97 protein-coding genes, 6 tRNA genes, 2 pseudogenes, 2 riboswitches and 2 other annotated features (2 of these 109 running past the window's edge) are annotated in these 115,343 nt (G+C 43.1%); of the genes and pseudogenes, 82 read left to right on the top strand and 23 right to left on the bottom strand.

The window, feature by feature from the left end; genetic code table 11:
- Both GTO83_RS09480 and GTO83_RS09475 read left to right on the top strand, forming a co-directional pair.
- A protein-coding gene (locus tag GTO83_RS09480; protein ID WP_180870712.1) for a type 1 glutamine amidotransferase domain-containing protein crosses the window boundary here: on the top strand, nucleotides 1–539 show its 3' portion. It extends 154 nt beyond the left edge of the window; 539 of the gene's 693 nt are visible here — the last part of the coding sequence; its start codon lies off the left edge, out of view; its stop codon occupies nucleotides 537–539.
- A 1-nt stretch (nucleotide 540) separates the two neighbouring features.
- Nucleotides 541–1,329 (top strand): SDR family oxidoreductase, encoded by a 789-nt coding sequence (locus GTO83_RS09475; RefSeq protein WP_180870711.1) that lies wholly within the window; start codon nucleotides 541–543, stop codon nucleotides 1,327–1,329.
- 117 nt (nucleotides 1,330–1,446) lie between these two features.
- Here the strand turns inward: GTO83_RS09475 and GTO83_RS09470 are convergent, their stop codons facing one another.
- Entirely contained in the window at nucleotides 1,447–2,322 is an 876-nt protein-coding gene (locus GTO83_RS09470; RefSeq protein ID WP_180870709.1) for an alpha/beta hydrolase, read from the bottom strand.
- A gap of 162 nt (nucleotides 2,323–2,484) precedes the next feature.
- Here GTO83_RS09470 and GTO83_RS09465 point away from each other — a divergent pair, with 162 nt between their 5' ends.
- Nucleotides 2,485–3,654 carry an MFS transporter gene (locus GTO83_RS09465; protein ID WP_180870707.1) on the top strand — a complete coding sequence of 390 codons (1,170 nt, stop codon included), beginning with the start codon at nucleotides 2,485–2,487 and terminating at the stop codon, nucleotides 3,652–3,654.
- 55 nt (nucleotides 3,655–3,709) lie between these two features.
- On the opposite strand, the gene GTO83_RS09460 is transcribed toward GTO83_RS09465, so the two are convergent.
- Nucleotides 3,710–4,228 (bottom strand): GNAT family N-acetyltransferase, encoded by a 519-nt coding sequence (locus tag GTO83_RS09460; RefSeq protein ID WP_180870705.1) that lies wholly within the window; start codon nucleotides 4,226–4,228, stop codon nucleotides 3,710–3,712.
- Nucleotides 4,229–4,239: 11 nt separating this feature from the next.
- A complete protein-coding gene (locus tag GTO83_RS09455; RefSeq protein WP_180870703.1) occupies nucleotides 4,240–4,842 on the bottom strand; it encodes a glycoside hydrolase family 73 protein in 603 nt (200 codons plus the stop codon).
- Nucleotides 4,843–5,010: 168 nt separating this feature from the next.
- Nucleotides 5,011–5,262: a binding site (T-box leader), on the top strand.
- Between the two features lie 58 nt (nucleotides 5,263–5,320).
- Between GTO83_RS09455 and asnA the strand changes: the two genes are divergently transcribed.
- The 5 genes from asnA (at nucleotide 5,321) to GTO83_RS09430 (ending at nucleotide 11,906) form a co-directional block, all read left to right on the top strand.
- On the top strand, nucleotides 5,321–6,331 hold the full coding sequence (gene asnA / locus GTO83_RS09450) for an aspartate--ammonia ligase (protein ID WP_180870702.1): 1,011 nt from the start codon (nucleotides 5,321–5,323) through the stop codon (nucleotides 6,329–6,331).
- Between the two features lie 167 nt (nucleotides 6,332–6,498).
- Nucleotides 6,499–9,411: a DUF3427 domain-containing protein gene (locus tag GTO83_RS09445; protein ID WP_180870701.1), complete on the top strand. Its 2,913-nt coding sequence runs from the start codon at nucleotides 6,499–6,501 to the stop codon at nucleotides 9,409–9,411.
- Nucleotides 9,404–9,982: a phosphatase PAP2 family protein gene (locus tag GTO83_RS09440; RefSeq protein WP_180870699.1), complete on the top strand. Its 579-nt coding sequence runs from the start codon at nucleotides 9,404–9,406 to the stop codon at nucleotides 9,980–9,982. The genes GTO83_RS09445 and GTO83_RS09440 overlap by 8 nt, the downstream gene beginning before the upstream one ends.
- A 45-nt stretch (nucleotides 9,983–10,027) precedes the next feature.
- On the top strand, nucleotides 10,028–10,540 hold the full coding sequence (locus GTO83_RS09435; protein WP_180870698.1) for a hypothetical protein: 513 nt from the start codon (nucleotides 10,028–10,030) through the stop codon (nucleotides 10,538–10,540).
- A gap of 109 nt (nucleotides 10,541–10,649) precedes the next feature.
- Entirely contained in the window at nucleotides 10,650–11,906 is a 1,257-nt protein-coding gene (locus GTO83_RS09430; protein WP_180870696.1) for a D-alanyl-D-alanine carboxypeptidase family protein, read from the top strand.
- Between the two features lie 768 nt (nucleotides 11,907–12,674).
- Here the strand turns inward: GTO83_RS09430 and GTO83_RS09425 are convergent.
- From GTO83_RS09425 to GTO83_RS09415, 3 genes are all read right to left on the bottom strand, one after another.
- On the bottom strand, nucleotides 12,675–13,001 hold the full coding sequence (locus GTO83_RS09425) for a branched-chain amino acid transporter permease (protein WP_180870694.1): 327 nt from the start codon (nucleotides 12,999–13,001) through the stop codon (nucleotides 12,675–12,677).
- Between the two features lie 5 nt (nucleotides 13,002–13,006).
- Nucleotides 13,007–13,690: an AzlC family ABC transporter permease gene (locus tag GTO83_RS09420; protein ID WP_180870692.1), complete on the bottom strand. Its 684-nt coding sequence runs from the start codon at nucleotides 13,688–13,690 to the stop codon at nucleotides 13,007–13,009.
- A 351-nt stretch (nucleotides 13,691–14,041) separates the two neighbouring features.
- A complete protein-coding gene (locus tag GTO83_RS09415; protein ID WP_180870690.1) occupies nucleotides 14,042–14,914 on the bottom strand; it encodes a PPK2 family polyphosphate kinase in 873 nt (290 codons plus the stop codon).
- 65 nt (nucleotides 14,915–14,979) lie between these two features.
- On the opposite strand from GTO83_RS09415, the gene GTO83_RS09410 reads away from it, so the two are divergent.
- On the top strand, nucleotides 14,980–15,582 hold the full coding sequence (locus GTO83_RS09410) for a hypothetical protein (protein WP_180870688.1): 603 nt from the start codon (nucleotides 14,980–14,982) through the stop codon (nucleotides 15,580–15,582).
- Here GTO83_RS09410 and GTO83_RS09405 read toward each other — a convergent pair.
- Nucleotides 15,559–15,705, bottom strand: coding sequence for a hypothetical protein (locus GTO83_RS09405; RefSeq protein WP_180870686.1), 147 nt, complete (start codon nucleotides 15,703–15,705; stop codon nucleotides 15,559–15,561). The genes GTO83_RS09410 and GTO83_RS09405 overlap by 24 nt on opposite strands.
- Before the next feature lie 165 nt (nucleotides 15,706–15,870).
- Here GTO83_RS09405 and GTO83_RS09400 point away from each other — a divergent pair, with 165 nt between their 5' ends.
- On the top strand, nucleotides 15,871–16,773 hold the full coding sequence (locus GTO83_RS09400; protein WP_255463122.1) for a serine hydrolase: 903 nt from the start codon (nucleotides 15,871–15,873) through the stop codon (nucleotides 16,771–16,773).
- 217 nt (nucleotides 16,774–16,990) lie between these two features.
- On the top strand, nucleotides 16,991–17,887 hold the full coding sequence (locus tag GTO83_RS09395) for a LysR family transcriptional regulator (protein ID WP_180870684.1): 897 nt from the start codon (nucleotides 16,991–16,993) through the stop codon (nucleotides 17,885–17,887).
- On the opposite strand, the gene GTO83_RS09390 is transcribed toward GTO83_RS09395, so the two are convergent.
- Nucleotides 17,847–19,634 (bottom strand): IS1182 family transposase, encoded by a 1,788-nt coding sequence (locus GTO83_RS09390; protein ID WP_180870682.1) that lies wholly within the window; start codon nucleotides 19,632–19,634, stop codon nucleotides 17,847–17,849. The genes GTO83_RS09395 and GTO83_RS09390 overlap by 41 nt on opposite strands.
- A 330-nt stretch (nucleotides 19,635–19,964) precedes the next feature.
- Between GTO83_RS09390 and GTO83_RS09385 the strand changes: the two genes are divergently transcribed.
- The 6 genes and pseudogenes from GTO83_RS09385 (at nucleotide 19,965) to GTO83_RS09365 (ending at nucleotide 31,206) form a co-directional block, all read left to right on the top strand.
- Nucleotides 19,965–20,924, top strand: a complete 960-nt coding sequence (locus GTO83_RS09385) for a 2-hydroxyacid dehydrogenase family protein (RefSeq protein WP_180870680.1) — start codon at nucleotides 19,965–19,967, stop codon at nucleotides 20,922–20,924.
- A gap of 19 nt (nucleotides 20,925–20,943) precedes the next feature.
- Nucleotides 20,944–21,054 (top strand): annotated as a pseudogene (locus tag GTO83_RS11100) (hypothetical protein); the annotation flags it as partial.
- 410 nt (nucleotides 21,055–21,464) lie between these two features.
- Nucleotides 21,465–21,968, top strand: a complete 504-nt coding sequence (locus GTO83_RS09380; RefSeq protein WP_180870678.1) for a KxYKxGKxW signal peptide domain-containing protein — start codon at nucleotides 21,465–21,467, stop codon at nucleotides 21,966–21,968.
- A 257-nt stretch (nucleotides 21,969–22,225) separates the two neighbouring features.
- Nucleotides 22,226–26,122 (top strand): hypothetical protein, encoded by a 3,897-nt coding sequence (locus tag GTO83_RS09375; RefSeq protein ID WP_180870676.1) that lies wholly within the window; start codon nucleotides 22,226–22,228, stop codon nucleotides 26,120–26,122.
- Entirely contained in the window at nucleotides 26,062–30,669 is a 4,608-nt protein-coding gene (locus GTO83_RS09370) for an LPXTG cell wall anchor domain-containing protein (protein ID WP_180870674.1), read from the top strand. The genes GTO83_RS09375 and GTO83_RS09370 overlap by 61 nt, the downstream gene beginning before the upstream one ends.
- 138 nt (nucleotides 30,670–30,807) lie before the next feature.
- Nucleotides 30,808–31,206, top strand: coding sequence for an iron-sulfur cluster biosynthesis family protein (locus GTO83_RS09365; protein WP_180870672.1), 399 nt, complete (start codon nucleotides 30,808–30,810; stop codon nucleotides 31,204–31,206).
- 18 nt (nucleotides 31,207–31,224) lie between these two features.
- Here GTO83_RS09365 and GTO83_RS10875 read toward each other — a convergent pair whose 3' ends face one another.
- Together GTO83_RS10875 and GTO83_RS09360 are read right to left on the bottom strand one after the other, a co-directional pair.
- Nucleotides 31,225–31,428 carry a hypothetical protein gene (locus tag GTO83_RS10875; protein ID WP_219634229.1) on the bottom strand — a complete coding sequence of 68 codons (204 nt, stop codon included), beginning with the start codon at nucleotides 31,426–31,428 and terminating at the stop codon, nucleotides 31,225–31,227.
- Between the two features lie 114 nt (nucleotides 31,429–31,542).
- Nucleotides 31,543–32,766: an MFS transporter gene (locus tag GTO83_RS09360; RefSeq protein ID WP_180870670.1), complete on the bottom strand. Its 1,224-nt coding sequence runs from the start codon at nucleotides 32,764–32,766 to the stop codon at nucleotides 31,543–31,545.
- A gap of 452 nt (nucleotides 32,767–33,218) precedes the next feature.
- On the opposite strand from GTO83_RS09360, the gene GTO83_RS09355 reads away from it, so the two are divergent.
- The 4 genes from GTO83_RS09355 (at nucleotide 33,219) to GTO83_RS09340 (ending at nucleotide 37,777) form a co-directional block, all read left to right on the top strand.
- Complete coding sequence (locus GTO83_RS09355; RefSeq protein WP_180872176.1) at nucleotides 33,219–33,959, top strand: transaldolase family protein; 741 nt, start codon at nucleotides 33,219–33,221, stop codon at nucleotides 33,957–33,959.
- Nucleotides 33,960–33,961: 2 nt separating this feature from the next.
- Nucleotides 33,962–36,022 (top strand): transketolase, encoded by a 2,061-nt coding sequence (tkt, locus tag GTO83_RS09350; protein WP_180870668.1) that lies wholly within the window; start codon nucleotides 33,962–33,964, stop codon nucleotides 36,020–36,022.
- Nucleotides 36,023–36,108: 86 nt separating this feature from the next.
- Nucleotides 36,109–37,140 carry a zinc-dependent alcohol dehydrogenase family protein gene (locus GTO83_RS09345; protein WP_180870667.1) on the top strand — a complete coding sequence of 344 codons (1,032 nt, stop codon included), beginning with the start codon at nucleotides 36,109–36,111 and terminating at the stop codon, nucleotides 37,138–37,140.
- A gap of 55 nt (nucleotides 37,141–37,195) precedes the next feature.
- The gene (locus GTO83_RS09340; protein ID WP_180870665.1) at nucleotides 37,196–37,777 is read left to right on the top strand and encodes a peptidylprolyl isomerase; all 582 of its coding nucleotides are present in this window, start codon (nucleotides 37,196–37,198) and stop codon (nucleotides 37,775–37,777) included.
- Nucleotides 37,778–37,977: 200 nt separating this feature from the next.
- Here the strand turns inward: GTO83_RS09340 and GTO83_RS09335 are convergent, their stop codons facing one another.
- Entirely contained in the window at nucleotides 37,978–38,871 is an 894-nt protein-coding gene (locus tag GTO83_RS09335; protein WP_180870663.1) for a LysR family transcriptional regulator, read from the bottom strand.
- Nucleotides 38,872–39,011: 140 nt separating this feature from the next.
- Between GTO83_RS09335 and GTO83_RS09330 the strand changes: the two genes are divergently transcribed.
- The 5 genes from GTO83_RS09330 to GTO83_RS09310 all read left to right on the top strand — a co-directional run bounded on the left by GTO83_RS09330 (nucleotide 39,012) and on the right by GTO83_RS09310 (nucleotide 45,478).
- Nucleotides 39,012–40,637, top strand: coding sequence for a malolactic enzyme (locus GTO83_RS09330; RefSeq protein ID WP_180870661.1), 1,626 nt, complete (start codon nucleotides 39,012–39,014; stop codon nucleotides 40,635–40,637).
- A 229-nt stretch (nucleotides 40,638–40,866) separates the two neighbouring features.
- Nucleotides 40,867–41,868 (top strand): AraC family transcriptional regulator, encoded by a 1,002-nt coding sequence (locus tag GTO83_RS09325; protein WP_180870659.1) that lies wholly within the window; start codon nucleotides 40,867–40,869, stop codon nucleotides 41,866–41,868.
- 235 nt (nucleotides 41,869–42,103) lie between these two features.
- Nucleotides 42,104–43,027, top strand: coding sequence for a L(+)-tartrate dehydratase subunit alpha (ttdA, locus tag GTO83_RS09320; RefSeq protein WP_180870657.1), 924 nt, complete (start codon nucleotides 42,104–42,106; stop codon nucleotides 43,025–43,027).
- Nucleotides 43,027–43,638, top strand: coding sequence for a L(+)-tartrate dehydratase subunit beta (gene ttdB, locus GTO83_RS09315; protein ID WP_180870655.1), 612 nt, complete (start codon nucleotides 43,027–43,029; stop codon nucleotides 43,636–43,638). Before ttdA ends, ttdB begins: the two co-directional genes overlap by 1 nt.
- A gap of 421 nt (nucleotides 43,639–44,059) precedes the next feature.
- The gene (locus GTO83_RS09310; protein ID WP_180870654.1) at nucleotides 44,060–45,478 is read left to right on the top strand and encodes a DASS family sodium-coupled anion symporter; all 1,419 of its coding nucleotides are present in this window, start codon (nucleotides 44,060–44,062) and stop codon (nucleotides 45,476–45,478) included.
- A gap of 68 nt (nucleotides 45,479–45,546) precedes the next feature.
- Here GTO83_RS09310 and GTO83_RS09305 read toward each other — a convergent pair whose 3' ends face one another.
- Nucleotides 45,547–46,488 (bottom strand): sugar-binding transcriptional regulator, encoded by a 942-nt coding sequence (locus GTO83_RS09305; protein ID WP_180870652.1) that lies wholly within the window; start codon nucleotides 46,486–46,488, stop codon nucleotides 45,547–45,549.
- 179 nt (nucleotides 46,489–46,667) lie between these two features.
- Between GTO83_RS09305 and GTO83_RS09300 the strand changes: the two genes are divergently transcribed.
- From GTO83_RS09300 to GTO83_RS09265, 8 genes are all read left to right on the top strand, one after another.
- A complete protein-coding gene (locus GTO83_RS09300; protein ID WP_180870650.1) occupies nucleotides 46,668–47,819 on the top strand; it encodes an NADP-dependent malic enzyme in 1,152 nt (383 codons plus the stop codon).
- A 26-nt stretch (nucleotides 47,820–47,845) separates the two neighbouring features.
- On the top strand, nucleotides 47,846–48,850 hold the full coding sequence (citC, locus tag GTO83_RS09295; protein ID WP_370524276.1) for a [citrate (pro-3S)-lyase] ligase: 1,005 nt from the start codon (nucleotides 47,846–47,848) through the stop codon (nucleotides 48,848–48,850).
- Between the two features lie 6 nt (nucleotides 48,851–48,856).
- The gene (gene citD, locus GTO83_RS09290) at nucleotides 48,857–49,150 is read left to right on the top strand and encodes a citrate lyase acyl carrier protein (protein WP_180870647.1); all 294 of its coding nucleotides are present in this window, start codon (nucleotides 48,857–48,859) and stop codon (nucleotides 49,148–49,150) included.
- A gap of 2 nt (nucleotides 49,151–49,152) precedes the next feature.
- Nucleotides 49,153–50,058 carry a citrate (pro-3S)-lyase subunit beta gene (gene citE, locus GTO83_RS09285; protein ID WP_180870646.1) on the top strand — a complete coding sequence of 302 codons (906 nt, stop codon included), beginning with the start codon at nucleotides 49,153–49,155 and terminating at the stop codon, nucleotides 50,056–50,058.
- Nucleotides 50,048–51,580, top strand: a complete 1,533-nt coding sequence (gene citF / locus GTO83_RS09280) for a citrate lyase subunit alpha (RefSeq protein WP_180870644.1) — start codon at nucleotides 50,048–50,050, stop codon at nucleotides 51,578–51,580. Before citE ends, citF begins: the two co-directional genes overlap by 11 nt.
- Before the next feature lie 122 nt (nucleotides 51,581–51,702).
- A complete protein-coding gene (citG, locus tag GTO83_RS09275) occupies nucleotides 51,703–53,106 on the top strand; it encodes a triphosphoribosyl-dephospho-CoA synthase CitG (protein ID WP_180870642.1) in 1,404 nt (467 codons plus the stop codon).
- Nucleotides 53,107–53,892, top strand: coding sequence for an alpha/beta fold hydrolase (locus GTO83_RS09270; protein ID WP_180870641.1), 786 nt, complete (start codon nucleotides 53,107–53,109; stop codon nucleotides 53,890–53,892).
- Between the two features lie 107 nt (nucleotides 53,893–53,999).
- Complete coding sequence (locus tag GTO83_RS09265; RefSeq protein ID WP_180870639.1) at nucleotides 54,000–54,947, top strand: L-lactate dehydrogenase; 948 nt, start codon at nucleotides 54,000–54,002, stop codon at nucleotides 54,945–54,947.
- A 466-nt stretch (nucleotides 54,948–55,413) separates the two neighbouring features.
- Here GTO83_RS09265 and adhP read toward each other — a convergent pair whose 3' ends face one another.
- Nucleotides 55,414–56,436, bottom strand: a complete 1,023-nt coding sequence (adhP, locus tag GTO83_RS09260) for an alcohol dehydrogenase AdhP (RefSeq protein ID WP_180870637.1) — start codon at nucleotides 56,434–56,436, stop codon at nucleotides 55,414–55,416.
- Between the two features lie 280 nt (nucleotides 56,437–56,716).
- Between adhP and GTO83_RS09255 the strand changes: the two genes are divergently transcribed.
- The 6 genes from GTO83_RS09255 to GTO83_RS09230 all read left to right on the top strand — a co-directional run bounded on the left by GTO83_RS09255 (nucleotide 56,717) and on the right by GTO83_RS09230 (nucleotide 62,064).
- Entirely contained in the window at nucleotides 56,717–58,051 is a 1,335-nt protein-coding gene (locus GTO83_RS09255; RefSeq protein WP_180870635.1) for a threonine/serine exporter ThrE family protein, read from the top strand.
- A gap of 1 nt (nucleotide 58,052) precedes the next feature.
- The gene (locus tag GTO83_RS09250; protein WP_180870634.1) at nucleotides 58,053–58,712 is read left to right on the top strand and encodes a uracil-DNA glycosylase; all 660 of its coding nucleotides are present in this window, start codon (nucleotides 58,053–58,055) and stop codon (nucleotides 58,710–58,712) included.
- Nucleotides 58,709–60,196, top strand: coding sequence for an MFS transporter (locus tag GTO83_RS09245; protein ID WP_180870632.1), 1,488 nt, complete (start codon nucleotides 58,709–58,711; stop codon nucleotides 60,194–60,196). The genes GTO83_RS09250 and GTO83_RS09245 overlap by 4 nt, the downstream gene beginning before the upstream one ends.
- A gap of 28 nt (nucleotides 60,197–60,224) precedes the next feature.
- On the top strand, nucleotides 60,225–61,214 hold the full coding sequence (locus GTO83_RS09240) for an alpha/beta hydrolase fold domain-containing protein (RefSeq protein WP_180870630.1): 990 nt from the start codon (nucleotides 60,225–60,227) through the stop codon (nucleotides 61,212–61,214).
- Nucleotides 61,211–61,783, top strand: coding sequence for a DJ-1 family glyoxalase III (locus tag GTO83_RS09235; RefSeq protein WP_180870629.1), 573 nt, complete (start codon nucleotides 61,211–61,213; stop codon nucleotides 61,781–61,783). The genes GTO83_RS09240 and GTO83_RS09235 overlap by 4 nt, the downstream gene beginning before the upstream one ends.
- 134 nt (nucleotides 61,784–61,917) lie before the next feature.
- The gene (locus tag GTO83_RS09230; RefSeq protein ID WP_180870627.1) at nucleotides 61,918–62,064 is read left to right on the top strand and encodes a hypothetical protein; all 147 of its coding nucleotides are present in this window, start codon (nucleotides 61,918–61,920) and stop codon (nucleotides 62,062–62,064) included.
- A gap of 56 nt (nucleotides 62,065–62,120) precedes the next feature.
- Here the strand turns inward: GTO83_RS09230 and mprF are convergent, their stop codons facing one another.
- On the bottom strand, nucleotides 62,121–64,715 hold the full coding sequence (gene mprF, locus GTO83_RS09225) for a bifunctional lysylphosphatidylglycerol flippase/synthetase MprF (RefSeq protein ID WP_180870625.1): 2,595 nt from the start codon (nucleotides 64,713–64,715) through the stop codon (nucleotides 62,121–62,123).
- Nucleotides 64,716–64,857: 142 nt separating this feature from the next.
- Between mprF and GTO83_RS09220 the strand changes: the two genes are divergently transcribed.
- The 3 genes from GTO83_RS09220 to tenA all read left to right on the top strand — a co-directional run bounded on the left by GTO83_RS09220 (nucleotide 64,858) and on the right by tenA (nucleotide 66,687).
- Nucleotides 64,858–64,932, top strand: a tRNA-Asp gene (locus GTO83_RS09220).
- Between the two features lie 71 nt (nucleotides 64,933–65,003).
- A complete protein-coding gene (locus GTO83_RS09215) occupies nucleotides 65,004–65,888 on the top strand; it encodes an RluA family pseudouridine synthase (protein WP_180870623.1) in 885 nt (294 codons plus the stop codon).
- 8 nt (nucleotides 65,889–65,896) lie between these two features.
- A riboswitch (TPP riboswitch) is annotated at nucleotides 65,897–66,003 on the top strand.
- Between the two features lie 42 nt (nucleotides 66,004–66,045).
- Entirely contained in the window at nucleotides 66,046–66,687 is a 642-nt protein-coding gene (gene tenA / locus GTO83_RS09210; RefSeq protein ID WP_180870622.1) for a thiaminase II, read from the top strand.
- A gap of 289 nt (nucleotides 66,688–66,976) precedes the next feature.
- Here the strand turns inward: tenA and GTO83_RS09205 are convergent, their stop codons facing one another.
- Nucleotides 66,977–67,828: an aldo/keto reductase gene (locus GTO83_RS09205; protein ID WP_180870620.1), complete on the bottom strand. Its 852-nt coding sequence runs from the start codon at nucleotides 67,826–67,828 to the stop codon at nucleotides 66,977–66,979.
- 192 nt (nucleotides 67,829–68,020) lie between these two features.
- Between GTO83_RS09205 and GTO83_RS09200 the strand changes: the two genes are divergently transcribed.
- Nucleotides 68,021–69,712 carry an IS1182 family transposase gene (locus GTO83_RS09200; RefSeq protein ID WP_180870619.1) on the top strand — a complete coding sequence of 564 codons (1,692 nt, stop codon included), beginning with the start codon at nucleotides 68,021–68,023 and terminating at the stop codon, nucleotides 69,710–69,712.
- 46 nt (nucleotides 69,713–69,758) lie between these two features.
- On the opposite strand, the gene GTO83_RS09195 is transcribed toward GTO83_RS09200, so the two are convergent.
- Both GTO83_RS09195 and GTO83_RS09190 read right to left on the bottom strand, forming a co-directional pair.
- Nucleotides 69,759–70,460, bottom strand: a complete 702-nt coding sequence (locus GTO83_RS09195) for a DUF4811 domain-containing protein (RefSeq protein WP_180870617.1) — start codon at nucleotides 70,458–70,460, stop codon at nucleotides 69,759–69,761.
- A 3-nt stretch (nucleotides 70,461–70,463) separates the two neighbouring features.
- Nucleotides 70,464–71,948 (bottom strand): MDR family MFS transporter, encoded by a 1,485-nt coding sequence (locus GTO83_RS09190; RefSeq protein ID WP_180870615.1) that lies wholly within the window; start codon nucleotides 71,946–71,948, stop codon nucleotides 70,464–70,466.
- 161 nt (nucleotides 71,949–72,109) lie between these two features.
- Between GTO83_RS09190 and GTO83_RS09185 the strand changes: the two genes are divergently transcribed.
- The 6 genes from GTO83_RS09185 (at nucleotide 72,110) to GTO83_RS09160 (ending at nucleotide 78,040) form a co-directional block, all read left to right on the top strand.
- Complete coding sequence (locus GTO83_RS09185) at nucleotides 72,110–72,553, top strand: MerR family transcriptional regulator (protein WP_180870614.1); 444 nt, start codon at nucleotides 72,110–72,112, stop codon at nucleotides 72,551–72,553.
- A 60-nt stretch (nucleotides 72,554–72,613) separates the two neighbouring features.
- Nucleotides 72,614–72,943, top strand: a complete 330-nt coding sequence (locus tag GTO83_RS09180) for a hypothetical protein (protein WP_180870612.1) — start codon at nucleotides 72,614–72,616, stop codon at nucleotides 72,941–72,943.
- Nucleotides 72,944–73,319: 376 nt separating this feature from the next.
- The gene (gene rnjA, locus GTO83_RS09175) at nucleotides 73,320–75,134 is read left to right on the top strand and encodes a ribonuclease J1 (protein ID WP_180870610.1); all 1,815 of its coding nucleotides are present in this window, start codon (nucleotides 73,320–73,322) and stop codon (nucleotides 75,132–75,134) included.
- A 93-nt stretch (nucleotides 75,135–75,227) separates the two neighbouring features.
- Nucleotides 75,228–75,875, top strand: coding sequence for an NAD(P)H-binding protein (locus GTO83_RS09170; RefSeq protein WP_180870608.1), 648 nt, complete (start codon nucleotides 75,228–75,230; stop codon nucleotides 75,873–75,875).
- A gap of 142 nt (nucleotides 75,876–76,017) precedes the next feature.
- Entirely contained in the window at nucleotides 76,018–76,710 is a 693-nt protein-coding gene (locus tag GTO83_RS09165; protein ID WP_180870607.1) for a DUF554 domain-containing protein, read from the top strand.
- A gap of 109 nt (nucleotides 76,711–76,819) precedes the next feature.
- Complete coding sequence (locus GTO83_RS09160; protein WP_180870605.1) at nucleotides 76,820–78,040, top strand: CPBP family intramembrane glutamic endopeptidase; 1,221 nt, start codon at nucleotides 76,820–76,822, stop codon at nucleotides 78,038–78,040.
- A 100-nt stretch (nucleotides 78,041–78,140) separates the two neighbouring features.
- Here the strand turns inward: GTO83_RS09160 and GTO83_RS09155 are convergent, their stop codons facing one another.
- Nucleotides 78,141–79,670 carry a multicopper oxidase family protein gene (locus tag GTO83_RS09155; protein WP_180870604.1) on the bottom strand — a complete coding sequence of 510 codons (1,530 nt, stop codon included), beginning with the start codon at nucleotides 79,668–79,670 and terminating at the stop codon, nucleotides 78,141–78,143.
- 193 nt (nucleotides 79,671–79,863) lie between these two features.
- Between GTO83_RS09155 and GTO83_RS09150 the strand changes: the two genes are divergently transcribed.
- The 12 genes from GTO83_RS09150 to pgmB all read left to right on the top strand — a co-directional run bounded on the left by GTO83_RS09150 (nucleotide 79,864) and on the right by pgmB (nucleotide 91,646).
- Nucleotides 79,864–80,337 carry a universal stress protein gene (locus tag GTO83_RS09150; protein ID WP_180870602.1) on the top strand — a complete coding sequence of 158 codons (474 nt, stop codon included), beginning with the start codon at nucleotides 79,864–79,866 and terminating at the stop codon, nucleotides 80,335–80,337.
- Nucleotides 80,338–80,531: 194 nt separating this feature from the next.
- Entirely contained in the window at nucleotides 80,532–81,221 is a 690-nt protein-coding gene (locus GTO83_RS09145) for a VIT family protein (protein ID WP_180872175.1), read from the top strand.
- A gap of 67 nt (nucleotides 81,222–81,288) precedes the next feature.
- On the top strand, nucleotides 81,289–81,945 hold the full coding sequence (locus GTO83_RS09140; protein ID WP_180872174.1) for a VIT family protein: 657 nt from the start codon (nucleotides 81,289–81,291) through the stop codon (nucleotides 81,943–81,945).
- A 421-nt stretch (nucleotides 81,946–82,366) separates the two neighbouring features.
- Complete coding sequence (locus GTO83_RS09135; protein WP_180870601.1) at nucleotides 82,367–82,744, top strand: GntR family transcriptional regulator; 378 nt, start codon at nucleotides 82,367–82,369, stop codon at nucleotides 82,742–82,744.
- The gene (locus GTO83_RS09130; RefSeq protein WP_180870599.1) at nucleotides 82,731–83,600 is read left to right on the top strand and encodes an ABC transporter ATP-binding protein; all 870 of its coding nucleotides are present in this window, start codon (nucleotides 82,731–82,733) and stop codon (nucleotides 83,598–83,600) included. Before GTO83_RS09135 ends, GTO83_RS09130 begins: the two co-directional genes overlap by 14 nt.
- A complete protein-coding gene (locus GTO83_RS09125) occupies nucleotides 83,593–84,291 on the top strand; it encodes a hypothetical protein (protein ID WP_180870597.1) in 699 nt (232 codons plus the stop codon). Before GTO83_RS09130 ends, GTO83_RS09125 begins: the two co-directional genes overlap by 8 nt.
- A gap of 227 nt (nucleotides 84,292–84,518) precedes the next feature.
- Nucleotides 84,519–85,178 carry a metal-dependent transcriptional regulator gene (locus tag GTO83_RS09120; protein WP_180870595.1) on the top strand — a complete coding sequence of 220 codons (660 nt, stop codon included), beginning with the start codon at nucleotides 84,519–84,521 and terminating at the stop codon, nucleotides 85,176–85,178.
- 87 nt (nucleotides 85,179–85,265) lie between these two features.
- A complete protein-coding gene (locus GTO83_RS09115; protein ID WP_180870593.1) occupies nucleotides 85,266–85,940 on the top strand; it encodes a phosphatase PAP2 family protein in 675 nt (224 codons plus the stop codon).
- A gap of 142 nt (nucleotides 85,941–86,082) precedes the next feature.
- Nucleotides 86,083–87,024, top strand: a complete 942-nt coding sequence (locus GTO83_RS09110) for a LacI family DNA-binding transcriptional regulator (RefSeq protein WP_180870592.1) — start codon at nucleotides 86,083–86,085, stop codon at nucleotides 87,022–87,024.
- 257 nt (nucleotides 87,025–87,281) lie between these two features.
- A complete protein-coding gene (locus tag GTO83_RS09105; RefSeq protein WP_180870590.1) occupies nucleotides 87,282–88,622 on the top strand; it encodes an SLC45 family MFS transporter in 1,341 nt (446 codons plus the stop codon).
- A gap of 32 nt (nucleotides 88,623–88,654) precedes the next feature.
- Nucleotides 88,655–90,907, top strand: coding sequence for a glycoside hydrolase family 65 protein (locus tag GTO83_RS09100; protein WP_180870588.1), 2,253 nt, complete (start codon nucleotides 88,655–88,657; stop codon nucleotides 90,905–90,907).
- Nucleotides 90,908–90,980: 73 nt separating this feature from the next.
- Nucleotides 90,981–91,646: a beta-phosphoglucomutase gene (gene pgmB / locus GTO83_RS09095; protein ID WP_180870586.1), complete on the top strand. Its 666-nt coding sequence runs from the start codon at nucleotides 90,981–90,983 to the stop codon at nucleotides 91,644–91,646.
- Nucleotides 91,647–91,910: 264 nt separating this feature from the next.
- Here pgmB and GTO83_RS09090 read toward each other — a convergent pair whose 3' ends face one another.
- Nucleotides 91,911–92,726, bottom strand: coding sequence for an alpha/beta hydrolase (locus GTO83_RS09090; protein WP_180870584.1), 816 nt, complete (start codon nucleotides 92,724–92,726; stop codon nucleotides 91,911–91,913).
- Nucleotides 92,727–92,766: 40 nt separating this feature from the next.
- On the opposite strand from GTO83_RS09090, the gene GTO83_RS09085 reads away from it, so the two are divergent.
- From GTO83_RS09085 to GTO83_RS09035, 11 genes are all read left to right on the top strand, one after another.
- Nucleotides 92,767–93,207, top strand: a complete 441-nt coding sequence (locus GTO83_RS09085; protein ID WP_180870582.1) for a GNAT family N-acetyltransferase — start codon at nucleotides 92,767–92,769, stop codon at nucleotides 93,205–93,207.
- Nucleotides 93,208–93,265: 58 nt separating this feature from the next.
- Nucleotides 93,266–93,438, top strand: a riboswitch (Lysine riboswitch).
- A gap of 90 nt (nucleotides 93,439–93,528) precedes the next feature.
- Nucleotides 93,529–95,004, top strand: a complete 1,476-nt coding sequence (locus GTO83_RS09080) for an amino acid permease (protein ID WP_180870581.1) — start codon at nucleotides 93,529–93,531, stop codon at nucleotides 95,002–95,004.
- A 141-nt stretch (nucleotides 95,005–95,145) separates the two neighbouring features.
- Nucleotides 95,146–95,787: a deoxynucleoside kinase gene (locus GTO83_RS09075; RefSeq protein ID WP_180870579.1), complete on the top strand. Its 642-nt coding sequence runs from the start codon at nucleotides 95,146–95,148 to the stop codon at nucleotides 95,785–95,787.
- Between the two features lie 56 nt (nucleotides 95,788–95,843).
- Nucleotides 95,844–95,916 (top strand) — tRNA-Val (locus tag GTO83_RS09070).
- A gap of 17 nt (nucleotides 95,917–95,933) precedes the next feature.
- Nucleotides 95,934–96,016: transfer RNA gene (locus GTO83_RS09065), tRNA-Leu, on the top strand.
- A gap of 450 nt (nucleotides 96,017–96,466) precedes the next feature.
- Nucleotides 96,467–96,538: transfer RNA gene (locus tag GTO83_RS09060), tRNA-Gly, on the top strand.
- 13 nt (nucleotides 96,539–96,551) lie between these two features.
- Nucleotides 96,552–96,625 (top strand) — tRNA-Arg (locus tag GTO83_RS09055).
- Between the two features lie 7 nt (nucleotides 96,626–96,632).
- Nucleotides 96,633–96,706: transfer RNA gene (locus GTO83_RS09050), tRNA-Pro, on the top strand.
- A gap of 115 nt (nucleotides 96,707–96,821) precedes the next feature.
- Complete coding sequence (locus GTO83_RS09045; RefSeq protein WP_180870577.1) at nucleotides 96,822–97,505, top strand: matrixin family metalloprotease; 684 nt, start codon at nucleotides 96,822–96,824, stop codon at nucleotides 97,503–97,505.
- A 111-nt stretch (nucleotides 97,506–97,616) separates the two neighbouring features.
- Complete coding sequence (locus GTO83_RS09040) at nucleotides 97,617–97,844, top strand: hypothetical protein (protein ID WP_180870575.1); 228 nt, start codon at nucleotides 97,617–97,619, stop codon at nucleotides 97,842–97,844.
- Between the two features lie 10 nt (nucleotides 97,845–97,854).
- Nucleotides 97,855–98,538 carry a 2'-5' RNA ligase family protein gene (locus tag GTO83_RS09035; RefSeq protein WP_180870573.1) on the top strand — a complete coding sequence of 228 codons (684 nt, stop codon included), beginning with the start codon at nucleotides 97,855–97,857 and terminating at the stop codon, nucleotides 98,536–98,538.
- A gap of 108 nt (nucleotides 98,539–98,646) precedes the next feature.
- Here GTO83_RS09035 and GTO83_RS09030 read toward each other — a convergent pair whose 3' ends face one another.
- Nucleotides 98,647–99,114 (bottom strand): flavodoxin, encoded by a 468-nt coding sequence (locus GTO83_RS09030; protein ID WP_180870571.1) that lies wholly within the window; start codon nucleotides 99,112–99,114, stop codon nucleotides 98,647–98,649.
- Nucleotides 99,115–99,258: 144 nt separating this feature from the next.
- Here GTO83_RS09030 and GTO83_RS09025 point away from each other — a divergent pair, with 144 nt between their 5' ends.
- From GTO83_RS09025 to GTO83_RS09005, 5 genes are all read left to right on the top strand, one after another.
- Entirely contained in the window at nucleotides 99,259–100,602 is a 1,344-nt protein-coding gene (locus tag GTO83_RS09025; RefSeq protein WP_180870570.1) for a TrkH family potassium uptake protein, read from the top strand.
- Nucleotides 100,595–101,266, top strand: coding sequence for a TrkA family potassium uptake protein (locus tag GTO83_RS09020; protein ID WP_180870568.1), 672 nt, complete (start codon nucleotides 100,595–100,597; stop codon nucleotides 101,264–101,266). The genes GTO83_RS09025 and GTO83_RS09020 overlap by 8 nt, the downstream gene beginning before the upstream one ends.
- Nucleotides 101,267–101,913: 647 nt before the next feature.
- Nucleotides 101,914–103,302, top strand: a complete 1,389-nt coding sequence (locus GTO83_RS09015) for a class II fumarate hydratase (protein ID WP_180870566.1) — start codon at nucleotides 101,914–101,916, stop codon at nucleotides 103,300–103,302.
- A 138-nt stretch (nucleotides 103,303–103,440) separates the two neighbouring features.
- Complete coding sequence (locus GTO83_RS09010; RefSeq protein ID WP_180870564.1) at nucleotides 103,441–104,832, top strand: flavocytochrome c; 1,392 nt, start codon at nucleotides 103,441–103,443, stop codon at nucleotides 104,830–104,832.
- Nucleotides 104,833–104,910: 78 nt separating this feature from the next.
- A complete protein-coding gene (locus tag GTO83_RS09005; protein ID WP_180872173.1) occupies nucleotides 104,911–106,332 on the top strand; it encodes an anion permease in 1,422 nt (473 codons plus the stop codon).
- A gap of 738 nt (nucleotides 106,333–107,070) precedes the next feature.
- Here the strand turns inward: GTO83_RS09005 and GTO83_RS09000 are convergent.
- On the bottom strand, nucleotides 107,071–108,777 hold the full coding sequence (locus GTO83_RS09000; protein ID WP_180870562.1) for an IS1182 family transposase: 1,707 nt from the start codon (nucleotides 108,775–108,777) through the stop codon (nucleotides 107,071–107,073).
- A 545-nt stretch (nucleotides 108,778–109,322) separates the two neighbouring features.
- Nucleotides 109,323–110,693 carry an APC family permease gene (locus GTO83_RS08995; protein WP_180870560.1) on the bottom strand — a complete coding sequence of 457 codons (1,371 nt, stop codon included), beginning with the start codon at nucleotides 110,691–110,693 and terminating at the stop codon, nucleotides 109,323–109,325.
- A gap of 325 nt (nucleotides 110,694–111,018) precedes the next feature.
- Nucleotides 111,019–111,132 (top strand) — a sequence feature (ribosomal protein L10 leader region).
- Between the two features lie 32 nt (nucleotides 111,133–111,164).
- Between GTO83_RS08995 and rplJ the strand changes: the two genes are divergently transcribed.
- The 4 genes and pseudogenes from rplJ (at nucleotide 111,165) to pepI (ending at nucleotide 114,619) form a co-directional block, all read left to right on the top strand.
- A complete protein-coding gene (gene rplJ / locus GTO83_RS08990; protein WP_180870559.1) occupies nucleotides 111,165–111,665 on the top strand; it encodes a 50S ribosomal protein L10 in 501 nt (166 codons plus the stop codon).
- Nucleotides 111,666–111,742: 77 nt separating this feature from the next.
- Nucleotides 111,743–112,108, top strand: a complete 366-nt coding sequence (gene rplL / locus GTO83_RS08985) for a 50S ribosomal protein L7/L12 (protein WP_180870557.1) — start codon at nucleotides 111,743–111,745, stop codon at nucleotides 112,106–112,108.
- 216 nt (nucleotides 112,109–112,324) lie between these two features.
- Nucleotides 112,325–113,683: pseudogene (locus tag GTO83_RS11015) on the top strand (ISL3 family transposase).
- Nucleotides 113,684–113,731: 48 nt separating this feature from the next.
- Entirely contained in the window at nucleotides 113,732–114,619 is an 888-nt protein-coding gene (gene pepI / locus GTO83_RS08970) for a proline iminopeptidase (RefSeq protein WP_180870554.1), read from the top strand.
- 39 nt (nucleotides 114,620–114,658) lie between these two features.
- Here pepI and GTO83_RS08965 read toward each other — a convergent pair whose 3' ends face one another.
- Nucleotides 114,659–115,343, bottom strand: the 3' portion of a protein-coding gene (locus GTO83_RS08965) for a glutamate--cysteine ligase (RefSeq protein ID WP_180870553.1). Its footprint extends 683 nt past the window's final position; the window shows 685 of its 1,368 coding nt (coding positions 684–1,368); its start codon lies off the right edge, out of view; its stop codon occupies nucleotides 114,659–114,661.

The raw sequence follows: 115,343 nt of genomic DNA, 5'->3' as shown, positions 1-115,343 counted from the left end.
TCCCAGTTGATCCGCGTAGTTTGAAGTACTTAGATGCTGCGGGTTGGCGGTGCTATCAAGATCCAGCCTTTCAAAAAGTGGCCCTAGCGCGGACGCAGGCTCCTGAACAAGTTGATCCCACAAAGTATACAGCGATCTATTTTGCTGGCGGGCATGGGGTCATGTGGGATTTTCCAACTAATCGTCAATTGCAGGTGATTGCAGAAGTCATTTATCAAAATGGCGGGTACGTTACTTCCGTCTGCCATGGGATTGCGGGCCTGTTTAACCTTAAACTGCCCAACGGAACCCCGTTAATTGCCGGCAAACGGGTGACCGGTTTTACAAGGGCGGAAGAAGTTTTAGCCGGTAAACGCCGGCTAGTGCCCTTCTTAAATCAAAACTTAGCCCAGCAAAAAGGAGCTAAGTTCGTCAAACGCCGTGCCTATGCCCAATTTGCAGTCACCGATGGCCGATTAATTACTGGGCAAAATCCTTTTTCAGCGACTGCGGTTGCTAAAAAACTCTTAGTGGCAATTAATCAGGAAGGGAGTAATTAAGATGACCGTAGCTTTAATTACTGGAGCAACTGGTGGTTTAGGCCGCGCTTTGGCCCATGAACATGCTAAGCGGGGTGGTGACCTTATTTTAGTTGGTCGGAACCAAATGAAACTAGCAAGTCTTAAGGCACAACTGCACGTGGCTTACCCGCTTGTATTAATTGAAACGATCCAAGCTGACTTTGCCAAGGGTGGTCAGGTTCAACAAGTCTTTGATGCTGTGCAAACGTTAGGCTGGCAAGTTGATTACTTAATTAATAATGCTGGTTTTGGCGGTCAGGGGAAATTTATTTCCCGGGAAAAGGAAGCTGATCTGACAATGTTGCGGGTTAATGCGGCAGTCCCAACAGCTTTCATGAAGCTCTTCTTACCATTAATGGTTAAGCAAGGTTATGGCCACGTTTTAAACGTCTCGTCTGCGGCCGCTTTTTTCCCAGGGCCGGAAATGGCAGAATATTATGCCACTAAAGCTTACTTAACCTCCTTAGGAAATGCCATTTGGCAAGAAATGAAAGCAACTAGGGTAACGGTCACAACCTTAATGCCGGGACCAATGGAAACTGGCTTTGCGACGGCCGGTGACTTAACCACCACGAAGCTTTTTAAACCGGGAACCGGTGCTGACCCAGCTTTAATTGCTAAGGTAGGTTACGAGGGGATGTTAGCTGGAAAATTAAATGTTGTGGCTGGTTTACCAAGCTGGGCCAAAGTTAGTGCCAAGCTTTACCCGCTTTTGCCAAAGCGCCTTGTCCTAAAGGTGATTGAGAATTTGCAGACGAAGAAAAAATAGCGAACAGAAAATAAAGACCACTAATTAAAGGTTAAAAGGTAGTTGACAGGAGTTGACTTGCCTGCCGTCCAACTTAACCTCATTAGTGGTCTTTTAATGATATTTAAATTTGTTACCTCACTTTTCCCAAATAAACTTAACCAATGCCCGGTCAACTTGCTTGTTTTCGTGTAGCTTACTGTGTTGCCCCATCTTACCCTTGATTTCGAGTTCTTGATAAGATTTAGCTCGGTTATTAAGTAGCCACCGGAGGGACTTTGAAGAAACGTTTGGCACCGTTCCATCGGAATTAGAGCCGTCCTCGAGGTTTCCGTAAATATTTAAGACTTTGATTTGTTGTGGGAAGGTATTCCGAAGGGTAATTAAACCGGCATACTCAGGTAACTGCTGCGAAGGTTCTCCAGTTTTAGGGTTGAGAGTAACCTTATTAGCACCTTTTTCAACTTCGAGGCCATTCCAGTGCCCGGCAATATCAACTAATTTTTGGATTTGCGGGAGCTTGGGATCAGCACCGTGATTCCGTAAATAGTAATATACCTGCAAGTTTCCCATTGAATGGGCAACGATATTAACCTTGGTGAAACCGAATTTCTTTTGCGTTGCGGCTAAAACATCAAAGACGTAGTTACTACTCTTTGAATAGCCGTCCGAAATTGATTTTTCACCGAGGTTGGTACTTTTGTTGTTGGCCAAATTAACTTCAATGATCGGATTTTTAGTTCCCCGCTTGATATTACCTTGCCAAGTAACCTTGCCGTTTTTAGCAACGTTTGCTCGGACAATGGTATTAGTTACCCCATGATCTTTTGCATAGTGGGTCATTTGCTGTTCCGCCCGGTAGGAACTCCCCCAACCATGGAAGAAAATAGTGGGGGTGGTTGAAGAAACGTAACTAGTGCTTTCTTTAACTTTTTGGGCATGACAAGCAGTCGCCAAACTAGTTGTAACTATGACCGCAACAACGACGGTTAACCAACGCCATAAGTTTCTCATTTTAAGTATCGCTCCTTAATTTACTTTTGCTAAAATAATCGCCCCATGGCCGGAAAAAAGTCAAGTCAAAGGGGTTGAAACTTGCTACTAAAGTCGTTAATGTATACTGAGTGTCATTAAACGGAATAAAAAACTTTTTATATCAAATTGGGAGGAGCTTTTATGCGCAAAGAGCAATTACGGGCAATCATTTTTGTGATGGTTGCTTTTATGTTGGGCTGTAACGAGTATGTGATCGTTGGGGTTTTGCCGGATGTGGCAAAGGAATACCACGTTTCCCTAGCTTCCCTTGGGTATGTGGTAACCATCTTCGCTTTCGTTTATGCTTTAACAACCCCATTAATTACTTCTTTAGCAAACCGTTGGCCCCGTCACCGGGTTCTTTTTACTTTAATTGTGATCTTTTTAATGGGAAATACTTGGACGGCGATGGCTACAAATTATTGGTCCTTAATTTTATCGCGGATGTTGACCGCCACGGTTGCCGGGGCGATTATCTCACTAGTCTTGGTAATTGCCTCCTTTGTGGCGCGACCGGAAAAACGAGCCAGTTTAGTTTCCTGGATCTTCGCTGGTTTTAGTATTGCTTCCGTTATTGGAGTACCGATTGGAACGCTAGTTAGTCAACATTTAACCTGGCATGATAGTTTCTGGTTAATTACTTGGTTGACCTTAATCGTGATGATCTTATTATTCTGGTTAGTTCCCCGGGATACTCCGCAAGTTAAGGGGCACATGGCGGATCAATTTGTGATCTTTAAGGATCGACGGGTTTTAGTCGGAATCTTTTTTATCGTGGCAGTTTGTGCGGCTGATTATACCTTCTATACCTATATTCGACCGTTGATTACGAATGTTTTAGGTTTTAATGATACTTGGCTAAATTGGCTTTTGCTTGTAATGGGGGTCTTCTTCATTATTGGGAATAAGTTTGGGGGCGTTTTGGCTAATAATGGTGGGGTTAAAAAGCTCCCTTGGATGTACGTTGCGATGACCATCCTCTTAGTTTTAATGGCCCCATCTTTTGGTTGGCCCTGGTTAACAATCGCCATTATCGCTTTGGTATGTATTGCTTTGGCCGGTTACGGAGCCTCAACTCAGTTAATGTTTTTAAATATTGCCGAAAAAGAATATCCTCAAGCCTTGGATTTAGCTTCATCGTTAAACTCGATTTTTGCCAATATTGGGATTTCCCTAGGATCCTTAACGGCAGCCGAAACGGTTCAATTCCTGGGTTTGACCAAGGTTGGTTATGTTGCTGCCATCTACGGGGTAATTGCCACGATTTTAGTTATTTTAGCGGCTAAGTGGCGGGATGTTAAGGTGAAATAGCTGAAAAAAGGAGCTAAGGAATAAGTTTCCCCCTAGCTCCTTTTTACGTCGTTTACTATAAGTTGAGCTCAAACCCCAACCGTTCGGGGTGAACCGGTTCGTTAACCTTGATTATTCCCCGGTACTCGAAGCCAGCTTGTTTGGCAATGGTTTGCATGGCCTGATTGAGATGGTAAGTATCAACACGGAAGTTGTGAATTCCTTGGCTAAGGCCAATGGTAATGGCGTTACTGAAAAGATACTTACTAAAGCCTTGCCCAAGATAATGCTCACTAATTGCTACCCGGTGTAAAGTGATGTATGGATCATTGGGTTTTATCCAAGCACCATCAATAGCTCCATAAGTTGGCTCTTCCCCGGGAATAATGGCAACATAGCCAGCAACTTCGTGATTAGCTCGGAGCACCCAACCATGGTGATTAATGATATCATTTTGAATACTATTTTCATTCGGGTAGCCGGTTTGCCATTGGGGTGAACCGGCTTTTTTAAGGCGAGCTTTAGCGTCGGCGATAATTTGACAAATTGCCTTTAGGTCGGTCATTTGCGCCTTGGTTAAATGTGGGATTGGCATCCAATCACTCCTTAGTAATTAAAATTATCGTACTGGTTTAGCTTAAATTTTTTAATTGCGTAGATCAACTTAGCTGCGTAATCCGGATCAGTAGCGTAGCCATTTTTCTGGAGTTCATAAGCCGCAGTTTGATAATTCTTGGCTTTGGTTACCCCTTTAAACCGATCATGATTATCGATGGTGCCATTTAAGATTAGTTTAGCATGAGCGTTAATTGAAGCTTGCCATGATTGGTAGACCGCAAAATACTGTTTAACCGTTTTGGTTTTGCCATTAATCGTCTCTTTTGTGTACATTTTGACGCGTTTTTGTTTGCCAGAAGCTTTCATCCCAAAGAGATTATTGTATTTGTAAGCAAGTTTAGCCCGCCCCCAGTCAGATTCAATACCGGCTTGGGCGATAATAATGCTAGCGGGGATGTGATACTTCTTTTGTTCGGCTTTAGCAGCCGGGGCAATTTCTTTTATAAACTGCTTAACCGTCATTTGAGTCGGATGAGATTCCATTTTGGGTTGGGGTTGTTGTTGACGGTTAACTAGGAAAATGGTTAACCCAGCTAACAGGCCAACCGCCACTAGGCCAATCATAATACTAAAAATCGTTTTGCGTTTCATGATAGTTCCTTTCTCGTAATCGGTTTAATTATACCGAGATTCGTGAGTAGCGAATAGATTAAATTAGCTTTGTAGGATTTTTCGAAGGTTTTCTTCACGAAAAATTAAAAAAATTCAATTTGGGGGTTGCAATTTCACGGAGCTTAGTTAAAATAAGATTAACAAATTTAAAAAACGATGAGAAAGACGAGTAGCCTTATTATTTCGGACAGTGACTCGGGGATGGTGTGAACCCGGGCGACCCTGGTAAAGTGAAAAACCCTTTCAAAGTTGCCACCCCAAACGTTTTGCGAAGTAGGCGTGGCCGTCACCGGAACGTTACCACCGGGAGAGTATGTTAGTACTCGATTTTGAGGTGGCCTGGGTATTACCCCCAGGCAACTAGGGTGGTACCGCGGAAAGAAGCCTTTCGTCCCTTGAGTTAGCAAGGGGTGAAAGGCTTTTATTTTTCATCCGGTTAAAAATGGAGGCAATCATTATGACTTTAATTTTACCTAAGGATTACGATGCTAAATTATCAATTCGTGAAACCGAAGATGCTATTCGTTATATCCGGGAAACCTTCCAGGATGAACTTTCCGCAGAATTAAACTTACAACGGATGTCCGCGCCGATGTTTGTCGATAAGGCTAGTGGGCTTAACGATGATTTGAACGGGGTGGAAGAACCAGTCCACTTTACGGCTAAAGATTTACCAGGCGAACGCATCGAGGTCGTTCACTCCTTAGCTAAATGGAAGCGGATGGCTTTAAAACGATACGGCTTTGGGATGCACGAAGGTCTTTACACTAACATGAACGCCATTCGTAAAGATGAAGATATGGATAACTTCCATTCCATCTATGTTGATCAATGGGACTGGGAAAAGGTAATTGCCAAAGAAGAACGAACGGAAGCAACTTTGAAAGCTACCGTTAAGCAGATTTTTAAGGTTATCAAGCACATGGAACACGAAGTTTGGTATAAGTATCCTCAGGCAGTCTACCATTTACCAGATGAGATCCACTTTGTAACAACGCAAGAATTAGAAGATCGTTGGCCAGCCTTAACGCCAATGGAGCGGGAAGATGCCATTGCAAAGGAATTAGGTTGTGTCTTTGTGATGAAGATTGGTGATAAGCTGAAGCGGTCTGGGAAACGCCATGATGGTCGTGCACCCGACTATGATGACTGGGCTTTGAACGGAGACATCATTTTCTGGTATGAACCGTTGCAATGTAAATTAGAAATCTCAAGCATGGGGATTCGGGTTTCTGAAGAATCCTTAACAGCTCAATTAAAGAAGGCTGGGGCTGAAGAACGAGCTAAATTACCATTCCATAAGGCTTTATTGGCTGGAGAACTACCATATACAATTGGTGGGGGGATTGGTCAATCTCGTTTATGCATGTTACTGCTTGGTAAGGCTCATGTGGGTGAAGTTCAAGCTAGTCTCTGGCCAGCGGAAATGCGTAAGCAATGTGAACAAGCTGGTATTCATTTGTTGTAAAATTTGTGGGTGCGGCAAACGAAGTGAAAAAATGAATCTTTCCTAAACAATATCGATGGGAGGCCGGGCAGAAACACACGTTTCTGCCCGGCCTCTTTGTCATCTCGTTGTTTTCAGGAAAACGGCTTTCCCTTATAATAATGAAGATATATAAAGGGAGGATTAACATGGAAGCGTGGCAAAGTGATGAGTTTCAAGCAGCGATTGTTAATGGCTTAGTTGACCAAAAATTAGGGCAGGCTAGTTTAAACTTTGGCCCGACATTGTTGGATAATCAAACGAGCCCAACTTGGGTCACCTTGCGTCATGAACTTTTAACTTGTCACCATTTTCGGTTTGCAGTGGCCTTCATTACTGATGCTATGGTTTCTAATCTGAAACCCATAATCCGGGAATTATCAGGTAAGGGAATTAAGGGCGAGATCCTGACTGCTACTTATTTAAACTTTAACCAGCCCAAGGTTTTTCAAGAATTAATGAAGTTACCGAATGTGACCGTCAAAATTGCGAGTGGGGATGGTTTTCACCAAAAGGGGTATTGGTTTGACCATGGTGATTATGCAACCCTCCTGGTCGGAAGCGCCAACTTAACGGCAAATGCGATGCTTGGACGAAACCAAGAATTAACCCTCCGACTTGATTCGCGAACGCAAGGAAGCTTTACTAATCAGTTTACCACGGCTTTTCAACACTTTTGGGAATCGGCCATCCCACTAACGGCAACTTGGTTAGCAGATTATGCGGCTCACTACCAACCACTTAGTGTCCCGAAGCCAAACTCAGTCGCCAAGCCAGTGATCCACCCCAATTCGATGCAAAAACAGGCCACAACTGAAATCGAAAAGCTTCGGCAAGCTGGTCAACCCCGGGCACTTGTGATTTCGGCAACGGGGACGGGAAAAACATACTTAGCTGCCTTTGCGGTCCAAGCAGCCCGGCCCCACCGCCTCCTTTTTGTTGCCCACCGGGAACAAATTCTCCAAAAAGCCAAGGCCAGTTTCCAGACCATTTTAGGTGGCCCAGCTAGTGATTACGGCCTTTACACGGGGCGTGAACATCAAATCGGGGCCAAATACCTCTTTGCGACTGTCCAAGCCTTGAGCCGGAACCTCGCAAATTTTGCTCCGACCGCCTTTGACTACCTAATCATTGATGAAGTTCATCACGCCGGGGCAGCAACTTACCAAACCTTAATGGATTATTTTCATCCGCAATTTTGTTTGGGGTTGACGGCGACGCCTGAGCGAACGGATGACACCAGTATCTTCGAACTCTTCAATTATCAAGTTGCCTACGAAATTCGTCTGCAAGCGGCCTTGGAAGCGGAGATGTTAGTCCCCTTCCACTACGTTGGGATTGCTGACTATCATTTTAAAGTCGCTAAGGATAATCAGCGGGTTATGAAGTACTTGGAACGTTTTAGTGACGGGGGTCATCATCAAGCGGATGTCCAGGCGGTCAAACTCTTAACGTCAGACGAACGGGTGGCTTACCTACTTGAGCAAACCGCATACTATGGTTATGCCGGGGAACAACTCCACGGCTTAATTTTTTGTGCCAGTGTACTTGAAGCGAACGAACTAGCCCAGGCGCTCAATCGCCATGGGCATCCAGCAGCAGCCCTAAGTGGGGAGGATTCAATTGCTCACCGCCAGCAATTGGTGGCCCAATTAACGGCGGGACAAGTGGAATATTTAGTGACGGTTGATATTTTTAATGAAGGAATTGATATCCCCTGTGTTAATCAGGTGGTTTTTTTGCGAAATACTAGCTCACCAATTGTCTATCAGCAACAACTCGGCCGTGGTCTGCGTAAGTTCCCAGGGAAGGATTATCTAATGGTCCTTGATTTTATTGGTAACTTTAAGCATAACTACCTCCTGCCCTTAGTCTTGACCGGGGATACAAGTGGCAATCTCGATGCTACCCGGACAACGATTAACGGCCAAACTTTAATTGGTCAGTCAACAATTAACTTTGAACCGGTGGCCAAATCGCGGGTTTTGGCGGCCTTAAACCAGGTCCATTTAACGGCTTTAAGCCGGCTGCGCCCCCAATACCGCGCTTTAAAGCAACGACTGGGCCAGATCCCATCGTTAATGGACTTTGTACGTTTTCAAGTGGCCGATCCATTGGTGATTTCAACCAGCGGGCCCGTGAAAAACTATCCCCAATTTTTGATAAAAATGGGTGAGACAATTGAACTTTCCGATTACCAGGATCGGGTCCTTACCTTTATTACGGCTGAACTTTTAAATGGCAAGCGCCGACAGGAATTATTGTTACTGCAAGCACTCCTACAAACCAACCAGGTGAGTGATCAACAATACCAAGCAATTTTAGCGAACGCTCATTGTTTACGGGATGAATTTACTTTACGTTCCGTGCGCAAAGTATTAGCCTTAACCTACTTTGCTTTGCGGGCCCGACCAACGCGGACGGATTATGGGGAGTTGCCGATTGTAACTTATCAAAATGGGAGTTATTACTGGGGAGACCAGGTAAGAAGGGAACTTCAAAAGCCGCAATTCAAAGCCTGGGTGACCGATTTAGTAGCCGTTGGTTTAGCCCTTGCCCAAGCTTACTTACCAGATCAAGCCTTTACTCCGGGTAAAAAATATACCCGGAAAGATGCGGTACGCTTGATTAATAACCCGAAGAATCTGAATGCTCAAATAGTCAGTGGTTACTACTTTACCAATGAAGCTAGTGGCCTCCATGAGGGAATCTTTTTTGTTTCCTATCATAAACGGCGCGGGATCCGCAAGGAAATTGACTACCAAAACGAATTTCTCGGTCACCAGGCGTTACGCTTTTTCCTAAACGGGAAGGATATCAGACCAGGGGCGAAGAATGTCCAACGCCTAATAAGTGGACGGGATCGCCTCCACCTCTTTGTGCAGCGATCCAACGCCACTGATCAGAAGAACTACTACTATTTAGGAACCTGTCACTACCAAACGGGAAGTTTGCAGAAGGTGACCTATGACAACCTTACCCGTTTAGCCATTAATCTGGAGTTTGATCGGCCAGTTAGTGATTATCTGTTGCAATTATTAATGGAGGATGACGATGATTAAAGATTGGTTGGATTTACTTTTAGGGGGTGGGGGGTTAATCTGCTTGATGATTTTGATTGCCAAATCACCAACCTTTGAAGTGTATGATGCACAACTTCACCAAAAGTTAGTCCGCAAAAACCAAAATTCCTTCTGGCGCTTTGTTGCTTGGATCAACCAGCCAATTTTAATGGTTGGCTGGTGTTTTTTATTAGCATTTGTTCAATTAGTGACAAATGGTTGGGGGAAGTTTTGTTGGGTTTTGGCCGGGCTCGGCTTTGCTAACGTGATCGGAATTATCATTAAAAACACCCTCCGCCGGGAACGCCCTAGAGGCCACCTAGCTCATGATGATGACTTTAGCTTTCCTAGTGGCCACGTTTTGGGGACAACGGTGATGGCTTTGATGCTTTGGCAACTTTATGGCTCGACACTTTGGTTAGCATTGACGTTAGTGATTTGGTGGAGCTTAGTTGCGCTTTGTCGCTTAACCCTACGGGCGCATTATCCTAGTGATGTTTTAGGTGCAACCTTACTAGCGATTAGTTGGTTGGGGGCTTTAAACCTAATTGTGGCTTTAATCTGGGGATGATTACGATTATAATGAAAAGAAACTAAGGGATAAAAGAGGTAAATTATGGACGCACAATTAATCCAGTTTCATATCACACCCCAATTAGACGCAGAAGAAAATGCCGGCTTACAATTGGGTGAAAATAGTGGCTTTAATCTTGAGTTTGTGGCTCTCAAAAAGTATGTGGCCGAAGATATGAAGGGGGTGCCCGTCTTTCGGCGAGAATACCGCCGGAAGTTAGCCCATGTGGTAGATCAATTTAACGAGTACTTCCAATGGCATGCCGATAAGGCTTCCAAGATGAAGCACTTCCGGGATAGCTTTGGGAAAATGGAGGATCTTAGCGACTCCGTAAAGTATTTGGTCAGCCTCTTAAAAAGCGAATTCATTGTTGCGGGTGAATTAGAATTAACCGAGGTGCGATTGACAGGAGAATTTTCCGTTTATGCATCTGGTAATGATAGTGAATTAAAACAACACGCGATGGAAGTAAAGAATGCCTCAATTGCACATTTTGTAACTAAACAGCAGGCACCAACGACCTCGATTTTACAAAATGAAAAGTTTGATGATTAATTGTTGTAAACCGATTAACAAATTAATAAAACTTTGTAAAAAACCCCTACAAAGTGTTTAATTCTAGTACAATGTATGAGTTGTCTAAAATTGAGTTGTGGGGGTTTTTATGATTTGGAAATTCTTTAAAACAAAGTGGCAAAGCGGAATCGCCAGCTTTTGTAGCTTGATTTTGCTGTTCGGCCTAGTAGTGGCACCACTCCGGGTGCAAGCCGCCAGTAAACCAATTAATGCGAAAGCCGCGGTAATGATTGACCAAAAGACGGGGCAAGTACTGTATGCCCAAAATGCCGAAAAATTATTGCCGGTGGCTTCAGTTACGAAGATTTTAACCCTACTAGTAATCGAGGATGATATTGCTCATCATCGCTTAAGTTGGGATCAAAAAATCAAAATTGACCACCAAGTAGCTAAGCTTTCTAATGACTGGCGCTTTTCCAATGTGGAGTTAGATGAAGGCCAATCATACACCGTGAAGGCTTTGGTTGAATCAATGATGATTGTTTCCGCAGACGGGAGTGCCGAAGCGTTGGCTCTGGCATCCGCTGGGAGCACCAAAGCTTTTAATCACAAGATGCAAAAAATGGCGCAAAAAGCTGGGGTTACCGATGCCAAAATTTACAATATGATTGGACTTTCTAATGGTGAATTAGGAAAATATGGGATTAAAGGCGTCAATAAAGATGCAGAAAATCTGTTTACTGCAACCGATATGGCAAAAATTTCCGCCTATCTCTTAAATCACTATCCAGATGTAACCAATCTTACTAAGCAAAAGTTTGTTACCTTTAAGATTGCTGAAGGCCGCGAATATCAAATGGTGAACATTAATGCCATGTTGCCCCAAAACGGAGTGGCTGCCAAAAATGGCGAAATTGATGGTTTGAAGACCGGGTTAACTGATAAGGCGGGAAACTGTTTTGTAGGTTCGGGGACCTTCAGTGGCCGCCGGGTAATTACGGTCGTCTTGCATGCCAATGGGCAGTTTAATAATCAATTCACCCAAACTCAAAAGATGATTGATATCGTACAAAATCGATCGCAGCCCGTTACGGTTAACAATATTAACCAGTTGAGTAAATCTGTAAGCCACATCAAGGTGGCCCACGGAAAGAATCAACATCAAGTAAGCGTTAAGCTTAAACCAACGGTGGTTTGGGTACCAAAGACGATGGTAAACCAAAAACATTGGCCAGCTAAGATTACGCTCCGGCAAAATATAGATAGTATCGCCCACCGGAAGGTCCGGGCTCCCGTTAAGCAAGGAGAACGGTTAGGGACGGTTGATTTGCAATTAAAGGGGATGCCAACCATGAAGCTTCCAATCTATGCCACGCAGAATGTTGCTAAGCGCGGGTTGTTTTAAAAAAGAAAAAGGGAAAAGCTTCTTGACGGCCTGGTTGGGATAAGAAGGACGAAGGTTGATTCATTAGAATCGACCTTTTTCTTTTTGATTAGCTAACACCTTGTAAAACAAAATTTTCTGGGAAAACTTTTAATTCTAAGAGGATTATGGCCGCTTTTCTTAGAAATCTTAACTGGTTTTCGAAACGAGATAAAGAAAATTAATTTTGTGAAGACTAAAAATGCCGACGATTCGGCATTTGAGTAAAGGGCAAAAAGTTAGGTGATAGCCAAAAGCAGAGTTGCTCATAATTTGCTTAGAATTGGTCATCTTTAACGTAAAATTCCTCATCAAAACATTATTGGATTATTATTGGTACTTTCCCCAAAAGCCTGTTACTATAGGGGTGTAGAAAAGATGAGGGTTCGAATGAGCCTACGAATTAAATAATAAAAGGAGTGTTCAATATGATGTCAACTATGAGTAACGTAATTGCAATTTTGGGGTTAGTAGCACTGATTATTGTTTCATTCTCGCACGGGATGCGGAACCGTTTAAGCTAATTATTAGCTTAACGGCCGGATTAAGCTAAATTAGTCGGTGAAAATTTACTTTGCTGATTTTCACCGGCTTTTTCTTTGCCTTATTAAACCATCTGAAGACCGGTTTATGAAGAACGTGGTTTCAAGCAAAGCTAGCCAGGTTTCTGATCATTCGTGAGCTGGCAGGATTGGGTTGAGCTGAAAGCGAGGTTGGGAAGTAACACGCGTTGCTTCCCAACCTCGCTTTTTAAATTAGATGTAAAAGGAGAATGTAAATTCCGGTCCCAGCAATTAAAGAAATGAAGGTTTGTCGCCATTTTAAGTGGATAATCACCGTGGCCAGCCCCGCCAAAATTTCAGGGAGACCATGATTTGCGCCTAGCCAATTGACATCTTTGAAGCAATAGACAACCAACATGGCCATAATTGCGCCAGGAAGGAATTCACCTAGTTCCTGGATAAAACGAGGTGGGGTTTGACCTTCGCGTTTAAAGAGCCAGAAGGGAAGGATGCGGGTCAAAAGATTAGCGATTGCGGCTAGGAAGATGGTGATTAAACGTTGAACTAAAGTCATCGCGATTACCGCCTTTCTTTTTGATGATTAACAATCGCAAACTCGATCACTAAGAGGACCAAGGTAGCAAGCAAAAAATAGGTTTTACCAACTACTAGTAGGCAAAGGATAGTGATGATGAGCCCACTAACCGTACTGAGGTGGCTACTTTCGCGTTTGAATTGATCAAGACAAAGAACAATAAAAAGGGCGGTCATGACAAATTCTAGACCGGCAATTTTTAGAGCAAAGGCAGTCCCGAGCAAGCTACCACTTAAAGCGCCGATGATCCAGTAACAATAATCAAATAGGGAAATTAGGGTGTAGACCCTTTGACGATCAACCCCGGTCGGAACGTGGACGGTATAGTTAACAGCAAAAGTTTCATCCGACAAGGTATAGATTTGGAAAAAATGAGCTAGTCCATGCCCTTCATAACGATTGAGCATTGAGATACTATAAAAGAACTGGCGAAACCCCACTACAAAAGTGATCATTAAAACGGTGAGGGGATTAAAATGTTGGGTTAGCATGGTAGCAATAACAAATTCAACCGAACCACCATAAATGGTGGCAGCCATTAATGGAGGATACCACCAGGCAAAATCCAAGTTATGCATGTAGAGCCCATAACCAAGGCCTAAAATTAAGTAGCCAAACATCACCGGAACCGAGGCCCGGAAGGCTACTGCAGAAGCAGAACGTGGCATAATTAATTCTCCATAATATTAAAATTTGATTAGATAATGGTTTGATTGTAATTGTTTGAAAAATAAAAAACAAGAGGGGAGCAGAGAATTTCCTTGATGATCTAAGCAAAACGGGGTGGGTTGGAAAAAGCTTTGCTAAGGCCGGGGGGGTGACCATAGTTGCCGAATAATCTGCGGAAATGAAAGAGCGACCAAGAAGAAACAAGCGTTTCTTCTTGGTCGCTCTGCTAGGCTCGTTTAATACTCAGCAAAGAAAGCTTCGGCTAGATTAAGAAGGCAACCGCAAATCTGACTAAAGTTGGCTTTAGCGTTTGCTTGCGCTCATCATCGTCAAATTTTTGGCGGCGACTTTTATTTCTCGCTTTCTAAAATTTTCAAAGCATCAGCCATTAGCTTTTTTTGGTCAGCTTCGGTGACTGGAAATTGAAGGTTAAGTTGCCTAATTCGCTTAACCATGATTTTGGCAACGATTAACCGACTGGTCCACTTATCATCAGCTGGGATAATGTACCAAGGATTTTCCTTACTTGAAGTTGCCCGAATGGCGTCTTGATAAGCCCTTTGGTAATCGTCCCAGTAACGGCGCTCTGCAATATCAGCTTTTTCAAATTTCCAGTTTTTTTCTGGTCGTTCGATCCGGGCCAAGAACCGTTGCTTTTGTTCCTCCTTAGAAATATGTAAGAAGAACTTCAAAATTACAAACCCGTTGTGTGTGAGGTAGGATTCGTAATTGTTAATATCGTGGTACCGTTGTTCAAATAACTCAGGGGTCACATCATCCAAGGTATCGATTCCTGGTAAATTTGCATTGACAATCAATTGGGGGTGAACCTTGGAAACTAGCACGTCTTCATAGTGAGACCGGTTCAGAATTCCAATTTCCCCCCGTTCAGGTAATTGATTAGTAATTCGCCAGAGAAAATCGTGGCTTAACTCAGTCGTTGAGGGCCGCTTAAAGTTAGCTACGCGTAAGCCCCCTGGATTAACTTGGGAAAAGACGTGACTGATCAAACTGTCTTTTCCGGCTGCATCCATGGCTTGTAAAACCACAATAATTCCGTAACGGCGGTCAGCGAAGAGTTTCCGTTGTTCCTGCTTGATTTTATCCATTGTGGTTGCTAATTCATTTTTGATCCCTTGACGATCCAGACCAGGATCAAAAGTGGTGGCTGCATTTTTGATTTTAAAATCCGCACCCGTGTTTTTAAATTGTTTTAAATCCATTGCGATGGCCTCCGCTTCAAGGTTAAACTAAACCTTATGAAATAATTAAGTGAGGAGAGATTTAGATGACAATTACGTCGTACGACTGGCAAAACGAGGCAACTATGCTTATACAAGCGATGGAAAAAGTTCCTGGCGTTTGGCTCGTCGAAAAACATCATTCTAACCATAGTGAGAGCATTTACCTCACTTTTGCGGTGGAGATGATGGTAAATACGATTCGGCTGGCTTTTCATCCAGCTTGGTATGGAAAAGTGGATACGATCGTCTTTTCTCAGTTTTCAAGTCGGCAAGCTCGTATCCGGGCGATGAAGCAATGTTTGCCCCGGCCTCATCACGGTATCGAAATTACATATCAAAAAATGGTGTTATTGGCCTTTGTTGCGAAAGCCAATGTTGGTCAAGGAGAACTATTACAAATCGCTGATGAAATCCGGTGGCAAAAGGCACTTGTGCCGGTTACCGTTACTCAGACCATTCATAGGTTAATTGCTGCTGGGATCCTCTGGATTAATCCCAAAGACCAACGAATTTTATTGACCCAAATTGGTCAGGCGATCTTAGCTCATTATGATGATTTTGCGGAAACGGATTATAAAAATCCGGTCTGGGATGAGAATCCACAAATTATGACCACAGCTGAATTATTCGTCCAACTTCTTACTTGAAGAATGATGATTTTGTTGATGAGAGTGGATAAAATTATCTTCTTGGGCAAAGAAGTTTAAGTAAGCAAAAAAATTTACCCGAAAACTTGCCTTGAACTTTTGCAAAATTGTTTGCCAGTGCATCTAAATCAACTCCTTTAATTTCTATTATACCGGTTTTAGAAAAACGTGAGTAGCAATTTAATGAGAACGCTTTAAACTGCAAAAGATTAGAAATTCTAATCAATTATTCAGGTAAGCATGTGGTAAAATATTTGGCGCTGACAGTTTTCAGAAAGGAGCCCTGAAATGAGAAAAACGGCGCGTGAAACACGTCAAAGCCGTCGTCAGTCACGTCGCTTCCAACAGTGGATAACTGGTGGATTTATTGGTGTTGCCCTCCTATTGGTTAGTTTAATTTCTTATACCAGTAAAAATCCTAACCAGGCGGCAAATTACCACCCCACGAAAGCAGTCACCAATCTTTTTTCAACGATGACTTTGGGTGATCAACTTCATAAAACATGGCGCCAACAGTTTAAAGCAACTGACGCTAACGTTGCGGTTGCAGTCTATTCTGCCAAGACCGGGCAGACCTACCGGGCAACCAATGCGCCAAAACATCAATTTTATACTGCTAGTACGGTCAAAGTGGCGATTTTAGCGGGGCTCTTGCAAAAAGAAAACGGTCAATTAAGCAGTCACGAAGATGAACTCGCAACCGCGATGATTGAAAATTCAAATAATGATGCCACAAATGAGTTATTTGAAAACTACATCGGGGGAAAGAGCGGGCTACAAAAGATATTCAATCATTTTGAAATGACTCATTCAATAGCTAGCAATTACTGGGGGCTAACAGTTACCACCCCAAGTGACCAGTTACGGTTGTTGAATAATATTTATTTTCATTCCGACCAATTATCGGCTAGTGAGCAAGCCTATATCCGTAATTTGATGGCGAATGTCGAAAGCGACCAACAGTGGGGGATTTCAGCTGGGAGCAGTAGCTATGGCCTAAAGAATGGTTGGCTGTCATATGGCAAACGAAAATGGATAATTAATAGTATCGGCTATATTAATGGCCCTGGTGATAATAACTACACCATCGCCGTTTATACCGATAATAATTCAAGTATGGCAACTGGGGAACAGGTGGTTGAAAAATTAGCTAAAGCAACTCGCCAAGTGATGGATCAAGCCAATCCTTAAATAAAAGACCAGCGGATCTTGGGGATTTTTTCTGAAAGCGGAGCACGATCCTTTTGAGGGCAAAATTAAATCAACCAATTTTGTGCAATAAATTCTATTATTTGTCCAAAAAAAGCGATTATTGTCGCATAGTTATCATATTATTAGCGCTGGCGAAAAATAAACATTATACTGTGGTTAATGGAAGGACTAGCCAACGAAGATGGGGGCATAAAAGATGTTATTGCGTCAACTAGACTATTTTATTAAAGTTGTGGATAACCAAAGTTTTACTAAGGCGGCGGACGCTGCTTTTATCTCCCAATCTGCGATTTCTCAACAGATTCGGGCGTTAGAGCAAGAGCTCGGAGTCAAATTATTGAAGCGCCATAACCGGAGTTTTTCGTTAACTAGTGCAGGTAATTATTTGTATCGACATGGCCCAGCGCTATTAGCCGCGGCTGACCAACTGAAGAAGGCCACGATTAATGTTGGTAAATATGAAGTTGGCGAGCTAACGATTGGTTATCCCAAAAATTATGATGGGGTTGAATTAGGCCGGGTGGTTGGCAGTTTTAGCCAACTGTTCCCCCAAATTCAGCTTAGTATTACGGCCGAAGATCATGTAGAAATGCTAAGAAAGCTACAAAATAAAGAACTTGATATTGCCTTTGTTGGCGATCGGCACGATCTGCCGGCAGAGTTTCATCAAGAATTACTTTCAAACGCGCGTTACTATATTGAAATCAGTAGTGAAAATCAAGTTGCTAACCAAATTTCGGTAACCTTAAATGACGTTGCTAATAAGCCATGTATTGTAGTTTGTTCCAAGGGGCAGGCGGCTGAAGAGGCTCGTTTTTATCGGGAAAAGTTAGGTGTTGATGGTGAATTTAAGTTTGTCGACAGTCTTGCGGAGGCCCAGATGTTGGTAGTAGCAAATCAGGGTTACCTTTTGGTAAATGAGGTTGGTCACTGGCAGCCAACCGGATCCTTGATTAACCGGGTTGCAGTAACTGAGGCAGATGGTCACATGATGGTTCAACCGTACTGTATTTTATGGCAAGAAGAGCAAATTAGCGCTGCTGTTGATGAATTTATTCAATTACTAATGAATCTTCTGCGGAATCCGGATTAGCGACCAGAGAAACTTTCGATAGCTTGGGTTTGTGTGTAATATTTAGAGATGAAAAAGAAAGAGGCTGGGAATTAACTATTAATTTTTGCCCCTCTAACATTAAAATCCGGACTATAATTTTTGCCTTGATCAAAAATTGTAGTCCGGATTTTCGATTATTTATGAAATTGGCCCTCCATCGGTTAATTAATTGTCCCAATTTCGTTATGTTTAATGTCATCAGGGCCAGGCCAATGTCATTTTCCACAGCCCGTTGACCACGCAAGTGAGTTCGGCGTATGCCAAAATCCCTCTTCATGTGACCAAAGACTGGCTCAACGTCGAACTTCCGTCGACGATAAATCGCCTTACCTTCGTCACTTGAGAGGGTCGCTTTCACTTTTGCTTTGTAATAATTCCAGGTCGGGTTAACCTTCATATAACGTTGCCGACCACCTGGTGTTTTCGTTAATTTATCCAATTGCGCTGACGGCTGGTGCTTATCTGCCCGATAGATTTTAAAATCACGTTTGAAACCATATTTATCGATTTGCTCACTATACCGATAAAAGCTAAAACGAACCCCTAAATGATCAATATAGTAATCATCTTCGGCGTTATACTGCCAATTTTGTGAGTTAGTTGGGTCGTTTTTAAACTTGCGCTTCTGTTCCTTTTGATAAGTTGTATAGGGAATAATAGGTTGCTTTTCAAACTGATCAAGAATCGTTGTGTAATTGTATTCACTACCATAACCTGCATCAGCGACGATATGTTTAAAGAAGCCTAAGGCATGAAATTGCTTAAGAAATGGCACTAAAGTCCTTGTATCAGTTGGGTTTGAAAATAATCCGTAATCAAGAACAAATTGCTTATGAGTGGCAATTTGTAAGTTATAGCCAGGTTTCAATTCCCGATTCATCATCGGATCTTCTTTCATACACATAAAAGTCGCATCATGATCAGTCTTGGAGTAGCTATTGCGACCTTGGAAGATATCTTCGGCATGTTCATACTTTTGGGCACGAGGAATTAAGTCGTTGCTTAGCTGGTGGCGAAGTTTTTTTAGGAAACGACGACGCCGTTTCCTAACTGAACCACCTTTGATGATTTTGGGTTCTTGCTCAATCTCTTCATCTAATTTAGTGATTTGCTCTCCGAGTTCTTGTTCCATTGTTTTCATGCCTTCGGCAGAAGTGACCAGCTCTGGCGCCATTTCTTGCACCACTCGTTTTTCCACTAATTCCTCATAAATCTTACTTGTCTTTTCCCTTAACTTAGCGTGGTACTTTTCCACTGCACGACGCCAAGTAAATGAATATTTATTGGCATCAGCTTCGACCTTGGTTCCATCAATAAAAACTGCATCATTTTGAATTAGGCCGTGATCTGTTAAAGCCATGGTAAAGTAGACAAAAGCACGCTTGATCAGATTACTAGCGTGCTGACTGCTCCGAAAGTTATTGATGGTGTGGTAACTATAAGTATAGTCATGGGCTAACCAACGCATTGGTAGACTCTCATCCAACATCATTTCAATCTTTCTTCCAGAATAAGTTTGACGCGAGTAGGTAAACAAGAGGATCTTAAGCATAATTGCTGGATGCGATGCAGGGCGGCCAGTAGCCGCCACCGACTCTTCCAATAGAACCTCCTGTGGAATTGAGTCGACAAATGCACTAATTAGTCGCGCAACATGATTCTGTGGTAAATCATAGTTATAGTTTAGTACGAATTCGGTTTGCCCTATGGTATAATTTTGATACATGGAAATCGCTCCTTTTTGTTTGTTTTTGTGGTAATTACATCATATCAGGAACGATTTCCTGTGTACATAAAAACCGGATGATGAATTGTTCAAGAAATTCATCATCCGGTTTTTACTTTGGACTAGGAGTTTTTTCCCAGCCTCTCTTTTTTTTTACTAAAATTCCTTATCCACGTTAATTATGGTAAACCATCATAATTGTGATAAAAATAAGTGCCCATCTTCCCAAAGGTATTTTTTAAATAATTAATTAACAAATGTTAGCGGTTCCAATATAATAGAAGAGGATTGTTATGTTGGTTTGGATTTTAGAAAAAGGAAGCGAAGCATATGACGCAAGTATATCTGTCAGCTAAATTACCGAAACTTGCTACTGACATGCTTGAAAGGGCCGGCTTATCTTACGATGTGTATGATGGGAAAGGCTTAATTACTAAGGAAGAATTATTGGCTCATGTAAATGACATTGAAGTCTTGATTACCCCGTTGTCCACGCCGGTTGATGCGGATGTAATTGCCGCAGCGAAGAACTTGAAGCTAATTGCTAACTTTGGGGCCGGCTTTAACAATATTGATGTTAAAGCTGCGCGGCAACGCGGGATTGATGTTACCAATACGCCATTGGTTTCCTCAACTTCAACAGCGGAAGTGGCCTGTGGGTTAATGCTTGCTCTTTCCCACCGAATCGTTGAAGGGGATAAACTTAACCGGACCAAGGGTTTTGATGGTTGGGCACCGCTCTTTTTCTTAGGTCATCAATTAGCTGGTAAAACTTTAGGGATTGTTGGTTTAGGCGATATTGGAAAAAACGTTGCGCAACGGATGGCCGCTTTTGACATGAAGGTTGTTTACACGCAACGGCACCAAGCGGATCCAGCAACGGAAGCTCATTACCACGCTACTTACGTTTCTTTGGATGAACTGTTGAAGGTTAGTGATGTAGTTAGCTTACATTGCCCATTGACCCCTGAAACCAAGCACATGCTGACGGCGCCACAGTTTAAGCTGATGAAGCAAAACGCCATCTTGATTAACGCTGCTCGGGGACCAGTGATTAGTGAAACTGACCTCTTAGAAGCTTTGAATAACCAGGAAATTGCTGGGGCGGCCCTTGATGTTTACGAAGCAGAGCCAAAATTTGCGGACGAATTTAAGAGTTTAGACAACGTTATTTTGACCCCGCACATTGGGAACGCCACGGTCGAAGCCCGGAATGATATGGCCAAGATCGTTACTAGTAACGCTATTGCTAAGATTAATGGGAAAGCACCGAAGTACGTGGTTAACTAAGACTTTTTTATAAAATAAGAAAATGACACTGCACAGATCTGGTGGATCTGTGCGGTGTCATTTTTGCAATTTGAACATTACTAGTTCAATTCGGAAAATTGGAAGTGGGTCTCTTTATCAACGCCCTTAGTAAAGCGTGTTGTACCAAGAAAATTGAAGTTAACTGGTAGCCTTGATCATGATAAACAAGGTTGAGGTTGTGAAGATTAGTGGTGAATAGCCAAGCGGTTAATTAAATGAAAAATAAATTCTAAGCTTGATGATTGTTTGTGAAGTGATTTCGGTGATCTGAATATAAAAAATAAATAAAATCATGTAGATCGATAAGAAAATAAAAAGAACACTTTGGAAGTAATTAGTATAAAAAACTTTGAAAAAGTTGTAGAATTAATCAGTAGGGTTTATCGACCTTTAATTGAATCAATGAAATTACTAGCGGGCGATTATTGTTTAGCAAAAGATCCATGATAATGTGAATTATTTTTGGAGTTGATATAAAATTAAGAATTACTTATTTAGTAAATAAATGGAGAGAATAAAATGACTGAACGGAAAGAACACTATAAGCTTTATAAAGCAAAGAAGCTCTGGGTAACAGCGATGCTCGCGACTGGGATTTTTATCGGTACTTCGGTCGCAACTGATCCAGTACATGCAGCAACATCAACTGATCAATCGATAACTTCAACCAGTAGTGCAAGTGAAGGGGGTAGTGCGGCCTCAAGTGCCACCAGCACGGCTAACTCATCTGCCAATAGTTCCGCAACTTCTAGCAGTGCGAGCCAAAGTGCGGCCTCTTCAGCAAGCAGTAGTGATCGGATAACGGTCAATACGAGTGACCTATTAAGTGGCAATGCTGCTCAGATAGCCACTAGTAAGAAACAAGTTGCTAGTGGTAATTGGACCTTTACTTCACCAATTAATTTTTCCAGTGAGGGGAGTACTAATGCAACTAGTGGTACATTAGACATTATCGGCGAAAAAGGTGATGTTTATACCCTAAAGATAACCGGAGATAATCTGGTAAGCCAGTTGTCACAATAGAAGGTGATACTGGGGATGCGGAGATTACGATTACTAACAATGCCACTACTAGTAACCCATTCAATGGAACGATAATTACCATTACTTTCAACGAATCCGCTCAATTAAGTGACTATTCTGTAAACTTAACCTACCTTTTTCAATCGGGATCGAATACACCGAATCAAAGTGGTTTTTATTATGGTAAGCAAGACTTAACTCTGAGCTTATCAGGAGTAGATGCCGATGGTAATTCACTTGGTGAAATCACCCAGACCGTGACGGTTGACAATACAATCCATCCTACAGTTGAGGTTAAACGGGTAACGGCTTCGTCAAAAACTTCAATTGTTAATAATGTTGACTATGAATATCAAGCCCAAATTAAAGGCTTACCGGGAAGCAATGATAGTCGTTTCCTCTCCCTTGCGGGGACAAACCCAATTACGGTCGATATTCCAATGCCAGCTGGCTTTGTCTTAAATGATTCGCTGACGAAGGCTAAAATGGATAGCCTTTGGGGGAGTGGTAATTACTCCTATACAACTGATGGGCAGACGATTAAAGTTACCTTTAATAATCCATCGACTACCTTTGTCACTAAATACTTTACGAGGAATCCATTAGCTTTTGACTTTGTGGGACATTATGTCGGTCAAACCGGGACGGTTACGGCTAGTGCAAATACTTCCTTCAATGCGAAATTTGGTTCAAATCAAGAAAGCTACAGTACGGCTACTAGTCAACCTGTAAGTGAAACGTTTGCGACGAGCGAAAAGGCTCAAGCTGGTGATTTAGTGATCTCTGGAGGGTATGTTGACAACGGGACGACTGAACATACAATCCAACTACACAACGATAAACATAAAACGCTGGGATCGTTTGGAATTAATAATCAAGGGGTAGCGGAAGTCGATAATCCAACTTTTACGATTACGATTCCGAGTCAGTTTGACGTACCTGCCAATACTTTAATTGTAAGTCGGGAAACTTTCGGCGATGACGCAAAGCTCCTAGATAACCTGAAGTACACCATTACTTACGCGGATGGTTCTGAAGCAACCTATGACTACGCAACGACACCGATTAGTAGTTTGCCGGCTAAAAATATCAGTAAGATTATCTTTACGCTACCAACGTTAAATCCAGGTGAAACTTATAAGTTTAGTTTGCCGGGTCAAGTTAATAGTACCGCTAAGGCTGGGGATGAAACTTCAATTAGCGGTGAAATTAAAACGATGGATGGTGGTGAAGGTAGTTTATCTCTAGCTCAACAGATTATTGACACTACCCCAACGACTAAAGAAGGGGTTTATGCTTATTCGTATCAGTCCATTAATGAATTTAGAATTGGTCAATATACAAATCGTGGAGCCCAAGCCGATATTACGGATCCAGTGATTTACTATGTTTTGCCAAAGGGATTCTTCTATAAAAATTATCAAGCAAAATGGACGGATGGTGACGCAAACTATACCCCAAAAATTACAACGTCAATGGTAAATGGGCAACAAGTTGTTAAATTAGACTTTACCGGAACTGGTTTTATTCTTAACCCAAAGTGGGGTGCTAATACTGCGATTGTGGCCTCAGCTGGTCAAGATACACCTGCCGGGACTTATACGGTTAAAGGATATATTTATAGTCCAGGAGTCCAATTTGATGGGATGACAGTAGCTACTAGTGATAATCAATACCTTGGGCAAGATAGTGCCACCCAACTTGATAGTCACTGGGGTTACGAAGGAGCTCGTACGTGGACAATTACGTCTTTAAGTATGATTAAGCCAAGTGCCGGGGTAGTTGAAAATGGTTTTGTGGTCGCTGATGATACCTTAAATGACCATGGCGATGGAACGGCTACCTTGGGGATGAACATTACTAATGATCAAAAAGTAGGTGCTATGGGTAGCTTTGTATATAAGGGCAAAATCCCTGATGGCATTATCATGACTGGTGCAGTAACCGGCTTGCCAAATGGTGTAACGGTGAAATATACTTTGCAGGACCCTGATTTGGCAAGTAATGAGACTGATAATTACGTAGATGCTAGTCAAATCACGGATTGGTCAAAAGTGAAGGGCTTGGCCTTATTCGGGACTGGTTTACCAGCTGGGCAAAATATGGGGTTAGTATCGATCCCGGTAAAGGTGGTTGATGTTCAAAACCAAGCGAATAAGACCTTTACTTTTAATGCTCGGTATTTCGATACCAATAACAGTACCACTGGTATTTCCGGAAAGGGGACTTTGAAAGTTGCCGGGCAAAGTACCCTAAAAACTCAGGTTCAATATACAGATGCCAATGGTAAGGTTCAGACAATCGCTTTAACTGGGACCAAAACTTACAACGACGGGGTCGATACTCCGAGTGAGAGAGACTTTCCAGTTGATTTAGCTAGCCTAAACGAGAGCGACCGGGCAACGTTACAAAAACTGTTGGATCAAAATTATACGATGCCAGAGTCAGTTTCGATGGGTAAGGTAAGTACCGATAGTCCGATGAGTGTTAGTGAGGATGGTCTTACTGTAACTTACGTTCTTGGCCACAAGACGGAAACGCAGACTGAAACAATTACGCGGACGACCCATTATCAAAAAGCTGATGGAACTAAGCTTGCAGATGATACGACCAGTACCATTAATATAGTAAAGAAGACTGATAAGGTTACTGGAAAGGCAACTTATACGGCAACTGATAGTAGTGATTCAACTAAGACCTATGATGTTACTGTGAATGATGATGGAACCATTTCTCTCACAATTCCTGGTGTAACCAGTGTTCCAGACGTTACGGGATATATGGCTAATTCTGATGATGTTACGAAGGCTAAAGCAGCGACTACTGAAAAGATCACCTTCACAGCAGATGGAAGTGAGTCGATTGAGGGTACTGTTACCTATAGTCCAAAGACCGAAAACGCTAACATTAATTTTGTGGATGTGACAAATAATTACACTACTTTAGAAACCGTTACTAGCCATGGGGACTTTGGTAGTGAAATTAACTTTATGTCCGCTAATGGTGATTCGGTTGATGCCATCGTAAAGTACTATGAGGGCTTAGGCTATGTACTTTCCAAGTATGAGAAGCAACCGTATAAAAACGGGGTTACTTACCAAGATAGTGATAGTAGTAATACTTTTTATCTGTACCTGGAACACGGAACTTATCAGGCAACTGACTATGTTACTAGGGATTGGTACTTTAAGAAGACCGATGAGAGTACTTTTGCAGACTTGCAATATACCTCATATGGTGTGACTGCCACAATTGATAAGGTAACAGGAAAAGTCATATCTACTGATAATACTGATATTGTGACAATTGATTCTGATGGGGTAGCAACGCTGCATTTCCCTGGAATCTCAGCAGATAAAATCCCGACAGAGACAGGGTATCACTGGAACGCTAAGTCTGCGGATGAAGTAGCTAATGCTGAAGAGAGCGTTCCAGTAAAATTGCACTTCAATAGTGACGGATCAACTCATATTGAATCTAATATCCAAAATACGATTTACTATGCTTTGGACCCAGAAGAAATCAAGATCCAAGTCTTTGATGAAACTATTGATCCAAACGATCAAAGTCCGTTAGATACTAGTGCAACTAAGCAGAAGACTGACTTTATGGGGAGCTACGATCAAGATGTGCCAACAACGGTTAATGATAGCGTTCAAAACTTGATTAAGTACTATCAAAGTCTTGGTTATAAGCTACAAGTTGATAGTTCCGGAAAGGAAATTCAACCAATCGTACCAACTAAGTACGATACTACAATTAATACCGGAACTACGGATAGTACTCCGCAGATTATCACCATCCGGTTAATCCATGATACTGAAACCCAAACCCAGACGATAACCCGGACGATTAATTACCAAACGACCGAAGCAGATGGGACGCATAATTCAGTTAGTGATCCTTATACTAATACGGTGACGGTTAATGCTGTTATTGATAAGGTTACGGGGGATGTTTTGAGCTATACTGCTAAGGACGCTCAAGGAAATACCGTTTCAGTAACGAAGGGTGAAAATAACACTTACTCCCTTGATGTTGCCGGGAATACTACCGTTCCAAGTAAGCTGGTTACACTGCTAATAGTGATCAAGTGGCGACTGCTCAAAAAGCAGAGGCCGTCACTAACCAAACTTTTAGTACAACTCCAGTAAGTTTAACTGAAACGGTAAATTACACGCCTAATGATCAAAAGCTCCAAATCCGAGTCTTCGATGACACGGTAGATGCAACTAAGAACATCGGGGCAGGAGATTCCGGACAAAAAGTTGACTACACAGGAAAGACAAATACCAGTTTTGATGAATCTACCTCGGTTAGTGCGCTCGAAAAGTACTATGAAGGCAAAGGATATATTCTTGATCCGAAGTACCCAAAGCCTACGACAACGGGGACGTACAATACCGATGACAATGATGTCCAATACATTGATATTCATTTAATTCACAATACTCACCAACAAAGTCAAACTGTTACCCGGACGATTAACTATGTCACAAAGACTAAGGATGCCGATGGTAACCCAATTCAAGTAGAAAAACCAACCACAGTAACAGTTACGGTCACAGCAACGATCGATGACGTAACAAAGGATGCAAGTGATTACACCGCTACGGACAGTAATGGCAAGAGTTATACGGTCACTAGGATTTCAACCGTTACTAACGGTGGTAGCAACCAGTACACGGTTACGCTTCCTGGTCAAACGACCTTACCAAAGAAGGCAGGTTACACGGCTGACCCAACAAATGCTGCGACTGCTAAAGGGGATCAAACTTACACCGTAACTTTAGATGAGACGACGAGTGAGCATCCTGAAACGGTGACCTACACGCCAAATGACCAAACTGGGAAGATTAGCTACGTTGATCCAGATGGCAAAGAAATTGGTAATACACCATTAAACGGGAAGACAGATAGTACCGTGAATGTGACGCCACAAATCCCAGCTGGTTGGGTCGAAGTGCCAGGACAAACGATTCCAACAACGACCACGGCCACTGCCGATGGAATTCCAACGGTTACGGTAAAGGTTCAACACAGTCAAGTTACAGTCCAACCAGATGATCCCAAGACGCCAAGCGACAAGTTACCAGATAACCTAGGGAAGAACTTCCCAAGTGGAGTTAGTGAAAGTGACTTGAATAAGACGATTACCCGGACGATTAACGTCACGAAACCGGATGGTACAAAGACGACTAAGACACAAACGGTCCACTTAACCCGAACGGCGACGGTCGATGAAGCAACTGGTAAAGTAACTTACAGTAACTGGACAACCGGAACATGGGATGCATATACGCCAGCTAACGTACCAGGCTACACGCCAAGTCAAGCTAGCGTTGATGAAGTAACGGTTACGGATAGCGATACGGATCAAACCGTTGATATCACCTACACGGCTAACTCGCAAAAGGCTACGATTAACTATGTTGATGATGACGATCACGGTAAAATTGTTCATACGACACCATTAAGTGGGAAGACCGATCAGACGGTCCCAGTTACAAACGAAATTCCAGCTGGTTACCAATTAGCTGACGGAAGTACCGTTCCTGATAGCCATACCTTTACACCGGGTGGGCCGGACACGATCACCGTGCACTTAGTTCACAAGCACGATCAAGGGAGTGAAACCCACCAAGCAACACGGACAATCACGGTTACAACACCGGACGGCAAGAGCCAAATAATTACCCAAACCGGGACGATTAAGCGGTCAACTGATACCGATGAAGTTACTAAGACGACGAAGTATGGTGATTGGAGTGTGGCAAACTGGTCAAAGTATGACGCCCCGGTTATTCCAGGTTACACGGCTAGTGTTAAGACGGTTGACGCAGGATCAATTACTCCTGATACTAAGGACAGCCAAGTTACGATCACCTACACGGCTAATCCGCAATCGACCACGATCCAATATGTCGACGACGATAATGGTGGCCAACAAGTGGGTGAGCTAACCACCTTAAGCGGGAAGACGGACCAAACCGTTACGCCAGAATACAATATTCCGGCTAACTATGAATATGTCAGCGGGAAGGAAGCTAGTTACACCTTTAAGGCTAGTGGTAATCAACCAATCGTGGTTCACTTGAAGCACCATCACACGACGACGCCGGACCAAAAGACGGTTACCCGGACGATTACGGTCACGACGCCAGATGGTAAGCAGACAACCACGACCCAAACGGCCACGAGTACGCGAACGATTGATACCGATGAAGTTACCGGTAAGCAAACCCCAGGCGCATGGCAACCAGCAACCTGGGACAAATTTACCACCCCAACGATTGATGGCTACGTGCCAACGGTCAGTCAGGTAGCGGCCAAGACGGTCACGGGCGATACGCCAGATGAACAGATCAACATCACTTACAGCGCTAACCCCCAAACCGCCACGGTAACCTACGTCGACGATGAAACCGGTAAGACCGTCCACGTGACGAGCCTCCATGGGGACACGGCTACAACGGTTTCGGTGCCAAACGAAGTGCCAGCTGGTTATGATTTGGTTGGCACCTTCCCAAGTAACTACACCTTTACCAGTGCTAGTCAACAAGGGTTAACCATTCACTTGACCCACCACAAGAGCACGGTACCAGAGACGAAGACGGTTACTCGGACCATCAAGTTACAAAATCCGGATGGGACGACCACCACGATTGCCCAAAAGGCTACGATTAGTCGTCAAGTTACGACCGATGCGGTTAATGGCAACCAAACCTTCACGCCGTGGACGACAGCGCTCTGGGCGAAGTTTGAAGTGCCAACCTTCAAGGGTTACACGCCAAGTCAGCTTACGGTTGCGCCGGTCACGGTCGATGGCAATAGCCAAGATGAAACGGTGACGATCACGTATGCCACCGATCCGGCCGCAATTGTTTACTTCTTAGATGAAGATCAATTGGATGCCAAGGGGCAACCAAGCCAAGTAGCTACGAGTGGTTACTTGAGCGGGAACTTCAATGGACCGATTACCGATCCAAACTACGCCCAGACCTTAGCAGACTTGCAAGCGAAGGGCTACTTGCTTGACGATCAAAAGTCAACTTACCCAACCCAGGATAAGTTTGATACCGATCCGAAGACGATTCAGACCTTCTACGTTTACCTCAAGCACCAGACCGTGACGACCTCGGAAAAGAAGACGGTTACCCGGACGATCAAGGTTAATAACCCAGACGGTACGACCAAGACGATTACGCAAGCCGTTACGATTGGCCGCCAAATCACAACCGATAAGGTCACGGGCAAGCAAACGGCTAGTGGCTGGAGTTCCGCAAACTGGACTGAATTTAAGGTACCAACAATTTCTGGTTACACGCCAAGTCAAACTACGGTGCCAGCAGTGACTGTTGATGGGTCGACAACTGACCAAACGGTAACGATCAATTACACGGCTAACCCCCAAACGGTCACGGTTAAGTACGTTGATGACACCACTGGAGCCACAATTAAGACCACGTCAATTCAAGGCGTCGCCGGTCAAACGGTTACAATCCCGGACGATGTGCCAAGTGGTTATCAAGTTGTCGGGCAACTACCAGGGAAGTACACCTTAACGTCCGATGATGGGCAGACGATTACCGTCCACTTAACTCACCAAATGACCACGGTACCAGAGAAAAAGACGGTTACCCGGACGATTACGATCATAAAGCCGGATGGTACCAGTCAAACGGTTACCCAAACGGCGACGATCACACGGCGAGTAACGACCGACCACGTTACCGGGGGACAAACCTTCACGCCGTGGAGTACGGCTGAATGGCCAGTGTTTAATTTGACCAACTTAGCGGTAATTCCAGGCTATACACCAATGGTGGTTAAGGGTTCAACCGCGCACGTAATGGTCGATGGCACAACCGAAGATACCCAAACTCAGATTGTCTATGTTGGTCAAACCCAAAGTACAACTATTCAATACGTGGATGATGAAACGGGGAAGGTCGTTCAAACTACCAACTTGTCAGGCAAGACTGGTGAAACGGTTACCCCAAGTTACCAAACGCCAAGTGGTTATGATCTCGTTGACCCAAGCCAAGCGGTCACAAGCTACACCTTTAAGGCCAGCGGTAATCAACCAATCATTATTCATTTAAAGCACCACAAGAGTACTATGCCAGAAACCAAGACAGTTACCCGGACGATCACGGTGATTAACCCAGATGGAACGACCAAGACGGTTACCCAAACGGCGACGATTACTCGTCAAGTCACAACGGATCAAGTCACCGGGGAGCAAACGGCAACTGACTGGACAACGGCTAAATGGCCAGCCTTCAATGTTCCAACGCTGGAGGGTTACACCGCAAAAGTTGATGGGGCGGTTGAAGCTGTGACGGTGGATGCAACAACAGCTGATCAAGTGGTGACGATCACTTACATCAAGCAAGCCACACCAAATCAGCCAAACAAGCCAAACAAGCCAAACAAGCCGGATCAGCCAACGGTTAATCCAACACCAAGTCAGCCAACGAGTGGCGCACCAGTTAAGCCAAACAGCAGTGGTCAATCAGCACAAGGCGCTTTAAGACCAACTGCGGCTACTAATAATGATCCAGCAGCAACCACTAAAACGGCCCGGTTGCCACAAACGGGGAATGATAATTCAATGGCTATGCTGAGCCTTGGATTTGCATCCTTGGTAGCAACCCTTGGGTTAGTAATTGCGAAGAAACGCGAAGATCAGAAATAGTTTTCGCGCTTGAAAATAAAAATCAGGGTTAAGTAGAAGGGATTGCTTCGACTTGGCCCTGATTTTTTTGAGCAAATATTTTGTTACTTTTAGTAAGCAAAAAGTATAATCAAGATAGTAAAAGAAGGGAGCGATTAGATGAAATTAACAGTTACACCAGCTGCGCAAAAGCGGTTAGCTAAGTATCTTGATGCTGGTAGTCCCAAGCGCTTAATCTTGGATTTTGACGATGGGGTTGGTCCTTTTTCTGATATTGGTGACTGTTCCCTCGGTGTTAACTTCAAGCTGATTTTGTTAGATGCCGACAAGGAGTTGCCAAAGGATTTTGATGCCCACTTTGCTTCCAATTTGGGGGATGTGTACTATAAGGGTTACACTAAGTCCCAATACGCCGAACACATGAAACTAGATTTTGAGCCTAACTACTTTACGATGCCTCTCAAGTCCGATTTTGAAACGTTATGTGACAATGTTGAAGTCGTTGACCTAACTACCCGCGAGCTCACGCATGCCCCCGCTGGGACGCATGACTGTTAGGTGAATGGATTATCTTTATTAGCTTTTCTGTTCCATGATAAAAAGGTTGGGAAAAAAGTTCCTTGACGGCTTGGTTGGGATAAGAAGAACGAAGGTTGATTCATTAGAATCGACCTTTCGTTCGCACTTATCCGCTAAGGCCGTGCTTTGGAGCGAACCAGCCAACTGGTGCCCATGCAAGGCTGAATCGGTTGGTGCGACCGTTAGGGAAGCAACTGCCATTCAGCTACTGCTTTGACCTTAGTTACTGAGTAACCTTCGGAGATGACAAAGAGGCCGGAAAGAAACATTAGTTTCTTCCCGGCCTCTTGTTTGTTTTGCTTTTGTAAAGTTAAGTTAGTTTTTCAATTGCCGAATGCCTGGTAGACTCAGCATGATAATAAAGCTTAGCAAGTAGAGGGCGGCTAGGCAACCCATGGTAACGGCGAGTGTGTAATGGTCCATCAGCAAGCCGATTACCACGGAGGAGAAGCCCCCGATGGCCCGGCCGACGTTCATAATCATACTATTAGCCGTTGACCGAATGGCAGTTGGGTAAAGGCGACTAATAACTGCACCGTAACCGCCAAACATCCCGTTGGAGAAGAACCCGATTAAAGCTCCAGCTAAGATTAAGGCTAGGGAAGTCTTAGCAAACAAGATTGAGAACATTACTAAGGCCGAACCAGGTAAGAAAATACCGAAGGCCCAACGGGGACCAAATTGATCCATCACCGTTCCAAAGACGACCATTCCCAAACTCATTCCCAAAATCGTGGCGATCATCCAAAGCGAGGACCCGGAAACGGAAAGTCCTTGTTGCTTTTGGACGATGGATGGCAACCAGTTCATTAACCCAAAGTAGCCGGCGATTTGGACAATTGTCATCACCATTAAACCGAGAGTTTGAATCGCTAACTTTGGGCTAGCGAAGAGACGACTAATCGAAATCTTTTCGTGGTTCACCTTAGCTTTAGCATGGGCGTTGATGAAGGTCGCACTTTCACTTAGATGCCGGCGAATAAAGTAAGTCAAAATTACTGGAATTACCCCGAGTAAGAAGAGAGCGTTCCAACCAAATTTTGGAATAATCACGGTAGCGGCGAGGGCAGCGAAGATCGCGCCGACTTGACCACCGATTGCGGCGACTGAAGTTAAGCGCCCAATTCGATTAGCGGCAAAGTTTTCAGCAATTAGCGCCATCCCAACACCATACTCACCGCCGGCGCCAATGCCCGCTAAGAAGCGGAAAAGGTAAATCAGTGGTAAAGAGTGAGCAAAGAACATGGCGGCGGTGGCGAAGGCAAAAATAAAAATCGTGTAAGAGAATGTCTTAACACGACCGATACGATCACCAACAAGGCCAAACACCGCACCGCCCGCTAACATTCCCAGGTTAGTAATTGAACCAATCCAACCAGCCGCAGCGCTTGAAATATGCAAGTCTGCGATCATTGGGGCTAGGGCAAACGAGAGAAACATGATATCCATGTTTTCCAATGAGAAACCAGCCGCTGTTGAAGCGATCACCCAGTGCTCATTATTCGTTTGTGTTAAACGTTGACTACTTGTCTGTTCCATTATTTAATTCCTCCAAAATGAAGGCTCACGGGCCTTCTTTATTTTGTTAGGGGTGATTATGGCAGATTGAGAACGAAAATGCAAGCCAAGTGATCAACTATTCCGATTAATCTAAAGCTATTTTTCAAATTGGTCTACCAAGACGATATGAAAATAAATACATATAAAAAACAAATCACTAAGTTTTTTGTGCTAGCGGTTGCACAAGTTTTAATCACTTTATCTCTAATTGGTATAGATAGTGGTAAAACTATAAACTAATGAGGTTATTGAATTATTATCTAGAATAGATGATGGTATTCTCACATTGGTATAGTCAGATTTTAAAGTGGAAAAACCCAAAAGATAATTGACCGCGTGACTTTATTCAAGCATGATATTAACCATGATTATTAAATCATTACAAATTGGTATAGTTAAAATAAAGAATTAAAAATAATGAAAAAGGAGTAATTTTTGTGAAACAAAATCAAATTCAAATTTACGCTGATGGGGCGGACTTAACCGCGATGCGAGAAATGGCAAAATTACCTGAAGTTACAGGTTTTACGACTAACCCGACCTTGATGAAACGGGCGGGGGTAACGGATTATTTAAGTTTTGCCCAAACGGTCTTAACGGAGTTTCCTACCATGCCGGTCTCATTTGAAGTCTTTGCGGCAGATGAGGCGGGGATGGCCGCAGAAGCTAAATTTCTTAGCCAGTTAGGGCCAAACGTCTATGTCAAGGTACCGATTTTGAGTTTAGATGGGACACCCCATTTGAATCTAATTCGCTCGTTATCCGCAGCCGGGGTCAAACTTAATATCACCGCAGTAACAACGAAGGAACAAGTTCGCTGGGCCCTAAACGCGCTAGATGCGAAAACCCCAGCGATTATTTCGCTTTTTGTGGGGCGAGTAGCCGATATTGGAGAAGATCCAACGGATTTTGTCGTTTGTAGCTCAACGATGGCCTTTCGTTACCCCAATGTCCAATTACTGTGGGCTTCAACACGGGAAGTGGATAATATTCGTCAGGCCCAACAATTAGGTTTGGATATTATTACCGTTCCGCCAGCGATTTTAAAGAAGTGGTATGCACGGCGAGATCTTAGTGCGGCTGATGTTGCTTTGGACACCGTTCGGGGTTTTGCGGCTGATATTGCCCAGTTAGGATACCAAGTTCTCCCAGCAAAGCGAAAGGAGGCCTAAAGATGGTTAACCAAGATCAAATTGCCGTCAATGCTTTACGGATGTTAGGGGTGGATATGATTAGCCGGGCTAAGAGTGGTCATCCGGGGATTACCCTAGGAGCGGCGCCAATCGCTTACACCCTTTTTGAAAAGGTAATGCAGTTTAATCCGGCTGATCCCGCCTGGTTTAACCGGGACCGCTTTGTTTTATCGGCTGGGCATGGGTCGGCTTTACTATATGCTTTGTTACACCTTAACGAATTTCAATTGTCGCTGGATGATTTAAAGGCTTTCCGGCAATTAGGTTCCAAAACTCCGGGTCATCCCGAAGCTGGTTGGACGCCCGGGGTAGATGCTTCCACTGGACCTTTGGGGCAAGGAATTGGGATGGCCGTCGGCATGGCAATGGCTGAACGGCACCTAGCAGCGCTTTATAATCGGCCTGGATATTATTTGATTGATCATTACACCTATGCCTTGGTTGGGGATGGTGACCTGATGGAAGGGGTAAGTCAAGAAGCAATTAATTTGGCTGGTAATTACCAACTCGGAAAACTAATTGTTTTGCACGATGCCAATCATATTTCCTTAGATGGTCCGTTAAGTGATGCTAGTTGCGAAAATCAAGCCCAACGCTTTTGTGCTGCGGGTTGGGATTACTTAGAAGTTGAGGCTGGCGATACAAATCTCCAGGGGATTGAACAAGCGATTAAAAAAGCGCAAACAACGGCTAAACCAACTTTAATTGCCGTTCAAACCACTCTGGGTTATGGATCACCCCTGGCAGGTGATCACCAGGTCCATGGGGCACCGCTAAACACGACCGATCGTGAGGCGTTAGCAAAGTTTCTTGATTGGCCGGGGCAACCTTTTGAAATTCCGGCAACTGTTCGCCAAATTTTTGCGGAAGCCGTGGCGAAAAAACAAGCTAGCTACGAAAAGTGGCAACACTTGTTTGCTAAGTATCAACGTCGCTTCCCCCAAGCAGCGCGTGAGTTAACCCAAGCTACGTTAGCCATTAATGGGGTACAAAGTAACTATCAACCTGGTGAATGGGTAGCGACCCGCCAAGCCAGTGCTGAAAACTTACAACAAGTTGCCAGTGCTAATCCCCAATTCTGGGGTGGGGCAGCCGATTTGGCAAGTTCAAATAAAACTAAACTTACCACAGGGGGCCGTTTTACCGCAGCCACTCCGCAAGGAAAAAACGTTAGCTTTGGGGTCCGGGAATTTGGCATGGCAACGGCCCTTAATGGAATCAACCTTCATGGTGGTAGTCGCGCCTTCGGAAGCACCTTTTTAGTTTTTAGTGACTATTTCCGGGCGGCGGTGCGGTTAGCCGCTTTAATGAAATTGCCAACAATTTTTATTGGGAGTCATGATTCAATTGCGGTTGGTGAAGACGGTCCAACCCATGAGCCAGTGGAACAGCTAGCTAGTTTTCGCGCCATGCCAAACTTGGATGTGATCCGCCCAGCAGATGCCAATGAAACCGCCGCAGCTTGGCGGATGATGGCAAAGACGAAGCATCGGCCATCGCTCTTGGTGACTTCCCGGCAGGCTTTGCCAGTTTTGAATGAAACCATTGAGGCTCCCATTGAACGGGGCGGGTACATCTTAGCGGAGGCAAAAAAACAAATACCAGATGGGATTTTGCTTGCGGCTGGTTCTGAGGTGCATTTAGCTTTAGCAGCGAAACGGGAGTTAATGAAAGATAACATCGATGTCCGAGTGGTTTCGATACCCTGCCAAAACCGTTTTGATGAACAACCGTTGGCTTATCAAGAGCAGATCTTACCATCACAAATTGAAAACCGGGTGGCAATTGAAATGGGAGCAAGTCAAGCCTGGGATAAGTACGTTGGGTTAAAAGGGAAAATATTAGGGGTTGATCGCTTTGGCCTCAGTGGGGATGGAACTGAATTGACCAAGGCCTATGGTTTTACCGTCGAGAAAATTGTAGCCACCGTTCGTGAATTGCCAGGCATGCTTACCCAAGGGGTGGCGACGTCCGTAACTTTGATCATCCCCGCTACCTTGCCAGTTTTATTTAACGCTTCTTGCCATTTGATTAGACTTTAACGCGAAAAAACCAGTGATTCCGAAGTTTGTTGGTTCACTGGTTTATTTCTGTTTATAATGAGAAGTAATGAAAGGAAGCGGACAAGATGAGTGAAACAATTCCAGCAACTATGCGGGCTTGGCAGGTAACAACGCCGGGACCAGTCGAAAATAATCCAGCGCCATTGTCCTTAGTTACTAAACCAACTCCGGCACCAAAAATGGGAGAAGTTTTAGTTAAAGTTTTAGCTTGTGGAGTGTGCCATACTGACTTACACGTGACGGAAGGGGACTTACCGGTTCACCGTGAACATGTTACTCCAGGTCATGAAATTGTTGGACAGGTCGTCAAAATTGGTGAAGGTGCGCACCGGTTTCGGTTAGGGGACCGGATCGGAATCCCGTGGTTTCGCCATGCTTGTGGGGTTTGTCGCTTCTGCCGGTCCGGAAAAGAGAATCTTTGTCCCCATTCGGTTTACACGGGTTGGGATTACGATGGCGGTTACGCTGAATACACGACCGTCCCGGAAGGCTTTGCCTATCGGTTGCCGGATCAATTTGACGCTGTCACGGCCGCCCCATTACTTTGCGCCGGCATTATCGGCTACCGCTCCTATTGCCGGGCTAATATTCCGGCTGGTGGAACCCTTGGCCTCTATGGTTTTGGGGGATCCGCTCATTTGGCGGCCCAGTTAGCCATTAAGCAAGGGATTGAAGTTCACGTCTTTACCCGGGGAAAGGATGCCCAAAAATTTGCCTTAGCGTTGGGCTGTACTTCGGCGCAGGGGGCCTATGATCAGTCACCAGTCCCATTAGATTCTTCGATTCTCTTTTCACCGGCAGGGCAAATGGTTCCCAATGCTTTAGCCAACCTAGCACCTGGCGGGACTTTAGCTTTGGCCGGAATTCACTTATCTGATGTGCCGGTACTTAACTATCAGCAACATCTTTTCCACGAAAAGGTTGTTACTAGCGTGGAAAGTAATACCCGGCGAGATGGGGAAGAATTTTTAACTTTAGCAGCTCGGCTTGGCATCAAAGCGCAAGTCACGACTTACCCCTTTGAAGAAGCTTTAACGGCACTAAGGCGGGTAAAGCAAGGTAACCTGGATGGGGCCTGTGTATTGACTTTTGATTAGTTAGTGGACCATGCTAAAATAAAAAGACAAACTAACTAGAAGAGGAGCAATTAAGATGGCATATCCGCAATTAACTTTGGACCAAGTTAAGGGTCCTAAAGCAATCATTAAAACTTCAATGGGGGAAATTGAAATCCAACTCTTTCCAACCCAAGCCCCTAAGACGGTAAAGAACTTCGTTGAATTAGCCAAGCAGGGTTACTACAACAATGTTACTTTCCATCGGGTAATTCCGGATTTTATGGTCCAAACGGGGGATCCAACGGCAACCGGGGCTGGTGGTGAAAGTATCTATGGCCATCCTTTTGAAGATGAATTTTCGAAAGAACTTTTTAACATCAAAGGGGCTGTTTCGATGGCCAATGCTGGTCCTAATACCAACGGAAGCCAATTTTTCATTGTTACTAACCGGAATTTAACCACTAACTTGGTCGGCCAAATGCAAGCCGCTGGTTACCCTGCTGAGATAATTGAAGCTTACAAGCAAGGGGGAACACCTTGGTTGGATTTCCACCACACCGTCTTTGGTCAAGTTACGAACGGCTTGGAGGTTGCAGTTGCGATTAGCAAAGTAAAACGAAATAACCAAGATCGGCCAGAAGCAGATGTAACGATCAACGCAATTGAAATTAATTAATAAGAGCTGACTAACGAAGGTTGGTTCTTGATAGATAAAGGTTAAGCAGTAAATACTTAAGCCACCAATCTAAAAGGTTAGAACGTAGCCGGATAACGATGATTCGGAAGTTAAACCTTGATTGGTGGCTTTTTTGCTAGCTAATTAAATTGACTTCCGGTTTTGCCGACAGGCCGATGCAAAGATTTTCTCCCAACCGCTTACTTTGCCGCCTGCAAGAGTTCATCCCATAAGGCTTGTTTAGTTGAGTTCATTGGGGTGGTTGTCCGGCTAACGGAAGAAACCATAAAAACCGGGGCGTCGGGGTCGGTTAAAGGAACCCGGACGACATCATCGGAGTCAAGGACGGCTAAATCTGTTAAATAGGCGATCCCAAGGTTATCAGCGACCATCGACTTGAGAATATGGACATCATTTGTTTGATAACTAATTTGAGGGCGGAAGTGGTTTTGCTGGGTTAGAGTGCGGAAGGCTTGTTGATGAATGAATTCAGCTTCCTTAGCGAGGGCGAGAAAGGCTTCGTTTTTAAGGGCCGCAAAGTTAATCCCAATGTCTTTTTTAGCAGCAAGGGGATGATGCTTGGAAACGATAATATTAATTGGGAAAGTGGCTAAAATTTGTGACCGGAGGCGGGGATAGTTGATCGGTTTAATCGAACCGAGCAGGGCCATATCAAGGTCACCTCGTTGCACCATTTTAAGTAAGTGGGCGGACCCGTATTCATAGGTTTCTAACTGTTGCATAATTCCCTTTTTCATTAATCCTGGTGAGAGTGGCGGAAAGTAGTAATTACCGATAATTGGGGGGAGGCCAAAGCGAATTTTTCCTTCTTGAGATGAAATAATTTCTTTTCGGGCAACTTCGATTTCAGTTAAAATTGCTTGGGCGTGCATATAAAATTGTTCGCCGGCAGTAGTAATCCGTAGTTCCCGGTGAGATTGGTCACGAATAAAGAAAGGAGCGTTAAATTCTTTTTCCAACCGTTTAATGGCCATGGTAATGGTGGGTTGGCTAACGCTAAAAAGTTCGGCAACTTTAGAAAAATTTTTTTCTTCTACTAGCGAGCAATAATATTTAATGTCTTTGATATTCATTGCAAAATGCCTTTCTAATCGATTTTTGAATCCTCATATTAATTCTAATTATACTACTGTTAATGTTTGACTATCATTATATTTTGGCACTAGACTGAAGATGTTTTTAAACTTGTGAGATTTGAAAAGGGAGATTTCTGATGTCAAAAGCAATTGAAATTTTAAATAATCCATATGTAAATAAAGGAACGGCTTTTACCTTGGATGAACGGAAAGAACTCGGTTTGATCGGGGCTTTGCCACCAAAAGTGCGGACGTTGGAAGAACAAGCTGAAGAAACCTACGACCAATTTAAGACCAAGGCCAAGGGGATTGAACAACGAGAATTCTTAATGGAAGTCTTCAACACCAACCGGACGCTGTTCTTCTACTTGATGGGCCAACACATTGTGGAATTTATGCCAATTGTCTATGATCCAGTTATTGCCGATTCAATCGAAAACTACAGTAAACTTTTCATCCAACCGCAACAAGCGGCTTTCCTTTCCATTGACGATCCAACGGATGTTAAGGAACGTCTCGCTAATGCTGCTGGTGGGCGGGATATTAAGTTGATTGTGGTTACTGACGGGGAAGGAATCCTCGGCATTGGTGATTGGGGAGTCAATGGGGTTGACATTGCGGTTGGAAAGTTAATGGTTTACACTGCCGCCGCGGGAATTAATCCGGCCCAAGTTTTGCCAGTTGGCATTGATGCTGGTACGAATAACGAAGCTCTTTTGAATGATCCGGAATACCTTGGACTCAAGCACAAGCGGGTTACGGGGGACAAGTACTATGATTTGGTTGATAATTTTGTAAAAGCTGCCAAAGACCTCTTCCCCGATGCTTTACTACATTTTGAAGACTTTGGCCGGAGTAACGCTGCTAACATTTTAAACAAGTATAAGGATGACATGGCGATCTTTAACGATGATATCCAAGGAACGGGGATCATTTGCTTAGCTGGGGTCCTGGGAGCATTGAATATCTCCAAACAAAAGCTAGCTGACCAAAAGTTCTTGACCTTTGGGGCCGGAACTGCCGGGATGGGAATTGCCAAGATGTTGTATGATGAAATGGTTCGGCAAGGGGTGGAACCGGCTGAAGCCAAGAAGCACTTCTACTTGGTTGATGTCCAAGGGTTGCTCTTTGATGACACTGAAGGCTTGACGCCGGAACAAAAGCAATTTACCCATCAACGGAGTGAATTTGCTAACGCTGATGAATTAACGGACTTGTTAAAGATCGTTAAGGCCGTTCAACCAACGGTGATGATTGGGACTTCTAAGCAACCAGGTGCCTTTACCGAAGCGGTTGTTAAGGAAATGGCTGCCCACACGGAACGGCCAATTATCTTCCCAATTTCTAACCCAACGAAGTTAATTGAAGCCATGCCAGCTGATATTTTGAAGTGGACGAACGGGAAAGCCTTAACCGCTGCCGGGATTCCAGTAGCTGACGTTGATCTTGATGGCGTTCACTATCAAATTGGCCAAGCTAACAATGCTTTGGTTTACCCAGGGGTTGGCTTTGGGGCCATCGCTGCTAAGGCTAAGACCGTTAACGAAAAGATGCTTGCCGCTGCTGCTCACGCTTTAGGTGGAATTGTTGATCCAGACCAACCAGGCGCAGCGGTCTTACCACCAGTGGCTAAGTTACAAGACTTTACCACGAAGGTTGCTGAAGTGGTTGCTCAATCGGCTATTGATCAAGGCCTCGCCGATCCATCCATTACCGATGCCAAGCAGGCCGTTGCTGATTTGAAGTGGGTAGCGCGTTATTAAGAGGCTTTGCCGAAGATTCTGTGATGATAAGCTAGATCGGCAGTTTATCTTGAAGAGAATTTTTGCATAGCTAGATTGCGTGAAACACGCCGTTGGACATTCTAGACACTAATGAAACTAGAAAACGTAAATCAGCTTTGGAATTTTATCCGGGTGGTTTACGTTTTTTATTATGTAGTTTTTCTTAAATGTTATAATCATGATTAAATAGCGGAAAGAAAGTGATGACTTGAAAAGCAAATTTAATCCATTGACGGCGGTTGATCAGAAAGCATATTTGGTCGGTAGCTACCACTATAATTGGCATCCTGCTCTAGAATTAATTTGGGTTTTAAGTGGACAAGTAATGGTGAATGTTGATGGACAAAAATCCTCCTTAAAACCAGATGATCTAATTCTGGTAAATTCCAACCAAGGGCACGCGACTTTTGCTCAACAGGTTCCGAGTATTGTTTTACGGACCCAATTGGATCCGCAAATCTACTTCGCCAATGGTTTAAAAGTTGAAAATGGCCAGTTTATTCTGAATTCAAGTCTCTTTCCCCGGGGACTAGTTTATCCGCAGATTCGGCGTTTGTTAGCCCAGCTTTACTTAGAAGGCCCGCAAAACCAATTTCGCCGGACAGCCCTAACTTTTGAATTGGCCGATTATATGTATTCTAATTGCTACCAAGAGGGGCATCAGGATCAAAGTCTAACGACTACGAGTCAGGATGAAGTTTTGCAGCAAGCGACTCGCTTTTTAGCGGACCATTATCAAAAGAAAATTACCTTAACTCAGATTGCAGAAAAATGCGGCTATTCAACGGCCTATTTATCGCGGCGGTTTAAAGTCCAATGTCAAGTTGGTTTTCATGAGTACTTAACCCGGCTTCGCTTGCAACATGCGGTAGTTAGTCTAAAGGATGATGATTTACGAATTTTAGATGTTGCCTTACAAAATGGGTTTAACGATGTTAAAGCTTTTAATGTGGCCTTTAAAAAGCACTTTGGAATCACACCTTCAGAATATCGGCATCAATTGACGAGTAAACAAGCTGATGTTGATATTACTTTTCAAAGTGCCCTTTCATCAACACAATCTCAAGCGGTTAAAGTCCATCTCAAAGCAATCTTAAAGGAAAAACAGCAATCACAATTGACCTGCATCAATTGTGATTTTCGCCAAAATGCCGATAACTATCAAAAGCTGAAACATCAACTTAGTGATTTATTATCAAATTACCGCTGAATAGCAAAAAACGGGATGGTTAATAATTTAACTTTTTAAAGTCAATATTTTAAAATTTGTCTCTATTATTCTGTAAAGTCGCTGATTACTAGTGAAATTATTTTTACTAGTAATTGGAGGCTTTTTTATTTGCTGGGAAACTAGTTTTGTGATCATAGTCATAAACCTCCCAATTTTTGCAATGCCAACTGGGGTGAAAAAATCGATAATAAGAATCGTAAAGGGGGATCTAAAGATGGAAAAATTTAAGTATGTTGAACCACAATTTAGCGAGCAAGCCACTGAGCTCCGGGACTTAATGGTTAAATATATTCAAATGGTTAGCCGTCGTTTACCAGATGACGTTGCTGGCAAACTTCAAGAATTGTCGAAGATCGAAGTTGATCCATTACAACACTTGGTTTATGAAACGATGATGGAAAACCAACAATTGGCAGCGGACTTGAACCGGCCAAGTTGTCAAGATACCGGGACAATGCAATTTTTTATTAAGGTTGGAACTAAATTTCCCCTTTTAGATGAATTGTCAGATGTTTTGGTTAGTGCTACTTACCGGGCTACTAAGACGATCCCATTGCGACACAATGCGGTCCAAACTTTTGATGAATATAACACTAATCAAAACGTGGGGACTGGGATTCCAGCAATCTTTACTGAATTAGTACCACATTCTGATAAGTTACAAGTTTATGTTTACTTAGCTGGTGGTGGTTGTACCTTACCAGGTGCCGCTAAGGTCTTAATGCCAGGTGAAGGTTATGAAGGGGTTGTTCGGTTTGTCATGGATCGGATGACAACTTATGGAGTTAACGCTTGTCCACCATTGTTAGTTGGGATCGGAATCGCAACTTCCGTTGAAACGGCTGCTATCCAATCTAAATATGCTTTGTTACGGCGGATTGATTCCTACAATAAGAATCCACGGGCTGCTAAGATGGAACATTTGCTTGAAGATGGAATTAATGACTTAGGCTTGGGACCACAAGGGTTTGGAGGCAAAAAGTCAGTTCTGGGGGTTAACATTATTAATACTGCGCGGCACCCATCAACGATTGGAGTAGCCATCAGTACAGGTTGTTGGTCTCATCGGCGAGGATTAATCAAGTTTGATAACCAGTTGAAATACGAATTGCCATTGAACAAAGGGGTTGAACTATAATGCGTGAATTTCATTTAACGACGCCAATTAAAGATAAAGATATTAAGAATATCCGTATTGGGGATATCGTCTACCTTAGTGGAACAATGGTAACAGCTCGTGATGAAGCTCACCGGCGAGTTGTTGAGGAAAAACTGGAGTTACCAGTTGATATTAAGAACAAGGCTATTTTACATGCTGGTCCAATAGTTAAGACTTTGGACAATGGGGAACACCAAATGATTGCGGTTGGTCCAACAACGAGTATGCGGATGGAAATGTTTGAAGAAGAGTTCGTTCACAAAACCGGGGTAAAGCTGATTATCGGTAAGGGAAGTATGGGCATTAAAACGGCCAGAGCATGCAAGGAATATGGAGCTTTACAGCTAGTTTACCCAGCTGGTAATGCGGTTTACGCAGCTAAACACGTTGAAAAAATCACAGATGAGAAATGGCCAGACTTGGGGATGCCAGAAGCACTTTGGGTATGCAAGGTTAAAGACTTTGGCCCATTGGTTGTCACTATTGATACCACTGGTGCTAACTTTTTTGATGCTAAGAAGAGGGAATTCAACAAACGTAAGGAAGTTATCATCAAGCGAATTAATGAACAAGTTAGGTTCATTAAGTGAGTATAAAAATGTTCTAAGTTATTTTTTTGAGTTAAAACTTATTAAGTATCTCTTTTAAAGGTATAAATATGATTTAAGTACGTCTAGAATACATTTTTTATCAAGCAAAAGTGCCACTTATTTTAATTAATTGAAATAAGTGGTTAACTTTTTAAAATTATGAAAAAATTGAACAGAAATAGGGAATGCTCTAATTAAACTTAATTTTTTAATTAATTGAAAATATTTGATGTATTTTAAATAATTTAAAACTGATTTGGGCTATAATGGTCGGTGTAAATTAATGAGGTTATTCACAAGCTGGCTTTACCGCGGAAAAACGATCAACTTTGTCAACCAGACATTGTCCTTTTAGGGATTAATGTGAATATTTACACGTGCTTATTCTATTTATTTAGTTAGTTTTAATTTGGAGAAAAATATGGAACTTGAAAAAATAGACTATAAGAAATTCATATGGCCAGTAGTAATTGGGTTAATTATCTGGTTTACCACCCCAATTCGTCCAAGTGGGGTTTCGACACAAGCCTGGCAAATGCTAGCCCTATTCGTGGCGACAATCGTTGGCTGTATTACCCAACCTTTAGGAATCGCTGGGGTAACCTTAATTGGTTTTGCTTTAACGGTTGGTTTGGGCTTCGTGCCAATGAAGGTTGCCTTAACGGCTTTTAGCAATTCAGCTGCTTGGCTAATTGCTATGGCCTTCTTACTTTCTCGAGGAATTATTAAAACTGGTCTTGGACAACGGATTGCTTTACTGTTTGTTCGTTGGTTTGGTAAAAAAACTCTTGGCTTAGCCTATGCGATTGCGGGGATTGATTTGATCACCGCTCCTGCGACGCCAAGTAATACGGCCCGGGCAGGAGGGATCGTTTTCCCACTAATCCAATCCCTGGCCGAAACATTTAAATCAACACCGGAAAAGGGGACCCAAGATAAGATTGGTTCTTATTTAGTATTCACTGAATTTCACGCCAATACAATCACGTCTGCTCTCTTCATGACGGCGATGGCTCCAAATCTGGTAGCGGTTCAAATGGCTGATAAATTAGGTGTCCACATTACGTGGATTGGCTGGTTTATTGCGGCATCGGTTCCTAGTATTTTAGCCTTCATTATAGTTCCGTGGCTAATTTATAAGATGTTCCCACCAAAGATTAAGGAAACACCAAATGCTAAGGAATGGGCTGATAGTGAATTAGCAAAGATGGGGAAGATGAAACTGTCCGAAAAGATCATGTCATTTGCCTTTATCTTAACGTTGGTTCTCTGGATGCTAACTAGTGTTACTGGCATGGATGCAACCTTTATTGCCTTGATGGCGATTGACATTTTGTTAGTTACGGGGGTGCTATCTGTTCAAGACGTTTTGAAGGAAAAAGGTGCTTGGAACGTGTTGATCTGGTTGTCAGTCTTGGTTTACATGGCCGGACTACTCACCCAGTTTGGTTTAATCAAATGGCTTTCCGATGCTATTGCTCACGAAATGCATGGAATTGGTTGGTTAACAGTTCTAATTGTCCTAGGAATTGTACTATTTTATACCCACTACTTCTTTGCTAGTGCAACTGCCCATGTTACAGCAATGTTTGCTCCTTTCCTTGGGGTAGCCATATCTGCTGGGGCACCACACTATTTAGCAGCAATGTTTTTAGCCATGATCTCAGCAGTAATGGCTTCAACAACTCACTACGCAAATGGTCCTGCTTCAATTTTAGCTACTTCCGGTTATGTTAAGCAGGGAACTTGGTGGAAGTTGAACTTTATTTTAGGGATCTTTTACATTTTAGTAATTAGTGTTATTGGAATTTTATGGCTAAAGCTAATTGGATTAAACTAAACAAAACATCATGAATCTCAAAAGGCGTTACCAACTTTGTCCGGTTGATAACGCCTTTGTTATTTTAACTACTTTAACTCATTTAAAATTCGAATCGCGGTTGCTTCATTGATTACAAGATCGGTAAAAAAACCACCTCGCAAGGCTCCTAAAGTAGCCTTGTACTTACTTTTTCCCTGGACAATCCCAAATCTTCGTGGAATGTTTTTTATTTTTTCCAATGATAGAGAAAGGGTTTTGTCAGAAGCTTGATTCAAAAAATTCCCATTAATGTCATAGGGACGACCAAAAATCATACCAGCCACATTTTCTAAATTAACGTTTGGAAAAATAGCAGTTTCGTGTTCATGCCAGAGGGGGATGGAATGAACTGATTCGATGGTGCCAATTCCGCACAACAGTAAGTCGGTCTTTTCGGCGACTCGTAAAGCCCGACTAATAGAAGGTTCCTTGATAAAGCCTTCTCTAATTTTATCATTAATAATATATAACGGTCCGGGGATCGTATAGTATTGGGCGTTGTATTTAGAAGCGGCCCGTTGAACCATTCGCATTGAACCAGTTGAAGAACGGTACTTCATGTTTTCACCCATGAATTGAACAAAACGTAAGTCGTCACGCTCGACTTTAACAAAATGATCGATTACCTCAAAAACCGTTTCTCCCCAAGCTAAGGCAACGAATTTACAGTGCTGAATGATTGCTTGGACTTGAGTAGCAGCAAATGCAGCGATTCGATCATCACGTTTAGCCAAATTTTCAGGATCTTGGATTACATAAAGATGATCAATATTAAACTTTTCTTTTAATTTCTGCTCAAGTTCAACGCTACGTTCATAATTTGAATGAATTGTAATTTCGACAATTCCATTTGTTAGCGCTTCATCTAAATATTTAAGGATGAGGTAGCGACTTAGCGAATACTTTTCAACCATCTTATTAATTGGCATCTTACTGAAATAATAATCTTGAGCCAGATTTCCAAGTAATAAAGAATGTTCAGCGTTCATTCTATGTACTCCTTTTTAGAGAAATAAGTATGATTTTTAGGTTTATTAGTTTTAATTGTATCGATTTTTGTAGAGCTAGACAAGCGAATTATTTTTTGAATAATTTAAAAAATAAGCCAACTATTTTAATTTCTTTAAAAAGTGTTATAGTTGACAAGGAGAGATTTGGAGGTAATAAAATGGAACAGGAAACGATACTTTCTTTACATGCTAATAATCGTGGTGTGTTAGGAATTTCGCCTAAATTAGAAGTGAAAAATAAGGAAGAACTTGGAGAAGCTTATACCCCTGGAGTAGCAGTTATTTCCAAGTTAATTGAAAAGTATCCAGAACTACGCGCTAAGTATACGATGAGCGGCAAGCTTGTTGCTTTAGTTACTGATGGCTCAGCAGTCCTTGGTTTGGGGAATATTGGCCCTGGTGGTGGTCTTCCCGTTGTTGAAGGTAAAGCTCTACTCTACAAAGATTTAGCTGGAGTCGACGCTTTACCACTAACTGTTAATCAAGTCTCACCAGATGAGTTGGTTGAGACGCTTAAAAATGTTAGTCAATCTTTTGCTGGTTTCCATTTGGAAGATATTGCAGCTCCACGGTGCTTCGAAATCGAAGAAAAGCTGGCCAAGGCCGTTAATATTCCGGTCTACCATGATGATCAAGAAGGAACCGCCATTGTCGTTCTAGCTGGATTAATTAATGCTGCTAAACTGGTAGGTAAATCATTAACTGACTTAAAGGTTGTTTTAAATGGGGTTGGTGCCTCTGGGGTTGCAACTGCCCGGTTATTACTTAGCGTTGGAATTAAAAATCTAACTTTGATTGACATTGATGGTCCGGTTTACCCTGACTCTAAGAATTACAATCATTACCAAACAGACCTAGCTGCTCAATCAACAGATCAAACGCGATATGCTTCTTTGGATGAAGCAATTGTCGGCAAGGATGTCTTTATCGGCTTGTCAGATGCGGATGTACTTAATGGTGATCAAGTCAAGAAGATGGCTTCTAATCCAATTATCTTTGCTTTGGCTAATCCAAAACCAGAAATTGATCCAGAAATAGCTAAAACAGCTGGCGCAAAAGTGATTGCGACCGGATCAAGCCAGTATCCAAACCAAGTTAACAATATATTAGCTTTCCCCGGTCTCTTTAAAGGCTTGCTAGCTACAGGCTTAAAGCGGGTTGATTTAGCTTTAGAAAAAGCCGTTGCTGAAGGGTTAGCATCAATGGTTAAGCAACCAACGGTTGATAGGATTGTACCAGGTGTCTTTGATGACGGGGTTGTTGACAACGTTGCCAAAGCGGTTCAAAAATTTGCTCAAGGGAAAAAGTAATGCAAATTAAGGAGTTTAACATTCGTATGCCACGCTATCGGAAACGGTGGCAAAGCTTTATGGAGAAAAACGGTATTACTGGTTTTGCACCGTCTGACGTAGGAGCGGTTGAGAAAACCTATGTCTGGTTTGCCGATGATGGTGATATAGCCGCGAGCGGTTCAATTGCTGGTAACGTTTTAAAGTATGTCGCAGTTTGCAGTAAGTACAAAAATGGCGGATCCTTATTTAATGAAGTCGTTTCCCATTTAGTAAGTGAAGAAGCAAGTCGGGGGCGTTTCCACCTCTTCGTCTTTACCAAGCCAAAGTACGTTACTAGTTTTGGTTATGTGGGGTTTAAGCCACTAGGACAAACTGATCAAGCAGCCTTACTAGAAACTGGCACTCCAGGAATTCAAGATTTTTTACAGCAATTGCCAAAGTTCGATTCTGGGATAACTGGAGCAATTGTGATGAATGCTAACCCCTTTACTAAAGGGCATCGGGCTTTAGTGGAAAGGGCTAGTCAGGAATGTGATCACGTTTATTTATTCGTGGTGCAAGCAGAACGATCACTTTTTACATTCCAAGAACGGTTTGCCTTAGTTAAAGCTGGTGTTAAGGATCTAACGAATGTTGTCGTTGTACCGGGTGGTGAATACATGGTTTCTTCGGCCACTTTTCCGGCCTATTTCTTAAAGTCAGACCAAGATATTGGTCAGTATCAAGCAAAACTGGATGCGGCAATTTTCTTAAAATCAATTGCCGCTCCCCTCAATATCACGCGTCGTTATTTAGGTGAAGAACCAAATTCCAAAACGACAGCCAGTTACAATCAAATGTTACAAGCCGTTTTACCACCAAAAGTTACCGTCGAAATTATGCCACGGAAAACATTTAATGGTGAGGTTATTTCAGCAACGAAGGTGCGGCAGGCAATCACTGAAGGTCGCCAGGAACTCATTGAGCAGTTTCTTCCAGTGTCCACCGCTGAATTTGTGAAAGCTCATTTCACAGAATTGAAGAATCGTATTTCAACAGAAGGGAAGTAAGTAAGCATGGAAATTAAGCAAACTGCCTTGGCAGGAACTTTGGAATCTTCAGATATCCAAATTACCTTAAGTCAAGGAAATGAGGGAATCCAAATTGATCTGGATTCTTCTGTTGAAGCCCTTTATGGACCTCAAATCAAGAAAGTAATTACCGATACCTTAGCGGCATATGGTATTGAAAATGCCAAGGTTAAGGCGGTTGACAAAGGTGCTCTTGATTGTGTAATTAAGGCGCGTACGATGGCAGCTGCTCAACGGGCACTTGGGACGGTTGACAAACCAAACTGGGAGGTATTGTAATCATGGAAGAACGTTTACGGCGGACAATGATGTTTGTCCCAGGTAACAACGCTGGGATGGTCAAGGATGCCGGAATTTACGGGGCCGATTCAATTATGTTCGACCTTGAAGATTCGGTTTCAATGGACCAAAAAGATGCAGCACGGATGTTGGTTTACGAAGCTTTGCAAACGCAAGATTATGGGGATGCGGAGCTTGTTGTCCGGGTTAACGGGATTGATACCCCATACTTCCGGAATGATGTTTTTGCTATGGTTAAAGCTGGGATCCAAGTTGTCCGGTTGCCAAAGGTTGAGTCCGCTCAAATGATGCTGGATTTAGTAAAGGTGGTCGAAGAAGCCGAAAAGAAATTCGACATTCCAGTTGGGACTACTCATGTTATGGCTGCCATTGAAAGTGCACGGGGAGTAATGAAGGCCTTAGAAATTGCCGAAAGTACGGACCGAATGATCGGGTTAGCCCTTTCAGCTGAAGACTACACAACGGATATGAAGACCCACCGTTATCCAGATGGAGCAGAGCTCGAATTTGCTCGGAACATGATTTTGCATGCTGCTAGAGCCGCTGGAATTGCCGCCTTCGATACGGTCTTCACTAACATGAACGATATTGAAGGTTTCCAACGTGAAACGGAACACATTCACCAACTTGGGTTTGATGGTAAGTCCTTGGTTAACCCACGGCAAATTGATTGGGTTAACAAGGTTTACGAACCAAGCAAGGCGGAAATTGAAAATGCCTTGGATGTTGAAGCAGCCATTGAAGAAGCTCACGAAAAGGGTTCAGGGGTTATTTCCATGAACGGTCAAATGGTTGACCGGCCAGTTGTTCTCCGGGCTCAACGGGTAATTCGCTTAGCTAAGGCATCAGGTTTGATTAATGAGGATGGTGAATACATTGAAGAATAATGCAGGACGGGAGATTCCCGAAGAATTCTTAAACGATCGGAAAGCATTTGAAAGCACAGAAATTGGACATCCTGAAATTCAACGGACAGCCCCTAAAGTTCGGGTTTCCACTGGGGATGACAAGGTAGTTGAATCAATTGAAGACGTTGTTAAGGCAACCGTTAAAGATGGGATGACGATTTCCTTCCACCACCACTTACGGGAAGGTGACTTTATCTTTAACAAGGTGATGGATTGCATCATTAACTTAGGAATTAAGGACTTAACTTTGGCTCCATCTTCATTAACCAACACAATGAATGATAAGGTAGTTGAAGCCATTAAAGCAGGAACCATTACTAACATTACTTCTTCGGGGATGCGGGGAAGCCTTGGGGAAGCTGTTTCGCATGGTTTGCTTAAGAACCCAGTAATTTTCCGGTCTCACGGTAATCGGGCCCGGTCAATTGAAAATGGTGAAATTAAGATTGACGTTGCTTTCTTAGGGGTCCCAAATGCTGACCGCTTAGGGAACGCCAATGGGATGACCGGGGATGCTGCCTTTGGATCTCTTGGCTACGCTTTGATGGATGCCAACTACGCTAACAAGGTGGTTCTCTTAACTGATAACCTAGTTGATTATCCAAACACGCCAGCTTCTATTAAGCAAACTCAAGTTGACTACGTGGTTAAGGTTGACCAAGTTGGAGACCCTGACCGGATTGGAACTGGGGCAACCCGTTTTACAAAGAATCCAAAGGATTTGAAGATTGCCAAGATGGTTAACGACGTAATTATTCATTCACCATACTTTAAGCAAGGTTTCTCCTTCCAAACTGGTTCCGGTGGTTCTGCTTTGGCCGTTGCCCGCTTCTTGCGGCAATCAATGATTGATAACCACATCACTGCTTCATTTGCCCTTGGTGGAATTACTAAGCCAATTGTTGACTTGCTTGAAGAAGGGCTCGTTCAAAAAGTGATGGACGTGCAAGACTTTGACAAGGGTGCGGCTACTTCCATGAAGGAAAACAAGAACCAACAAGAAATTGATGCTTCATGGTATGCTGACCCTGAAAACAAAGGAGCCATGGTTGATCAACTTGATATCGCCATCCTTTCTGCTCTTGAAATTGACACTAACTTTAATGTTAATGTTATGACAGGTTCTAACGGGGTTATCCGGGGGGCTATTGGTGGTCACCAAGACGCTGCTACTTCTAAGATGACAATTATCTGTGCTCCATTAACGCGGGGGCGGATTGCTACAGTGGTTCCAGCGGTAAGTACAGTGGTTACCCCAGGTGACTCAATTGATGTCTTGGTAACGGAAGCTGGGATTGCAGTTAACCCAAAGCGGCAAGATTTAGTTGAAGCCTTCAAGAAGGTTCCTGGATTACCATTAGTATCAATTGAAGAACTCCAACAACGGGCTGAAAAGATTGTCGGTAAGCCTCAACCACTACAATTTACTGATCGGACAGTTGCCTTAGTAACTTATCGTGACGGTAGTTTAATTGATGTTATCAAGCAAGTTAAGGATTAAGCAAAAATAACCCTCTCAATAAACCAAATCAAAATAGAATTAATGAGGCTAGTTTGAACCATGACTAGCCTCATTTTATACATATGCGTAAAATTAAGTTATAAAAAGAGTGAGGTAATAATATGGCAGCCCAAATTTTTGCAAATGGCGAGCAGGTTGATATTCCGACAGTATTGATGAATCGTGATCGACGGGTAGCAATACAAAATAAACTGCTAAAGGAAATACCTGATGCGGCCGTAGTAGCGGCTAAATTAAATATTCCGGGACCAATAAAAAATAATGAAATAATTCAGACTTTCTTTACTACTGAGTTAAATAATTTTGAAGCCTGGCTTTTGAAACGGGGCCTTACCTTTTTGGTAAAAGGTGAATGGTTAGACGCAGTTACTGGTCCAGAACGCTTTTATTTCATTTTTGCATCCGGGTTAACTGTTAAAAAAGTAACGACTGAGTTTGAAGAATCTACGAGTTTTCGGCGATTATTTGATCTTGATGTTTTAGTTCAAGAAAATGAGCAACCACGTTCTTTATCCCGAACTGAGATTGATTACCCAGTGCGGACCTGTTTAATTTGTGGCCGACCAGCGAAGGAATGCGGGCGAGCCCGAGCTCACACGGTTGACGAGCTCCAGACAAGGGTCGCTGAATTAATCAATTTAGCTAGTCAGCAAGCAGAAAAGCAACGTCTCGTAAATCACTTAGTTACTAATGGCTTACGAGCTTTAACGTATGAAGTAGTTACTTGGCCAAAACCGGGCTTAGTTGATCCGGTTGAGCATGCTGCCCATCCGGATATGGATGCCTACCTATTCATGGATAGTAGTGTTGCGCTTCGGACCTATTTAGAGCAGTGTGCTCAGGCTGGGATCAATTTTAAGGGAGATCAGCTCGAATTACTATTTAAAGAAATTCGCCGCTTTGGGGTTACCGCCGAGCAAGTCATGTTTTCTGCAACTAGGGGAGTCAATACTCATAAAGGGGCGATCTTTTCCCTTGGCATCCTTACGGCAGCCTATGCAACTACCGTGGCTAAGCAGGGAACGATAACGGACGAAGCCCTTCGATCAACGGTTCGTCAAATGCTGCAAAATCTTGTTAAACAAGACTTTAACAACCTAAAGCAAAAGGCAATCCTCACAGCCGGAGAAAAAGAATACTTAAAATATGGGGTTGCTGGGATTCGGGGCGAAGCGATGGCGGCCTACCCAACCGTTTTTGAAAGGGGGCTCTCGGTTTTTCGGCAAGCAAAAGGTACATTGGACGAGCGAATTTTAACGACTTTTGTTAATTTAGCCTTGCATACTGAAGACACCACTTTAATTAAACGGGCTGGCACCCCGAAGATTTTAGCTGAAAAGGATCAAGTATTCAGTGAACTTCAAAAAATAGGGGTTAATACACCAACAGGAAGAAAACGACTTCAAGAGATTCAAGCGGATTTTTCAAATCGTCATTTAAGTCTTGGTGGGACAGCGGATTTGTTAATCATTACGATTTTTCTGGGTTTAATGGAGGAAAAGTAAATGCATATTCAAACGCGAGATCAAAAAGAACTTAATTACTATCATTATGGTAAAGGACAACCGCTGATTTTTATCCATGGTTTTGGTGGTTATCAGCAAATTTGGCACTTGCAAATTGATTTCTTTGTTAGACAGGGATTTGAAGTTTGGACCTATGATCAACGGGACCATGGGGCTTCGAGTAGGGATGAACAGCTTACCTCAATGGACACATTAATTGATGATTTGGCAGATTTTATCCAAAGACTCAAAATTAAAGATCCAGTTTTAATTGGTCATTCGATGGGGGCTAGTGTTAGCTATGGCTTTTTAAAGCGTCATCCTGAAATTCCAGTTAAAGCAGTGGTAGGGGTTGACCAATCACCAAAAATGTTAAATACCCCTAGTTGGCACTTTGGCTATATGGATATTACCCGTGCTAATTATCGGACTGTTCTTGCTAGTCATGGTAACGTGCGGGAAACCCTCAACGGGGTAGATAAGCGTCTTTTATGGGAATTAAATCCAGTCAAGGACCAATTTCCGTTTATACGCACCGAACATCTCCCGTTACTTTATGATCATGCTAAACGGGATTGGCGAAAAACACTTTTAGCGACTAAAGTTCCGGTGCTTCTAATCACAGCCAATCAAAGTCCATACTTTAACCCGGAGTTTGCTGAAGTCTTGGCAAAGGAAAATTCGAAAATTCAAACACAACGAGTTGATCAAACAGGGCATGTCATCATGGGGGAACAGCCAATGGCCTTTAATCAATGTTTGTTAACGTATCTAGAAAATCTTTAATTATTTTAAAAAGTGTGGAAATTTCTTCAGTTTTTAAAATAAAACACTCTGAATATGGTATAATAATAGAAAGTTATTAAAATCACAAAAAGGGATGGAATTAAATAATGATACGTCAAAATAACAAAGTTGTATTGGTTGGGGATGGAGCTGTTGGGTCAGCCTTTGCTTTCTCCTTACTACAACGGACAACGACCCTTGATGAACTAGTGATAGTTGATCGAAAGCCAGAACTAGCCATTGGTGATTCACTTGATTTGGAAGATGTAACTTGCTTCGATTATCCAACCAATGTGCATACAGGAACCTATTTTGACGCTCGGGATGCAACAATTGTAGTAATTACAGCTGGTGTTCCCCGGAAAGAAGGGGAAACTCGTCTAGACTTAATTAACAAGAACGAAAAGATTTTACGGTCGATTTTGGAACCAATTATGGCTTCCGGATTTGATGGGATCTTTGTCATTTCAGCTAATCCAGTTGACATCTTAACTACGTTAACCCAGAAGATCACGGGCTTTCCAAAGAAACGTGTCATTGGGACTGGGACTTCCTTAGATACCGCACGGTTACGAGTCCTCTTAGCTCAAAAGAATCATGTCCCAGTTTCGGAAGTTAATGCTTACGTGATGGGAGAACATGGTGACACCTCATTTGTTAACTTTGAAGAAGCTAAATTGGGCTCTAAGCAACTCACTCGAGTAATGCCGATGGATGAAGAAGATAAGAAAAATATCTTGATGGCAGTTCGGAAAAAGGGTGGCGAGATTATCAAGCACAAAGGGGCTACTTATTACGGGGTAGCCCGTTGCTTAAGTCAGATTTGTGAAGCAATTTTGACAAACCGAGATTTATCCTTACCAGTTTCTGCTCCAGTTACCGGTTTCTACGGGATTGAAAATAATCTTTATATTGGAACACCAGCAATCATTAATCGTTCAGGTATTCAACACGTTATCGAGACGAAGCTTTCCGAGAGTGAATTAGCGCAATTCCAAGCATCAGCTACTAAGATGCAAAAAGTTTTAGACTCCTTAGAGTCAAGTGAAAACTAAAAAAAGTCGGCTTTCCCTTCTCAACAGCTTAAAAGAAGGGAATGACCATTTGGTAACTATTTTCGATCGTAGCTTCCGAGTAACATTCAGAGATTAAAGAAAGGCCGGGGAGAAACAAGCGTTTCTTCCCGGCTTCCTCTTTGTTATCTCCGAATGTTACTCAGTAACTAAGGTCAAAGCAGTAGCTGAATGGCAGTTGCTTCCCTAACGGTCGCACCAACCGATTCAGCCTTGCATGGGCTCACAAACGCCAAACCAGTTGGCTGGTTCGCTCCAAATCACGGCTTTAGCGGATAAGTACGAACGAAAGGTCGATTCTAATGAATCAACCTTCGTCTTTTTTATCCCAACCAGGCCGTCAAGGAGATTTTTTTCCAACCTCTTCCTCTTTACTTAATAATGAATGGTAGATGTGAACGTTTTAGTTATTAACTAAAACATTATTAGTAATCTGAGAATTAGTAGATTATACAGAATGAACAAAGTCGACTACGTTCCGTCCAACTACATGACCATCTTTTAGTTCTTGGATCATATCGTTAATTTCATCTAAACGCCGGGTATGAACAATTGGGTGAACTTTACCTTCGGCCCCAAATTGGAAACATTCGGCAAGGTCAGCCCGGGTCCCTACAAGTGAACCAGCAACGATAATTCCGTCGAGGACTGTCTTAGCAATATTAAGTTTCATATCACCTTGAGGTAAGGCAATTGCAACTAACTTGCCACCTGGCCGGAGGGAATAGACAGCTTGGTTAAAGGCAGATGGGGCAACGGCAGTTACCAAAGCAGCGTGGACTCCACCAGTTTTAGCCTGGATTTGTTCAGCAACGTTACCATCATGCCAGTCGACCAACACTTCGGCCCCATTTTCTTTAGCCGCTTGTAGCTTATCTGCTTTGCCATCAACAACGGCAACGTGAGCGTTGAAAACATTGTGGGCAAATTGGACAGCGAGGTTACCTAAACCACCAGCCCCAACAATTGAAACCCATTGACCAGGTTTAATTCCGGCGACCTTTAGGCCTTTGTAAACCGTAACCCCGGCACATGTAAGAGAGGAGGCTTCGACTGGATCTAAGCCTTCGGGAACTTTAACGGCGTAGTCGGCCTTTACAATGCATTGTTCCGCCATTGCGCCGTCAACATTGTAACCAGCATTAAGGACATGGCGACAGAAGGTTTCGCGTCCGGTCAAACAGTATTCACAGTGACCGCATCCCTGGTAGAACCAAGCGATGGATACCCGATCACCAACTTTTAAGCTCGTTACTCCTGGAGCAACTTTTGAAACCCGGCCGATGCCTTCGTGACCAATAATTCGATTGGGTTCTTCCCCAAATTCGCCTGCAGCAACGTGCAGATCAGTATGGCAGAGACCACAATATTCCATATCAACTAAAGCTTCCCCAGGGCGGAGGTCCCGAAGTGTTACGTCTTTAACATCTACGTATCCGTCAGCTGGCGTATGCATAACAGCTGCTTTCATAGTATCCTCCCCTTCAAAAAAGACAAAACAACTTTACGCCCTTAGCATACCACTAAATATAACTAATGTTTTATTTATTTGCTGAAAAGTTTAATGAAATTTGCATTAATTCTCTTGTTAGCGGGTTAAAACTTGATTTGATTGATAAATTAAAGAAAGTAGTAATTAAAGAACTTTATTCGAATTGGAAATTCAAACCTTATTCTTTCATTTTTTTGAGTCATTTTTGAAAATTTCAGTATAATAGAGGCTAGTTATACGAAAGGGAGAAAAAAGAAAAATGGCGGATGAAGAAGTGAATCATTACCATCATCATATGGCAATTCCGTGGCATGACTTTGTGACCGATGATAACGTTACTCCAGCCCGGTATGCAAATTTAGTAGAACGAGCAAGCATTGTTGGGCGGATAGGTTTGATGATGTTAGCTTGCGGAACTGGAGCTTGGCGGGTTCGTAATTCCATGAACGTGGCGGCCCAAACCTTAGGAATTACTTGTTCAGCTGATATTGGTTTAGTTTCGATTGAATACACCTGTATGGATAAACACCGGAGTTATACCCAAGCGCTCTCGATCCCAAGTACGGGAGTCAATACGGCCCGTTTGAATGCCTTAGAAAACTATATGAAAAAATTTGAAAAGAACGGGAAAAACTGGACGACTGGTGAGATTCATAAGGAATTAAACCGAATCGAACACATCGGGGGCTTATACGCTCCGTGGATGGTAGGGTTAGCAGCAGCTTTAGCTTGTAGCGCCTTCGTTTTCTTGCTGGGTGGGGGCCCAGTGGAAATGCTTTGTTCCTTTTTTGGCGCTGGTATGGGGAACTATGTCCGCCGGAAGATGGGTGACAAATCAATTACCTTGTTTGCGGGGATCGCGGTGGCAGTTGCCGTGGCCTGTTTATGTTACGACCTCTTATTTAACGTGGTAATTTATTTATTCCACGTTAATTCGCACCATGAAGCCGGCTATATTGGGGCGATGCTGTTTGTAATTCCGGGATTTCCATTTATCACGAGTGGATTGGACTTATCGAAGCTTGATATGCGTTCAGGCTTGGAACGAGGTGCCTTTGCCCTCGTTGTGATTACCGTGGCAACGCTTGTTGGATGGGTCGTAGCGATGGTCGTTAATCTTCAGCCAGAAGACTTTATTCCGTTGGCGCTATCACCAATGACGTACTTAGTTCTCCGGTTAATTGCTTCCTTCTGTGGGGTGTTTGGCTTTTCAATCATGTTTAATAGTAGTATTAAAATGGCCGCAACAGCTGGCATTATTGGGGCCTTCGCTAATACTTTACGCTTGGAAATGGTTGACCTCTTGCATGTTCCAGCTGGTCCAGCTGCTTTTGCCGGAGCCCTTTTAGCGGGGTTATTAGCCTCACTTGCCCGGAATCGGGTTGGGTACCCCCGGATTGCCATTACGGTCCCATCAATTGTGATTATGGTTCCAGGCTTGTATATGTACTCGGCGGTTTACAATATCGGGCTTAATTCCCTCAGCGTTGGGGGAATGTGGGCTGCTAAAGCCGCTTTAATCGTTGTTTTCTTACCATTAGGACTAATCGCTGCCCGGATTATTGCCGATCCAAAGTGGCGGTACAAGAGTTAAGATGCAAATTCAATATCCAAAAACACTGGTGGCCCAAGTCCAAGCGGCCACAAAACAAAAGCGCCTGGAAGGTTTTGTTCCAGGGGAAGGGGCAGCTCATCCCCAAGTCATGTTGGTCGGAGAAGCGCCCGGGCGGACTGAAATTAAAACGGGGCATCCCTTTGTCGGGGCTTCCGGAAAAGAATTGACGAAGCTGTTGGCCCTTGCCGGATTAACCAGGGAAGAGGTTTATATTACTAGCGTTGTCCGGAGTCGGCCTTTTTCAATTCGCCAGGTAATGGATAAAATGACTGGTCAAATGATTGAAAAACGGCCCAATCGCACTCCAACTAAACGGGAAGTAGCCGCCTTTGCACCTTTGTTTGACTGGGAATTAACGACCATTAATCCAGAAGTAATCATTCCCTTGGGAAATACAGCTTTACAACGTCTGCTGGGGAAAACCGCTTTAATTGGTGATTTGCACGGTCAAATCCTCGAACAACCAGTTTTAACGATGATTAATGGAAAATATTCCCCGGGAAATAAATGCTATATCATTGTCCCGATGTATCATCCGGCCGCCTACCTCTATGCCCGGCGACTTGAACCTACGATCAAAGCAGATTGGCAAGGGTTCGGTCAGTGGCTAAATCGTAATTTGAAGGAGAAATCGTTATGAAAACAGCTCATCGTCCTTTAATTACCTTTGCGCTCCTTCTTTCTAATATTATGGCGGGGATGGACGGAACAATTGTCAATACCGCTTTACCAGCCATTACTAGTGACCTTCATGGTTTGCAATATACTGGGTGGATTGTTGCGACCTTCTTATTTGGGATGTCTGTCGCAACTCCTTTTTGGAGTAAGTATGGGGAACACAAAGGTAATCGAGTGGCCTATGTGATGGCCACTTCGCTCTTTGCAATTGGGGCCCTTTTCCAAGCTCTAGCCCCGTCAATTATCTGGTTTATTATCGCGCGGATGGTGATGGGAATCGGTGCCGGCGGGATGAACACGATTCCCTTCATTGTTTTTGCCAACCTCTATCCAGATTTAAAGCAACGCTCTCAAGTTGTCGGCTTGGCCAGTGCTTGTTTTGGGACGGCTTCGATCATCGGCCCCTTACTTGGGGGGTGGATCGTTGATAATTTAACTTGGCACTGGGTCTTTTACGTTAACTTGCCAGTTGCTTTAATCGCAATTGTGATTATCGGTGGTTTCTATCGTGGCCCCAAAGTAGCGGCTGGACGGCAAATTGATTATCTTGGGGGGAGTCTTTTAATTGCCGGCTTAGGGTTAATTCTGTTTGCTATCCAATTAATTGGGATTGTTAACGGCTGGCTCGACTTTACCTTCTTTATGGTGGGGGCCTTGTTAATTATTTGGATGTATCGGGTTGATCGGGTAGCTGAAGATCCAATCATTCCCAGTCGACTCTTTCAAAATCATGAACTAGTCACCGATCTAATTCTTTTTGTGATTATTTGGGGCTCCTTTATTGCTTTTATTACCTACATTCCCATGTGGGCACAGGGAATTTTAGGACTCTCGGCCTTAGTTGGAGGCTTAACCCAAATTCCGGGAGCAATCACTAATTTCTTGGGCTCTGAGATGGTCCCGTATGTCCAACAAAAGATTAGTAAGTACGGTTTGGTCGCAATCGGGGTATTAACCATATTAATTGCCATTGCGGGCCTCTTAATCTTTGGCCAGAGGACCCCATTCTGGGTTTTATTAATTCTCGGATCCTTTGAAGGCTTTGGGGTCGGTTTGATCTTTAATGTTTTGCAAGTAAGCGTCCAAACCGATGTGGAACTAAGTGATGTCCCGATTGCGACTTCCTTGGCCTACCTAGTTCGAATCTTAAGCCAAACCTTGATGTCGGCGATCTATGGGGTTATCTTAAACCTCGCTTTAACCCAAGGGGTGCGGCAACATCATCAGATTACGCTTAAAATGTTAAACCAGTTAAGCAATGCTAAAACTGCTTGGCACTTACCAAGGACTCAATTACCGCTAATGCGGCAAATTTTGTATCATGGGTACCATAATATTATGGTGGCCGCCTTTGTTTTGATCGTAATTGCGCTCATTTTAGTGGTAATTGTGATGATCAAACATGGGTGGTTGAGAAAGAAAAGTGCACCCGTTGCCCGGACGTGATACGATGTTGGCAAAGGAATGGTAAATTATGAAGAAAACGTACCAATTTGACCAGCAAACTTTGCGGGCGATGGCTAAGAATTTAAAAAATAGCGTGATTGAGCTAACGCAGTGTGGTGATCATTTGTCACGACAAGCAACCATGGTTGGCTTAGGCCTGCAGTTGTCTGGCCTCAAGCGGCAATTAGCGGATCCGCAAAAGCGCGAAGCTTTATTACAAGCCGCTTCGAAGACGAAGTTGATGGTACCGCAAAATATAACTTTAGTTAGCGAAGTTCAAGAACGTAACTTTAGTGGTCGCCAAGGAGTAGTATTGAATCCCCAGGCTAATCCACGGACAGTGGTCTTAGCTTTATATGGTGGTGCCCTAGTTTTACCACCATCAAAGGAACATTGGCAGTTTTACGACCGCCTTGCGCAAGGTAGTGGCGCGGAGATTATTATCCCGGACTATCCTCATTTACCAACCGGGACGGTCGACCAAGCAGTGGCCTACTTACAGCAGGTCTATGAGAGTATGTATAACCAGACACCAGCCAGTGAAATCACCGTTCTTGGGGATTCAGCTGGCGGTGGATTGGCTACGGCACTGGTTGAAGGGCTTACTAAACAGGGGCTACCTGTCCCGGGACACTTAGTTTTACTTTCGCCGTGGTTAGACTTTAGTTTACAAAATCCGGCTTTAAAGTCATATAATCAAGCAGATTTAGTTTTAGATCGGGCCGGGTTACAAATCTTTGGCAAGCAGTTTGTTGGCGATTTACACACGAATGATTACCGGGCTAACCCCCTAAAAGGGCCAGTTAAAGGTTTACGAGATGTGCACCTTTTTGTTGGTACTAAGGAATTGATGTGTTTAGACACGATTGAATTTGCTAATCGCCTTGCCCAAGCTAAGGTCTCAGCAAACTTAGTGATTGGGCGGGGCTTATACCATGCCTATCCACTTTATTCAACCCCGGAAGGGAAGGCGGCGTTAGAAGAGATTACCAAAGTTGTGAAAGGAGCTTGCAAATGACAAAAGTAGCTGTTGTTTTTGCTGATGGATGTGAAGAAATTGAAGCTTTAACTCCCGTTGATGTAATGCGGCGGTTAGGGATCGAAGTAACGATGGTGGGTTTAGACAAGCTCCATATTATGGGAGCCCATGAGATTCCGTTGGAGATGCAGACCACGATTAGCCTAGCGTTACTAGATTATGATGCAGTTGTCTTTCCGGGTGGTTCAACTGGCGCTGCCAATCTACGAGAAAGTAATGAATTGATGGAAATCATGCGAAAACGACAAGCGAACGGTCAGTGGAATGCTGCAATGTGTGCAGCTCCATTAGCTTTTGCTCGGTATGGCCTTTTAGATGGTCATCAATTTACTTGCTTCCCAGGGATTGAAAAAGAAATTGCTCATACTAACCCCACTGCAATCTTCTCACCAGCGATTACAGTGGTGGATGAAGCGGGGCATTTAATTACAAGCCGTGGTCCCGCAACCGCAATGGCCTTCGCCTTTAAGATTGCCCAAGTGCTCGGAGTTGCCACCACCGATATGCAAGATGACATGCTCTATACTTATTTGAAGCAGGAAATATAATAACAAGCTGTGTTTAAAATTTAGTGATAATCAACAAGACCGGCGTGAAAACAGGCTTTAGCCAATTTTCACGCCGGTCAGTTTATTTTCATCGCCGAATGTTACTCAGCAACTACGGTCAAAGTAGGAGCTGAATGGCAGTTGCTTCCCTGGCGGTTGCACTAACCGATTCAGCCTTGCATGGGCTCACAAACGCCAAACAAGTGCTCCAAAGTACGGCCTTAGCGGATAAGAACGAAAGGCCAATGCTAATGAACCAACCTTCTTTCTGCTTATCCTAATCAGGCTGTTACGGAGTTTTTTCATCCGCTCTCTTCAAATTATCAAGCGAGCCTGCTTACTTTTTCCACCACAACATCCAATCAAGGACTGGCTTAGGTTTAGTTTGATCGACCCGTTGGTTAACAACCGCAACGACAGCGATCATAGCGGCGATTAAGGAACCTTGCTTAAAGTAAACGGTGTACTTTGGTCGCCACAGGGAGGCGTATTTTTCTTTGTACCGCCGTAAACCTTGGAAGGAATAGAGTTCAGAACCGTATTCATAAATGAAATGGGCAATTTTTTCAGCGTTGAAGGCATATTGAGAATGGCCAACATTGGCGAGGGGCGCCATTCCAAGGTCAAAATACTGATAATCATTGGCTTGGCCATATTCAAACATGGAGATAAAGATTTTATCCATGATCCCCGAGGGGGCATTCTTAGTGTGCCGCATCAGGTCAATGGTTAAAATCTCTTTCCCCCCTGTTGGCATGAAGGTTGCGAAGGCCACCATCGCACCATTAGCGTCCTTAACGACCCCGACGGGAGCGGTGTTTAGGTAATCGGGATCAAAGTAGCCTAGCGAGAAGCCTTTTTCAACTTGGTTCCCTAACCACTCATCTGAAATTACTTTTAACTTTGCCATCGTTACTTGATTGAACGGTGGTTGGAGGATTTCAAAGGTATAGCCTTCACGATCAAACTTATGCATTAAGGCCCGTTGGGAACGTTGCTTCTTCCCGACCAGGGTAAAGTCAGCTAATTTTACCATTCCATCTTCTCCGGTCTTTAAGAAGTCAAAGCCGTATTCGTGAAGGAGGAGAGTCATTTCTTCGCCAACTTCATAGAAAACAAGTTGGTAGCCAAAGCGATCAGCATCAACCATAAACTGGTGGACCGCATCGCGCCAAACTTCCCGATTACCCACGGGGTCGCCCATAACCACTAGCCGGCCATTTTTAGCTTGATACATAAAGAAAAGTTGATCTTTACCATCGGCTTTGTAGTAGTAAATATTTTTGTCACCTAAGAAGGCTAAATGGCAAGTTTCGTTACCCCCATATTCATTAATAATTGCTTGCACCCGATCAGTAGCTAAGGGTTGTCGAATGCCAAAAGGATCGCTCCCGCGCATAAAGTAGCGGATAATAAGAATCATGAGCAATAAACCTAACAGCATGCCAATGAAGCCAGAAAGCCAAATTTTTTCTCCCGGGAAGAAGAAAAAGGTCGGGACCTTGTGCTTACCAGCGTAATTAGGAGAATTAAAAAGGCCAACTAAGGAGTAAAGGATCAGACTTCCCGCATAGATAGAGCCGTCAAAAATCAATTTACCAATTGAGTATTGAAGCTTTTCTCGGTAAATTGTGTTCCGCATTAAAATCATCAATAGCAATAAAACAACTAGGTAGATTGCCAATGACGGTGTCCCAAGGTTTATGAAGGTGTTAATAATCCCAATTAACAAGAGGATCACCGTTGGCCAGTAAGCTGTTTTAACTTTAGCTTGGATTCCCCGCGCACAAGCTAACATGGCAATCGCAAAGAGAATGGTTGTCAGTTGATGTAAGAAGAAAAAAGTAAAGGGGTAAAAACGTTGTAAAAACTGGTTTGATTCAGTTAAATCTGGAACCGAAGCTGCAAGAAGCATAAAGATCCCAGAAACGTACATGAAGACGGTGATAATAATTTGGGAGCCCTGCCGGATCATGGCGGCCGGAATGTGGTCAAAAAAATCATTGATCCGGTCAAATAAATAGTGAATGAAGAAGACGAGGGCCAAAAAGAGGGGAACGATATAGTAGAATACCCGGAATAAAAGGAGCCAAACAATTGCCGATGACCGAGGCACCCCTAACAAAGAGAGTTCAAGAAGCATGATGACATCAAAAGAGCCGATCGCTCCCGGTAACATCGAAACGACCCCAAGAACCTGGGCAACAACATACAAGGGGAAAACCGCCCAATAGTTTGCATGAATACCAGTTACCATGCCGACCAAGATAAAGAAGCCGGCCACAAATAACCATTCAAAGGTTGAGGTTAAAGAGACGAAAAATTTAAAACGCAAGGACATCTCACTAAAAAGTTTGCTTGCTTGCCGGTGAGTTAACCAAAGTACCAGCGGAAAGTATAAGCCACCCCCAACAAGCCAGATTGCATAACGATTAAAGTGGCCACCTTGGTGGAAGCCAAACATAATAATCAATGCTAACCAACAAAGCAAGGAAAGCCCAGCTAATAAGAAGACTGCAATTTTAGCAATTGCTCCAATAATTTGACTTCGACTAGCTTGTTTTCCATAAAATTGAGCCCGGAGAGTCGCTCCTAACAAGCCACCAAAACCAGCGACGTTAGTTAGGGTATTAGTAATCCAACCACTCCGAAAAATGTAAAACCGGTTAAATTTACCTGGCAAGAGGTGGGTAATAGCAATGTCATAACCCGTCATTGGTAAGATCGCAACTAGGCCCCCGAAAGTTAAGAGGAGAAGTGTACTAAGGGGGAGGGTAGTTAGTTCTGCATCAACTGCTCCCCAATCAACAGTTTTAAAAAAGTTTCCCAACGTAATCACGACGAAGAGGATGACTGAGGTAATAAAAATAAGCTTTAAGATCCGGGCATAATGTTGCCAAAAACGTTCTGCAGTTTGCCAAAAGGTTTGCATAGCTACCCCCAAATTGAAGTATAGTAAGAAAAAAACGATGTATTCCTTTCTAAGTTACATTTTTTTCGAAAATTTAGCAAGAAATCATGAAAATAGTTGACGATTGAAGTGAGTTCCGGTATATTATTACTTGTGCTTTATTGGTCCATTGGTCTAGTTGGTTTAGGACGCATCCCTGTCACGGATGAGATCGCGGGTTCGAGTCCCGCATGGACCGCTAATTAAAGAGCCCGGAAGGAAGTAGTTGTTTCTTTCCGGGTTTTCTTGTATCAGAAAATGGAGGAAAATATGGAAAATACTTGGTATTACCACGGGACTGAGCCAATCAAGATTAAACGGTATCTCCAAAGTTTGGGGATGGGGCACCGATTATTTAACGATATTAAAAATGGGGCTGGGGTATTGATGGTTGACCATCGTGAGGTGCGGCCAACGACGAAGATCTTGCCTAACCAACCTTTAACGATTAAGGTCGACCCGGAACCAGTTGATCCAACGGTTGCGGTGTCTGACGGTCCCTTGACGATTGTCTATGAAGACGCAAATTGGTTGGTAGTTAATAAGCCAGCTGGTTTATCCTCTGTGCCTGGACCAACCGAACAAAATGATACTGTCCTTAATCGGGTAAAAGGAAACTTGATTCAAAAAGGTGCTGAAGACCAACGCCCCCATTTAATTACCCGGCTCGATCGCTTTACTAGTGGCCTAATGTTAGTTGCAAAGCATCGGGTGGCGTCTAGTATGATTAGTCAACAGGTGCAAACCCACCAGGTTAAGAAGGAGTACTTGGCAATCGTCAGTGGTCATTTGCCACTTGAGCATGGTATGATCAATCAACCAATTGCCCGGATTAAGGATCAAATTTCCCGGGAAATAAGCCCAGATGGTCAACCCGCTAAAACGGAATACTGGGTGGAAGAAACCAAAGCTAACCATAGCCTGGTTCGCTTACGCCTCCATTCTGGCCGGACCCACCAAATTCGGGTTCATTTAAGTTGGCTAGGGAACCCCTTAGTGGGGGATCACCTGTATGGTGGTGAATTAGACCGGGTAGAACACCAGGCCTTACACGCAACTAGGCTGGAATTTATGGATCCCTTTACGGAAAAAGAACTTTCATTTAAGGCAGATTTGCCCCAAGCTTTACAAGAATTATGGGATCAACTAAACTAAAAACAGATAAATTGTAACTGGAGTGCCCGTGGGCCGGGCTGAGATGCGTGCAAACACGTGGATCCTTGGAACCTGTGAGTTAGAACTCGCGTAGGGACGTTACGGAAGGCGTTATCCGGCGAGGATAGCGCCTTTTTTCGTCCGGAAAGGAAGCAAAATGAAGTTTACTGATACCCTTAAAACAACCATTATGGCTTGTCACGACCAGAGTGTCCACCATCCCTTTATTCAGCAGCTTGTGGATGGGAGCTTACCTAAGGAAACTTTTCGGTATTACTTATGCCAAGATCACCAATACTTGCGTAATTTCCAGCATCTCCATGAATTAGTCGCCAAACATTTACCGGCTGATGATGCTAAGTTATTGCTTAGTTTGGGTGCCGGAGAAGATCAAGCCCGCCAAGCATTGCACCAAGCATTACAGATTACTTTAGCCGAACTTGATCAAACTAATCCGGCACCAACGAACTATGCTTATATTACTCACATGTACTATCAATTAACAAAGTTTGGGGTTGCAGTGGCAACAGCTGGCTTGTTGCCGTGTTATTGGCTTTATAATGAAGTTGGCAAAGGGCTTGCCCAAAAACAAAGTCCAGATCCAATCTATCAAGCTTTCTTTGATAGTTATGGTGGGGAGGATTTTACGACGAGTACAACCCAAATGCGGGCAATCGTTGATCGGCTAGCCTTACAAGTTGATCAACCAACGCAAGCTTTGATGCGAGGAGCCTTTGCGAAGTCTTGCTACTATGAGGTTCATTTCTGGCAAATGGCTTTGACAAAGGAAAATTGGTAATAAGAAAGGTTGGGAAAAAAGCTCCTTGACGGCCTGGTTGGGATAAGAAGGACGAAGGTTGATTCATTAGAATCGACCTTTCGTTCGCACTTATCCGCTAAGGCCGTGCTTTGGAGCGAACCAGCCAACTGGTTTGGCGTTTGTGAGCCCATGCAAGGCTGAATCGGTTGGTGCGACCGTAGGGAAGCAACTGCCATTCAGCTACTGCTTTGACCTTAGTTACTGAGTAACATTCGGAGATGCAAGAGAAACCGGAGAGAAACTGAAGGTTTTTCCGGTCTTTTTTTGACTATCGTTGATACTGTTCGTTGTTTTCAAAGACTAGTTCTGGTTCGCGACCAGTCCGGGCAAAGCGATTTAGTTGGTTAATTTGATTCATTTCGGCATTTGAAAGTTCAAAGTCATAAAGATCCGCATTTGCTTGAATTCGTTCATGATGGGATGATTTAGGGATGATTGCTACGCCGCCTTGTAAGTGCCAGCGTAGGATGACTTGAGCAACCGATTTGTGATGGTGCTCAGCAATCGCCTTTAGGACTGGGGTATCTTGATATTTTCCCCGGGCTAATGGCGACCAGGCTTGGGTAACAATCCCGTGGTTCCGGTGATAATTCAAGAGGGCGAGTTGATTTAAGCCAGGGTGCCGTTCGACTTGGTTAACAACTGGGCGTTCGTTAGCTTGGGTGGCTAAAAGTTCGAGATGAGCAATTCCAAAGTTAGAAACCCCAATTGACCTGGTCAAACCTTGTTTTTTCATATCTTCAAAAGCCCGCCAGGTTTCAAAGAAGTGATTTTGAATTGGCCAGTGAACCAAAAGCAGATCAACGTAATCGAGTTGCAGCTTTTTCAGAGATTCCTTAACTGAGTCAATGGCAGTTTGATAGCCTTGATTCTTTTCTGCCACCTTGGTGGTTATAAAGTATTGATCCCGCGGAGCCCCTAAGCTCTTGATGGCATTACCAAGGACGGTTTCATTTTCATAAAGCTGTGCCGTATCAATTAGCCGGTAGCCAGTCTCGTAGGCTGCTTGAATGGCTTGAGTCATAGCCGCTTGATCAGTTAACTTATATGTTCCTAACCCTTCCTGTGGCATTTTATTACCATCCGCAAGAGTTAACCAATGATCTTGAATGGTTGTCATTATAGTTCCTCCAATTAATTTGATGCTTTTAGTATACAACAATAGAAAGAGGCTGGGAAAAAACTCCTAGTCCAAAGTAAAAACCGGATGATGAATTTCTTAAACAATTCATCATCCGGTTTTTATGTACACAGGAAGTTGCTCCTGATATGATGTAATTATCACGAAAACAAACAAAAAGGAGCGATTTCCATGTATCAAAATTATACCATAGGGCAAACCGAATTCGTACTAAACTATAACTATGATTTACCAAAGAACCATATTGCGCGACTAATTAGTGCATTTGTCGACTCAATTCCACAGGAGGTTCTATTGGAAGAGTCGGTGGCGGCTACTGGCCGCCCTGCATCGCATCCAGCAATTATGCTTAAGATCCTCTTGTTTGCCTACTCGCGTCAAACCTATTCTGGAAGAAAGATTGAAATGATGTTGGATGAGAGTCTACCAATGCGTTGGTTAGCCCATGACTATACTTATAGTTACCACACCATCAATAACTTTCGGAGCAGTCAGCACGCTAGTAATCTGATCAAGCGTGCTTTTGTCTACTTTACCATGGCTTTAACAGATCACGGCCTAATTCAAAATGATGCAGTTTTTATTGATGGAACCAAGGTCGAAGCTGATGCCAATAAATATTCATTTACTTGGCGTCGTGCAGTGGAAAAGTACCACGCTAAGTTAAGGGAAAAGACAAGTAAGATTTATGAGGAATTAGTGGAAAAACGAGTGGTGCAAGAAATGGCGCCAGAGCTGGTCACTTCTGCCGAAGGCATGAAAACAATGGAACAAGAACTCGGAGAGCAAATCACTAAATTAGATGAAGAGATTGAGCAAGAACCCAAAATCATCAAAGGTGGTTCAGTTAGGAAACGGCGTCGTCGTTTCCTAAAAAAACTTCGCCACCAGCTAAGCAACGACTTAATTCCTCGTGCCCAAAAGTATGAACATGCCGAAGATATCTTCCAAGGTCGCAATAGCTACTCCAAGACTGATCATGATGCGACTTTTATGTGTATGAAAGAAGATCCGATGATGAATCGGGAATTGAAACCTGGCTATAACTTACAAATTGCCACTCATAAGCAATTTGTTCTTGATTACGGATTATTTTCAAACCCAACTGATACAAGGACTTTAGTGCCATTTCTTAAGCAATTTCATGCCTTAGGCTTCTTTAAACATATCGTCGCTGATGCAGGTTATGGTAGTGAATACAATTACACAACGATTCTTGATCAGTTTGAAAAGCAACCTATTATTCCCCATACAACTTATCAAAAGGAACAGAAGCGCAAGTTTAAAAACGACCCAACTAACTCACAAAATTGGCAGTATAACGCCGAAGATGATTACTATATTGATCATTTAGGGGTTCGTTTTAGCTTTTATCGGTATAGTGAGCAAATCGATAAATATGGTTTCAAACGTGATTTTAAAATCTATCGGGCAGATAAGCACCAGCCGTCAGCGCAATTGGATAAATTAACGAAAACACCAGGTGGTCGGCAACGTTATATGAAGGTTAACCCGACCTGGAATTATTACAAAGCAAAAGTGAAAGCGACCCTCTCAAGTGACGAAGGTAAGGCGATTTATCGTCGACGGAAGTTCGACGTTGAGCCAGTCTTTGGTCACATGAAGAGGGATTTTGGCATACGCCGAACTCACTTGCGTGGTCAACGGGCTGTGGAAAATGACATTGGCCTGGCCCTGATGACATTAAACATAACGAAATTGGGACAATTAATTAACCGATGGAGGGCCAATTTCATAAATAATCGAAAATCCGGACTACAATTTTTGATCAAGGCAAAAATTATAGTCCGGATTTTAATGTTAGAGGGGCAAAAATTAATAGTTAATTCCCAGCCTCTTTGATTTTCAAATATTGTTTATTGGCCGTGAAAAAGTTTTGCTCCCGATGCTACTTAACTAGTTGTTCAATTGCCCGGGCCTTAGCTTCATTCGTTAATTGAATTTGGAGCTTACCTTGGTCGGCAGTTGACATCTGGGGGTTCTTTTTCATCGCTTGCATTAATCCGGCTTTAACTTGACTCGCAACCATTTGCTTTAGTTTCATTTGCGTAGCGGGTTGCTTTAAAGCGGTTTGTAACTTTGCCGCTTGGTTAGTGCTTAAGACGGACCAAGTTGGATTAATTTCGAAACGGTAATCAATGGACTTAGTTTCGTTGTTGTCGCCTAAGATGCCAAACATCGCTTTGGATAAAGCACTGTCGTAAACATATTGATGCTTTTTAATCACTAGCTTTGGTTGTGATTTGGTAGTGACCACCTTGGACTTGGCCTGGGAATCAATCCAAGTATGCTTTGCCTTGGTTTGGTGAATATCAGTTTTGTAGATGTAAATCTTTTCTGATCCCGTGCCTAGTTGCTTATATAATAAGAGGTTAGCTTTGTTGCTAGTGGAAGCTAGCGACATGGTTTCGGTTCGAGTTTTAACCTTCATTCCTAAGTGGTTAACGTCGTGTAAAGCGAAAACCGTTACGGAAAGGACCAGCACAATCAATGAGATAATCGACCAGAAGGTATGGCCCTTCTTTTCTACATAAACCGCTCCGAAAAGGTAGAAACAAACGGCACTTAAAATTACTAATAAGATAATCATCGTTTAGTCCTCCTTTCCAACGTTAATGTTTACAGTTTGGGCGGTATTACCCTTCTTTAAGAAGTAAGTCAAAGCCAAGGCGATTACGGCGAAGAGGGCAGAAACCCCAAAAGCAGCGTGGAAACCACCTAAAGCGGCGTTAATTGCATGATCTTTGTAAACTAGTGGACTAGTTGTTAGGAGATGATGGGTTGGCTTCATAGCGTCTTGGACGTTGGTCAAGACGGTCGTCATGATGGCCGTCCCAATTGAACTCATGACTTGGCGGAAGGTGTTGTTAACTGCTGTCCCGTGAGACATTTCGTCAAGTGGTAAGACGTTCATCCCAGAAGTCGTGACTGGCATGAAGACCATTGAAACCCCAAAAAGTCGAATGGCATAAAAGACAACGATGGACAGAATTGGAGTTTGTTGCGTCAAGGTTAAAAATGGTACCGTCCCGATTAAGAGAAGGGCCAACCCAACAACGGCCAACCGCCGGGCCCCATATTTATCAAAGAGCCGACCAGTGAGGGGTTGCATAAATCCTAACATAAGGGCCCCTGGTAAAAGCATTAGCCCAGAATGGAAGGCTGTTTCACCCCGAACATTTTGGATGTAAGTAGGTAAAAGCATTTCTACCCCAATCATCGCTAAGTTAACCGTGGAAGAAAGAACCGCCGCAATCGCAAATTCAGGATGCTTGAAGACCCGGATATCCAAGAAGGGATCATCAAGTTTCAATTGCCGGTGGGTAAATAAGATGATAAAGATAATCCCAACGATTATAAAGCTAAGGACCAAAGTGTCTCCCCAGCCCCGACTAGATGCTTCAGAAACCCCGTAAAGTAAGCCCCCAAAACCAATCGTTGAGGTAATGATGGACCAAACATCCATTGGTTGTTGGTGGACATGCAAAACTGGCTTCATCACGATGAAGGCCAAAATTAAAATAATGGCAATAAATGGAATAATGATTCCAAAGAGATCACGCCAGGAATAGTTGTCAACGATAATTCCGGAAAGGGTTGGACCAACCGCTGGGGCTAACCCCATCGCGATCCCAACCATCCCCATGGCGCTCCCTCGTTGTTCGGGTGGGAAGACTGAGAGCATGATTGTTTGGTTAAGCGGCATTGTAATCCCAACCGCGAGGGCTTGGATAATCCGTCCAACAATTAGAATTGCAAAAGTGGGGGCGAAGAATGAAACCACTGTTCCTAATAGGAAAACAGCCATGGCACCGATGTACATCATCCGTGAGTTAAACTTGTTAATTAACCAAGCGGAAACTGGAATCATAATTCCGTTAGTTAACATAAAGGAAGTAGTTAGCCACTGAACGGTCGCAGTGGAAACGTCAAAGGACTTCATGATTGCCGGGTAGGCCGTTGCTAAAAACGTCCCGGTTAACATGGTAAAGAAGGAACCAATCGTTAAAACCGTGACCAGCAAAGTCCGGTTATAAGGGTTCCCGTGAATGTCCAAAATTGCGTCTTTGGACGACATTTAGACCCCTTCTTTCTTTTTATAAGTAAATTTAAACAGGAATTAATGTAACTCTTTCTTACCTTTTTGTCAAATAATTTGACAAAAACATCAAAAAATGTAACACTACCTATTGTGAACTAAAAAGATTTAGTAGAATGTTTTTCAAAGGAGGCGCCGTTGTGCGGGCATTACCAAATATCTTTAAAGAAGCCATGGCCCAAATCCAAATTCCTCTCTCTGAGGTTTCTCGGGTTACCGGGGTTTCGCCGCGACAAATACGGTATTGGGAAGCAAAGGGCTTTTTGACATCGCACCAAGCGCAAAAAAATCAAAGCCATAAATTTAATTTTTTTACTTTGACCAAGGTCTTGGAAATTAAAGAATATCTCGACCAAGGTTTTACCCTTCAAGCAGCTGTCGAAAAACAAAAGGGCCGGCGAAATATTACTCTGAGTATTCACCGGTTTATTGCTGAGCGGTTGCTCGCTACCGAAGAAGAGGGTAAGACGGTTGAGATTAACTTAGGACCTTTAGATAATGATGAAACGAAGGTTGTAGTGGCGAAAGTCGAAGCTGGTCAGCCGGTAAAAATAATTTTGAAAAAACATCGACCTTTAGATTAACGAAAACGCTCCCGGAGTGCTATTCTAGAATTATAGAAATGAAGAGGATGGGAGAAACTCATGGTAGCATATCAATCATTATCTGCAGAAGCACAGGATCGGGCACAACAAGGTTTTATGACTTTTTACATTGCTCACTTTAAACGCGATGACTTGGAAATTTTAACTGAATTGGGTTCCGATAGTGAGATGGCAATGATCAATCACGTTTTACGGAAGTACAACTTTTTGACGGTTGATCGCTTGGTGAAAATTAGTCAACGATTGACGCAAGCTATTTTTATTAACTTATTGGAAAAGACAGAGATGGAATTTGATGCCAACGGGGTCCCAGCGGAAAGTTGGGAAACTTGGATGGCTAAGCGGCACGCAGTTTTGCGGACGTTCTAGAAGCGGTAAGAAGAAAAAACTGCGATGACTGCAAGCAAGGCAATATCCACTTGGTCTCTGTCTTGGTCATAGTTTCTAAGCAACATGCAGAGGTGACAGCGGGGCTGGGAAGAAACATGAGTTTCTTCTCAGCCCCGTTTTCCTATTCTCACGCATGATTAATGGACGATTCCTTTTACAATGTGCTAAAATATTCTCAGATTACTCTGAACGTATAAAATAACGAGCCCTATTGGTTATCAAAACCGGCGGGTTAGCTTGATAATCGATACCATGATTATCAAAAAAGATAATATTTAACCCAAAATTATCACTAACTTTGTTGGGGAGTGACAGGACCGTTATCGAAATAAAATAAAGGAAAAGAAAGGGACTTATGACAAAACTAAATATTAAGAATAACGAAGTGGCCTTCTATGCAGTGGGGGGCCTTGGCGAAATTGGAAAGAATATGTACTGTGTTCAATTCCAAGACGAAATTGTAATTATTGATTGCGGGGTACTTTTCCCTGAAGATGAACTTCTCGGAGTGGATTATGTAATCCAAAACTATGATTACTTAGTTGAAAATAAGGATAAAATTAAGGCAATTTTTATCACCCACGGTCACGAAGACCACATTGGCGGGTTGCCTTTCTTCTTACAAAAGGTAAATGTACCAATTTATGCAGGACCATTTGCAATGTCTTTAATCAAGGGCAAACTCGATGAAAAGCACCTTTTGCGGGATGCAGAACTCCACGAAGTTAACGAATTTGATACGGTGCATTTTAAGAAACTTTGGGTTAGTTTTTTCCGGACAACGCACTCGATTCCCGATACTCTAGGGGTAGCGGTCCACACACCACAAGGGACCATTGTGCAAACTGGAGACTTCAAGTTTGACTTGACTCCGGTTGGTAACCTACCAGCACCAAACTTCCAGCAAATGGCTAAGTTAGGTGAAGATGGGGTTCTCCTTTTGACATCGGACTCTACGAACGCCGAACGACCACAATTTACGAAGTCAGAACGGTGGGTTGATATTCATATTCGGCGGATCTTTGAACGGATTAAGGGCCGAATCATCTTTGCATCCTTTGCCTCCAATGTTTACCGGCTTCGTGAAGCTAGTGATGCTGCTGTTAAACAAGGCCGGAAGATTGCCGTCTTTGGGCGGAGTATGGAAAACGCTATTGCAGCTGGACAAGCGCTTGGTTACTTGAAGATTCCAGAAGATTCCTTAATTGATCCAAACGAAATTAACTCCTATCCACCGGAACAAGTAATGATCATGTGTACTGGGTCACAGGGGGAACCAATGGCGGCCCTCTCCCGGATTGCTAACGGGACCCACCGGCAAATTAGTATTCAACCGGGCGATACGGTTGTCTTCTCTTCCAACCCAATTCCTGGAAATACGACCTCAGTTAATGCCTTAATTAACAAGTTAGAAGAAGGTGGCGCCGAAGTTATTCACGGTTATGTTAACAACATCCATACTTCTGGTCACGGGGGCCAAATTGATGAAGAATTAATGTTACGCTTGATGAAGCCGAAGTTCTTCGCACCGGTTCACGGTGAATATCGAATGCAAAAGATTCATACTAAGTTAGCTGAACTAACGGGGGTTCCACGGGAAAATTCCTTTATTTTGGCAAATGGAGATGTTTTAGCACTCACTAAAGATACTTGCCGGATTGCTGACCACATTGATTCCATGGGAGATGTCTACATTGATGGACGCGATGTTGATGATGCCGTTGGGAGCCCCGAAATTAGGGAACGGCGCCTTCTTTCTGAAGAAGGGGTGGTAACAGCAATTGCGGTCGTCGACTTAAAGGACTTCCAGATCGTTGCAGGGCCGGACATTGTTTCGCGGGGCTTTGTTTACATGCATGAATCCCAAGAATTAATTAAGGCCGCAAATCACGAAGTCTTCTGGGCTATCCTAAATACCTTTAAAAACCACAAGAAAGTTGATCGACGCGCTATTAACCGGACGATTGTTTCTCGACTTCAACGTTTACTCTATGAACGGACAGGGCGGCGGCCAGTTATTATCCCAATGGTGACGATTTTAAATGCGAATAGTCAACCAAAGAGTGATGACCACGATGAACATCCTAAGAATGAACATCGGGCTCACCGGAGTCGAAGTAACCATCGGAAGCACAAGTTGGCGCCTAAAGAAGCGGTTGGGGCTAAGTAAAAAGTTTAGGTAAAAGCCTTTCTACCCTCGTCTTTCCTTATCTTAATCGGGAGAAAATTCTATAATAGAAACGATAAAAAGGGGGACTTACTAATGAAAAAAGTAGCAATTATTGGTGCTTCTGGAATGGCTGGTCGGGAAATTTATCGGCTAGCAGATCAAGAAAATGACTGGATCGTCACGGGGATTGTCCGGGATGATCAAAAAGCCCATAAAGTTTTAGGCCGAACTGCGCATTTGTTTGTTGCTGATGTTTTGGCAATGCCCATCGAACAATTAACCGGGTTTGATGTCATTGTGGATGCCTTCGGGACAGCGCCGGTTTACGCTGGTCAGCAAGTTACTTTAGCTAAGAAATTAGTTGAAGTCGCTCACCAATCGCATGCCAAGTTAATCTTTATTTTGGGAGCCGGAAGTCTTCATACTGGTGAAGATCACCACCTAGTAATGGAAGATTTGGCCAAGACACCAAATGCGGAAACCTGGATTAATACGCCCCGGCAACAAAAGCGAGAACTCGATTTCTTGCGGGGCGTTGATAACGTTGATTGGCTTGGCATTTCGCCATCGATAACCTTTAAGGCTGGCCCGGCCACGGATTATGAGCTTGGTCAGGATGATTTATTAGGAACAACGCCGGATAAATCAGTCACTACGGCTGGGACAATGGCCAAATTGATTGTTAGTGAAATTAAGGCTCCGGCTCATCACGGGCGGATTACGGTGGTTAATAAGGCATAGCTTGGGAAGATTAGATAAGTTCCAACATTGACAATTACTAGCCTTATTATAAAATAATGAGTAAACATCAGAGGATTATGCAAAAAGGCATAGTTGGATAAGATGATTATCCAGCTATGCCTTTTAGATTAGGAGGAAGATTATGATTGGAACGCTTGTAAATACCGGGGCAATTTTAATCGGGACTTCAATTGGATGCTTACTAAAAGGGGGGATTAATAAAAAGTACGAGGGCGCTCTCTTTACGGCAATGGGCTTGGCGGCACTTGGAATTGGACTGGAAAATGCGATTAATAATTTACCTAAAAGCCATTATCCAGTTCTTTTTATCGTTAGCCTGGCAATCGGTGCTGTTCTTGGGACTTCCTGGCAAGTTGACGCTCATTTTAACCAATTGGTTGCCAGTCGTGGTGGTAAATCACAACTGAGTAAAGGCTTAGCAACTGGTATTTTACTCTATTGTATTGGAGCTTTATCGATCGTGGGGCCGGTGATGGCGGCTGTTAAGGGTGATCAGACGATGCTCTTTACTAATGCGACGCTCGATTTGGTTAGCTCAATGGTCTTTGGGGCTAGTTTTGGTTGGGGGATGTTGTTTTGCGCCCCCGTTTTATTCTGTTGGCAGGGTGGAATTTACATCGTGGCTAAGTTTTTCTCAGCTGACTTTTTTAGTGCTTCCTTAGTTACGGAAATTTCGATTGTGGGGGGCTTTTTGATTGCAACAACTGGGATTTCGCTACTAAAATTGCGTGATATTAAGACCTTAGACTTTTTACCGTCCCTCTTAGTGCCAGTTTTATTTTTCTTAGTTAAGGACCTTATTAGGTATTTCTAAGATGATGATCGGAAAGCTTTGGTGCTGATTTTATTTTCGGGATCCCTTTTTTCAAACCCGGGAGTTTGGTACCATAAATATTGAATAAGTATTGACTGGAGGAAACATGATGTCTGGAACAGACTATCTCCAAATTTGGTATCGGGCACAGATTTCAATTGCCCTTTTCTGTGTGCTAGTGATTGGCGGTTGGGAAATTTATCACCAATTGCCATATGTTGGTTGGTTGGCAGTGATGGCACTAGTCCTCATCTTTGCCTGGCTGGATGAAGGTTTGGATTTACCACCGTGGTTGACAGCAATTAACCGGTGGCTTCAATGCATTGTGCAACCAATTATTTTGATCGTGGTTTGGTCAATTATGACCCGGGAAATAATTGTCCGGCTTCAATTACCAGCCCGGGGAGTAATGGTGATCACGATGGCTTACTTTATTGTCATGTTTGCCCCAATGGCGGGAATTGTAGGCGGTAAGTTAAAGACGTCGGTTGCCCGGATTCTTTATCCAGCCTGGTGGTTTGTAATTGTTGTTACTTTAGTTGGGAGTATTTACCCTGCTAAGTTTACGGGCCCACGGACCTTTGCCCTCATTTTAACTACTGGAGCCTTAGGGGCAGTGGCTTTCTTCTTGATGATAGTTGCCTCAATGCGGGCTTGGCATTTATCCTGGCCTGGGATTAACCCGAAATTTGGCCGGGGCTTTAGTTGGCTAAGTTTAATTATTTTATTGGGCCTTGGATGTCTCTTTATTTTTATTAATTCGTTCTCAAATGGCAATCGTTGGAGCAATATTTTAACTAGTTATGACCTACATTTGCCCTATGCTACACGGGAGTACCTCTTAACGGCTTTCGAAGCCGGCGTAGCCGAAGAAACACTTTGTCGGTTTGCATTCTTAGGGGTCTTGCTCTCCGTTTTCCGAAATTCCCGGAACCAAGCTTTATGGGCAATTTTAGTAAGTTCATTTTTGTTCGGGCTCTTACATTTTGGTAATGCCCTGGTCCAACCGTTTATGATTACCCTCTTACAAGCTATTTCAGCAATGGCATTGGGTCTTTACTTTGCGGTGGTCTATCTATATACCGGCCAATTATGGTTGTCGATGTTAATGCATTTCTTGTTAGATTGGCTGGCCTTTTCGGCGAGTGGCTCGGTTGTTATGACGGGTTCACCAACGATTGTCGATTGGTACTTGCTTACTGTTGAAGTTCTCTTCTTCGGGGGCGTAACGGCATGGATGATGTTTGGTGATCGTCGGCAAGTAATTGATCGGCATGCGCGCCGCTTTGCTGGGGATGAGCAACGTTTTAATTTCCGATTGGATTTTTAGTAGTATCTAGTAAAAGAATAAAAAGCGAGAGGTTGGGAAGAAATTTTGTTTCTTCCCAGCCTCTCGTCTTTTTTATTTCGATCGTTATTTCTGCATCATTCTACATTTCCATGCCCATCTTCTTGTAGGAGTCCATTCCACCAAGCCAAAGATGATCCATGTCAACGCCCCGTTCTTTAGCAAAGGCCATCATTAGATCCATATGGTTAAGGAGCGGATATTCTTTGTTTGGATCAGCCGGATCAACAACCTTCAATTGGGCCATCATCCCGCCGTCTTCGTGTTCAATGATGTGGCAGTGATACATGAAGACTCCGGCAACATCAAACCAGACCTTAATCCGAACGTGCTCACCAGGATTAATAGCGACTGTGTCTTTGAGTCCGGTTTCGGTTGGGAGCGGAGCGTGACCATCCCGGGAGATTACTTTAAAGGTGGTTCCATGCATATGGTAAGGGTGGATCATGCCGGGTTTACCGTTTGTGTTGTAAATATCCCAGATTTGAACTTGGCCCTTTTGCATCGTGTAATCAATCCGATCCATTTGGAACTTTTTTCCGTTCATTGCTACCATTTCGTCCATTCCGTCAAGAGTAACGTGGTGAATTGGTAATCCTGGGGTAACTTCGGGGTTGGGAACATCAAAGAGCTTAGTTGGGAGTTCTTGATGATTAGGCTTAAATTCGTGAATCCGGAATTGGACCAGTGGAGTTTGATCCGTGTAAAGAGTAACAACATCGCCAGGTTTGCAATCACCAAAGTCAACAATAACTTCGGCCCGTTCAGCACAGGTTAACATCAATTTAGTTAGCTTAATCGGCTGGGGCAATAGACTAAGATCGCCCGCAATTTGAGTCATAATTCGATTATCATCGAAGTGTAATCGCCATTCCCGCCGGTTGGCCCCGTTAAGGAAGCGGAGGCGAAGTTTTTGGGTGGTAACATCAAAATAAGGGTTAATTGTCCCGTTAATCATTGGAGTTGGACCAGCCACTCCATCAGGGTCGTAATCGGCCCGATAATCCCATTGATTATTTTCGTGGAACCGCCGGTCTTGGAGAATAAGTGGAATATCATCAACCCCATAATTTCGTGGCAGGGGCAATTTGGCTTCATGTTGGTCAGTAACAATTGCTCCCGTAGCCAGACCATGCCAAACTTGCGCCGCTGTTTCCGGACAGGGGTGAGCATGAAGCCAAGTGAAGGCCGCTGGTTGATTAATCTTAAAACTGACATCCCGACTTTGCCCAGGATATACAGGAGCGTGACAACCGCCGTCTTCAATTGGTCCTGGAATTGCTAAGCCATGCCAGTGAAAAGTTGTTAGTTCGGGTAAGTGATTTACCAGATGTAAGTGGTAGGTCTTTCCGCGTTCGTAGTGAATGATTGGCCCTAATAAGCTTCCGTTGTAACCCCAGGTCTTTGTTTTTTTCCCAGGGAGTAATTGAGTCTCACCAGCTTGGGCCGTTAAGGTATACCAAGTTTCGTTGGCAGTTTGTTTGTCTGGTTTCAAAAGGGGCGGAATTGTTAGCGGTTTGGTAGGCGCATCAGCGACTTTAAGCGGGACGTAGCCACCGTCGTGATAGTCGTAGGCACTTTCGTCATAGAAGTAATGATCAATTGTCGTCATAAAAATGCCTCCTAAAATTATATTTCGCATTAACTATAACGCGGTTTTATAATTTTCACTAGGTAGAATTACAAATTAATAAAATAAGTTTAGGACAAGCTAAAAATATTCTTTACAATTGGTAATTCTGGAGTAGTATAGAAAATGAAGCAAAACAGGCTTGAGTACTGGATACAAGAGAGGAGAAAAATTAATGTTTGAAATTAAGCCAAAAAGATTTCATCGTATTTTGGTTGGGGTTGACGATGCACCGGATGCCCGGGCTGCTTTTTCATACGCTGTTGATAAGGCGAAGCGTGATGGTTCTGAATTAGGGATTGTTTCAATTTATGAGACGAGCGAAGTAAATGTTTATCAGATTTTAGATCGTGATTTTACTCACTCTAGTCGGGATGAAATGGAAAACCGAATTGATCAATATACTCAGGCAGCAATCGATTATGGGATTGATCCTAAGAAGATCACGGCGATTGTGGACCAGGGAGAACGCCCGGCGGAGCGAATTTGTAATCACGTGATTCCAGAATATGAACCAGATCTTTTAATTATTGGGTCAATTGGTAAAAAAGGAAGTCGGAAGACAGTTGGTTCGCAAGCTTCCTACATGGTTAAACATTCAGGAACCTCGGTTTTTGTAATTCAAACGGCTGATGAATCTCAAAAGTAAGTAGACATCGTTTCGCCTTTTGATATACCCAACTAAATATTGAAAATGGGACAACGAAGTCATTGATGATCGTTGTCTTTTTATTTAAATTCTAAATATATAATGATTCTAAGTAATATTGGAATATTGAACGTAAATGCTTGATTTAATTTTCTTCCAGTTTATAATGATTATAAATAAAGAAGAGGGGAATAATTATGGCAAAGAAAATGTCACTTGCACAAAAGGTGAATGTTATTCGAGCTAGTGTTATGGGGGCGAATGATGGCATTATTTCAGTAGCTGGAATCGTTATTGGGGTTGCAGCCGCAACTAACAATGCTTATGCAATTCTAATTGCTGGGCTTTCCGGTAGTTTAGCCGGAATGATTTCCATGTGTATGGGGGAGTATGTTTCGGTAAGTACCCAAAAAGATTCGCAACAACGCGCAATTTTAAATGAACAACAACGAATTAAAGAGAATTTCCAAGCTGAATTTGACTACGTTAAGGGGAAATATCTTGCTCAAGGAATTGCGCCGGCCTTAGCTTATCAAGCCACCCAGGAATTGATGGCTGATGATCCCTTAAATACGGCAGTTCAAGAACGCTATGGCTTTAATCCCAAAGATTTTACCAATCCGTATGCCGCTGCGATAGCTTCATTTATTTCCTTCCCCCTAGGCTCAATTTTACCAATGGTGGCAGTTACGCTGACTCCACCTAAGGTCCGGATTTTAGGAACAATGGTTGCGGTCTTAGTTGCTCTGTTAATTACGGGCTACTTAGCCGCAGTTCTTGGAGATAACCCCAAGCGCGGAAAAGCGATGCTTCGTAATGTGGCTGCTGGTTTATTAACGATGGGAGTAACCTTCTTAATTGGGCAACTCTTCCGCGCTTATTGAGCATTAAAAGGAGGAAGTAAACGTGACGAACGTAAAAGTAAAGCGGGTTGATAAAACAACGCAAACAATGGAGGAAAAGCTAAATGTTTTGCGGGCTGGCGTTTTAGGCTCAAACGATGGAATCTTGACCGTTGTGGGGGTTTTGGTTTCGGTTGCTGCTGCCACAACAAATCATTTCACCATCTTTATTGCTGGCTTATCAGATTTATTGGCCTGTGCCTTTTCAATGGCGGCTGGTGAATATGCATCCGTTTCAGCCCAAAAGGAGACTGAAAAAGCAGCAGTTGCTAAAGAAGCAGCCCTTTTAAAAACAAATTGGCACGGTCAAATGCAAACCGTTAAAGACTTCTATGTTCAACGGGGAGTTCAACCTGATACGGCCGAGGCAATTGCTAAAGACCTCTTACAAAAAAAGCCGTTAGCCACGGTGGTTCGGGTAAAATATGATATTGAACTTGGTCACTACTTAAACCCGTGGGATGCTTCTTTTGCCTCCCTTTTTTCGGCAGCCTTAGGTGGTTTACTACCTTTAATGGCGATGACCTTTGTTAACGGGAACTTAAAATGGTATGCAACGATCTTGGCGGTTGCCGTTACTTCTGCTTTGACGGGATACTTATCAGCTAGACTCGGTGACGGTTTGACCCGCCGGGCAGTGATTCGGAATATAATCATTGGGTTAATTACGATTGCTATCCACTATGGAGTCGGTAAGTTATTCTAGAAAATTTTAACGTCGTTGCTGAATAACATGCGGCGATAAAAGTGAGGCTAAGCGATATTTCGGGGGTTTAGCCATCCTAGTTACATTGCGAGGTTGGGGCTGGGAAGAAACTCATGTTTCTTCCTAGCCCCTTTTTTATCTCCGAATGTTACTCAGTAACTAAGGTCAAAAAGCACGGCCTTAGCGGATAAGTGCGAACGAAAGGCCGATTCTGATGAATCAACCTTCGTCCTTCTTATCCCAACCAGGCCGTCAAGGAGCTTTTTTCCCAACCTCGGCCTCGTTTCTTTTTTCTTATTTTGCCGGATCGTTTAGAATTTTTAACAAACTCATTTTTGGGGTTGCTTTTTTGCCTAGTTAGTTATATAGTTAGTCACACAAGTAATTAACCAACCAACAAAATGGTTGAGGTGGTGAGAAAATGCATTTTGAATTTGATCAATCCGCACCGTTATACCAACAACTTGCGGACCAACTTGCGGAAATGATTTTTACTGGAATTTTTAAGGAGGGTGAACAAGTGCCATCAACAACGCAACTTTCTCAAGAACTAAATATGAATCCAGCAACGATCTTAAAGGGGATGAATCAGCTGGTTGATCAGCATTTACTAGAGAAACGGCGGGGGCGGGGGATGTTTGTCCTCCCCGGGGCCAAAAAACAGCTAGCTCATCAACACCGGGAAGCTTTTTATCAGGATTATGTTGCTAGTTTAGTTACTGAAGCACAACGTTTAGGAATCGACGAAGAACAGCTATTAGCACTAATTAAACGGGGGTACCAAAATGGAAAAGCTTAAGGTGCAGACAATTACGAAACGTTATGGTCGCAAAGTAATTCTTGATGCAGTGAGTTTTGAGTTACAACCTGCAAAGATCTACGGTTTGTTGGGTCGCAATGGGGCAGGAAAGAGTACCTTACTAAATATCATAACTAATCGGATTTTCGCCAACCAAGGACAAGTCATGCTTGGTGAGCAAAATGTGAATAATAATCAAGCTAGCCTCGGCCAATTTTATTTGATGAGTGAAGCTGAGCTTAACTTGAAGCATACGAAGATTAAGGATTTGTTTAATGGGGCAGAATTAGCCTATGGTAATTTTGATTTTAAAAATGCCCGGCGAATGTTAACTGCTTTTAAAATCAGTGAAGATCAAACTTTAGCCAAACTTTCAACGGGATTAAAAACGGCCGCTAAGTTAACAGTCGCTTTGAATGTCAATGCAGATTATATTTTTCTTGATGAACCAACCTTGGGATTAGACGCAAATCACCGTGAACTGTTCTATCAAGAATTAATGCGGACATATGGAGAACGGCCCCGGACTTTTGTAATTTCAACGCACTTAATTAATGAAGTCCAACAACTTTTAGAAAATGTGATTATCTTAGATCAGGGCAAAATCATAGTCGATGAACCAGTGATTGATTTGTTAGCGAAGGCCTATGAAATTAGTGGACCGGCTAACTTAGTTGATCAATATACGCACGGTTTAAAAATCTTAACGAGTCATAATTTTAGTCGGATTAAGACTGTTACGGTTGTTGAAAAACTAGCTGAACAACGTATCTTACCAGATCAGGTTAAGGTTGATCATCTTGACTTGCAAAAAACTTTTACAGCATTAACGGATGGAGGGAATGAAGGTGAATAAACGAATTAGCGGCTTAATGAACTGGAGCATGCGATTATCAGTTTGGAGCTTATTGATTGTGGTCGGGGTCGACTTGGCTTTCTGGGCGTTAAGGATTATCTTGAAACTCTTAACCCGAAGTCACATGAGTCTCACTGGCGAATTAACAAATTTTGTTGTGAATTTTGGAATATCAATTGAGATTTGGGGCGTCGTTTTACCTTTATTTATCGCTTACCCATTATTTAAATGGGGAATCCAATATGGTTATTCTCGCTGGAACATTTGGCTAGCTAATACCGCTTCCTTAGTAATTTGGATAGTCGTAATTTGGCTGGCTCATCTTTTGAAGAACGTTGTTGATTACCAACAAATGGGACTGCATCATGCAACGGACGGTTTAGGTTGGGATTTAGTTGCTGTGATTGAAGGAGTTTTAACCTTGGCAGCGATCGGAGCTGGTTTTGCCCTCTTAAATCGGCGGTGGAAATGGATTGTTGGAATTGGCGGGCCGATCTTAGCATTCTTTATCCTTGGGAGTTTAATTCGTTTAATCTTTGTCACGTTTGATTCCCAAAGTTTAGCTAACTTCTTTGCGGTCTTAAGTTTCAATTGGATGGGAGTGCTATATGGTTTCCTTCTTATCTGGGCCTGCTTAATGTTTGGCTTGATCTATCTTTTCTTTATGCGGATGCAATTACGACGTGATTAAACAAAAGTCAAAAAGGCCATAATTAAGAAATGTTGACTGGCGCTCGCAAAATTCTCTAGCTAATGGTTGATTCCGTTTACTTATCTAACAAGATCGTCTAGCAGTTTTCTTGCTGACTCATTTTTGAAGTTAGGCTCGCCAAATATGAGGTTTTAGTGGTATGATAATATCAGTTTATTCCGATCGAAGCTTAGAAAAAAGATAGAAAGAGGGTTTCGGGCGACAAGATGACGCCGATGAAAGAAGACTATTTAAAAATTATTTTTGAACTTGGTGGAATGAAAAAACAAGTTTCAAATAAACAAATTTCATTAGGCCTTGGGATTGCTGCTGGTTCAGTAACAGAAATGATTACTAAGTTAGATGAAGAGGGCTTAGTTACCCATCAACCATATGCCGGGATTCAGTTAACGGAACATGGTTTTAAAGTGGCAGCTGAATTAGTTCGTAAGCATCGCCTTTGGGAAACTTTTTTGGTTGATAAACTAGGGTATAGTGTGGCCGATGTTCATCCTGAAGCCGAAGTCCTGGAACACGAAACAAGTGACCGCCTAGCAACGGCGTTAGATGACTTTTTAGGCCATCCCGAAAGTTGTCCTCATGGTGGTATGATTCCCAATGCAGCTGGCGAATTTAAAAACGTTAGTCATCGTCTCTTATCTGATGCTAAAGATGGTGAGATAATCACAATCGAACGGTTCTTGGATAATCACGAATTACTAACTTATCTTAGTGAGTTAGGCATTCAACTCCATGATCGTTTTGAAGTTATCAAGCACGAGCCTTTTGAAGGCCCATTGGTGGTTAAGCAACTCAGTGACCAGAAAACGATCAGTATTTCTTTTAAAGCCTCACATAATATTTTTATTAATGAAGTAAAGTCTTAAATTTTTGGTAAAAGCGGATGAAGAGCGAGTAACAACATGAAAATGTGGTATACTCATTCCCAGTGAAATCTAGCTTAGGAGATTGAAATGTTAATTCAAAATGATGCAAAAAGGTGGCAACGCCTCCTCGTTAGTGCGGTCCTATTTATTGTAATTGCCGCAATGGTTTATAAAAGTACCATGTTAATCGGCACTCTTGATTCGGTTTTACAAACCCTCTTTACCAATAATCATCCTAACGCAACTGGGGGGATGAAGGTTGTGATGACCCTAATTTCCTTTATTGGGAGCCCAAAGATGGATCTAGTCTGGGCTTTCATCATTGCCTTCTTACTTTGGGGATTTAAGTATAAAATTCCGGCTCTTTGGACTTTGGGAGTTATTCTTGGGGGCGATGTTTTAGGAGCGATTGTCAAACATGTGATTAAGCGGGCGCGGCCAGCACAACATATGGCAGCCGACAATGGTTTTTCTTTCCCAAGTGGTCACGTTTTAGGTGGTTTTTTAATTGCCGGGATTTTAATGTTAGTTGTCGTGCCGATTATTCAAAGTGAATCCCTGCGAGTGATTTGCCAAATATTGTTAGTTTTTTATGTTGCTTTATTGGCAATCTCCCGGGTTTACTTATATGCTCATTTTCCAACCGACACAATTGGTGCAATGCTCTTAGCATATGCTTGGCTTCAGATTGCAGAATATCTGTATGTAATCTTTGCGCCGATATTAAGTCGTTGGAAGTTTGTAAGTAATTCATACGTTTAATCAATTGAGGTTAGCGAAGGATGGAAGTCCAAACTAGCCTCTTTTTAATTGAAAATAGCAAAGATCATTAGATTCTTTATACTAGCAGAGAGATATGGGCACAAAAAGTAAATTATTTCCTGGGAAATATGGGGTGGATAAAATGAGTACAATTAAGGATGTCGCCAAGGCAGCCCAGGTTTCGGTTTCGACAGCTTCGCGGGCGTTAAATGATAATCCACGGATCAGTGATGCGACTATTGCCAAGGTAAAGGCAATTGCCGAACAATTAAACTACCAACCAAATAGTTCAGCCAAGGCCCTCTCAAAGGGGGAAGTCAATATTGTGGGAGTAGTTTTTCCGGTTACAAATGAAACAGCGCCGGCAAATCCTTTTCAACTTGATATTATTCGGGGAGCAAACACGGAACTAGTGGATAAAAACTATGTCTTGGCAACTGCAATTTGTCAGGATAAGGCTAGCCTGCTAAAAAACGTTCAGGCGATGGTTGAACAATCCAAAGTTCATAATTTTTTGATTCTTTATGCTGAAGAGAAAGATCCGATAGCCGATTATCTTCGAAAAACCGGCCAAAACTTTGTGGTGGTTGGTCAGCCAACGCAAACAACCGACCGTTACATCAACAACGATAATATCTTAGCGGGAAGGAAAGCAACTAGTTACCTTTTAGAGCATAAGCAAGCCACGGCTCCAATTTTAGTTCGTTCCGCCAAAAAATGGCAGTATGAACAGGATCGCGAAATTGGGTATCAAGAAGCAATGTTGGCTAAGGGGTTAACACCGCTAGTGTACGAATTAGAAAAAAACGATCCCAAAGCGTTTTTTCGCGAACATCCTACGGTTGACGCAATCATTTCCGTGGATGACATTAATCTTTTGCGCTTCTATAACCAACTTACAACGATTAACTGGCCAACTAACTTACCAGCAATCTGTTTTAATCGGAGCCGCTTGCTCAGCCTAGCTAGCCCAACGGCAATTAAGGTTGATATGATGCCGCGGAAATTAGGAGCTAAAGCGGTTCAGTTATTATTCAATCGTAAAACGCAAAGCCAATTAGTTGGTTTTAAGATTATTGATTAGTAAACGAAAAAGTTAAAGAAAAATTTTGATCAGGGTTTAATTCCTAAATGCCTAGTGCATCGGGGGATTAAACCCTTTTTAAGTGATAACTTTTGTGCAACCGGTTGCAAAAAAAGTTGCGCAAACGGTTGCACAAATTGGAGAGCTCTGGTATATTGATACTTGAAAAGATTTATGAAGCGCTTACACGAATCTCTTGCAATTATTTTCTAGATGCTAATAGTTCTTGGTTAAACAAGAAGAAGGAGATTGAAGATATGAGTGAAAAGTCATCAGCAGGGTTACCAGCCTTGTCTAAGAGCATGATTTGGATGATCAACTTCGGGTTCTTGGGGGTTCAAACTGCCTTTACCCTTCAAAGTTCTCAAATGTCACGAATCTTTCAAACCATCGGAGCTGACCCTAACAATTTAGGATGGTTCTTTATTTTGCCACCACTAGCTGGTCTAATTGTGCAACCAATCGTTGGTTACTATTCTGACCGGACTTGGGCACCGAAACTTGGGGGGCGGCGCTTACCTTATTTGATTTTAGGGACTTTAGTTGCCGTAATTGTGATGTTACTGTTGCCAAACTCAGGTAGTTTTGGCTTCGGGTATGGCTCTTTAGCGGCGCTTTGGTTTGGGGCGATTACCGTCGCTTTCTTGGATCTTTCTTCCAACGTAGCTATGCAACCATTTAAGATGATGGTTGGGGATATGGTTAATGATGATCAAAAGAGTTATGCTTACGGGATCCAAAGTTTCTTATCCAACACCGGGGCAGTTTTAGCTGCGATCTTCCCATTCCTTTTGACTTGGTTGGGTGTTGCTAATACCGCTAAAAAAGGGGTTGTGCCACAATCCGTAGTTGTTTCTTTCTATGTTGGGGCCGCTTTGTTAATTATTACGAGTGCCTTTACGGTTTTCCGGGTTAAAGAATATGATCCAGCTACTTACGCTCGTTACCACGGAATTGAAGAAAGTGATAACACGGAAGGAGGTAACTGGTTTACCCTCCTTAAGCAAGCACCAAAGGCCTTCTGGACTGTTACCTTAGTTCAATTCTTCTGTTGGTTTGCGTTCCAATACCTCTGGACTTATTCAGCTGGAGCAATCGCCAAGAACGTTTGGAACACGACCAATGCAACTTCGGCTGCTTACCAAGCGGCCGGTAACTGGTACGGGGTTTTAGCTGCCGTTCAATCAATTGCTGCCGTGGTATGTTCATACATCTTGGCCAAGGTACCAAACAAGTACCACAAAGCTGGTTACGCAACGACTCTTTTGCTTGGGGCCCTTGGATTTATTTCTGTCTTCTTCATTCACTCACAAGGGGCTTTGATCATTTCATTCGTCTTAGTTGGGATTGCTTGGGCCGGAATGAACACTTACCCATTAACGATCGTTACTAACGCCCTTTCCGGGAAGCACATGGGGACTTACTTAGGCCTCTTTAATGGATCAATTTGTTTACCACAAATCGTGGCTTCCCTTGCAAGTTTTGCTCTCTTCCCATTACTTGGTAGTTCCCAAGTAAACATGTTCTTACTTGCCGGGATTGTCTTGGCATGTGGGGCATTGAGTGTTACGACGATTAAGGAAACTTTTGCTGAATAATTTACCTGCTTAGTGAGAAAGGAATTTTACCAATGAAACAAACTTTTGATATTGCACCATGGCACGTAAAAACAAGTACCTGGTCACCAGAAGATAAGCGACTCCAAGAATCAATGACCAGTTTAGCCAACGAAAATCTTGGGATGCGGGGTTTCTTTGAAGAAGGTTACTCCGCAGACAAGATGGAAGGGGTTTACCTTGGCGGGGTTTGGTTCCCTGACAAGACCCGGGTTGGTTGGTGGAAAAATGGTTATCCAAAGTACTTTGGAAAGATGATCAATGCTGTCAACTTCTTGAAGTTACCAATCGCGGTCAATGGTGAAGCGCTTGATTTGGCTAAGCAAACACCAACTGACTTTAGTCTCGATTTAGATATGAAGCACGGGACCTTTACCCGGACCTTCAACGTTGAAATTGGTGGCGCTAAGTTACATTTCGAATTTGTCCGCTTTGTCAGTGCAGTACAAAAGGAATTAGTTGGTCAACAAGTAACGATTAAGAACCTTTCTGATCAAGCGGTTAAGGTAACGGTAACGAGTGCGATTAATGGTGACGTCTACAATGAAGATGCTAACTACGATGAACAATTCTGGGATATTTTGGATCATACCGCTAACGACAATCATGCCCTGTTAGTTTCTAAGACTAAGCCAAATGATTTTGGAACCCCACAATTTACGGTGGCAATGAAGACGACTACCAAGACCACGCTCAGTCACTTAAAGGACCAAGTCAGTGAAAAAGAAGTTGCCAATATCTTTGAAGCTGACTTGGCTGCTGGGGAAAGCACGATTGTTGAAAAGCGGACAGTGGTTGCAACTTCCCGTGATTTTGATACTCAAGAAGCTTTGGTTAACCGGGTTGATGAATTGAGTGCCCAATTGGATGTCCGGAGCTTTGCGGATCTTTTAAAGGATCACGAAGCTGAATGGCAAGCTCGGTGGGACAAGTCGGATGTGAAGATTAATGGGGATGAAGGGGCCCAACAAGGGATTCGTTTCAACCTCTTCCAACTCTTCTCAACTTACTACGGAAATGATTACCGGCTTAACATTAGTCCAAAGGGCTTTACTGGTGAAAAGTACGGTGGGGCAACTTACTGGGATACTGAAGCATACTGTTTACCAGTTTACCTAGGGGTTTCCAACGCCGAAGTTTCCCGGAATTTATTGATGTACCGGTATAACCAATTAGATGGGGCTTACGTCAATGCAAAGGAACAAGGCTTAGCTGGGGCCTTATACCCAATGGTGACCTTCAATGGGATTGAGTGCCACAACGAATGGGAAATTACTTTTGAAGAAATTCACCGGAATGGTGACATTGCTTATGCCATCTATAATTACACTAACTACACCGGTGACAAGTCCTATGTTCTTCACGAAGGGGTAAAGGTCTTAACCGAAATCTCACGGTTCTGGGCTGACCGGGTTCACTACTCTCAACGGGCAAACAAGTACATGCTCCACGGGGTTACCGGTCCCGACGAATACGATAACAACGTAAACAACGACTGGTACACGAACCTTCTTTGTCAGTGGACTTTGAAGTACACCCTTGAAGTACTTGAAGAAGTTGACGAGGAAGTCGCAGCCGACTTAGCCGTTAGTGAAGATGAAAAGCGGAAGTGGAAGTCGATTGTTGATAATATGTACCTTCCTTACGACGAAGAACGGCGGATCTTCCCTGAAAACGACGGCTTTATGGATAAGGATCTAGTTCCAGTGGGCGAAATTCCAAGTGATCAATTACCATTGAACCAAAACTGGTCATGGGATAAGATCTTACGGTCACCTTACGTTAAGCAAGGGGACGTTATTCAAGGAATTTGGGACTTTATGGATGACTTTACCCCAGAAGAAAAGAAGCGGAACTTCGATTTCTATGAACAATTTACGGTTCACGAATCAAGTCTGTCAGCTTCCGTTTACTCAGTCATCGCTGCTGATATTGGTTACGAAGACAAGGCCGTTGAAATGTACGAACGGTCTGCACGGCTAGACCTTGATAACTACAACAACGATACGGCTGACGGGCTCCACATTACTTCGATGACTGGGAGCTGGATTGACATTGTTCAAGGATTTGCGGGGATGCGGGTTCGTGATGGTAAGCTTTCCTACAAACCATTCTTACCAAAGAAGTGGGATTCCTACCAATTCCGGCAACAATTCCGCGGTCGGGTTATTGAAATTACCGTTGACCAAAATGGGGCTAAGGCCGAATTGATTAGTGGGGAACCATTAGTCATCGAAATGGCTGGTAAGGACCTTGAATTAAAGTAGACAAAATTTCTGAATAAAAAACAGGGCGGAGAAATAACTTTCTTGGCCCTGTTTGAATCTTGGAGGAAAACAAATGAAATTTGAAGAATTAAAAGGATTTGCTTTTGACTTAGATGGGGTAATTGCGGATACAGCAAAATTCCACAGCCAAGCTTGGCATCAAACTGCTGATAAAGTTGGTACCACTTGGACACCAGAATTACAAGAAGCCTTAAAAGGGGTTAGCCGGATGGACTCCTTAGAAATGATTCTAAAAGCTGGTGGCCACGAAAATGACTACACCCAAGCCGAAAAAGAAGCTTTGGCCGCGGAAAAGAACGAAAACTATGGCAAATTAATTGCTACTTTAACTCCTGATGATATTTTACCGGGGATGAAGGCTTTCTTAGATGAATTAGTTGCCAACAGCTACAAGCTTTCCTTGGCTTCCGCTTCAAAGAATGCCCCGAAGATTTTAAAGTACCTTGGGCTTACTGATTACTTTGTGGGAATTGTAGATCCAGCAACCTTGCATGCCGGGAAACCCGATCCCGAAATTTTTGCCCGGGCCGCTGAAATTCTTGATTTACCTGCTAACCAAGTCGCCGGTTTAGAAGATTCTAGTGCTGGGATTGAATCAATTAATGGGGCCGGAGAACTTTCAATTGGGATCGGTTCTCAATTGAAAGCCGCTAAGGTCATCTTTAACAGTACCGCTGAAGTTAGCCTCGCTAATATTAAGGCGGCACTGGCGGAATAATCGTTTCAACACTTACTTATTTGTGATATTTTGCAGATAGGGAAAAACTCCTTGATGGCCTGGTTGGGATAAGCAGAACGCAGGTTGATTCATTAGCATCGACCTTGCGTTCGCCCTGATCTGCTAAGGCCGTGCTTTTTGACCTTAGTTACTGAGTAACATTCGGAGATGATAAAGAGGGTGAGAAGAAGCCTCGCGTTTCTTCTCACCCTCTTTTTTCATCTCAAATTTCCAGTCGAGGTAGTGACTAATTATTAACTGAATTTAAAATTGATGATGATCTGATTTCATCCATTCGCAAGCCATGTCAACCCAGTGGGCAACGTGGGGTTGGTTACCTTCTGGATGATGAGCAACCAAGCCGTTGGCGATGTCCATGCCGTGAGGACCATGCTCAAATAAATGAATTTCCTGGGAAATATTTTGGGCTTGTTGAGCGAGAAAATAATTTAAACTGTTTTGGACAGGAACGATTGGATCGTCAACTGTTGCCCAAATAAAAGTTGGCCGGTTAGTAGCAGTGACGTGATGACTAGCGCTAAAGAAGGCGGGATCATCTGTCCATTGATTGCGAGTCGTTTGGTCAGTTGGAAAGCCGGCATCAAAATCAATAACGGGATATCCTAAAACAAGGTCAGTGAAACTGAGGTCACTTGCAGAATAGCCACTTGCCTTGGTGAGCCATTCACTATCCCAATAGTCGTTGTAAAGGCCGGCGATTTGTCCCCCAGCGGAAAAGGCCATTAGGTGAAGGCGATTGTTTAGGTGCCATTCAGACTGGTGAAGCTTGATTTGGTGAACAGCTTCCGCAACATCAAGTACTGGGGCCGGATAAAGGGGCGTTTGTTGACTAACAAAGGTGTAGCGGAGAATGAAAACCGCATAGCCTTTAGCTGAGAACGCTAACGCTGTCTTTTCGGTCTCTTCTTCGGGAATATGAGTCATTGAACCACCTGGAATGATCAAAAGGGGTTCGAAGACTTGAACTTCACTATTAGGAGTTGGGGTTTGTAAGTATGCCGTCATGGTTGCTTGGGTTGCTCGCTTGGCGCTCTTGAGGGATTGAGTTAAAATTTCCATATTAACACTTCTTTCAAAAATTTTATCTGGGGGCATTATAGTGCAGAATCAAGTTCAAGAAAAGGGATGCTGGTTAACTCCGGATGATCTTCTTAAAGTGCAAGCGTTACTTAGTGACCAGGCATTGGCACTGGCAGCGGGGATAACCTTGGTTGCGGACCGCAACGTCCAAGTTTGGGCATTAAATAATTGGCTTAGCCAACAGCGACTTTGGGGGATCTGGCGCGGAAATGATTTAATCGGCCTAATCTCTGCCTTTCCATTTAATGAAAAGCAAACGGAATTAGGATATTTACTTCGTCAAAATGAGTGGCACAAAGGAATTATGGGACGTGCAGTTGCGGACTTTCTTAAAGCTAATCCAGATGATCATTGGTTTGCTAGGGTTGAACCACAAAACGTGGCCTCTCAACGGATTTTGGTTAAGTGTGGCTTTCAACAAATTGCTAAGTCGGCAACTTGGCTTGAGTATCAGCGGTGATCAGGAAGGGATCCCTTTGCTTGCATAAAAAACAGATCCCCGTTATAATAAATAAGATTATTTAAGAAGAGGTTGCATCCTTCAAGAGTAAACCGACCGAGGTAAGCAAGTACCGAAAGGCGGTGGAAAGGGAATGGTGCCGAAACCAAGCGTTCCTTGCTAAGCGATTGGTTGGGCCGACGTTTAAGAGACGCCGGACTGTCGCGAAAGTCGCGGAGCGCTTCTACGATCGTACTAATTAATAGTGGGGTTGACCGAGCGTTTGGTGGTTAGCCCCTTTTCTTATACAATTATTCAAGATTAATTTAGGAGGAATTAGTTATGGATGGAAATGGTGAAGGACAAATTAAGCGGTCCCTCCAAACCCGTCACTTAACCATGATTGCCCTTGGGGGCTCGATTGGGACGGGACTCTTCATCGCTTCGGGTTCCGCAATTACAACTGCCGGACCTGGGGGTGCTTTGCTTGCTTATGCGGTTATGGGGGTAATGGTCTACTTCCTGATGACCAGTTTAGCCGAAATGGCGACCTACATTCCCTTAACGGGATCATTTGCCGCTTATGCTGGTAAATTTGTTAGTCCGGCAATGGGATTTGCTCTCGGCTGGAATTATTGGTTTAACGGGGCAATTACCGTACCGGTTGAAATCACGACTGTTGGGATTGTTATGAACTTCTGGTTCCCACACGTGCCGGCCTGGATGTTTAGTGGGGCAATTTTCTTAGTTATCTTCGTGATTAATTACCTTTCAGTTCGTTCCTACGGGGAAACCGAGTTCTGGTTAGCTTTAATTAAGGTCTTGGCCGTGGTTGCCTTCTTAATTGTTGGGGTCCTTGTGATCTTTGGAATTATGGGTGGTAAGGCCCCAATTGGAATGCGGAACTTTACCTATAAGGATGCACCATTTGTCCATGGGTTCCCAGGAATTATTACAGTTTTCCTAGTTGCCGGGTTCTCATTTCAAGGGACAGAAATGATTGGGATTGCAGCTGGGGAATCAGCTCATCCAGAAAAGTCCGTTCCAGAAGCCATTAAGTCAACTTTCTGGCGGATCCTGTTGTTCTACATTTTGACGATTTTTGTGATTGCCGTTATTTTGCCATATACCAACAAGAACTTGTTGAGTGCCGATGTTCAAGACGTCGTTACGAGTCCATTTACCTTGATTTTCCAACGGGCCGGTCTCGCTGCCGCAGCTAGCGTGATGAACGCGGTGATCTTGGTTGCGGTTATCTCATCAGCTAATTCCTGGATGTATGCTTCAACCCGGATGCTTTATTCCCAAGCGCGGGAAGGCTTCGCTTGGAGGATTTTTGGAATTGTTAACAAGCGGGGAATTCCAATCTATGGTTTGCTTGGAACGACGGTGGTCGGCGTACTTGTTTGGCTAACTCAATTTATTGGGCCAGAAGCCTACAACTATCTTGTAGCTGCTTCCGGTTTGTGTGGTTTCATCGCTTGGTTTGGGATCGCAATTAGTCACTATCGCTTTCGGCGGGCTTTCATTGCTCAAGGACATGATTTGAGTGAATTAAAGTACCACGCTTTGCTCTTCCCCTTCGGGCCAATCTTTGCCTTCATCCTTTGTATCATCGTAATTGCTGGGCAAAATATTGATGCCTTTGTTAAGCTTGATTGGTCAAACATCTTGATCACCTACATGAGTTTACCGATTGTTGTGATCTTGTTCTTCTACTACAAGCTTCGTTACGGTTCTAAGTTGATCCCACTAGAAGAAGTTGATCTTTCCCGGAGCACAAAAGGTGAACAGTACGAAAATAAAGAAGAAGAGTAACCATAAAAAAGTTGTTCTAAAGCTAATTAGAAGTTGTGAAGATAGGGAATCTAATTTTCACAGCTTCTTTTTTGTAGAGAAGCGTGTATAATGAAAAACGTTGCTTTAAGCTCGAATTGGATATAAGAGAGGAAGAAAACCATGATTGTACTTGCCGGAACCATTGGCGCTGGAAAGACTAGTTTAACGCAATTACTTGCCGATCATTTGGGGACCAAGGCTTACTTTGAATCAGTTGATGATAACCCGATTTTACCTTTATTTTATAAGGATCCGCAAAAGTATGGCTTTCTCTTACAGATTTACTTTTTAAACCGCCGGCTTGAAGAAATCAAGGCTGCTTCTTTGCAGAAGTTAAGTGTTCTGGACCGATCAATTTTTGAAGATGACTTGATGTTTCGGATGAACGCTGATTTAGGGCGAGCCACTGAAACCGAAGCGGATATCTATGCTTCGCTTTTGAAGAATATGATGGAAGAATTACCAAACCAACAAACGGAGAAGAAACCGGATTTATTAATTCATATTCAAGTTTCTTTTCCAACGATGCTAGAACGGATTAAGAAGCGGGGCCGGGCTTACGAGCAAATTGAGACTGATCCAGCCCTGTACAATTATTACCAAGAATTGAACCATCGTTACGCAAGTTGGTATGATCAGTATCAAGAAAGTCCAAAGATGTTAATCAATGGGGATCAATACAACTTTGTGGAAGATCCCAAGGCCGCCCAAACGGTGTTAGAAATGATTGATGAAAAATTATCAGCATTAAATTTAAAATAGAGTTTGACAATTTGAAGTAAAAGGCTTAAACTGTAATAGTTGGTTTAAGCCAATACGGAGGATTAGCTCAGTTGGGAGAGCGTCTGCCTTACAAGCAGAGGGTCACAGGTTCGAGCCCTGTATCCTCCATTTTTTTATAATTATATGCGGATATGGCGGAACTGGCAGACGCGCAAGATTTAGGTTCTTGTGTCCTTGTGGCGTGGAGGTTCGAATCCTCTTATCCGCATCTTGAGGAGGGTGGGAAGAAACTCAAGTTTCTTCCCACCCTTTCTTGCATCTCCGAATGTTACTCAGTAACTAAGGTCAAAGCAGTAGCTGAATGGCAGTTGCTTCCCTAACGGTCGCACCAACCGATTCAGCCTTGCATGGGCTCACAAACGCCAAACCAGTTGGCTGGTTCGCTCCAAATCACGGCCTTAGCGGATAAGTGCGAACGAAAGGTCGATTCTAATGAATCAACCTTCGTCCTTCTTATCCCGACCAGGCCGTCAAGGAGCTTTTTTCCCAACCTCTTTCTTTTTACTAAAAAAGCATTACCTGAATAGAGATAAACCGTTTTGCCTAACTAGCCAAACTTTTTTAGTAAAATGGGAAATTAATGTTGACAGAAATGAGGTGCTCCTGTATTATATATAGATGTTGAGAGGATAACTTCTTAATCGTAGGTTAATCAAATGCGGAAGTAGTTCAGTGGTAGAACATCACCTTGCCATGGTGGGGGTCGCGGGTTCGAATCCCGTCTTCCGCTTTTTAATTATTTTGCACCCATAGCGCAATTGGATAGAGTGTCTGACTACGAATCAGAAGGTTGAAGGTTCGACTCCTTCTGGGTGCATCGACATCGGAAATTAGCTCAGCTTGGTAGAGCACTGCGTTCGGGACGCAGGGGTCGCAAGTTCAAATCTTGTATTTCCGATAAATACGTACGGATGAGTTCAGCAACCAAAAGCGTTGTTGAGCTCTTTTTTATTTCTCTCTGATGCCATGCGGTAGAATAGCAGTAGTATTATATTCGGAAACGAGTGATAATTATGAAACGCTTCGTTAACTTAATCAGTTTAGCATTTTTAAGTTGGGGGTTATTGAATGTCCCGGATAGTCAGGCTTCGGTAACGAGTCCTTTAGACGGCGTCAACGCTTTTTCAACGGCTACTGATGATATTACCGATTTACCAGACTCACCCCAAGCCCAACGTGCTGCTGCCAAACAACTTACGATTCCGAGTAGTTCGCCAATTCCCTTAGAAGGTTATCGTTGGCCGAGTCGACAAATTACGGTGTACATGGCCACTCAGGATCATCAGGTGCAAGCAGCCTTTCGAGAGGCGGTCAAAAAGTGGAATCAAACTAAGGCCGTCCATTTACACTGGATTAAAAGTCGGCAACGAGCAGAAGTAATTGTGACTGATGGGGATCTCCAAACAACTGGAAATAGTAATGTCGGTTACGTTACCAGTCAATTAGGATCCACCGAAACCCAATTTAATCCCGATACCCATGCCATGATCCGAGCTAAATCAACGCTGGATGCGGCCAAATTGCGATACGTAAACCGGCAGTATCGGGATCACGTTGCGGAACATGAATTAGGGCATGCTTTAGGTCTTGCCCATGCCCCTGAAGATTATCAGAGTGTAATGATTCCCCGGAATATTCGAAGGGGGATTAGTAAATTAGATCGGCAAGCAATTCGAAATTTATACGGGCTTAATTAGTTAAGGAGATCGTGGTTTCCTTGCAATCGTTTTCTCAATTCACAATCTCGTGCTATAATTAAAGCATTCATGACTTTGAGGTTGTGAAATTCGATAAAGGGTGTGGAATTTATGGCAAGTGTAAAAGATGGTTGGCATAAGGTCTTAGGTCATGATGTTTACGTTGAAGATGGTGGAGTGACCCATGGTAAACGAGTTACCGAAGATGGGCAAACCCTTGCTATTTACCCATACCGCCGGGAAGAGATTGGCGGTGACCAAGCCTTTTGGTTAACGACGGGTGTCTCCTTATCAACGCTTCGTCGAGGGCTTCAAACAGGTCTGTATTCCTTAGCTTAGGTGGTTACAAATGGAACAATTACAAGCGGAATTAGTAGCCCGTTACCAAGCAATTGCCCAAGAAAATCGGGAAGTTGTCCTCGCTGGTGGGTATCCCGATCTGCACGTTGATGATGATTGGCAAAATCAACGAGTAGGCCTAACTTTAGTGGTACCATTGCCAGTGCATTGGACCCGGAATCTTGGTTTTGCCATGGCGAAACTAAAGGAATTTGAACCAGAGCAGTATTATTATCCGGCAAAAGATCTGCACTTAACCGTAATCGATTTAGTTGCCGGAAAGGTTAACCAACAATTAACTGATTTCCCACTCGCAAAAATTAAAGCCACCTTGGCCAAAAGTTTAACCCAAGCGAAGGCCTTTGATTGGGAGCTAAGAGGATTAGTCGCTACGGATGGAGCTGTGATTGCTTGTGGTTATTATTCACCAGAATTAATGGCTTTACGAAAACAAGTGCGTGAAACTTTTAAAGCTGCCGGAACCCCGGTGAGTGAACACCGCCCGGCCTTTACGGCGCATGTTACGGTTGCCCGTTATCGGAAATTGTTAAGTGACCCGGGAGCCTTTTTGGGGATGGTTGATAACCTCAGAAATATCGGCTTTGGGGCAACCAAGGTACAAACTGTGAACTTGGTTTGGCATGATTGGTACAATCACCACCAAGAAGTGTTAGCAACGTATCATTTACAATAAAACGACCAGGAGAAAAATCTCGTTGGTCGTTTTTGTGTTTCTAAGGATGCTGATATGATTAGCAAAATTCTTGTTTTAGGGAGGAGTTCAAGCAGGTTCCTTTTGGAACTAATATCCTAATTGCTGTACCCAAGCCTTTAATTGGGCAATACTAAAATTATTAACCCGTTTAGCTGGTTTAACGTCACTCTTCGGCAGAAGTTGTTTAATGATTGCTTCACCGCGTTCAGGGGAACTAGAACCGGAAGTAGCAAATGGTACCACTACTTTGCCAGCTAAGGTTTGATGGGCCAAGAAATCATGGATGACCATTGGTGGAACTCCCCACCAGGTTGGATATCCAAGAAAGAGCACGTTGAAGTCAGGTAAAGTTAGTGGCTTAGCAGTTGGTGGCGTTGCCTGACCACTTTGTTCGCGGTTTGCCCGTGAGTTATCATTTTGCCAGTTGAGGTCAGCGTTGGTATATGGAACGGTAGCTTCAATTGCAAGGGGAGTTACCTTTAAAACTTGCCCTAAGCGTTCAGCTGCTTGTTTAGTTGTGCCAGTTTCTGAAAAATAAGCAATTGCAAATTTCATTTTTCCACCTCCAAATAGTTATCTTTATTATAATTCTGATCGTTAATTTTGATAAATGCTCATTTTATTGGTTTGTTGATACTGAAAATGCATGGTAGTAAAGATGATATAATAAGAATTGAATTTTAAGATGGGGTGGAGACAATGATTGAAATAAATAAGCACCGTTATTCATTCCCAAAGCTCTTAACCTTTGGCTTCATTATGGTAATCGCAATTGGGACGCTCTTATTACTTTTACCAATAGCGACACGGCCGGGACTACATACTTCTTTTATGACGGCTTTTTTTACCTCTACGAGTGCTACCTGTGTGACGGGCTTAACCTTAGTTGATACAGCTACGCACTGGGCGCCCTTTGGCCAGTTAGTGATTGCTGTTTTAATGGAAGTTGGGGGACTGGGGTTTATGACCTTTGCGGTTATGACGTCCTTATTAATTCGACGTCAATTAAAGATGTCGACTCGGTTTTTAGTTCAGGAGTCTTTAAACCTCGATAATGTCTCCCAAATTCAAGTGGTGACTTTGATTATTAAATTGTCCATCCTGATTCAACTATTGGGGACGGGACTCCTTTACCTTGACTTTGGTCGCCGCTATGGATGGTGGCATGGTTTATGGTTGAGTCTTTTCCATTCAATTTCGGCTTTTTGTAACGCTGGTTTTGATCTCTTTGGGAATTCCCTAGCCAACTTTAAAAATGACCCCTATTTATTGACTGTCTTTGCAATTTTAATTATTGCTGGGTCATTTGGGTTCTTAGTCTGGCAAGATATTTTGCAGTATCGGAAGGTTCATCGGATGTCCTTGCATACGAACCTAGCCTTGCGGACGGGGGCCATTATCATGGCTTTATCGGTCATTGTCTACTTATTAACTGAACGGAATTTAAGTCAGTTCCATGATGAGATGTCTTGGGGGATGCGCTTAATCAATTCGATTTTTATGGCGATTACGCCACGGACAGCCGGTTTGACGACCTTTTCCTATACTGAGCTTTCGGCTGCTGGATTATCATATACGATCCTCTTAATGTTTATCGGCGGGACGCCAGGATCAACAGCTGGGGGAATTAAGACCACCACGATTGGCTTATTAACTTTACAAGCGATTGCCACCTTACGGGGGCATCGGGATCCAACACTAGCGCACCGGCGTTTTCGGCAAGATAATGTTTTTCGGGCCCTGACTTTGTTATTTGTGGCCTTGGCAATCATCGCGATCGCAATTTTAATTTTGGCAGAAACCCAGGATTTGCCAAAGCATAATTCCTTGACTTATGTCACCTTTGAAGTAATGGCGGCCTTTGGGACGACCGGAATTTCCTTAGGAATTACTGCCAAGTTGAATTTACTTGGAAAATTAATCATTATGGCCTTGATGTTTATTGGCCGGGTTGGGATCTACACGGTAATGTTCTCCATCTTCAATGCCCAACCTAAGCAACCAAGTTATCGTTATCCAGAAGAAGGTGTTTTAATTGGCTAAAAAAGAAAGTTTTGCGGTAATCGGGTTAGGTCAATTTGGTTCCGCAATTTGTAAATCATTAGTCCGGGCCGGACAAGAAGTGATGGCAATTGATTCCAACGAAAGCGTCGTAAATGATTTCGCTGATATGGTGATGAGAGCAGTGATTGCCGATGCCCAGGATGAGGATGCAATGAAAGAACTTGACCTCGGTCACTTTGATCATGTCTACATTTCAATTGGTAAAAATATTGAAGCCAGTATCATGGCAACTCTGATTGCTAAGGATCTTGGTGCTAAGGATGTCGTCTGTCGGGCCGAAAACCGAAACCATGCACGGGTACTCGAACGGATTGGGGCCGATTTGGTCGTCCGTCCGGAACATGATTTGGCGGAACGGTTAGTCTTTTCGCGTTTGCATCCATCGGTAATTGATTACGTTCAAATTAGTCGGGATACAACTTTAGCAGAAGTAATTGTTAATAACGCGGCCTTCTATGATAAAACCCTGGATGAATTAGATTTCCGGAATCGGTATCACGTTAACGTAATCTTAGTTGTTAATGCCCAAGACAAAATCAACCAGATGCCAAGAGGGACTGATAAGATTCAGCGAGGCGACCGAATCACCGTCGTTGGGCCGCTTAATGCCATTGAGAAGTTAAATGATTTGTTGAAAGGCTAAAAGGCTTTCCCAGGGAAACCGGATTACGCGGAACGTTGCCGTAAGAGGAGCAGGGGAAGAAAGTCGTAGCCTTAAGCCAGGTAACGTGGTGGAACTTCTGCGGAGTCGCAAAGCTCAGTCTTAATGTAAGTTCACTTGTTTGCTAACATTAATTTCACTACCGTCGGCATGGTTGCCTAATAAATCTGATCATCCACTAAAAGCCACCAATCAAGGTTTACTAGCTAAATTGTCGTTAGGAGCTTGTCTGCTGACGATAAGGCCAAGCTTTGAAATCACCATTCTGAACGCCAGTGAAGAATAGTAGTTCAAAGTTGGTTCGGCTACGTTTTAGCCCTTAGATTGGTGGCTTAATTAGTTTTTTCCGAACCTCGTTTTTTGCCAAACTTATTTAACTCTTTCACGAATCAAGCTTAAGATTTTTAAGAAATTTAAATCTTTTTTGTTTTGTTTTTTGTCTTTAAAAATCACCCTAATTAACACTCAACTTTGAAAAGTTGACACAAAAGGATTTTAAGGATAGCTATAAATAAAATTTATCGTGAATGTTAATTTTGACTATACTCTTTTTGGTGGTTTAGGATATAACCAACAAATGTGTAAAAGTTCACAAGTTGGATTAGAATGAAAATTCGGAGGGAAAAATCATGCCAGAATTTCGTACAGAATCAGATACTTTAGGTCCAGTTCAAATTCCCGTAAGTGCTTTATGGGGGCCGCAAACTGAGCGGAGTCGGAACAACTTCCCAACTGGTCAATTTATGCCATTAGCGATCATCCGGGCTTTGCTTAATATTAAGAAGGCAGCGGCGCAAGCTAACATGGAATCAAACCAAATCAGCGAAGAAAAGGGTAACTTGATTGTTAAGGCAATTGATGAATTGCTTGCTTTAAGTGACGAAGATTTACGTAAGGACTTCCCATTGAAGGTTTACCAAACTGGTTCTGGGACGCAAACCAACATGAACACCAACGAAGTAGTTGCAAATAAGTGTAAGCAACTTAACCCTAACGTTGAAATTTTGCCAAATGACGACGTTAATAAGGGGCAAAGTTCAAACGATACTTTCCCAACGGCAATGAACATCGTGGCAGTTGAAGCAATTGATAAGTTGGAACCAGCAGTTCAACACTTGATCGATGAATTAAAGGTTAAGCAAGAAAAATATTGGCACACCGTTAAGGTTGGGCGGACGCACTTGCAAGACGCTACGCCATTAACTTTTGGGCAAGAAATCTCTGGTTATGTTTCCGCTTTGGAACACGACTTAAACTACCTTAAGACCTTGACCCCAACGTTACTTGAATTAGCTATCGGGGGGACGGCTGTTGGAACTGGTTTGAACGCTGCTCCTGGAATGCCAGAAAAGATTGCTGAAAAGATGAGCGCTGTTTATGGTCATCAATTTACTGCCAAGACTAACAAGTTCTATGGTCTTTCGCACCACTCTGGTCTAGACGTAGTTCACGGAGCTTTGAAAACCTTGGCTGCTGACATGTTTAAGATTGCCCAAGATATTCGCTTCTTGGCTTCCGGTCCACGGGCAGGTTATGGCGAATTAAATATCCCAGCTAATGAACCAGGTTCGTCCATCATGCCAGGGAAGGTTAACCCAACCCAAGCTGAAGCCGTTACGATGGCTGCTATGCGGGTCTTCGGGAACGATGTTGTCGTTGGCATGTCTTCATCGCAAGGGAACTTTGAAATGAACGTCTTTAAGCCAGTTTTGATCGATGCTTTCCTTGAATCGGCTGACCTTTTGACGGGAACAATCAAGGGCTTTGCGGACAAGATGATTCACGGTTTGACGGTTAACGAAGACCGGATGAAGGAACTCTTGGACAACTCGTTGATGACGGTTACGGCTCTTTCACCCCACATTGGTTACCACGACAGTGCCAAGATTGCCCAAGCCGCTGATAAGGCTGGAAGTACTTTGAAGGAAGCTGCTTTGCAATCTGGCAAGGTCACGGAAGAACAATATGATGAATGGATGGACATGCTTAAGATGACTAACGTTGACCGGAAAGACTAAGCGGAAATAAAATTGATCGTTGTTTATTAACAGAATTTGCGATACGATAGGTCACCGTTGTCATAAAGATAAGTATCCAATGGAAAAGCGGCGGATTAAGTCCGCCATTTTCTATGTAAATAAAAAAGGAGAATAAACATGGCAGATTTTCAACCATTATCAGCAAGTCAATTAGCTGATAGTTATGATGCAGTTATCATCGGTTCAGGTGGAACCGGGTTATCAGCTGCAATTCAAGCTACCGAACTTGGTTTAAAGGTAGCCGTCCTCGAAAAGGAAACAGCCCTTGGAGGAAACACTAACCGGGCTTCTTCCGGGATGAATGCCGCTGAAACCAACGTTCAACTTCACCACGGAGTAATTGATAACGTGGCAGATTTCTTTCATGAAACCTACAAAGACGGTGGGAAGTTAAACGACAAGGATATGTTAGGCTACTTCGTTTACCACTCAGCTCCGGCAATTGATTGGTTAGCTGACCACGGCATCAAGTTGGATGACATTACCATTACCGGGGGAATGTCAAAGAAGCGGACGCACCGCCCAGCTTCAATGGCGCCAATTGGTGGGTTCTTAGTTAAGAGCCTTTTACGGGTTATCGCTGAAGAAAAGATTCCGGTCTTTAACGAAACAAAAGTTACCAAGTTAAGCCAAGCCGAAGACGGCCGGGTTAATGGGGTCGAAGTTGAAGCTAATGGGACGAAAAAGCACATTGCTGCTAAGGCAGTTATCTTAGCAACTGGTGGATTCGGTGCTTCTAAGGATTATATGAAACGGTTCCGGCCAGATCTTTTGGATTACAAGACAACTAACCAACCAGGCGCTACTGGAGACGGTTTAAAACTTGGGGAGCAAGTTGGGGCTGAATTAATGCAAATGAACTTAATCCAAGTTCATCCAACTGTGCAACAAGATAATCCGCACGTTTACTTGATTGGGGAAGCTGTTCGCGGTGAAGGGGCCATCTTGATTAATGGAGAAGGCAAGCGGTTTGTTAACGAGCTGAACACCCGGAAGATTGTTTCTAACGCCATTACGGCCTTACCAGAACACAGTGCTTACTTGATTTTGGATCAAGGGATTCGCGATCACGTTAAGGCTATTGAATTCTATGACCAAGTCGGCTTAGTTGTTCATGGTGACACGATCGAAGACCTTGCGAAGAAAATCAAGGTTGACCCAGCTAATTTACAAGCGACGGTTACTACCTGGAATGAAGCGGTTAAGAATCAAAAGGACACAGAATTTAACCGGACGACCGGGATGGACCGGGGGATTGAAAAACCAGGTTTCTTTGCAATTCATATTGCACCTGCTATCCACTACACGATGGGGGGCTTGCACATTAACACCAAGACGCAAGTTCTTGATGGTAATGGGGACGTTATTAAAGGTCTCTTTGCCGCCGGTGAAGTTGCTGGGGGACTCCACGGTAACAACCGGGTTGGGGGTAACTCGATTGCCGAAACGATTATTTTCGGGCGGCAAGCTGGACAACAGGTTACCCTTTACACGCAAAGTTTAAATTAGTTACTTTAAGCTTAAATCTGACTAGGCTTGGACACCCTAGTTTGATTTTAAAACAACAAATTTGAAGAGAGATTCATGATGAAAACATTAGAGAAAGTTAACTATAAGGGCTTTATCTGGCCCGTAATCATTGGTGTACTGTTATGGCTCGCCACGCCAATTAAGCCAGCAGCCGTTCCCGTTGCTGGTTGGCACATGTTGGCCCTTTTTGTGGCCACAATTATTGCTTGTATTACACGACCTTTACCAATCGGTGGGGTATCAATCGTTGCTTTTGCTTTAACGGTTTTGACTAAGACGGTACCATTAGACAAGGCAATTGTCGGTTTTGGGAATGCTGCCATTTGGATGATTGCGATGGCCTTCTTCATTGCCCGGGGGTTCATTAAAACTGGCCTTGGTCGCCGGATAGCTTTGAATTTCGTTAAGGCCTTTGGGAAGCGGACGTTAGGATTGGCCTACTCCTTGATTGGGGTCGACTTAATTCTGGCGCCTGCTACACCAAGTAACACGGCCCGTGCCGGTGGGGTGCTCTACCCAATTATCGAATCTTTATCCCAATCATTTGGTTCTAAACCAGATGATGGGACGGAGCGGAAAATTGGGTCCTTCTTGATCTTTGCTGAATATCATGGGGACATGATCACAGCGGCTATGTTTATGACCGCCATGGCTGGTAATCCATTGGCTCAAACTCTTGCCAAGAGTAATGGGGTTAATATTACCTGGATTGGTTGGTTCTTAGCTGCCTTAGTTCCAGGGATTATTTCATTAATCGTTGTTCCATGGTTGATCTACAAGATGTATCCACCGGAAATTAAGGAAACGCCAAATGCTAAGGAATGGGCCCAGGGTGAACTTGATAAGATGGGGCCGATGTCATTACCAGAAAAGTTAATGGCGGTTATCTTTGTTATCGCCTTAATTCTTTGGATTACAGGGAGCTTTATTGGCATTGATGCAACCTTAGCTGCCTTTATCGCCTTAGCGCTACTCCTACTTTGTGGGGTGCTTTCTTGGCAAGATGTTTTGCATGAAACAGGGGCTTGGAACACTCTGACTTGGTTCTCTGTTTTGGTTATGATGGCCGGTTCTTTGACAACGTTAGGCTTTATTCCTTGGTTGAGTAAGACGGTTGGCGCTTCACTTCATGGAGTTAATTGGTTCCTAGCCTTGGTAATCTTGATCGTGGCTTTCTTCTACTCCCACTATCTTTTTGCCAGCTCGACGGCCCACATTACGGCAATGTACTCGGCCTTCCTTGCCGTTGCCATTTCCGTTCATGTACCAGCGATGTTAGCAGCATTGCTGATGGCCTTCTTTGGCAACTTGATGGCTTCAACCACGCACTACGCTTCTGGTCCAGCCCCAGTCCTCTTTGGGTCTGGTTATGTTCCACAAAATAAGTGGTGGTCACTCAACTTTGTCCTGGGGATCTTCTATTTAGTTGTTTGGATCGGAATTGGTTCGCTTTGGATGAAAGTCTTGGGGATGTGGTAAAAGAAAAAAGGTACCACAATCGTACGATAATAAGTTAAAAGAACCGTAAAACTGGCTTTAGTTAGGTTTTGCGGTTTACGCTTATCTAGTGTACAGATCCCGTAAATGGAGCTAATCTAACCGAGAACTGTTTAAGCGCGCCTGGATTGCGTGCGAGGTAGCCTCGGGACAATATAAACAAAGTCGCTTAACTTCAATTTTAGAGTTAGGTGGCTTTGTTTTTTAATTTCACAAATAACTAATTGAATTAAAAATAAATAAGTTAAATGTGAAGATGAGGAGCAATTAATTTACTGGTAACTGGGCCATTTTAATTTGGAAAATGGTTGAAAAATTAAGCTCTACTGATTTAAAAATTGTTTACTTTTAGTATAAAAATGAGTATTTGTACACTAACCAAATGGTTTTATTTACTTGATTTGTAAAACGTTTTATCGTATAGTGTTCTCAGCCTCAGATGTACAGTTAAATGAAACCAAGCATACTCCGACAGCTCTGAGGTTAGGGCGAAGTAACTGTTAGGCAGTACTTTTAGATCCAGTGTAGTGCTAAGGGTACTACAAGGGCCATTGTACAATCGGCTAGGCATGATGAAGGCAATTAAAAGTTTTGAAAGAGTAACTATGTCTACTTTCTGAATCTAGGCTAAACGGATCGTGTTCAGTATATTAATCGTGATCAAACAAAACCAGAAATTAAATTTACTTAGCCGTTAGTTAGAGGAATCGTTCCCTCCTCTCAAGGTGGCTCAAGAAGGTGAGGGTGGGAATTAACTATTAATTTTTGCCCCTCTAACATTAAAATCCGGACTATAATTTTTGCCTTGATCAAAAATTGTAGTCCGGATTTTCGATTGTTTATGAAATTGGCCCTCCATCGGTTAATTAATTGTCCCAATTTCGTTATGTTTAATGTCATCAGGGCTAGGCCAATGTCATTTTCCACAGCCCGTTGACCACGCAAATGAGTTCGGCGTATGCCAAAATCCCTCTTCATGTGACCAAAGACTGGCTCAACGTCGAACTTCCGTCGACGATAAATCGCCTTACCTTCGTCACTTGAGAGGGTCGCTTTCACTTTTGCTTTGTAATAATTCCAGGTCGGGTTAACCTTCATATAACGTTGCCGACCACCTGGTGTTTTCGCTAATTTATCCAATTGCGCTGACGGCTGGTGCTTATCTGCCCGATAGATTTTAAAATCACGTTTGAAACCATATTTATCGATTTGCTCACTATACCGATAAAAGCTAAAACGAACCCCTAAATGATCAATATAGTAATCATCTTCGGCGTTATACTGCCAATTTTGTGAGTTAGTTGGGTCGTTTTTAAACTTGCGCTTCTGTTCCTTTTGATAAGTTGTATAGGGAATAATAGGTTGCTTTTCAAACTGATCAAGAATCGTTGTGTAATTGTATTCACTACCATAACCTGCATCAGCGACGATATGTTTAAAGAAGCCTAAGGCATGAAATTGCTTAAGAAATGGTACTAAAGTCCTTGTATCAGTTGGGTTTGAAAATAATCCGTAATCAAGAACAAATTGCTTATGAGTGGCAATTTGTAAGTTATAGCCAGGTTTCAATTCCCGATTCATCATCGGATCTTCTTTCATACACATAAAAGTCGCATCATGATCAGTCTTGGAGTAGCTATTGCGACCTTGGAAGATATCTTCGGCATGTTCATACTTTTGGGCACGAGGAATTAAGTCGTTGCTTAGCTGGTGACGAAGTTTTTTTAGGAAACGACGACGCCGTTTCCTAACTGAACCACCTTTGATGATTTTGGGTTCTTGCTCAATCTCTTCATCTAATTTAGTGATTTGCTCTCCGAGTTCTTGTTCCATTGTTTTCATGCCTTCGGCAGAAGTGACCAGCTCTGGCGCCATTTCTTGCACCACTCGTTTTTCCACTAATTCCTCATAAATCTTACTTGTCTTTTCCCTTAACTTAGCGTGGTACTTTTCCACTGCACGACGCCAAGTAAATGAATATTTATTGGCATCAGCTTCGACCTTGGTTCCATCAATAAAAACTGCATCATTTTGAATTAGGCCGTGATCTGTTAAAGCCATGGTAAAGTAGACAAAAGCACGCTTGATCAGATTACTAGCGTGCTGACTGCTCCGAAAGTTATTGATGGTGTGGTAACTATAAGTATAGTCATGGGCTAACCAACGCATTGGTAGACTCTCATCCAACATCATTTCAATCTTTCTTCCAGAATAAGTTTGACGCGAGTAGGCAAACAAGAGGATCTTAAGCATAATTGCTGGATGCGATACAGGGCGGCCAGTAGCCGCCACCGACTCTTCCAATAGAACCTCCTGTGGAATTGAGTCGACAAATGCACTAATTAGTCGCGCAACATGATTCTGTGGTAAATCATAGTTATAGTTTAGTACGAATTCGGTTTGCCCTATGGTATAATTTTGATACATGGAAATCGCTCCTTTTTGTTTGTTTTTGTGGTAATTACATCATATCAGGAACGATTTCCTGTGTACATAAAAACCGGATGATGAATTGTTCAAGAAATTCATCATCCGGTTTTTACTTTGGACTAGGAGTTTTTTCCCAGCCTCACCTTCTTTGCCATCTCCGAATGTTACTCAGCAACTAAGGTCAAAGCAGTAGCTGAATGGCAGTTGCTTCCCTGGCGGTCGCACCAGCCGATTCAGCCTTGCATGGGCTCACAAACGCCAAACCAGTTGGCTGGTTCGCTCCAAATCACGGCCTTAGTGGATAAGTGCGAACGAAAGGTCGATTCTATGAATCAACCTTCGTCCTTCTTATCCCAACCAGGCCGTCAAGGAGCTTTTTTCCCAACCTCTTTTTGCTAAATTATGGTGAAATTAATCCGTAGAATTTTGGGCCTCACGTTGGATTGGTTGCCTGGATGGGCGAAAATTGGATAAAGAAAAGCGATCGCAGACAGCACTACACTGTAAACGATTGCTTTTAATTTGCGGTTAGAGGAGAATTACTATTTTTTCAAGTTATTATTTTTAATGTTGAGAGCTTTTTCGACCCGACGCTGATCTAGTTTTTTAACCAGATAAAGGACTGGTAGGCCGACAATGACCACCCCAATAAAGAGGATAACGCCTGCAGGGTCATTAATGACTTCACTGATGAGGACAAAGATCCCACCGGCAATGGCGATGATCGGAATCCAGGGATAAAGTGGAGTTGAGAATGGCCGTTGATTACCATTTCGTTTTCTTAAAATAAAGATTCCGAAGAAGGCTAAAGTATAGAAACAATAAACGGTAAAGACACAGAGGTCCGATAACCGATCAGGGTTAAAAAACAGCATTAAAATGGTTGCTAAAACGATGATGAATAAGGTAGCGACAACTGGCGCTTTGGCTTTAGGAGTTAAGTAGGCAAGATAACGGGAGAATGGTAGGTCCCGGCGCTTAGCCATGGCGTAAACGATCCGGGGGAAGGTCAGCATTTTTCCGTTAATTGTTCCCATCATCGAAATAATAATCCCGGCTGAAAGAAGCTTTCCACCAATTTGCCCGAAAGCCGCGGTAGCCAGGTAAGCCGTTGTGTTTTCACCAAGAGTGTGAATTTGGCTAGCTGGTAAGAAACGTAAAACAGCAACCGTAATTAAGGTATAGATTACTAAAACGGCTGTAATTCCAACGATAATTGCTTGGGGGAGAACCTTTTGGGGATGCTTAATTTCACCACCTAAATTGGCAATTAAAATCCAACCGTCGTAACCAAAAAGGGTGGCTAACACGGCAACCCCAAAGTTACCACTAGCAGTGTGGATTTCTCCGACAGTTTGACCAAGGGCATTGTTGTGGCCCCAAAAAAGGCCAAAAATGATAATTGCTGCAATGGGAACTAACTTTCCGATTGTAGTTACCACGGCAAAGGCCGCCCCAACCTTATTCTCAAACATATTCATAAAGCCGATCGCAAGAATTGTAACAACTGCCAAAGGAACCCGCCATTCATTACCGAGACCAAAGAAGTTTGTCATCAGAATACTCATAAAACCAGCAACCGAAGCGATAATAGCTGGTCCATAAACAATTACTTGCATCCAGCCAGCTAAAAAGCCCCAGACTCGACCATAAAGTTCTTCGATATATACGTAAAGGCCACCGGTGTAAGGCATCTGAGCACCAATTTCAGCAATTGTTAATCCAGCGGTAAGGGTTAAAATCCCCCCCACAATCCAAGCTAAAATCGCCATGGTTGAATTCCCGGCACTGTCGAGAACTGATCCTTGTTTAAAGAAGATCCCCGAACCAATGATTGTCCCAACAACGATGGAAAGGGCTGATCCTAATCCTAATGCTCGTTTCATTTCTTCTCTGGGTGGTTGCTTTTCCATTTTTATTCCTCCTACTTTGCAAATAAAAACCGGGTCCACCTACCACCAAACTTGGTGGTCAAGTGAACCCGGTTATTTGACACTTATTATTGAATGCCAAATCACTCAACCAGCCAAGCGCTAGTTGAGGAGGAAGAGACACTTAAAATGTTGAATAATGGTCTAATCATTTTAATATCCTCCTTGGCATTTTAATGACTTCATAGTAACCGATTGGAAAATTAATTGCAAGCATTTATCATAATTTTCTAATGTTTCGGAAATTTGAAAATTTAGGGGATTGAGCCTTTACAATTTTAAATATGTTAGGTATACTATTGAAGTTGATTTAAATATGACTCTGCCTAAGACTCAGGTGGCGTGACGCCTTAATATCCTGCCGAGGAAGAACTAAATTCCTTCTCTATGTCTGCGGTCATAGGGATTTTTTTATAAATCCAATCACAAATTTTCAGCTAGGAGGTGAAACTGATGAGTGAAGCAAGTATTGCAAAGAAGGCAGAAGCTGTAAAGAACGTCAACGAAATGTTGATGGCAGCTGAATCTGCTATTGTTGTGGACTACCGTGGTTTGACGGTGGCAGAAGTTACTGACTTACGGAAGCAACTTCGGGATGCTGACGTTAAGATGGTAGTTATTAAGAACAAGATCTTGCAACGGGCTGTTGAAGGTACGGACTACGAAGCATTAAATGATGTTTTTGTTGGCCCTACTGCTGTTGCCTTCTCAAACGAAGATCCAATTGCCCCAGCTAAGGTTTTAAAGAAGTTTGCTGACGACCACGATGCCTTGGAAATTAAGGGTGGTTTCGTTGAAAAGGCTGTTAAGACGCTTGACGAAATTAACGTTTACGCAACGATGCCAGGCCGGGAAGAACTTCTTTCCATGTTGGCTTCTGCATTGCAAGACCCAATGCGCAAGATCGCACGGGCCGTCAAGGCAATCGCCGACAAGGAAGACGAAGCTGCTTAAGCTACGTCGCTTAATTGTTAAATATCAAGCACTATTAAGTGCATAAAAAAGACCATTATATATTGGAGGATTTAATCATGGCTTTTGATAAGGATGCTATCATCGCTTCTCTTAAGGAAGCATCAATTTCTGACCTTAACGACCTTGTTAAGGCAATCGAAGACGAATTCGACGTTTCTGCTGCTGCTCCAGTTGCAGTTGCCGGTGCTGCCGGTGACGGTGCAGCTGCTAAGGACAGCTTTACTGTAGAACTTACTTCTGCAGGTTCTGCTAAGGTTAAGGTTATCAAGGCAGTTAAGGACATCACTGGTCTTGGCTTGAAGGACGCTAAGGACCTTGTTGATGGTGCTCCATCTGCTATCAAGGAAGACGTTAAGGAAGACGAAGCTAACGACATCAAGGAAAAGCTTGAAGCCGCTGGTGCTACTGTTACCCTTAAGTAGTCCATACCCAATTTGGGAAAACGGTGATTACGCATTGCGTAGTCACCGTTTTTTTTGGAGAAAATCAAAATGCAAGTTACCGAAAAAGGGTCTACAATATTTGGTACTGATAGGAGTAAAATCCTAGCAGTACCAATTTTTTTGATTTAGGGGATTTTATGTATAAAAAAAGAAGACGGCTGTCCCCCGTCTCTCAAAAAAGAAAGGACCGTCTCCATGAATGAGTATATCAAAAATCTAACGGGATTAACAGACAACTTGATTAAATTTAGCCCCAAATTCAAGGATAGTGAGCGGATAAAGGTGATTCAAGCTGTCCCCAGCTCACAATCAGTTCACCATCAATTTGAACGAATGACGCACAATGAAGTTTATTTACGACAATCATATCCTTCAGCTTGTCCACATTGTGGGCGTTTAATGCGAAAGAATGGTTTTAAAACTGTTTATTTGAAAGGACTCGACATTGCGGGGTTGCCCACAATTCTAGTAGTTGAAAAGCAGAAATACATTTGTCCGCGACAGGAAGGGGGTCCCGAATTAACTACTGACCTTGCACGGATTCACGGAATTGATAAGAATCATCAGATTCTTGATAAAGTGAAACAACAGGCGCTTCTGGCCCTAACAGAAAAACGCTCCGTTAAAGATATTTCTGCCAACCTGCACATTTCCGAAGGAACAGTAAATCGGCTTTTCCCGCAACTAGCTCCTCAGTTTAAGGCGAATTATAAATTTTTACCACCAGTAATTGCTTTTGATGACTTTAGTTCCGGTAAATTCGCCGCAACTCAAATGAGTATGGCACTGATGAACCCGCAAACACATGAATTACTGGATATTATTGAGTCAAGAAATAGCTACGCGCTTAGGAAGTATTTCTATCGGTATGACTTTCATGCCCGAGCTAAAGTCAAGCTTGTCATTGTCGACTTGTATCAGCCATATCGGACGATTGTCCGTGATCTATTTCCAAATGCCCTTATTGTCGCCGACCGATTTCATATCATTGCCCAAGCATACCGGGCAGTAAATCAAATCCGGATTCAAACGATGAAGGCAGTTAAGGAGTCTAACCCTGCTTTATCAAGAGCGCTTAAGCGTTATTGGCGCTATGTGCTAAAAGATCGGACAGATCTTGATTGGTAAAGTTTTCGGCGCTACCGCGTCTTTGGCGGTGCGCAGTTAACCGAAGTAGAATTAACTGATCGTTTAACAAATGCCAGTGAGGAACTCCTAGGAGCTTACAACTATTACCAAGCCTTACTTCACGCCATGTACAATCGTAATATTAAGAGCTTAGAAGCACTATTAACGATAAAGTTGACTGCCTTACCACAACCTTTGCGCAAGACCCAAAGAACCTTACGTAACCATCAGAACGAAATTAAGCGTAGCTTTGAAACTTTCTATAGTAATGGGCCTCTCGAAGGAACTAATAACCTCATCAAAGTAATTAAACGTATCGCCTTTGGCTATCGAAGTTTCTACAACTTCCGTTTAAGAATTCTCTTAGTCGCCAAGAACCCACATTTTAAGATTAAATTGAGGGACAAAAAAGGCCACCCACGTTGAGCAGCCTAAACTAGACCAATTTAGCCTTAAAAATTCTATCAGTACCAGTTGACGAAGAGCCCCGAAAAATGGCTTCCTTTTGGATCATTTACAACGTATGTCCGCATTGTGGGATTAGATGAAGGAAGAACGCCCTTAATACTACTTCATGGTGGACCAGGTTCCACACATAACTATTTCGAACTCTTGGATGAGCTTGCAACTAAGAGCCATCGGCAATTGATTATGTACGATCAAATTGGCTGTGGAAATTCTTCGATCCCGGATGATCATCCAGAATATTATAATGCGCAAACTTGGGTAAACGAATTAATCAATCTACGAACAAAGCTACATTTAAATCATTTCCACTTATTAGGACAATCTTGGGGTGGGATGTTAGCAATTATGTATCTTTGTGATTTCCAACCCGAAGGAATTGAAAGCCTAATTCTTTCAAGCACCCTTGCTTCAGCGCAAACCTGGGGTAAGCAGGTTCATCAACTTATCAAAACCTTATCAAAATCTCAACAAGCAGCCATTCAAAAAGCGGAAGCCCAAAACATTTATACAGGTCGTGATTATCAGGAGGCAAATCAAGCGTTGATGACCAAATATGCAATGGAGCCAGTTAACGCTTCGATGCCTGACCCACTAAAGCGACCAAAGCATGGCGGCCTCCTGGCTTACCAAACTGCATGGGGCCCAAACGAGTTTACCCCGTTAGGTAATCTAAGAAATTATGATTATGTTGATCAGCTTAAGACAGTTCAAGTACCAACTTTAATTATTAATGGGGACCACGATCTGTGTACTCCTGAAGTTGCCAAAGAAATGGTACAGGCAATTTCTGGGGCGAAGTGGATTCAAGTTAAAAATGCACGTCACATGGTATTTTATGATCAACCGGCTGAGTACCAGCAACTATTGCTGGATTGGTTGGCGGATAAAACATAATAAAAGTCGTGGTCGGAAAAAATTCCTAACCACGACTTTTTAGTTTTCCGCACTCAATTCCCAATTACCATAGAAGAGGGCTTTTTTAAGGTCTTCAGCCGACATTGGTTGGTCGTCGTCAAAGCCATCAAATTGATGAATAGATTCAAGGGCAGCAGTTTGGTAATGCTTGGCCCGCCGGAGCGCGTAATTTTCAAGTGAACCATCCTGAGCGTAATTAAGCAACTTTGCGCTTGGGGTGGTTAAGGGGTTTTCGACCCGGTCAGTTAGATCGGATAAAATTTCTTGATATTCGGGTCCAAGTTGGAGTTGATTAGCAAACCGATCTAAACTCCGTAAAAAGGCAAGTGCTTTACTTTGATAATGGCAAATCGTGTTCGGTTCTTCAGTTGAAACCACTTCGTTCATTTGATTAGCAGTTTCTAAAGCCCGGTCAACTTCATTTACCCGTAAACCTGGATTCATGATGAAGTAGGAAGCAAGCAAGCGGATAAACCGGAGAGTATCAGTCCGAATACCAACTGAACTACTTGGATCGAGGTCGAGCATTCGCAATTCTAAATATTGCACCCCGGTTTTAGGTAATTCCTTAAGGTTTTTATTGCCTTTAAATCGTACTGCCCCGTGGAATTCGTAATCAGAAATTAAAATGCCTTGTTTAACTCCTTTTTCAATTGCATCCACATAATCCTGGACATTAGTAAAGCGACCGCTAAATTTAGTC

The organism is Lactobacillus sp. 3B(2020) (assembly GCF_013487845.1).
In the GTDB taxonomy this organism is placed as follows: Bacteria; Bacillota; Bacilli; order Lactobacillales; family Lactobacillaceae; genus Limosilactobacillus; species Limosilactobacillus alvi.
The sequence above is the reverse complement of the archived record's forward strand: the minus strand, read 5'-3'. Positions and strand labels throughout refer to the sequence as shown.

Bases quoted from the DNA above. Each gene is read 5' to 3' on its own strand.
- mprF (WP_180870625.1), bottom strand. From the start codon at position 64,715: ATGCAAACCTTTTGGCAAACTGCAGAACGTTTTTGGCAACATTATGCC.
- GTO83_RS09090 (WP_180870584.1), bottom strand. From the start codon at position 92,726: ATGGAAATTTTAACTCAATCCCTCAAGAGCGCCAAGCGAGCAACCCAA.
- GTO83_RS09005 (WP_180872173.1), top strand. From the start codon at position 104,911: ATGAAAACATTAGAGAAAGTTAACTATAAGGGCTTTATCTGGCCCGTA.
- GTO83_RS09265 (WP_180870639.1), top strand. From the start codon at position 54,000: ATGATACGTCAAAATAACAAAGTTGTATTGGTTGGGGATGGAGCTGTT.
- GTO83_RS09240 (WP_180870630.1), top strand. From the start codon at position 60,225: ATGAAGAAAACGTACCAATTTGACCAGCAAACTTTGCGGGCGATGGCT.
- GTO83_RS09100 (WP_180870588.1), top strand. From the start codon at position 88,655: ATGAAACAAACTTTTGATATTGCACCATGGCACGTAAAAACAAGTACC.
- GTO83_RS09425 (WP_180870694.1), bottom strand. From the start codon at position 13,001: ATGACTTTAGTTCAACGTTTAATCACCATCTTCCTAGCCGCAATCGCT.
- GTO83_RS09010 (WP_180870564.1), top strand. From the start codon at position 103,441: ATGGCAGATTTTCAACCATTATCAGCAAGTCAATTAGCTGATAGTTAT.
- citC (WP_370524276.1), top strand. From the start codon at position 47,846: ATGCCACGCTATCGGAAACGGTGGCAAAGCTTTATGGAGAAAAACGGT.
- GTO83_RS09405 (WP_180870686.1), bottom strand. From the start codon at position 15,705: ATGCACTGGCAAACAATTTTGCAAAAGTTCAAGGCAAGTTTTCGGGTA.
- GTO83_RS09330 (WP_180870661.1), top strand. From the start codon at position 39,012: ATGTCAAAAGCAATTGAAATTTTAAATAATCCATATGTAAATAAAGGA.
- GTO83_RS09400 (WP_255463122.1), top strand. From the start codon at position 15,871: ATGAGAAAAACGGCGCGTGAAACACGTCAAAGCCGTCGTCAGTCACGT.
- tenA (WP_180870622.1), top strand. From the start codon at position 66,046: ATGAAGTTTACTGATACCCTTAAAACAACCATTATGGCTTGTCACGAC.
- GTO83_RS09430 (WP_180870696.1), top strand. From the start codon at position 10,650: ATGATTTGGAAATTCTTTAAAACAAAGTGGCAAAGCGGAATCGCCAGC.
- GTO83_RS09035 (WP_180870573.1), top strand. From the start codon at position 97,855: ATGGAACAATTACAAGCGGAATTAGTAGCCCGTTACCAAGCAATTGCC.
- asnA (WP_180870702.1), top strand. From the start codon at position 5,321: ATGACTTTAATTTTACCTAAGGATTACGATGCTAAATTATCAATTCGT.
- GTO83_RS09180 (WP_180870612.1), top strand. From the start codon at position 72,614: ATGGTAGCATATCAATCATTATCTGCAGAAGCACAGGATCGGGCACAA.
- adhP (WP_180870637.1), bottom strand. From the start codon at position 56,436: ATGAAAGCAGCTGTTATGCATACGCCAGCTGACGGATACGTAGATGTT.
- GTO83_RS09120 (WP_180870595.1), top strand. From the start codon at position 84,519: ATGACGCCGATGAAAGAAGACTATTTAAAAATTATTTTTGAACTTGGT.
- GTO83_RS09215 (WP_180870623.1), top strand. From the start codon at position 65,004: ATGGAAAATACTTGGTATTACCACGGGACTGAGCCAATCAAGATTAAA.
- GTO83_RS09380 (WP_180870678.1), top strand. From the start codon at position 21,465: ATGACTGAACGGAAAGAACACTATAAGCTTTATAAAGCAAAGAAGCTC.
- GTO83_RS08995 (WP_180870560.1), bottom strand. From the start codon at position 110,693: ATGGAAAAGCAACCACCCAGAGAAGAAATGAAACGAGCATTAGGATTA.
- rplJ (WP_180870559.1), top strand. From the start codon at position 111,165: ATGAGTGAAGCAAGTATTGCAAAGAAGGCAGAAGCTGTAAAGAACGTC.
- GTO83_RS09030 (WP_180870571.1), bottom strand. From the start codon at position 99,114: ATGAAATTTGCAATTGCTTATTTTTCAGAAACTGGCACAACTAAACAA.
- tkt (WP_180870668.1), top strand. From the start codon at position 33,962: ATGGTTAACCAAGATCAAATTGCCGTCAATGCTTTACGGATGTTAGGG.
- GTO83_RS09105 (WP_180870590.1), top strand. From the start codon at position 87,282: ATGAGTGAAAAGTCATCAGCAGGGTTACCAGCCTTGTCTAAGAGCATG.
- GTO83_RS09470 (WP_180870709.1), bottom strand. From the start codon at position 2,322: ATGAGAAACTTATGGCGTTGGTTAACCGTCGTTGTTGCGGTCATAGTT.
- GTO83_RS09475 (WP_180870711.1), top strand. From the start codon at position 541: ATGACCGTAGCTTTAATTACTGGAGCAACTGGTGGTTTAGGCCGCGCT.
- GTO83_RS10875 (WP_219634229.1), bottom strand. From the start codon at position 31,428: ATGGCAGTTGCTTCCCTAACGGTCGCACCAACCGATTCAGCCTTGCAT.
- GTO83_RS09305 (WP_180870652.1), bottom strand. From the start codon at position 46,488: ATGAACGCTGAACATTCTTTATTACTTGGAAATCTGGCTCAAGATTAT.
- ttdB (WP_180870655.1), top strand. From the start codon at position 43,027: ATGCGTGAATTTCATTTAACGACGCCAATTAAAGATAAAGATATTAAG.
- GTO83_RS09250 (WP_180870634.1), top strand. From the start codon at position 58,053: ATGCAAATTCAATATCCAAAAACACTGGTGGCCCAAGTCCAAGCGGCC.
- GTO83_RS09025 (WP_180870570.1), top strand. From the start codon at position 99,259: ATGATTGAAATAAATAAGCACCGTTATTCATTCCCAAAGCTCTTAACC.
- ttdA (WP_180870657.1), top strand. From the start codon at position 42,104: ATGGAAAAATTTAAGTATGTTGAACCACAATTTAGCGAGCAAGCCACT.
- GTO83_RS09395 (WP_180870684.1), top strand. From the start codon at position 16,991: ATGTTATTGCGTCAACTAGACTATTTTATTAAAGTTGTGGATAACCAA.
- GTO83_RS09365 (WP_180870672.1), top strand. From the start codon at position 30,808: ATGAAATTAACAGTTACACCAGCTGCGCAAAAGCGGTTAGCTAAGTAT.
- GTO83_RS09440 (WP_180870699.1), top strand. From the start codon at position 9,404: ATGATTAAAGATTGGTTGGATTTACTTTTAGGGGGTGGGGGGTTAATC.
- rplL (WP_180870557.1), top strand. From the start codon at position 111,743: ATGGCTTTTGATAAGGATGCTATCATCGCTTCTCTTAAGGAAGCATCA.
- citG (WP_180870642.1), top strand. From the start codon at position 51,703: ATGGCAGCCCAAATTTTTGCAAATGGCGAGCAGGTTGATATTCCGACA.
- GTO83_RS09410 (WP_180870688.1), top strand. From the start codon at position 14,980: ATGACAATTACGTCGTACGACTGGCAAAACGAGGCAACTATGCTTATA.
- GTO83_RS09345 (WP_180870667.1), top strand. From the start codon at position 36,109: ATGAGTGAAACAATTCCAGCAACTATGCGGGCTTGGCAGGTAACAACG.
- GTO83_RS09155 (WP_180870604.1), bottom strand. From the start codon at position 79,670: ATGACGACAATTGATCATTACTTCTATGACGAAAGTGCCTACGACTAT.
- GTO83_RS09245 (WP_180870632.1), top strand. From the start codon at position 58,709: ATGAAAACAGCTCATCGTCCTTTAATTACCTTTGCGCTCCTTCTTTCT.
- GTO83_RS09130 (WP_180870599.1), top strand. From the start codon at position 82,731: ATGGAAAAGCTTAAGGTGCAGACAATTACGAAACGTTATGGTCGCAAA.
- GTO83_RS09160 (WP_180870605.1), top strand. From the start codon at position 76,820: ATGTCTGGAACAGACTATCTCCAAATTTGGTATCGGGCACAGATTTCA.
- GTO83_RS09170 (WP_180870608.1), top strand. From the start codon at position 75,228: ATGAAAAAAGTAGCAATTATTGGTGCTTCTGGAATGGCTGGTCGGGAA.
- citD (WP_180870647.1), top strand. From the start codon at position 48,857: ATGGAAATTAAGCAAACTGCCTTGGCAGGAACTTTGGAATCTTCAGAT.
- GTO83_RS09460 (WP_180870705.1), bottom strand. From the start codon at position 4,228: ATGCCAATCCCACATTTAACCAAGGCGCAAATGACCGACCTAAAGGCA.
- GTO83_RS09415 (WP_180870690.1), bottom strand. From the start codon at position 14,914: ATGGATTTAAAACAATTTAAAAACACGGGTGCGGATTTTAAAATCAAA.
- GTO83_RS09360 (WP_180870670.1), bottom strand. From the start codon at position 32,766: ATGGAACAGACAAGTAGTCAACGTTTAACACAAACGAATAATGAGCAC.
- rnjA (WP_180870610.1), top strand. From the start codon at position 73,320: ATGACAAAACTAAATATTAAGAATAACGAAGTGGCCTTCTATGCAGTG.
- GTO83_RS09115 (WP_180870593.1), top strand. From the start codon at position 85,266: ATGTTAATTCAAAATGATGCAAAAAGGTGGCAACGCCTCCTCGTTAGT.
- GTO83_RS09385 (WP_180870680.1), top strand. From the start codon at position 19,965: ATGACGCAAGTATATCTGTCAGCTAAATTACCGAAACTTGCTACTGAC.
- GTO83_RS09015 (WP_180870566.1), top strand. From the start codon at position 101,914: ATGCCAGAATTTCGTACAGAATCAGATACTTTAGGTCCAGTTCAAATT.
- GTO83_RS09190 (WP_180870615.1), bottom strand. From the start codon at position 71,948: ATGTCGTCCAAAGACGCAATTTTGGACATTCACGGGAACCCTTATAAC.
- GTO83_RS09140 (WP_180872174.1), top strand. From the start codon at position 81,289: ATGGAGGAAAAGCTAAATGTTTTGCGGGCTGGCGTTTTAGGCTCAAAC.
- GTO83_RS09195 (WP_180870617.1), bottom strand. From the start codon at position 70,460: ATGATTATCTTATTAGTAATTTTAAGTGCCGTTTGTTTCTACCTTTTC.
- GTO83_RS09135 (WP_180870601.1), top strand. From the start codon at position 82,367: ATGCATTTTGAATTTGATCAATCCGCACCGTTATACCAACAACTTGCG.
- GTO83_RS09340 (WP_180870665.1), top strand. From the start codon at position 37,196: ATGGCATATCCGCAATTAACTTTGGACCAAGTTAAGGGTCCTAAAGCA.
- GTO83_RS09435 (WP_180870698.1), top strand. From the start codon at position 10,028: ATGGACGCACAATTAATCCAGTTTCATATCACACCCCAATTAGACGCA.
- GTO83_RS09040 (WP_180870575.1), top strand. From the start codon at position 97,617: ATGGCAAGTGTAAAAGATGGTTGGCATAAGGTCTTAGGTCATGATGTT.
- GTO83_RS09230 (WP_180870627.1), top strand. From the start codon at position 61,918: ATGGCAGTTGCTTCCCTGGCGGTTGCACTAACCGATTCAGCCTTGCAT.
- GTO83_RS09235 (WP_180870629.1), top strand. From the start codon at position 61,211: ATGACAAAAGTAGCTGTTGTTTTTGCTGATGGATGTGAAGAAATTGAA.
- GTO83_RS09165 (WP_180870607.1), top strand. From the start codon at position 76,018: ATGATTGGAACGCTTGTAAATACCGGGGCAATTTTAATCGGGACTTCA.
- GTO83_RS09445 (WP_180870701.1), top strand. From the start codon at position 6,499: ATGGAAGCGTGGCAAAGTGATGAGTTTCAAGCAGCGATTGTTAATGGC.
- GTO83_RS09080 (WP_180870581.1), top strand. From the start codon at position 93,529: ATGGATGGAAATGGTGAAGGACAAATTAAGCGGTCCCTCCAAACCCGT.
- GTO83_RS09000 (WP_180870562.1), bottom strand. From the start codon at position 108,777: ATGTATCAAAATTATACCATAGGGCAAACCGAATTCGTACTAAACTAT.
- GTO83_RS09335 (WP_180870663.1), bottom strand. From the start codon at position 38,871: ATGAATATCAAAGACATTAAATATTATTGCTCGCTAGTAGAAGAAAAA.
- GTO83_RS09300 (WP_180870650.1), top strand. From the start codon at position 46,668: ATGGAACAGGAAACGATACTTTCTTTACATGCTAATAATCGTGGTGTG.
- citE (WP_180870646.1), top strand. From the start codon at position 49,153: ATGGAAGAACGTTTACGGCGGACAATGATGTTTGTCCCAGGTAACAAC.
- GTO83_RS09390 (WP_180870682.1), bottom strand. From the start codon at position 19,634: ATGTATCAAAATTATACCATAGGGCAAACCGAATTCGTACTAAACTAT.
- pgmB (WP_180870586.1), top strand. From the start codon at position 90,981: ATGAAATTTGAAGAATTAAAAGGATTTGCTTTTGACTTAGATGGGGTA.
- GTO83_RS09075 (WP_180870579.1), top strand. From the start codon at position 95,146: ATGATTGTACTTGCCGGAACCATTGGCGCTGGAAAGACTAGTTTAACG.
- GTO83_RS09310 (WP_180870654.1), top strand. From the start codon at position 44,060: ATGGAACTTGAAAAAATAGACTATAAGAAATTCATATGGCCAGTAGTA.
- GTO83_RS09110 (WP_180870592.1), top strand. From the start codon at position 86,083: ATGAGTACAATTAAGGATGTCGCCAAGGCAGCCCAGGTTTCGGTTTCG.
- GTO83_RS09455 (WP_180870703.1), bottom strand. From the start codon at position 4,842: ATGAAACGCAAAACGATTTTTAGTATTATGATTGGCCTAGTGGCGGTT.
- GTO83_RS09465 (WP_180870707.1), top strand. From the start codon at position 2,485: ATGCGCAAAGAGCAATTACGGGCAATCATTTTTGTGATGGTTGCTTTT.
- GTO83_RS09045 (WP_180870577.1), top strand. From the start codon at position 96,822: ATGAAACGCTTCGTTAACTTAATCAGTTTAGCATTTTTAAGTTGGGGG.
- GTO83_RS09200 (WP_180870619.1), top strand. From the start codon at position 68,021: ATGTATCAAAATTATACCATAGGGCAAACCGAATTCGTACTAAACTAT.
- GTO83_RS09255 (WP_180870635.1), top strand. From the start codon at position 56,717: ATGGCGGATGAAGAAGTGAATCATTACCATCATCATATGGCAATTCCG.
- GTO83_RS09150 (WP_180870602.1), top strand. From the start codon at position 79,864: ATGTTTGAAATTAAGCCAAAAAGATTTCATCGTATTTTGGTTGGGGTT.
- GTO83_RS09205 (WP_180870620.1), bottom strand. From the start codon at position 67,828: ATGACAACCATTCAAGATCATTGGTTAACTCTTGCGGATGGTAATAAA.
- GTO83_RS09420 (WP_180870692.1), bottom strand. From the start codon at position 13,690: ATGCCACGTTCTGCTTCTGCAGTAGCCTTCCGGGCCTCGGTTCCGGTG.
- GTO83_RS09270 (WP_180870641.1), top strand. From the start codon at position 53,107: ATGCATATTCAAACGCGAGATCAAAAAGAACTTAATTACTATCATTAT.